Genomic DNA, 85,622 nt, shown 5'->3' with positions numbered 1-85,622 from the left:
TCGGTGGATGCTCCGCCCCCTTTGCTTTGCTCACCAATACGCGCTGCTCTGCGCACCTCCACGAGCCTCGATGCGCTGCTCTGCGCACCACTGCGCGCGTGGCAGGATCGGTGACCGACGCCGGGCTCGCCGCGCTTCTCCTTCGAGATCTTGTAAAACTTCTGCTCGGTTCTCACCGGCGGAGGACAGGTCGTGCATGCCGGTCCAGTAGGCGGCGGGCTGACCGGCGAGCTCGGCATCGGAAAGACTCTCCATGGCGAGGGACGCTAAGACCTAAACCTCGATTCAGGTCAAGGCTGGTGGTCCGGCCAGGTGCCGCGGCGGACCAGGCGGTCGAGGTAGTCGAGCAGCTTCAGCTCACTGCGGGCCAGCCGCTCCCGCTCCGGCGTGGGCAGGTCGGCCAGCGGGTCGGGCAGCTGTTCGTCGCGTGCGACGAAGACCATGTTGGCCGAGCACTCGCGGCAGATCGAGCACCAGTAGATACCGATGCAGCGTTCGTAGGAGCTGTCGGACGGCGCGTAATAGCGGGAGCGGTAGGAGTAGATCTCGCCGGTGCAGGTGGTTGGCCGGCCCCGCTCGCCATGGTGGATCCGGCTGACTCGCCACCATTCCCACCCGGCCGCTCTCCGTCTCACGCCCGACATCCTCCACCCACGACGAAGCCACCCCGGGCGGGTGGGCCCGGGGTGGTTCGGTTCGGGGTGGTTCGGTTCGGGGTGGTTCAGATGAGCCAGCGGTTCTTCTGGACGATCGGGAGCTTGGCCCAGATCTTGCCCAGGCCCCAGGTCTGCCCGGCGTAGGTCAGCGCGAAGACGATCGCGGCCAGGCCGTAGACGACGTGGTAGTCGACGATCGGGTTCGACGAGCCGGAGGCGAGCGGCCACTCGGCCAGCCACATGAAGGCCATCATCAGTGCGCCCGCACCCGCAGCCACCCGCAGGCCGATGCCGAGGATCAGGGCCAGGCCGATGCCGAGCAGGCCGATCATGAAGGACCAGTTGGCGAACGGCGTGCCGGCGATGTCGTGGAAGAAGCCCTTCAGCGGGCCGACCTCGACGCTGGACAGGAACCCCTTGGTGGGGCTGCCGCCGTTGATCCACGCCTTGGCGGACGGGGTCGCGTAGCCGAAGCCGAAGGTCTTGTCGAGGAACGCCCACAGGAAGACGAAGCCGGTGGCCACTCGCAGGACGGCGAGGGTCTTCGCGGCTGCCTTGGTGAGCATGGCGCCCGGGGCTTCGACCTTCTCGAGCTGGTGGGCGTGTGCGGCGGTGGTCATCGGGTGCCTCCCTGATGTCTCTCTCTTCAGCTATCAGCCTTCTCTCCGACGCGAGGCAGCGCCGGTGCCGAAACTCCCTGTTCGGCCGGGACCAAAGTCCTATCCGGCGAAATCCTCGCCACGGTCGTTGAAGGTGATCAGGGTCGGCGGCCGGCCGGCCTCCCACTGCACGACGGTGACGGCGCAGTTGGCCTGGTTGAGGCCGATCCAGCGCCAGTCCGGTGCATCCAGCACGTGCCGCACGAACCACCCGATCACGAAGTTGTGCGTGATCAGCAGCTCGTGCCGGTCCTGGTCGCCGGTGATGCCGAAGTGCTCGACGGCGGCGCGCAGGGCGGTCGCGTCCTCGTCCCGCTCGTCGTCGGGAACGTCGTCGAGCCAGCCGTGCCACCGATCCGGGTACCGGTCGCGCCGTTCGGCCGTCGGCACCGGCGTCCGGTCCAGGGCGAAGTCGCAGGCGTGCCGCGCGACGCCCGGGAGATGACCGGCGGCGATGTCCGCGGTCTGGGCCGCGCGGGCCAGCGGGCTGTGGTGGATCGCCGCGAAGGGCACCGCCCGCAGCCGCCGGCCCAGCCGATCGGCCTGCACCCGGCCGAGCGGCGACAGGCCGCCGTCCGGCGCGTGATCGGTCGCCGGATCCTGCTCGCCGTGCCGGACGAGATAAAGCCGGGTGCGGGCCATCGCGTCACACCACCGCCGTCAGCGCGTCGGGGGCGTCGGCCGGGTAGAGCGCCCAGCGGCGGGCCCGCCGGGCCCGGGCCATGAAGGCCTCCACCCGGTTGGGGCGCACCGATTGGTACCAGAGAGCGCCGGACGCGTCGTCCTCGAGGAAGCCGTGATATTCGTCGGCGGCCCGCGGCGGGGTGAAGTCGGCCGCCGGGGGCTGCGGGAAGACGGTCACCACCGCGCCGGGCGGCAGGGCCGCGCGAATGGTGGTCAGGTCGCCGCTCACCCAGCGCCGGGCCACCGCGTCGGTGGTCTCCAGCACCGCGACTCCGCTGCCCAGGGCGGCCACCCGCGACCAGAAGTCGTCGTCGGCCGGCGGCAGGTCCACGGCCGGCCGGAGCGGGGGTGTGGGCAGGATGGCCGGCGGTAGCGGGGAGCGGCGGGCGGCCAGGTCGGGGATGCGGAAGATGACGCCGGAGCGGGCCACCTGTTCGCGCACCTGGTTGCGGACCTGCCCGACGGCCAGCAGGAGGAAGACGAATCCGGTCACCCGGATGGCGGTTCGTCCCGCGGTCCAGAGCAGCTCCACGGCCGGGTCGCCGAACGCGTCGGCGCGCAGCAGATAGCCGACCATGACCGAGCCGGCCAGCGCGAAATACCAGGCCAGGACCGTCCAGTGGTCGGCGGCCCGGCCGTTCGGGTCGCCGGCGATACGCAGCACCTCGCGGGTGCGCCGCTGCCACCAGAGAAAGCCGAGCGTGTAGCCGAACGACAGGGTGATGTAGAGGCCGTTCTCGATCAGCAGGGCCTCGGCCGACGTCCGGGCCGACCGGGTGGCCAGGTCGGTGACCAGCAGGAGAAGGCCGAGCCCGGCGGCCACGGCGATCGCGATCAGCAGGGCGAAGGTCTGCGCCTCCCACTGCCGGGGCGGTTTCGCGATCGTCGATGCGGTGAGGTCCATGGCCGCCGATTGTGGCAGCTTCGGTCAGGCCGCGGGGGACACCGCCGTACCCGTCAGAAGCTCGCTGAATTCCGCGGCCGGGAGGGGGTGGGCGAAGTAGAAACCCTGGGCCGAGGCGTAGCCGAGGTCCGCCAGGCGGCTGGCCTGGTCGAAGGTCTCCACGCCCTCGGCCACCGCGGTCAGGCCGAGGCTGTTGGCCAGGTTGAGGACGCTCGCCGCGACCGGCACCTGATCCGCGCCGGCCTGGGTGAACGAGCTGTCCAGCTTGAGTTCGTCGACCGGCACGGCGGCGAGCATGGTCAGCGACGAGTCGCCGGTGCCGAAGTCGTCGAGGGCCACCCGCACGCCCAGCTCGCGCAGCGCTGCCACGCTGGGACCGGAGCCGGCCGAACCCACCGCGGGCGCCTCCAGGGTGAGGCGGTGCGGAGCGATGCCGTACTCGTCGAGGGCGGCGGCGACCTGGTCGGCGAAGTCCGGCTCGCGCAGGTCGCGCTGCGAGATGTTGATGTTGAGAACCAGGGACGCGTCGGTCCAGGTGGACAGCTCGCTCAGCGCCGCCCGCAGCACCCACTGACTGAGCGCGACGATCAGGCCGGTGCGCTCGGCGATCGGGATGAAGGCCTGCGGCGGCATCGTGCCGTGGGTCGGGTGCTGCCAGCGGACCAGGGCCTCGGCGCCGAGCACCCGCCGGTCCGGCAGCGCGACGATCGGCTGGTAGAGCAGGTAGAGCTGACCGTCGGTGATGGCGTTCCGCAGCTCCAGGCCGAGGTCGGTGTGGTCGGCGCCCGGGGTGAAGTGCACGGCCGCGGTGCCGGTGATGCCCTTGGCCCGGTACATGGCGATGTCGGCCTGGCGCAGCAGCAGGCTGGCGTCGTCGCCGGAGTGGCCGTCGGCGATGCCGATGCTGGCCCGGATCGGCAGCTCGTGGCCGTCGGCCCGGACCGGCCGGCGCAGCGCCTCGATCATCCGCTGGGCGGCCAGGTCGGCGGCCTGCGGGTCGGCGTCGTCGAGGACCACCACGAACTCGTCGCCGCCGAGCCGGGCGACGGTGTCCTCGGCCCGGATACAGCCGTTCAGGCGTTCGGCGACCGCGATCAGCAGCAGGTCGCCGACCTCGTGACCGAGGGTGTCGTTGACCTCCTTGAAGTCGTCGAGGTCGATCAGCGCGACCGCGACCGGGTGTTCGCCGGGAGCGGTCAGGGCCTTGTCCAGGCGCTCGTGGAACAGCGCCCGGTTGGGCAGCTGGGTGAGCGCGTCGTGGGTGGCGCCGTGGTCGAGCCGGCGCAGCAGCCGGCCGTTGTCGATGAACGCGGTGATCTGGCGGATCACCACGAGGGCGGTCAGTGCCACCGCGCTGACCACGATCACCCGGCGATCCTCGGCCCCGTTCGGCAGGGCGACGCTGAGCAGCAGGGCGTCGACCGCGGCGACGGCGACGTAGGGCAGCACGCTGAACGAGCGGCGGCGGGATTCGCGTACGCCCCGGCGCGAGCCGTAGTCGGCCGCGCGCTGCTTCTCCGCCGCCCACGCCCCGAAGAAGAACAGGGCGGGCAGGGTGACCATGTCCGAGAACAGGTGCGGGTTGAACGGCTCGAGCAGCGGTCGCAGGATCGGGCCGACGGCACCGACGGCGACCGCGATGCCGATCATCCGCATGGCGCTGCGGTCGAGATATGACGAGGTCCCGGTCATCACGAGCTTGCCGGCGGCGAAGACGGCCAGCAGGGCCAGCGTGGTGATGGCGAGGGAGATGACGATGACCCGGGAGTCAGCGGCGTGGATGCTGTGCCGGGTCGAGTAGTGCCACATGAAGACGGCACAGCCGAGCATGAGCGTGCCGGCGTCGAGGAAGACCCGGAACAGCTCGCTGCGGCTCTGCTTGCCGAACGGCAGCCGCAGCATGGCGTAGATGATGATGATGACCGCGGCCCCGTCGAAGACCACCTGGCCGATGCTGATCTGGCTGTCCGGCGTGTGCAGGGTGATGGCCGCGTCGGCCGCCTGCGCGGCGGCGCCGAGGCCGACCAGGATCGAGACCACGTACATATGTCGCCAGAACCGCCGGGTCGCCGGGGGCAGATGGTCGGCCCGGTAGGTCCGCCGGAAGTTCAGCGCCAGCAGGGCGGCCGCGGCCAGGGCGGGCAGCCACAGCACGAGCCAGGGCAGGACCGGGCTGATCGCGTTGACGATCACCAGGACGAGCGCCACCACCGGGACCACCAGGGAGGCGCGCAGCAGGCGACCTCCCGGCAGCCGGGACCACAGCGAGCCCATCCGCAGGCCTCCTCGTCTAGTTCTGTCCGGCTGGATCGGCCGGGTGAACCGCGAGATGAGAGATTGTCGGCGGCGCCTCCCCGCACGCCGGGCCGGGGGCCCGTCAATAATGTGAACGTGCTTCGACCTGCGGCGTACGCCGAAAGAGACCTGATCCTCCCCTGGCGAAACCATCCGTCGGTTCGTGCGGTGAGCATGACCACGCACGAGATCCGGCCGGAGGAGCATGCGGCCTGGTGGGAGAAGAATTGGCAAAATGTTCTCATTTATGAGGATGAGGGCACTCCGGCCGGGGTCGTAATCTTCAACGGGGAGACCTGGTCGTTCTACCTCGACGTCGAGGGGCTGGGCCGGCGACAGCTGCCGGCCTGGATGCGCCTGGAGAAGGAAGCCATCGAGTACGCGTTCGGCACTCTCGGCCTCGACCGGCTCGACGGCGAGACGCTGGAGGAGAACAAACAGGTCCTGGCACTGCACCGGCGCTTCGGCTTCCGGGAAACCCGTCGATACGAACGCTCCGTCGACGGCATCATGAAGACCGTCGTGGTGACGGAGAGAGGCAAAGATGACTAAGTTCGGGCCCGACAAGCGGCCGTACATCGTCGCGGAGATGTCTGGCAACCACAACGGTTCGCTCGACCGGGCGCTGACGCTGGTCGACGCGGCGGCGGATGCCGGCGCCGACGCGATCAAGATCCAGACCTACACGGCCGACACGCTGACGCTGGACGTGAAGCACCCGCGGTTCCAGCTCTCCAAGGGGCACGAGCTGTGGGGTGGCGAATACCTCTACCAGCTCTACGAGCGGGCGCACACCCCGTGGGACTGGCATCAGGCGATCTTCGACCGGGCCCGCGAGCGGGGCATCACCCCGTTCTCCAGCCCGTTCGACCCGACCGCGATCGACCTGCTGGAAAAGCTGGACGCCCCGATGTACAAGATCGCGTCGTCCGAGATCACCGACCTGCCGCTGATCCGGCTCTGCGCCGCCACCGGCAAGCCGATCATCATCTCGACCGGCATGGCGTCGGTGCGGGAGATCGCGGCCGCGGTCGAGGCCGCCCAGGGCGCCGGCGCCACCGACGTGACCGTGCTGGCCTGCACCGCGTCGTACCCGGCCCCGCCGGAGGAGTCCAACCTTCGCCGCATCCCGGTGCTGGCCCAGATGCTCGAGGTGCCGATCGGCCTCAGCGACCACACGCTGGGCATCGGCGTGCCGGTGGCGGCGGTCGCGTTCGGCGCCTGCCTGATCGAGAAGCACGTCACGCTGGACCGCGCGGACGGCGGCGTCGACTCGGCGTTCTCGCTCAACCCGGCCGAGCTCAAGCTGCTCCGCGAGGAGTCGGAGCGGGCCTGGCAGGCGCTGGGCACCACGCACATCGGCCCGACCGAGCACGAGAAGGAGGGCCTGCGGTTCCGCCGCTCGCTCTACGTGGTCACCGACGTGAAGGCGGGCGACCCGGTCACCGCCGAGAACGTGCGCTCGATCCGGCCCACCGGCGGCCTCGAGCCCGACTCGATCAACCTGGTGCTGGGGCGTACCTTCACCGCCGACGCGGCCAAGGGCACGCCGCTGACCTGGGATCTGATCTGAGCTGACTGAAAAGGGGGCCGCCATCCGGCGGCCCCCTTTTTTATTACGAGCCTTTGCGGCGGCCGCGGAGGAACTTGCGGCCGTCCCGGCCGACCACGCGGTATGCCTCCCGCGCCATCAGCATCGCCTTGCCGGCCAGCTTGCTCCGGTAGAACTGGATCTCCCGATCCATCTTGCTGAGCTGTTTGTCGCGGGACTGGATGATCTGCTCGGTCCACTCCATCAGCGCCAGCAGGTGACTGGCCTGGTAACGCTGCCGCCAGAGCGCCTCGGACAGCTCCCGGAAGCCCTCGATGTCGACCGGCGCCGTGCCCGGCGTGACCGCGAGCAGCCGCAGCCGCAGCGCCTGCTGCTCGGCCAGGCCCAACTCGAACTCGGCCGCCTCACGCTGCACGAACAGGTCGACCGCGGCACGGATCTCGGTCTCGGCGATGCCCCGGCCGACCATGCCGAGCATGGTGGCGGTCAGGTCGACGGCGCTGGAGCTGATCGGCCACGGGTGCGGCTGGGCCGAGGTGATCAGCTGGACGCCGAACTCCCAGATGGCCCGGACCAGCACGGTTTCCAGCGGCACCGGCTCGATCGGCGCCCAGCGGGTGGGCAGCAGTGTGACGCCCTGCGGGGTGACGAACACGTCGGCGAAGCCGGCCAGCGCGACCGGGCCGGACAGGGTGCCGTCGGTGGCCTGCTCCTGCAGCCACGTCTCATAGCGGTCGAGCTCGCTGCGCAGCTCGCCGAGGTCGGCGGTGGCGCACAGGTGTAGCAGGCGTTCCTCGAGCACGTAGCCGGTGTCGGCACCGGGGGCCTCCGGCTCGGCGATGCGGCGCAGGCCGTCCCGCTCGACCGGCTCGGCCAGCGGCTCGAGAACGGTAGTGCTCTCCCCCACCGTGTAAACAAAGGTGCCGCGCACGTCGCCGGCCAGGAACTCCCGGCCCTCGATCGGGGGGACGGCGCTCACGCCGGGGGCCCGGGCGATGATCAGCCAGGCCGGCGCCACCGTGCTCTCCGCGCCGGCCCGCAGCGCCCGGTTGATCAGGCGGCGGGGGTCGCTGAGGACGGCACGGCCGCGGAAGCCGGCGGTGAACGCCTGCCCGAGGGCGGTGCCCAGGCGCGGGCGCAGCGGGGAGTCGACGTTGCCGAGCAGGCCCGGCCCGACCAGCACGGACGGCGCCGACGGCTCGGGGAACGCGGCGTAGGTGACGTCGACCACCAGGCCGGCCGCGGTCAGCCGGTCGGTCAGCTGCTCGGCCGAGGCCGGGCGGTGCGGGTCGTGATCGTCGATCGAATACCACGCCGCGTCGGTGGCCTCCCGGCCGCCGGGATCGAGCCGCACGGTGTGGTGGACGCCGAGGTGATTGTCGTACGTGAGAAGGAGCACACCGTCCGGGCGGACCGCCTCGGCGAGCCGGTCGAGCAGCTCGCCGGCCGACATCTGCTCGCCCTCGACCGAGTTGAGCCGCTCGACGCCGTCGGCCGCCACGACCAGGTCGAACCGCTGCTCCGGGTCGAGCCGCGGAAGGACGCCGGCCAGCACGGTCACCTTCGGATGCTCGCGGGCCGCGTTTTCCGCGTCGCCGAGCGAGCGGACCAGCCACGAGACCGTCGCGCCGCCGTCGACCAGCGCGGCGACCAGATCGTCGGCGTGCGGGCCGGCGATCAGCACGCTGCGGCCACGGCCGGCGAACTGACCGGTCAGGTGACGCAGCAGGGCGCTACGGGGACGGTCCGGGCCGCGGCTGGGGTCGCTGTCCGACCAGGCGAACATCTCGCCACCGATGCGCCGCAGGTTGGAAACCGGCGGAACGGCGAGGGCCGCGGCGTAATCCGTGCCCTGGGTGGGGACCAGAGCAGCGGTGTCCGACATGCTTCTACCTCTCTTTGGTAGCTGCCGACTCGACATTACCCGGCGAGCTGCTGAGCGAAGGAGCGGCGGCAGGGTGCCCCCACCCATCACGGTCCGCCCGGGGTGCCGCCCCGTCAGGTCGACGCGGAAAGCTACCACCGAAGAGTAGGTATTACCTGTGTTCGCGGAGATTCAACGGGGGTACCCCGACGGCCGCCGCTCATAGGCGACGGCCGACAATGTGAAGAATCTTCAGAGGCACCCGTGGGTCGACCCTCCCCCAGGGCCGATCAGCGGGTTGGGCCGGGGTCCAGGCGCCGCCACGACTGCCCCGGTCGCACCACACCGACCCGGTGCGAGGTATGCCCCCACTTCGCACCGGGTCGGCTTGGCAAAACCGTCAGGAGACCGTCGCGAGCTCCCGCTCCGGCTCCGCGGACGGCGCCGGCGGCGGCTCGTGGGCGATCTGCGGCAGCCAGCCCAGCCACTTCGGCAGCCACCAGTTCTTCTCGCCGAGCAGGGCCATCACGGCCGGCAGCAGCACCGCCCGGATGATCGTCGCGTCCAGCAGGACCGCCGCGGCCAGGCCGACGCCGAGCTGCTTGGTCGAGGCCAGCGGCAGCGTCGCGAACAGCGCGAACACCGCCACCATCACGACCGCGGCGCTGGTGATGACGCCGGCCGTGCGGCCGATGCCCTCGCGCACCGCCTGCTTGGTGGTCAGCCCCCGGTCGTAGCCCTCCCGGATCCGGCTGAGCACGAAGACGTGGTAGTCCATCGAGAGGCCGAACAGAATGATGAAGAGGAAGAGCGGCATCCAGTTGATCAGGCCGCTCGCCGCCTCGAACTGCAACTCCTTCTCGAAGTGCCCGTATTGGAAGACCCAGACCAGCATTCCGTACGCCGCGGCCACCGAGAACAGGTTGAGCACCACCCCGGTGATCGCCACGACCACCGAGCGGAACGACACCAGCAGCAGGATGAACGCCAGGCCGAGCACGAAGGTGAACACCCACGGCAGGCTGGCGTCGAGCCGGGCGTTGAAGTCGGCGTTCGTCGCCTTCTCGCCGGTGACCAGCGCGGTCCCACCGGCCAGGTGACCGAAGGTGGCCGGGACGACGTTCTCCCGCAGCGTGCCGAGCGCGTCGTCGCTGACCAGGCCGACCGACACCACCGCGACCGTGCCGGCCGGGTTGATCTCCACCTCGACCGGTCCGGTGAGCGCGCCACCGCTCTTGGTCACCGCGGTCTTGAAGGCGGCCAGCTGCTGATCGAACGGAGCACCCTTGACCGTGGCCGCCTGCACCACGACCCGGGCCGGCGACGTCTTGCTCGGGAACGCCCCGTCGATCGCCTTGTAGGCCTGCACGACCGGCGCCTTGGGCGGCAGGTCCTCGATCCCCTGGCCCTTGGTACGCAGGTCGATCACCGGGGACGCGATCACGGCGAGCGCACCCACCGCGACGATCGCCGAGAGCAGCGGCTTGGCCAGCACCAGCCGCAGGAAGCCGTTCCAGAAGCGGCCGTCGCTGCGCTTGCGGTAGAGCCCGGGGATCTTGACGGCGTCGACCTTGTCGCCGAGCGCCGACAGCATGGCCGGCAGCACGGTCAGCGAGCCGAGCATGGTGGTCGCGACGACCAGGATGGTGCCGACCGCGAAGCTCACGAAGGTCGTGTCGAAGGTGATGAACATGCCGGCCATCGCCACGATCACGGTGAGACCGGACACCCAGATCGACCGGCCCGAGGTCTGCGCCGCGATCACCAGGGCACGGTGCGCGTCGGCCCCGGCCCGCCGCTCGTCCCGTTCCCGACGGATGTAGAAGAGGCAGTAGTCGACCCCCACCGCCAGGCCGACCAACAGCATCACGTGCATCGTCGTTTCATCGGCCGGCGCGAGCCGGCTGGCCGCCGCGAGCAGCCCGATCGCCGCCACCACCGCGGTGACCGCCAGCGCCACCGGAAGCAGCGCCGACACCACCGCGCCGAAGGCGACCAGCAGGATGCCGAGGGTGACCGGGATGGACAGCATCCCGAGCCGGTTCAGCCCTTTGTCGAGGTCGTCGCCGATCAGCTTGTCGCCGCTCGCGTCGCCGCCCTCGGCGATGTAGAGGTCGGCGTGCGCAGCCTGCACCCGGGCCACCGTGTCGAGGGCCGGCGCCACCCGGTCCTTGGCCGTCTCCGGGTCGCCGCTGATGCTGAAGGCGATCAGCGACGAGCGCTTGTCCGGCGATTCGATGGCCGGCTGCACGTCGGCGACGTTGCCGGTCGCGGTCAGCTGCTTGGTCAGGTCGGCGATCGCGGCCGCCCGGTCGGTGCCGGCCCGGTTCTGCACGATGACCATCTCGCCGGCCGGCTGCACCGGGAACCCGGCCTGCTGCACGATGTGCTCGGCCCGGCCCGAGTCGCCGTGTCCGTAGTCGGAGTCGACGGCATTCCGGGTGCCGATCTGGCCACTGAGGATGGTCACGCCGACCACGAAGGCGATCCAGCCCAGGATCGCGAGCGTCCGATGCCGGGCGCTCCACATCGCGGCCCGCGCCGCGATCCCCTTTACGTTCTCCGTCTTCTGCATGAGGAGAACGCTATTTTTTATGACGACCGGTCTCGATGAAGCAGGCTCCCCTTTTCCGGGTAGTGCTAGCCCTACCCCTGGAGGTAGGCGAGGACGGCCAGCACCCGGCGGTGCTGCTCCTCGTCCTGGTGCAGGTCGAGTTTCGTGAAGATGTTGCGCACGTGCTTCTCGACCGCACCGTCGGTGACCACCATCTTGCGGGCGATCGCGCCGTTCGACATGCCCTCGGCCATCAGGCCCAGCACCTCACGCTCGCGCGGGGTGAGGCTGCTCAGCGGGTCGTCCCGGCGCCGGCGGACCAGCAGCTGGCCGACCACCTCGGGGTCGAGGACGGTGCCGCCGGAGGCCACCCGGCTCAGCGTCTCCAGGAACTCCCCGACCTGGGACACCCGGTCCTTGAGCAGATAGCCGACCGCGCCCGCGCGGTCGGCCAGCAGGTCATCGGCGTACGAGACCTCGACGTATTGGGAAAGCACGAGGATGGGGCTGCCCGGCACCCTGGAACGTGCTTCCACGGCGGCGCGCAACCCCTCGTCGGTGTGGCTGGGCGGCATCCGCACATCCACGATGGACACGTCCGGCTTGTGCTCGGTGATCGCCGCCACGAGAGCAGGCCCGTCGCCGACGGCCGCCACCACCGTGTGGCCGTTCTCCTCGACGAGCCTGATCAGACCCTCGCGCAACAGCACCGCATCATCGGCAATCACCACCCGCATGCCGCCATGCTGTCAGACTTGCCGCTCCAGGCGCCTGTTTTAAGAGGGGGGCCGGAGTGAGGCGAGGTCCAGGTGTTGTCTGGGTGCGCGGAGCGGGCGCCCGAATACCGGTGTTGTATTCGGGTGTTCGATCCGTGCGGCCAGGCGGCAGCTGGGCCACGCCGCAGCCCGTCTCCCCTCTTAAAACAGGCGCTAAAGGGGCAGGGCGGCAGTCAGCCGCGTTCCGCCGCCGACCGGGCTGTCGACGGCGAGGACGCCACCGGCGGCCCGGACCCGGTCGTCGAGCCCGGCGAGACCGTGGCCCTTGGCCAGGCTGGCCCCGCCGACGCCGTCGTCGGCGACCTCGACCAGCAGGCCGGAGCTGGCGCGCTGGACGCTGACCTGCACCTCGCTGGCGTTGCTGTGCTTCGCCACGTTGGTCAGCGACTCGGCCACCACGAAGTAGGCGGTCGACTCGACGGCCGGGTCGAGCCGCTCGAAATACGGGGCGTCCAGGTCGACCGGCACCGTGCAGCGGCCGGCCAGCGCGGTCAGGGCCGCCTGCAGACCCCGGTCGACCAGGATCGGCGGGGCGATGCCGCGGGACAGCGCGCGGAGCTCGTCGAGGGTCTCCCGGGTCTGGCTGAGCGCCTCGGCGACGGTGGCGCGGGCCGCGTCGGGGTCGGTGGCGAACTGCTGCTCGGCGCGGCCGAGGTCCATCGCCAGGCGGACCAGGCGCTGCTGCGGGCCGTCGTGGATGTCGCGCTCGAGCTTGCGCAGGGCGGTGGCCTCGGCCGAGACCGCGGCGGCCTTCTGCTCCTGGGCGACCTGGCGGGCCGCGTTCGCCGACGCCACCTGCGCCCGCAGGTCGTTCACGCCGCTGAGCAGACCCTTGGCGAAGTACGCCTCGAGCAGCGCAGCCGCCCGGACCACCCAGTAGAGCGTGCCGGCGAAGAAGATGCCCAGGGCCAGGTTGAAGATGACCTTGGTGCCGTAGCTGCTGTCGAAGCCGAGCAGCTCGGGGAGGTCCTGGTCATCCGGCCCGTTCGGCAGCGACCAGCCCCACAGGCCCCAGGTGAGGCCGGCGAGCGCGCCCGACCACCAGGTCACCACGAAGACGAAGGAGATCGTGCTGGGGATGAAGCGGAACATGCCGTGCAGCAGGTCGAGCCAGCTCTGGCCGTCGGTGAGCGGGGTGAGCATCTTGCCGATCGGACCGGCCTCGGGCCGCTGCTTGTAATACGGATGGCGGAACCGGACACCGAAGACCGGGCCGATCCGGGCCCGTTCCACGGCGGCCAGGCCACGCGCCACATACATGACCGCCACCAGGATGGGCAGGCCGATCCAGATGATCGCGGTCCCCACGCCGGTCCAGAACAGGCTCATGCACACCGAGATCGAGATGATGCCGATCGGGAACCCGACCAGCACGAATTGGGTGTCGATGCCCAACTGGCGGACGAATCCGCTGCGTCGGACGGGAGCGGCGGCTTCGGCGTAGGTCGTTGTCATGTCATGAACGCTAGGCATCGGCGGCCCCCCATCCGATCCCGCTGCCTGCCGGATCCGCGGTAGGGCTAACCCTACTAACTCAGCGCAGCTCGTAAATGGTGACCGGACCGGCCGTGAAGACCGGGGCCGCCGCCAGCCCCACCGGGCCGGACCGAACGTCGGCCAGCAGCCAGCGCACGTGATAACGATCCCGCAGCTCGGCGAGGTCGGCGGCGGCGCCGAGCTCGAAGACCCGCTGGTTGAGGGCGTAGCGGGCGGGGTCGGGCGGAGGCTGACGGTAGTAGCGCAGCCCGCCGTCGCCGTCCGCCGCCACCGCCGCGTCGGTGTAGCCCCAACTCTCGATCAGGGTGCGGCGGCCGGTCAGCGCCGCGACCCAGAAGGCTCGCGAGTCACAGCCGGCCGCGGGGCCGCCGGGCGGCCAGCAGTGCACGTTGGTGGCGACCACGTCGTCCGGCCCGGCGTGCCGGTCGACCCACTGGGCCGCGACCATCTCGTCCTGCAGGATCAGCAGCCTGCTGGTGTGCCGGCCCTGGTCGCGCAGCGCTTTCCAGTCGGCCTCGGCGGCCCGCTCGGCGAACACGCCGACGCTGCCGCCGAGCAACGCCGCCGTCAGCACGATCGGCAGCCCGCGCCGGCGGATCACCAGGACCGACAGGAGCACGATCACGGCCAGGACGAACGCCGCCGGCCAGTAGAGCTGCCACGCCCAGGCCGCCATGCCGCGGACGCCGGCGAACGGCAGCCGGGCGGCGATCCCGGTGGCGAGGAAACCCGCGGCCAGGCCGCCGAGCAGGAGCCGCTGTCCGGGCTGCCGGTCGGCGAGCAGCCGCACGGTCAGCACCGTCGCGAACGGGATCATGCCGAGGTAGAAGTAGGTCTGGCTGAGCGACGGATGCCAGAGCAGCCACATGCCGCCGACCCCGGCCACGGTGAGCCCGGCCAGCAGCCAGACGGCCGGGTCCCGGCGGTTCCGGGCGCCGGCCAGGGTGACCAGGCCGGCCAGCCGGGGCGCCTGCACGAGCAGCCACCACAGGACCAGCGCGGCCAGGAAGAGGAAGCCGCCCGCCGACAGGTGCGCGACGCCGTCGGGCAGCCGCAGGGTGCCGTCGTTGACGTCGGCGGCACCGAGGGTCTGCCGGTAGGGCACGAAGCCGAGCAGGACCGCGAACGGCTGCAGGGACAGCGTGCCCGCTCCCCCGCCGGCGAACAGGAATGTGCCGACGAGCATCGCGGCCAGGGTGAGGCCGAGCATGGTCAGCGCCGGCCGCCGCCGCTCGCGCCGCCCCAGGGTCGTCCCGGTCGCGACGATCAGGCCGAAGACGACCGGCGGCAGCGCGCTGGACTTGGCCCCGGCGCAGGCCAGCGCGAGCGGGAAGACGAGCAGCCAGGCCCAGCCCAGGCCTCGACCGCGCACGGCCGGCACCGCGAGGGTGAGCAGCAGCCCGGTGAGCGGCAGCATGTAGACCTGGGACGGGCTGTAGTAGCTGATCGGGTTGCTGCCCTGCGCCCAGGCCAGCAGGGGCAGGCCGGTCACCCCGGCCGCGGCCGCCAGCACGGCCGCCCACCACTTGCCGCCGGTCAGGTCGCGGGCCAGCGCGGTCACCACGAGCACGGTGATCGCGGCGATCGGCGCCAGCCAGAGGCGCAGCAGCACGACGATCGGGTCGATGCCGGTGAGCATCGACGCGGCCGCCATGTCGGCGTCGGAGAGGTAGTGGTAGCGCAGCGTCTCGCCGGCCAACTGCGGCACCTGGAACGGCATCGACCGGGTCATCTCGTGCACGAGGGCCAGGTGATAGCCGAGGTCCTGGAACCAGACGTCCTGCGCCGGCGGCAGCAGCTGGTTGTGCCAGAACGGCACGAGCGACGCCACCACCAGCGTCATCGTCCCGGCGAGCACCCAGGTCCAGCGCAGCGGCACCGGGCGGCGATCGGCGATCAGCCAGTGCCCGCGCAGCCGGGGCACGGCCAGGAAGAGCACGACGATCGCCGCCGGCCAGGCCGGCAGGAACGCCTGCAGGCCGGTCGCGGCGGTGGCCGCCCAGCCGATCAGCAGCAGGAGCAGGCCGGTCGCGCCGCCGAGACCGAGGTCCTCGGGGAGATTGCCCCGGCTGCCGCGCAGGGCCCGGTGCACGAGCGTGCCGGGCAGCAGGACCGCCAGCCCGAAATAGGCGGCATATCGGACTATGTCGAGAAGGGGGACGTCGGTCAGCAGCAGCCCGAGGAGCAGCGCGGCCGCCGGGAGGCACCAGGGTGCCCAGCGGAGGTTAAAACGGCGAAAACTCAGGACGCGATCGTCGTGAGCCTGGTGAACTCGCTCGGCAAGTCGTACCCGTCCCATATGGCGCTGAAGGTTAGCGCCTGGCCGAACGGCACGATCCGGTCGACCCCCCGGCCGCCCAGCGCAAGCGCGAACTCACGCAGCTCGTCACCGCCGAAGCCGAAGTGGCTGAACGTCTGGTCCTGCCGATTCATCGCCGGGACCAGGTCGAGCAGCGAGCCGACCTCGGCGAACGGGAACGCCCCGGCGCCGATCCAGCGGCGCGGCGCGTCCGGCACGGCGGTCAGCGACATCGCGGTCACCGAGTTGGCCGGGAACTCCATCGCCGAGATCGCGCCGGTCGCGGCCATCCCGTACGCGTTGACCCGCTTCTCCACCGCCATCGCCGCGTCGACCGCCCAGCCGCGCTGGTCCACGACCTCGAGCAGCAGCTCGATGAACTCGGCCCGGACGTCGTCGGTGTCCGAGCCGATCAGGAACACCGTGCGCGGCGAGGAGCAGGCCGCCTGGTCGAACCAGTAGGCGTCGTTCGAGAAGCCGACCACGGCGTCCCGCTTGGCCGCCGGCGTAGCGGCACGCCACCCGGCGGCGGAGAGCGCGGCCCACGACGTACGGTCCGGGAAGGTCAGGTCTCGGGCCGAAGGCCGCAGTGGGTTTTTGCGGATCGCTTCGACGGCCGCGTCGCCACCCCAGATGACCCGCAGGTCGCACCACTGGCTCAGAGCCGCGGTGACGGCGTTGTCCCGGCCGTAGGTGATCATGCGCTGGGTGCGGCCGATGACCGGGTCGGCGTCGGCGAGCACCGCGTTGAGGGCGTCGAGGATGGTGTCGGCCGCGGCCGCCGAGCGCTCCGAGATGCGGACGACGTTGTGGTTGCCGGCCAGCGCGGACAGCGCCCACGAGTAGACGAAGATGGTGTCGACGTTCGCCGGCGGCACGTGGAAGACGTTGCCGCGCGGGAAGACGATCGCGTCGTCGCGCTGCATCCGGCTCACGGCCCGGTTGAGCTCGGCCGGGCGGAGGAAGAAGCCGAGCGAGCCCAGCTCCGGGTGCCGGCGGGCGACGGCCGGGGCCAGCAGCTTGCGGGCGACCTTGGCCAGGAAATCGAGAACGCGCGGGTCACCGACGGTCAGGCGATCCTCGACGGGCGCCGTCAGATCGGCTGACGAGTCGCCGAATCGGTACTGGATCACGCCGCCTCCCGGTAGGTGTCGCTGCAGCCCCGCGCCTCGGCCCGCGGCAGCCGGCCGATGACCGAGAAGCGCTTGCCGGGCCAGTCCCCGTCGTCGATCCCGTGCACCACGCCCATGTCCTCGGTGAGCAGGACATGCCCGGGGTACGAGGTGGGCAGCGTGCTGATCACCTCGATCAGCCCGGTCTCGCCCGGCGGCAGCTCCTGCCAGGTCAGCGGGTCACGCACGATCACGTCGGCGAAGTCCGGGCAGTAGAGCGACCCACCGGACGGCCCTTCCAGGAAGACCGTGCCGATCTGCTCGACCATGCCGTAGTAGTTGTGCACGTTCGTCAGGCCCACACCGGAGAGGCGCTCGCGAAATTCTGAAGGCGAGACGGCCTGGTCGATCAGCTTCTTCCAGCCGCCGGAGTGGATCAGGATGCCGTTCGACAGGTCGAGCCCGTTGTCCCGGGCGACCTCGTAGAGGTGCAGCCAGACCAGGTAGGTGAAGCCGAAGATCAGGAACGGCTGGGATCCGTGCTTCTCCAGGAAGCCACGGATCGCGTCGAGGTCGACCACGCCGTCGTTGTCGAGCGCCCACACGTGGTCGCGCCCGAACGTCGACATGCCGAGCACACCGGCGCCGCGGGCCGAGAACGACTTGCGGTCCTTCAGCATCGCCTTCGTGTCGACCAGCAGCATCGGCAGCCGCTTCGGGCCGAGCACGGTCTGCACGGTGGCGCCGAGGCGGCGGGTCTGCTCGGCGGCCGCATGCTTGTCCAGGTAGATCTTGCTGACCTCGCCGGTGGTGCCGCTGGACGTGAGGACCTTGAAGACCTCGTCGTCCGGGATGCTCTTGAGCTCGAGGTTCTTGAACAGCCGAACCGGCAGCCAGGGCAGCTCGGCCACCGTCGCCGCCTTTTCAAATCCCGAGGCGGCCAAGATCCGGGCGTAGGGCTCGCAGGCGGCGCGGTGGTGCTCGGTCAAGGCGGAGAGCTCCGACAGGAGCAACTCTTCCTTGGCGGCCTGCGGAAGGGTGAAGACACTCACAGCGACGACTCCAGGGCGCGGTAATCGACCTTGCCGTTGGGCAGCAGCGGCAGGGATTCGATGCTACGCACCACGACGCCGGAGAAATGTGTCCCGAGCCACTCGGAGATCTTCGTCCGCAGGTCGCGGACCTCGTCGTCGGTAGCGCCGAGCGCGAAGACGTTCAGCTTGTCCTCGCCGGCCACCGCGGTGACCGGGAAGTGCTTCTCCACGTCATCGAGGTTGATCCGGACGCCGAAGACCTTGCCCATCCGCTTGATCCGGCCGGTGATGAACAGGTAGCCGTCGTCGTCGATGCGACCGAGGTCACCGGTGTGCAGCACGCCACCCTGCTCGTCGCCCTTGGCCAGGTCGGCAGCGGTGTCGGCGTAGCCCATCATCACGTTCGGCCCGTGGTAGAGCACTTCCCCCTCGGGCGAGAGCGAGAAGTGGGCACCGGGCAGCGCGAGGCCGACCGAACCGAGCTTCTCCTCGAGGCGCGCGGGCGGCAGGGTGGCCATCCGGGGCGCGGCCTCGGTCTGGCCGTACATCACGTAGAACGAGCCCTCGACCGTCGCCATCCGCTGGGCGAAGTCGCTGATCAGGTCGCTGCGGAGCCGGCCGCCGGCCTGGGTGAGCTTGCGCAGCGCGGGGTATTTGGCCGGGTCGAACCGCAGCCGGCGCAGCATCTCGTACTGATACGGTACGAATGCCATCGACGTCACGTTGTGCTCGACCGCCGCGGTCCAGAAGTCGCGCTGCATGATGCCGGTGCGTTCGAGGATCACGGTGGCACCCCGCAGCAGATGCGAGTTCAACACCGACATTCCGTACGAGTAGAAGAGCGGCAGCGTGGTGATCGCGACGTCGTCGGCGGTGATGTCGAGGACGTCGGCGATCTGCCCGGCGTTGGCCAGCACGGCGTCGGCGGAGAGCCGGACGAGCTTGGGGTTGCCGGTCGAGCCGCTGGTGGTGAGCAGCAGCGCGAGATCGGGGTGCACGTCGTCGGTGGCGAACCGCTCGGCCCAGTGCGCGTTGTCGCCATCCGGATCAAGAAGCACGACCGGCCGGCCAAGCCGCAGCGCCGCCAAATATCGGGCTATATCTGAAATAGTGGTCGAAATCGGGTGGAAGACCACCGCGCCCGGTTCTTTCTCGAGCTCGGAGGCGGCCGTCGAGACGTCGGCGGGCGTCATCGTCTGGCCGGTCGCGGCGTCGATCACGCGCGCACCGGGATGCAGCAGGTTCACAGCGTCAATCCTCCATCAACTCCGAGCACCTGGCCGGTCACGAACCGGGCCTGCTCGGAGAGGAGGAAGGCGATCACGTCGGCGACCTCGTCGGCCTCACCCAAGCGGCCCAGCGCGGTGTCGCCGATCCGCTCCGCGCGGCCCTTCTCGTCGAGCGTGTCGAGCATGTCGGTCGCGATGAAGCCGGGCTCGACCGCGTTGACCCGGATGCCCTGCGGCCCGAGCTCCTTGGCGGCCGACTTGGCCAGGGCCGCCACCGCGGCCTTGGACGCGGCGTAGACGGCCTGTCCGGCGATGCCGCGACTCGCGGTGATCGACGACAGGAGAACCACTGCGGGTGTACGCCCCCGGGCGAGCAGCCGGGCCGCCCCGCGCAGGGTGTACGCCGCTCCGGCCGAGTTGACCGCGAACAGGCGCTGGATCGTGGCGTCATCGGTCATGCCGAGCATGCCGGCCGCGTGCGTTCCGGCGTTGACCACCAGTGCGTCGAGCCGCTTGAAGTTGGCGAACGCGACCTGCATGAGGGCCTTGCTGGTGGCCGGGTCGCCGATGTCGCCGCTGCCCGTGAAAGTGCTCACACCAAATTTTTCGGCGAGCCCGGACGCCACCTGGGCAATCGCATCCGCACGGTGACCGTGCAGAACCAGGTCGTAACCGCGCTCGGCCAGTTTGGTCGCCGTCGCGCGGCCGATGCCGCGGGAAGCCCCGGTGATAAGGGCGACCCGATCACTCACTGATATCTACCCCGTACTTACCGAGGATCTTGATCGCTTCCTGGAAGCTCGACATGTTGATCACGTCATCCGTGTCAATCATGACCTCGAACTCGTCCTCAAGCGTGGCGATCAGCGACATATGGGCGAGAGAGTCCCATTTTTCATTGTCCTGATACTGCAGGTCGTCCACGGGCGCATCCGCCGGAAGGTCCAGGGCGGTGCGGAAGGCTTCCCGCAGTTTCTGCAGCGTGCTCACGAAGGGGCTCCAAGGTGGGATAGACAGAGGCCTCCTACTTTCTTACAGGTTCACGGTCCCCATGACCAATCCCGCCTGAACCTAACGTGAACGAGTGTTGTCCTTTTTCGTCTACCCTGTTAAAGCCTACGAAGCTGACTATGCTTCCGGCTCGTACTGCCTTCGTACTGCCCCTCGCATGGCCCTTGCCCACCCCTCGGGAGCTCAATCGTGTCTGTACTCAGCGGATCTTCGATCCTCGTCACCGGTGCCACCGGTTCGTTCGGTAAGGCGTTCCTCCGATACGCCCTCGACAACCTGGACCCGCAGCGCATCGTCATCTTTTCCCGGGACGAGCTGAAGCAGTACGAGCTCCGCCAGATGTTCGGCGACGACAAGCGCCTCCGCTTCTTCCTCGGCGACATCCGCGACCGCAACCGGCTCGCGCGCGCGATGCACGGCGTCGACTACCTGGTCCACGCGGCCGCGCTCAAGCAGGTCGACACCGCGGAGTACAACCCGAGCGAGTTCGTGAACACGAACATCAACGGCTCGCAGAACGTCCTCGACGCCGCGATCGACGCCGGCGTCAAGCGGGTCGTCGCGCTCTCCACCGACAAGGCGTCCAGCCCGATCAACCTGTACGGCGCGACCAAGCTGGTCGCCGACAAGCTGATCATCGCCGGCAACCACTACGCCGCCACCCACCCGACCCGCCTGTCGGTCGTCCGCTACGGCAACGTGATGGGCAGCCGCGGCTCGGTCGTGCCGCTGTTCCGCCGCCTGGCCGCCGAGGGCAAGAGCCTGCCGATCACCGACAAGCGGATGACCCGCTTCTGGATCACGCTGCCGGCCGCGGTGAAGTTCGTGGTCGACTCGTTCGACGTGATGGAGGGCGGCGAGCTCTTCGTGCCGCGCATCCCGAGCATGCGGATCATGGACCTGGTCGAGGCGGTCGCGCCCGGTTCGCCGACGCACGAGACCGGCATCCGCCCCGGCGAGAAGCTGCACGAGGAAATGATCGCCTCCGACGACAGCCGCCGCACGCTGCGCTTCCCGGACCGCTACGTCGTTCAGCCGGTCGCCGCGAGCTGGGGCTACGAGACCCCGGCCGGTGGCGAAGAGGTCGCCGACGGCTTCAACTACCGGTCCGACAACAACGACCTCTGGCTCACGATCGAGGACATGCGCAACCTCATCGCCGCCGACGAGAAGAACTGATGCTTCCGTACGGGCGGCAGTCGATCGACCAGGCCGATGTCGAGGCGGTTCTGGCCGCCCTCGGCAGCGACTGGCTGACCACCGGTCCCCGGGTCGCCCAGTTCGAGGCGGACATCGAGGCCGTCGCCGGCGCCCCGGCGGTGACCGTGACCAACGGCACGACCGCGCTGCACACGGCGTACGCGGCGGCCGGTGTCGGGCCCGGTGACGAGGTCGTCACCACCCCGATGACGTTCGTGGCGACCGCGTCCTGTGCCAACCTGTTCGGCGCGAAGGTGATCTTCGCGGACGTCGAGGACGAGACCGCCAACCTCGACCCGGCCGCGGTCGAGGCCGTGGTCACGTCGCGCACCAAGGCGATCACCGCGGTCGACTACGCCGGCCACCCGGCCGAGTACGACGCGCTGCGCAAGATCGCCGAGCGGGTCGAGGCGGTCACGATCGGGGACGCGGCGCACGCCATCGGGTCGACCTACCACGGTCGCCCGGTCGGCACGCTCGCCGACCTGACCACGTTCTCGTTCTTCCCGACGAAGAACCTGACCACCGCCGAGGGCGGCGCGGTCGCCTCCACGCGAGCCGGCCTGCTCGCCGCGGCGCGCACGTTCCGGAACATCGGCATGGTCCGCGACCAGGACAAACTCCGGCACCCGGACGAGGGCGGCTGGTATTACGAGGTGCAGTCGTTCGGGCTGAACTTCCGGCTGCCCGACCTCCTCTGCGCGCTCGGCAGCTCGCAGCTGGGCCGGATCGCCGAGTTCAAGGCCGCCCGGCAGCGCCTGACCGCCCGCTACGGCGAGCTGCTCGCCGACGTGCCGGGCCTGCGCCTGCCGATCCAGCGCGAGGGCGTCGACCCGATGCGCCACCTCTACCCGGTGCGCATCCTCGACGGCCGGCGCCGCGAGGTCTACGACCGGATGCGCGAGGCCGGCATCGGCGTACAGGTCAACTACATCCCGGTCTACTGGCACCCGGTCTACGCGGACATGGGCTACCGACGAGGGATGTGCCCGGTGGCCGAGGCTTTCTACGCTGAGGAGCTGTCACTACCGCTCTTCGTGGACCTCACCGACGCCGACCAGGACCGCGTCGTGGAGGCTCTGCGACACATCCTGGGGAGCTAACCGGGTGCACCACGCCAACCACTTCTACGGCCACGCGCACGTACTCGCGGAGTACTGCGGCCTCGATCCGGCGAAACCACCGCGGATCGACGGCTACGTACAGCACGGCTGGAATGTGGTGGACGGGCTCGGCCCCGGCACGCCGTACGCGCCGGGGAAGCCGATCTTCCTGTGGTCCGAGCAGACCCGGCGGCGGGCGTGGTCGATGGGTCGCCGCCAGGCGACCGTCATCGGCGCACCCTTCCTCTACCTGCTCGAGTTCGCCGCGCCGCCCGCCGATCCGGCCCGCCGGGGCACCATCTGGTACCCGTTCCACGGCTGGGAGCGGCAGGACGTGGAGGGTGATCACCGCCGCCTGATCGACGAGATCATGGCGACCGAGGCGGGCCCGGTCACCTTCTGCCTCTACTGGCACGAGTACCGCAACGACAAGGTCCGCGCCACGTACGAGAAGGCCGGCCGGGTCATCTGCCACGGCTACCGCGGCCAGCACTGGCTGGACACCGACATCCGGTTCCTGCACAACCAGCTCGCCGAGCTGCGCGCCCACGAGCGGGTCGCATCGAACAGGTTGAGCAGCGCGATCTTCTACGGGGTGGCGGCGGGCTGTGCACCGGCGGTCTACGGTGACCCGATGCAATTGGAGTCCGAAGACCTCTCGACCGCCGAGCGGATCCGTCGCCAGTGGCCGGAGCTGCACGGCAAGCACCCCGACCCGGCCCTGGCCAGGCCGGCCGCGCTGGCCGAGCTGGGCGCCGGTTACCTCGCCTCACCTGCGGAACTTCGCACCATGTTCGGCTGGGCACGCGAGCGGGCGGCGGCCTCGGCATGATCCGGCTCATCGGCGGAGAGATGCCGGGCTGGACCGAGGATCGGCCACCGGCCGGCGGCGCGTTGTTACGCTACGTGATCGATCAGCTGCCGGACGGCGCGGACGTGCTGATGGCCGGCCCGCACGACGAGGCACTCGTCGACGCGCTGGCCACCCGGGCGTCGGTCACCTGCCTGGTCCGCTCCCAGCCGGATGCGCTGGCGCTGGACGCCACCGGCGTCGCGGTCCTCTGCGGCACGCTGACCAAGCTGGAGAGTGAGCGCTGGGACTTCGTGGTCGCGCTCGACGGCGTCGGGCGGCTCTGCTCGGTGGAGGACGCTCAGCTCGACTGGGCCGAGAGCCTGGCCGTGCTCAAGCGGGCGCTGCGCCCCGGCGGCACGCTGCTGCTGGCCGTGGAGAACGAGTTGGGCGTGCATCGCCTGGTCGACCCGGCCACCGGCACCGCCCTTCAGGACAACAGCGCGTGGCGGCCGCTCGGCGAGTTCGACGAGAGCCGCCCCGGCACCCCGGCCCGGCTGACCGCCCGCCTGGCCGCCGAGGGCCTGGCCGTCGACTGGCTCGGCGCGGCTTGGCCGACGCCGGCCGCACCCACCCTGATCGCCACGTCGACCGCGCTGGACTCCTCGAGCGCGCTCGCCGCGCTCGCCGCCGGCGCGCTCGCCACGGCGTACGCCGAGAAGTCCGTGCTCAGCGATCCGCGCCGACTCGCCTCGACCGCCGTGCGGGCCGGCCTCGGAGCGGAACTCGCGGCCGGCTGGCTGGTCGTCGCGCACCTCGCGCCGCGCGCCGCGCCGGCGTTGCAGCTGCCACCCGTGTTGCTCGGCGATGGCCCACTGGGCGAGCGAGCCCTCCCGGCGGGACGGCTGCTGGAGGAGCTCCTGCTCGGCGCCGCCCTGCGCGGCGACCTGCCGACGCTGCGGCGGCTCCTCACCGGCTGGATGGCCGCGCTGCCGGAGACCACGGCCGAGAGCGTGATCGTGGATCACGACACTTTCGTGGCGCTGGACCCGAGCGCACCGCCCCGGGCGGATGCTCTCCGCCGGTTCGCCAACACCCTGCTGACCGGCGGCTATGCGCACCCCTGGCCGGCCTTCACCGACCTCGCGACGCTGACCGAGATCCTGCATGGCGTCGCAGGGTTGCCTGGCGACTACCCGGCGGTTATGGACGGCGAAGATCCGCTTGTGCCAGACTCCCGCCGCGAGCATGCGGAACAGCTCCAGGCCCTACGCCGCGAGCTGGCCGATGCCGCTTCCCGCGCCGAGTTCTACGAGAAACTGCTCGGCAAGCGGGAGAAAGAACTTCAAAAAGCTCGCCGGCAGATCGCCACTTTCAGCGACAAAGCCGGCTACCGCTTCGTGAAGCTTGGGTATGGCGTAGCGCGTAAGGCCCGTAACCGCCTTCGAAAAGGTACGAAATGACCACCCTTGGCATCATTCAGGCACGGATGGACTCATCGCGTCTGCCTGGCAAGGTTCTTCTTCAGCTCGGCGGCCGCTCCGTGCTCGAGCGCTGTGTGCGCAGCGCACAGCTGAGCGGCGTCCTCGACCAGGTGATCGTGGCGACCACCGTCGAGGAGACCGACGACGTGATCGTCGAGGAATGCGCCCGGATCGGGGTGCCCTGCCACCGCGGGCCGGTCGACGACGTCCTCGCCCGGTTCCTCGGCGTGCTCGACGACTACGAGAGCGACATCGTGCTGCGGTTCACCGCGGACAATCCGCTCATCGACCCGGCCATCATCAGCCGGGCGCACCGGGTGTTCGTCGCGGCCGGCGCCGACTACCTGACCACGTCGATCGCGCACACCCTGCCGCGCGGCCTGGATGTCGAGATGGTCCGCACGCCGGTGCTGCGCGCGATCGACGCGCTCGCCACCGAGCACCACCGGGTGCACGTGACGTCGTACATCTACACGCACGCCAACGACTTCGACGTGATCGGCCTGACCCTCCAGCCCGACCTCTCCCACCTGCGGCTGACGGTGGACACCGAGGACGACTGGCGGGTGGTCTCGGCGATCGTCGACCACTTCGGCGACGAGCCGGTCGCGCTGCACGAGCTGGTCGCCTGGCTGGAGAGCCGGCCCGAGCTGATCGAGCTCAACGCCCACGTCCTGCAGAAGGCTCTCGTTCAGGCGTGACGGTCGTCGGAATTCGCTGCGACGCCGGTGCTCGCACCGGCGTCGGGCATCTGGTCCGCTGTGTGGCGCTGGCCGAGGAGCTCGTGGCGCGCAACGTGGAGGTCCGGTTCCTGGCCGACCTCGGCGGCGTCCAGTGGGCCGAGGCCCAGCTCACCCAGCGCGGCCTGCCGTGCGACCCGCCGCCGGCCGACGCCGCCGGGCTGGTCGCCGCGGTCGAGCGCCTCGGGATCGACGCGCTGGTGATCGACTCGTACACCCTGCCGCCCGAGCACAGCGTGGCCGTGCGGGCGGCCGGGTGGCCGGTGCTCGCCATCGTGGACGGCGACTTCCGCGGCCAGACCGCCGACATCTACGTCGACCAGAACCTCGACTCGGTGATCACCATCGCCGACGCGATCGGGCTGGCCGGCCTCGACTACGCGCTGCTGCGCGGGTCGGTGCGGCAGCTGCGACCGCTCACTCCCCCGGTGCACAGCTCCACGCGTACACCCAAGGTGGTTGCCTTTTTCGGCGGCACCGACGCCTACCGTGCGGCGCCGCAGGCTGCCGCCCTCCTCGCGGCGACCGGCGTCGCCTTCGACGCGACGATCATCGGCGCCAACGAGGAGCTGCGGACCGAGCTGCGGGCCGTCACGGCTCGGCCGGACCAGCGTTTCGAGATCATCCCGCCCACCGACGACCTGCCGAAACTCCTCGCCGGCGCCGACCTGGCGGTCAGCGCCAGCGGCACCTCGACGTGGGAACTGCTCTGCCTCGGCCTGGCGTCGGCTCTGGTCTGGGTGGTCGACAATCAAATTCTTGGGTACGACCGGACGATGGCTCGCGGCTTCGCGGCGGGGCTCGGGCAGCTCGGCCATTTCGACGAGCAGTCGGTGACCACCCTGCGGACCCTGCTCACCGACGCCGGCATGCGCACCGCCCTGGCCGCCCGAGGATGGGCGGCCGTGGACGGGCGTGGTGTGGAGCGGGTGGCCGACGCGCTGCTTACGGCTGCGTCACGTCGATGACCACCTTGCCGACCACGTGCTGCTCGACGGCCTCGTGGGCGGCACTGACCTGCTCGAACGGGAAACGCACGATCGGCAGACCGGCCTCCTCCCCGACCCGGAAGGCACCGGCGTCGACCGCCTCGGCGACGGCCGCGACCGCGTTGTCCTTCTCCTCGGTCGTGGTGGTGTAGGTCAGCACGAAGTCGAGGCTGACGTTCTTGAGCATCGCCTTGAAGCTGGGGATCGTCACCTCGCCGGCCACGTAGATGCCGATGTTGCCGCCCGGTGCGATCACGCTCAGGTCGGTCCGCAGGTTTTCGGTGTTGACCTCGACCACCACCTGGACGCCGCCCGGCGCCAGCTCCTTGACCCGCGCGACCACGTCCTCCTCGCGGTAATTGATCACCGCGTCGGCACCGGCCGCGGCCGCGAGATCGCCCTTCTCCTTCGAGCTGACCGTGGTCAGCACGGTCGCCCCGGCCCACTTGGCGAGCTGGATGGCCGCGTTGCCGACCGCGCCGGCCCCGCCCGCCACCAGCACCGTCCGCCCGTCGAGCGCACCCGGCCCGAGCCGGGCCGGCCCGTCGCTGGCCAGCGTGAGGCAGCGGTGCGCGGTGAGCGCCGGAATGCCCAGCGCGGCCCCGACCTCGAACGGCACCCCGTCGTTCATCCGCACCACCTGGCGGCGCGGCAGCACGACGAGCTCCTGGGCGGTCCCGTTGGCCCGCGCGTAGGCGGCGTCCCACACCCAGACCCGGTCCCCCGGTTCCAGCCCGTGCACCCCGTCGCCGACCGCATCGACAAGCCCGGCGCCGTCCTGGTTGGGCACCCGCGGCGGCGCGACCCCGTCCGGAACGCCGCGCCCCGCGCGGGTCCCGGTGTCGGTCGGATTGACGGCGGACAGCACGATCCGAACCCGGACCTCACCCGCCCCTACCGGCGGCGTGTCCCGCTCGACGATCTGCAGGACGGCAGCCGGACCAGCCTCTTCAAAGACAGCAGCACGCATGCATCACACATTAGGCCAGGTTTTTGCGGCACCGGTCCGCATGCTTCCCGACCGCCGCCGTCAACCGCTCCGGCAGGCTGGACTTCAGCGCCACGACCGCCTCCGCCCGCGCGGCCTCCTCGAACGCCCCCGGCAGCCGACCGGCCAACTCGTCGATCCGGGTGATCGTCCGATCCGGATCAAGACCGTTCTGCGCGGCGAAGGCTCGCCAGTGCCGCCCGGTGATCGCCTCCACCCGGTATTCCGAGCCGATCCGCATGGCCAGCCGCAGCCGGGGAAGGTACATGTCGTCGTAGGGCAGGCTGCTCGCCACGTCGTAGAGCGGGGCGAGCCGGATCTGTCCGCCGGCCATCAGCAACGAGTAGTTCTTGGCGTGCCCGTCGGTCCCGGCGATCAGCCAGTTGAGAGCGAGCGCGTCGACGAACCGGTCAACCTCGAGCGCGGCCACCGGCGGGACGATCGCGCGGCGGATCAGCGCGATGATCTGCTCGGGTGACGGACCGCCCTCGTTCTGGTATTTCGCGGTCGGCGGCAGGCCGAGCGCCTGGCAGACGTCCTCCTGGTGGATCCGGGTGACCTGGCCGTCGCCGACCGGTAGCCGGTCGTACCGTTCGACGACCACGGCCCGCTCACCCCCGAACGAGCGCACCGAGGTGGGCGCGGTCCGCAGCCCGGCGATCCGTGCGGCCCGCAGGCACAGGTGCTCGTTGAGATCGTGGTCGTCGAAGCCGGCGATGGCCGGCTTGAGGATGTGCGTCGTCGGGATCACCCCGGACGGCTCACCCCACTGCCCGGTGCGACCGTCGAGGTGCAGCGCCGTCTTGGCCTGCGCACCCGCGAGGCTGAACTGGCCGGTGCCGGCGAGGTGCCAGGCGGACGGGTCCCGCCGGAGGGTGCGCAGCCGCCCCGCGACCTGCTCCTCGCTGAGCGGCACGATCGCGCCGTCCCGGGCGAGGATGGCCTCGACGCGCTCGGGCAGCACGAACTGCACCGCTCCCGCGCAGTCCTCGCCGACATGACTGAGCAGCGCGAACGGGTTGCCGGGCGACACCTGGAAGTCTCGGCCCCAGCGCTCCAGCACGACCTCGTTGTCGGGGAGAAGACCCTGGCAGAACGCACGAACGGCGGCGGGTGGGCAAACCTCGTCGATGAGCGGCATGGACAGCGAGACCGGCATGGCGCCCTCGGTCTCGGCGTAAACCGGGTCGTAGACGAGCGACAACACGCCGCCGTCGCCCTGGATGAGCCGTCCCGCGACCCGTCCGCCGAGCAATACCGCCAGCTCGCGGATCATGGCGCACCTCCGAGGGAATCAAGGAACGCGTCCAGGTCGATCTGGGGGGTGGGCTCGGGACGGCAGTCCAGGTAGAGCCCCAGCGCGCCGAGGATCTTGAAGACCAGGCCGATCTCGGCGGTGGGCTTGCCGGACTCCAGGTCGGAGAGCCAGCGGCGACTCACACCCGCCCGGATGGCCAGGTCGGCCTGGCTGATGCGCGCGGCACCGCGCCGGCTGCGTACATAGCGGCCCAGATCGTCGGCGTTGCCGATGCGCATTACCCACCTCCCGCTGTGCACGTACGCGCACATCTTAGCCGCTGTGCACGTACGCGCACAATCGCGTGGATGTGCACGTACGTGCACATCCACGGAAAGGGCTCAGCGGTCTCCGGGGCGGTGCCGAACATCAGGATGTTCCGCCTGTCTTCGCTGGAGGTTCCGTGTCTACCGTGCTCATCGCCGACGACGATGCCGACCACCGTGAGCTGCTCACGCTCGCGCTGCGGCGGGCCGGGCACGACGTCGTCGCCGCGGAGGACGCCGAGTCCGCCATGCAGCTCCTGCGCGCTGGTGGCATCGACGCCGCCGTGCTCGACGTGCGGATGCCCGGCGAGTCCGGCATCGATCTGTGCCGGCGGCTGCGGGCCGAACCGGGCACCGAGCTGCTGCCGGTCATGCTGATCAGCGCCGACGTCAACGACCGGCGGGTCGTCGCCGCGCTGCAGGCGGGCGCCGACGACTACCTGACCAAGCCGTTCCACCGGGCCGAGCTCTGCGCCCGGCTGGACAACCTGATGCTGTGCCGGCCGCCCGCGATCACCCGGGCCGGCCGGCTGGCGGCGGCCGCGTCCTGGGCCGTCACCCGGTCCGTGCAGTCGACCATCACGCACGCTCCGGAGGAGCTCAGCCGCCACACCGCCTGAAGTCATCCGACCGATGCCCGGCTTGATCAGGGACGCGTAGCCTCGGCGGCATGGCCGAGCCCGCTCTGATCAGTTACCGCAGCTCCCGCGGCCGGTGGGTACTGCTGGCCACCGTGCTCGGCTCCAGCCTGGCCTTCATCGACGCGACGGTCGTCAACATCGCGCTCCCGCAGATCGGGCGCAGCCTCGACGCGGACGCGGCCGGTCTGCAGTGGACCATCAACGGGTACGCGTTGAGCCTTGCCTCGCTGATCCTGCTGGGCGGGTCGCTGGGCGATCGGTTCGGCCGCAAGCGCGTGTTCATGATCGGTATCACCTGGTTCGCGACCGCCTCGCTGCTCTGCGGGCTGGCGCCCGGCATCGAGCTGCTGATCGGCGCCCGCGTGCTGCAGGGGATCGGCGGCGCCCTGCTCACCCCGGGGGCGCTGGCGATCCTGGAGGCGTCCTTCACCCGCGAGGACCGGGCCCGGGCGATCGGCGCCTGGTCCGGGCTGGGCGGCATCGGCGGTGCGCTGGGACCGTTCCTCGGCGGCTGGCTCGTCGAAGCCGGCAGCTGGCGGTACATTTTCTTGATCAACGTGCCGGTCGCGGCGCTCGTGCTGTGGGTCGCGGCCCGGCACGTCCCCGAATCGCGCAATCCCACCGCCGCCCGCCGGATCGACGCGGCCGGCGTGGTCCTCGGCGCGGTCGGGCTCGGCGGGCTCACCTACGGCTTCACCGCCTGGCCGATGCGCGGGCCGGGCGACCCGGTCGTGCTGCTCTCGCTGGCCGTCGGCGTGGCCGGTCTGGTGGCGTTCGTGCTGCAGGAGCGCCGCTCGCCGGAGCCGATGGTGCCGCTGGCGATCTTCCGCAACAAGTCGTTCGCCGGGGCCAACCTGGTGACGTTGCTGGTCTACGCGGCGAACGGCGGCGTCTTCTTCCTGGTGGTGGTCAACCTGCAGGTGGTGGCCGGTTTCTCGCCGCTGGTCAGCGGGATCGCGATGCTGCCGGTGACCGTTCTGATGCTGCTGCTGTCGGCCCGGTCGGGTGCGCTGGGCCAGCGGATCGGGCCGCGGATCCCGATGACGGCCGGGCCGCTGCTGTGTGCCGTGGCGCTGGTGCTGATGTCGATGATCGGGCCGGGCGAGTCCTACCTGACCGGCGTGTTCCCCGCGGTGATCATCTTTGGGCTGGGGTTGTCGCTTCTGGTGGCGCCGTTGACGGCGACCGCCCTGGGTTCGCTGGACGACGCATACGCCGGAATCGCCTCGGGGGTGAACAACGCGGTGGCCCGGGCCGCCAGCCTGTTGTCGGTGGCGATCCTGCCGCTGGCGGCCGGCCTGGGTGCCGGCAATCTGACCGTTGCTGATCAGCTGCATCCGATCTATCGGCACGCGATGCTGATCTGCGCGGGCCTGATGGTGGGCGGCAGCGTGCTGGCGTTCTTCCTGATCCCCAGCCGGCTTGCCGCCCACACACCGGCCGATACGTTCTGCGACCCGTGTTCACCGCCGCTGCGGCAGACGGTCAAAAGTGCGCAATGATCGTCCGGGCCGGGCCGTCGATGGTCATCCGGCCGCCGTACGGGAGGATCCACTGCGGCGCCGTGTGTCCGAAATCGACACCGAAGACAGCCATCGCTGACGGGTTGTAGGCGGCGAGTGCCTTCAGCACCGCATCGCGCTGGTCGTCACGGAACTTCGCCCGCTCCGACTGCGGTGGCCGGCTCTCCCGGTTGCTGGCCTTGGCGGTGGCGACGACGACCGCCGGGAACTGCTCGAGAAGGCCGCGTTCGCCGGCGTTGCGCAGCACCCGGAACACCGATTCGGCCGACGGCAACTCCTCCGAGGTCTCCAGCAGCAGGATCGACCCGGCGTAGTCCTCGACCGGCTTGATCCACCGGTTCGCGGCCAGGTTCCAGCTCACGATCTCCAGGCTGCCGCCCCAGGTCGGCGCGGTGACCACCCGGTCGGCCCGGTGCCAGACGAAGCCGGGGCTCGCCACCCGCGGCGCCGCGGTGGTGAGCGAGGCCGGGTCGGCCCAGCTCAGCTCCTCGTCGGTGAAGGCCGGGACCTCGGTGATCGCCAGATCGCCGGTCTCGAAGAGCGCCGCGCGCAGCGAGATCAGGTGCTCGGGGTCGACCGAGCCGCCCCGGCCGAGGTGCACCATCGTCGAACCGCCGTGATAGCCGGCCACGCCGTGCAGCCACAGCCAGTTGAGCAGGTTGGTGTTGTCGGAGTAGCCGAAGTAGGGCTTCGGATCGGCCCGGAACGGCGCCGGGTCGAGATGCGGCAGCACGGTGATCTGGTCGTCGCCGCCGATCGTGGCGAAGACCGCCCGGATCGACGGATCGGCGTAGGCGGCCATCAGGTCGGCAGCGCGGGCGGCCGCCGAGGCGCCCGGCTGCCGGGTCGTCGGGAACTCCACCGGTTCGAGTTCGAGCAGCTCCCGGATCCGCTGCAGGGAGAGGTCATGGAGGGCCGGGTAGACGGCCGGACCGGCCCAGGACGGCGAGACGACCGCGACGCGGTCGCCCTTCTTCAGCTTCGGGGGGTTGTCCACCCGGACATCAGATCATCCCGGCCCGCAGCGCGTAGGCCACCGCATGCGAGCGGTTGCGGAGCTTGAGCCGGTGGGTCACGCCATAGATGACGTTCTTGACGGTCCGCTCCGAGTAGCAGAGCTTCCCGGCGATCTCGTTGGTGTCGAAGCCGTCCGCCATCAGCCGCAGCACGTCGATCTCGCGCGGGGTGAGCCCGGACGCGTTCAGCCCGTTCGGTGCCAGCACGTCCCGCTGCATCCGCTCGACCTGTTTGAGCAGCTCACCGACCAGGTTCGGCGGCATCACCCCACCGCCCGCGGCCGCGGCCCGGACGCTGTGCGCCAGCCGTTCCGCGGTGACCGCCGGGCGCGGCAGGATGCCGACCACCTTGCATTCGACGGCGGTCATCAGCTCGGCCTCGAGGATCTCCTGGCAGACCAGCACGATCGGGGCGGGCACGTCGGCGCCGGCCCGGCGCAGCCCGGCCACCACGTCCGGGGTGAGTCGCTCGGCCGCGGCGACCAGCACGTCGGCGTCGTGCCGCTGATTGGTGCGCAGCACCAGCATGTCGTTCCGAAATTGGAGCAGCGCGGCCAGCCCGGCATGACTGACCGGATCCATCGCCTGCAACGCGACCTTGATCTGTTCCATGAGCTGCTCCCCTCTCAGAGGTGTGGGAGCAAGTGTCGGAAAAGGTTCTTCAGAGAACCTTCAGAGATCCTTCAGGACGGAATACAGGCCGATAGACCAGTTCAGCAGGGGGCTCGGCCGACCGGGAAGGGCTACGAACCAGGTGTGCCCGTAAGGACGGTTTCTGTTATCCATTGACACCCGGCCCGTCTCCCTCGAAGTTGAGGACACCCATCCCGGGAGGACACGTGCCGGAAATCTTGCGCGTCAGCGTGCTCGGGCCGGTTCGCGCCTGGATCGCCGACCGGGAGATCGAGCTGGGCGCGGCCCGTCAGCGGGCGGTCTTCGCCGTGCTCGCCGCGCACGCCGGCCGGCTCGTCGGCCGGGACGAGCTGATCACCGCGATCTGGGGTGACTCGCCGCCGGCCACCGCGGCGGGCAGCGTCTACACGTACGTCTCGGGGTTGCGCCGGGCGCTGACGCCGGGCCTGCTGACCACCGCCTCGGGCGGCTACCTGCTCCGGGTCGAGACCGCCGACCTGGACGCGGCCCGCTTCCAGCAGCTGCGCACGGCGGCGTCCGAGCTGCTGCACGCCGGCGACGGGCGGGCCGCGGCCGACCGGCTGGACGAGGCGCTCGAGCTGTGGCGCGGCGATGCCTACGCGACCCTGGCCGGCCCGTTCCTGGAGCTGGACCGGCAGCGCCTGGCCGAGCTGCGGCTGGCCACCGCCGAGCAGCGGGCCCGCATCCTGCTGGACCGCGGCGGCGACGACGGCCTGATCGCCGAGCTGACCGGCCTGGTCAAGGACAACCCGCTGCACGAGCCGCTGCACGAGTTGCTGATGCGGGCGCTGCACCGGGCCGGCCGGCACGCCGAGGCGCTCGAGGTGTTCCGGGCGGCCCGCCGCACCCTGGTCGCCGAGCTGGGCATCGAGCCCGGGCCGGCCCTGCAGGAGCTGCAACGGCAGGTGCTGGCCGGGTCGGCCGAGCAACCGGCCGCCCTGCCGGTGCCGGAGCCGCTGCGCACGGTGGTGCCGACCGCGGTGGCGAAGGCGCTGCGCGACGGGCTGGCCGGGCGCGACTGGTTCGGCCGCGGGGCCGAGGTCGATCGGCTGCGGCAGATGGTGCGGCAGGTCGCGGGCGGCACCGGCGGGTCGATCTGGATCGAGGGCGAGCCGGGCATCGGCAAGACCGAGCTGCTGACCCACGCGTTCGCCGACGCGGCCCGCTGCGGTTGCCGGGTGGCCTGGGGAGCCGCCGATCAGCTGGGTTCCCGCGTACCCCTGCAGGTGCTGTCCCGGGCCCTCGGCCTGGAGTCCGCCTCGCGCCGCCCGCGCAGCCCGGTCGCCGAGCCGGATGTCGCGGAGGACCAGATCGTCGCCTCGGTCCGGGCGGCGTGCGCGGCCGCTCCGCTGATCCTGATCGTCGACGACATGCAGTGGGCGGACAGCTCGACGGTCCGGGTGTGGGAGCGGCTGCAGGGCCTGGTCGGCCGGCTGCCGTTGCTGCTGGTCGCGGCCGCGCGCGCCACCGACCGCCCGCGCCACGCGGTCGGCCTGCGGCTCGGCCCGCTCCCGGCCGCCGACCTCGATCGCCTGGTCGCCGCGCAGGTCGGTGCCCCGCCCGGCCCCAACCTGCGGACGCTGGTGTCCCGCTCCGGCGGTAACCCGCTGTTCGCCCGCGAGTTGGTCGGCGCGCTGCGCCAGCGGGACGTCATCGAGGTCGCCGGCGGCCGCGCCGACATCGGCCCGGACGTGACCGTCGCCCCGCCGCGCACCCTGCTCGCCGCCGTGCACTCCACCCTGGATCTGCTCTCCGGGCCGACCCGCGAGGTGCTACGGCTGGCCGCCCTGCTCGGCGCCGAGTTCTCGGTGAGCGAGGTGGTGGCGGTGACCGGCCGCTCGGCGCTCGACCTGGTCGGCGCGCTGGAGGAGGCGTTGACGGCAGACGTGCTGGTGGACAGCGGCACCGACCTGGCGTTCCGGCACGGATACCTTCGTCAGGCGCTGGTCGAGAGCGTGCCGCCGGCGCTGCGGGCCGGCCTGCACCGGCACGCGGCCGAGGTGCTCGCGGCCGGCGGCAGCTCGGTGACCCGAGTGGCCGAGCAGCTCAACGCGGAGACCCCGGCGGTCGACACCTGGGTGCTCAACTGGCTGCTCGCGCACCACGGCGAGGTGATCCGGCGGACCCCGCAGATCGCCGCCGACCTGATCCGGCGCGCGCTGCGCACCGACCTGCCGTCGGCCGCCCAGCGCGGCGTGCTGCTGGTCGCCCTGGTGCGCCTGGAGTTCCGCCGCGAGCGTTTCCCGTTGACCGAGGCCGAGGAGGCGATGAGCCTCGCCACCGACCCGGCCGACCGGGCCGAGATGCGTCAGCTGCTGGCGACCATGCGCTACCGCAAGGGCGGGGTGGCCGAGGCGGTGGCGATGCTGCGCGACGCCGTCGACGACCCGCGGGTGCCGACGATCTGGCAGACCCGGCACCGGGTGCTGCTGGCCAACTTCCGCCGTGGCGACCTGGACGATCTCGACCAGGCCGAGCGGCGGGCGGAGGTGGTGCACGCCGAGGCGGTGCAGGCCGGTCAGCCGTACGAGACCGCGTTCGCGTTGCAGACGATCTGGCTGACCAGCTCGATCCGGCGCGACCACGAGCGCGCCCTCGCCCACGTCGACCGGGCCCTGGCCGCGATCAACGGCCGGGACGAGCTGACCGGGACGTACTTCGACCTGCTCGACAACCGGCTGTTCTCGCTGCAAAATCTGGACCGCCTGGACGAGGCGCAGCGCACCCTGCGGGCCGCCGCCGAGTTTGCCGCCGAGCACCGGCTCACCGCGAACATGCAGGTCGCGACCGCGGTGCAGGATTACTGGACCGGCCGGTGGGACGATGCGCTGGCCGAGGTGTCGGCGGTGACCGACGACGGACCCGGCATCATGTTCCACGGCCTGCGCGAGCCGGGTGCGGTGACCATGCTGATGCACGGGGTGGCCGCGCTGATCGCCCTGCACCGGGACGCCCGCGACCTCGCCGCCGCGCACCTGGACGCGGCCGACGCGGTGCCGGCCAGCGAGGCGGAACGGGAGAACTGCGACTTCCTGCTGGTGGCGCGGGCGCTCGCGGCCGAGCAGCAGGGCCGTCCGGCCGAGGCACTGGCGACGCTGGCGCCGCTGCTGCAGCCGTCGTACGCGCCGATGATGCTGCGCCACCAGTGGCTGCCGGACGTGCTCCGGCTCGCCCTGCGCGAGTCCAGAATGGACATAGCCGAACAGGCGGCGACGATCTGCGCGACGGAAGCCGCCAAGGAGGTCCGGCCGGCCCGGGCGCACGCCGCTCACCTGCGCTGTCAGGCCCTGCGGACCGGCGATCCGGCGCCCGCGCGCGAGGCCGCTGAGCACTATCGACGGGTCGGCCGCCGGTTCGAGCTGGCCGCGGCCCTGGAGGACGCGGCGGTGCTCGGCGGCGAGCGGCCGGACGAGGCGTTGCGCCTTTACACCGCGATGTCGGCGCGCTGGGACATGGCGCGTACATCGAACGCTGTCGTTTAATTTTCCGAACTGGACGTTACCGCGTGCGTCCTTGACAGGAAAAGTTCGATAGTGCGTGAATGTGTTTCCAGGCGGTTACTCCCCGATGTCTCATCACCGCTAAGGAGCACAAATCATGAGTCTTTTGCGCCCAACGGCCGTCACGCTCAGTGCGGCCCTGCTTATTCTCGGTGCCGGAGCCTGCGCGAAGTCCGAGGACGACGGTTCCAAGACCGGCTCGGCCGCACCGGCCTCGGCCGGCGCCCAGGTCGCCGCATCGGCCTCGGCCGGGGCTGCGACCTGCACGATCGACCAGTTCGGCGGGACCAAACTGGACCTCAAGACGGCCAAGGTCGGCTTCTCCCAGTCGGAGAAGGAGGCCAACCCGTTCCGCATCGCCGAGACCCAGTCCATCAAGGACGAAGCGGCCAAGCTCGGCATCACGAATCTCACGACAACGAACGCAAACTCCCAGTTCAACAAGCAGATCAGCGACGTCGAGCAGATGATCGACTCGGGTGTTCAGCTGCTGGTGATCGCGCCGCTCAACTCGGACGGCTGGGATTCGGTCTTCGCCAAGGCGTCGGCCAAGAAGGTCCCGATCATCACGATCGACCGGAAGATCAACGCCACCCCCTGCAAGGACTACCTGACCTTCATCGGGTCGGACTTCGCTGAGCAGGGCAAACGCGCCGCCGACGAGATGGCCAAGGCGATGGGCAACAAGGGCAAGGTGGCCATCCTGCTCGGTGCGCCCGGCAACAACGTCACCACGCTGCGGACCAGCGGCTTCAAGGACGAGATCGCCAAGGTCGCCCCGGAGATCAAGATCGTCTTTGAACAGACGGGCAACTTCGCTCGCGAGGACGGGCAGAAAGTCACCGAGCAGCTGCTGCAGTCCAACCCGGACATCAACGGGATCTACGGCGAGAACGACGAGATGGCGCTCGGCGCGATCACGGCCCTCAAGGGCGCCGGCAAGAAGGCCGGCGACGTGAAGGTGGTGTCGATCGACGGCACCAAGGGCGCTGTGCAGGCCATTGTGGACGGCTGGGCCTCGGCGGTCGTCGAATCGAACCCGCGCTTCGGGCCACTCTCCTTCGCCACGGCGCAGTCGTTCTTCGGCGGTGAGCCGGTCGGGGAAGACATCATCATCCAGGACCGGCAGTACGGCACGGACAACGCCAAGGCGGACCTCGCAAGCGCGTACTGAGATAGCGGCGGCGGTGCGCGAAAGCGCGCCGCCGCCAGTAAATGTTCGTTCGCGTCACTCTGTGTTGCCCTCCCCGGCTCCATCCCCGAAGGAGCGGAACGTGACCGCACATCCCCGACGACTCCTCGCCCTCGTGCTGGCCGCCACGGCCGGCACCCTGGTCGCCACCACCGGTCCGGCCGCGGCGTTCGCCCCCAAGACGCCGCCGCTGACCACCCCGTGGACCAACCAGGTCTCGACCACCAACCCGCTGCCCGAATATCCCCGGCCGCAGCTCACCCGCACCGACTGGCAGAGCCTCAACGGCACCTGGCAGTTCGCCGGCTCCTCGAACATCAACACCCCGCCGACCGGGCAGACCCTCGGCGAGGAGATCCTGGTGCCGTACCCGATCGAGAGCGCGCTCTCCGGGATCATGCGGCGCCAGGATTACGCCTACTACCGCCGCACGTTCACCGTCCCGGCCGGCTGGACCGGCAAGAACGTGCAGCTCAACTTCGGTGCCGTGATGTGGCAGTCGAAGGTCTGGGTCAACGGCACGCTGCTCGGCACCCACGAGGGCGGGTACGACAAATTTTCGTACGACATCACATCTGCCCTTAAATCCGGCGCGAACGAGATCATCGTCGGGACGTGGAACCCGGTCGAGACGCAGGACATCCCGGTCGGCAAGCAGCGGATCAGCCGCGGCGGCATCTTCTACACGCCATCGTCCGGGATCTGGCAGACGGTGTGGCTGGAGCCGACCAACGCGGCCCGCATCACCCGCCTGGACACCACCCCCAACGTGGCAGCAGGCGGCCTCGACCTGGTCGTGCAGGCGGCCAACGCGACCGGCCAGTCGGTCACCGCCCAGGTCCTGAGCGGCGGCACTGTCGTGGGCACGGCTACCGGGGCCGTGGGAGGAAATATCCGAATTCAGGTGCTGAATGCGCACTTGTGGACCCCGGACGACCCGTTCCTCTACGACCTCAAAGCCACGCTGAGCAGCGGCGACACCGTCGGCGGCTACTTCGGGATGCGCTCGCTCGGCAAGGCGATGCTCGGCGGAGTGCTGCGACCCACCCTCAACGGCAAGTTCGTCTACCAGCTCGGCACCCTCGACCAGGGCTACTGGCCGGACGGCATCTACACCGCGCCGACCGACACCGCCCTGCGCTTCGACCTCGAGCAGCAGAAGGCCATGGGCTTCAACATGGTCCGCAAGCACATCAAGGTGGAGAACGACCGCTGGTTCTACTGGGCCGACCGGCTGGGCCTGATGGTCTGGCAGGACATGCCCGCCCTGGCCAGCGGCCGGGAACCGTCGACGGCCGGGCGCACCCGGTTCGAGAAGGAACTCAAGGAGATGGTCGACGAGCACAAGGGCATCACGTCGATCGTCCAGTGGGTGCCGTTCAACGAGGGCTGGGGCGAGTACGACGCGGGCCGGATCGCCGACCTGGTGAAGAGCTGGGACCCGATCCGGATGGTCAACCACGACTCCGGCTCGAACTGCTGCGACTCCGACCCCGACCCGGGCAACGGCGACGTGATCGACGACCACGTCTACGTCGGCCCCGGAATCGGCCGTGCACCGACCGCCACCCGATTTGCCGTAAATGGTGAGTACGGCGGCCTGGGTCTGCGCACCGCGGGCCACGAGTGGCCGACCACCGGCAAGTTCGCCTACGAATGGCTCACCGACAGCAATGCGCTGACCAACCGATATGTCCAGATCACCGCCCGGCTGATCGACCTGATCAACGGCAGCGGGTTGTCCGGAAGCGTCTACACCGAGCCGACGGACGTGGAGGAAGAGCTCAACGGCTTCTACACGTACGACCGGCAGCTCGCCAAGATGGATCTGGCCCGGGTGCGCGAGGTCAACCTGCGGGTTCTCGGCGCGGCGTCCGGCGCGACGCTGTCGACCGGCAAGCTGGTGTCGCTCCGGGTGACCACGCCCGGTTACACCAACCGCTACCTGCGGCATTCCGCCGGTGCGGCCCGTACCGACGTGATCGGCACCGCTCAGGGGGAACGGCAGGACGCGACCTTCTGGGTGCGACCCGGGCTGGCCAACGCCGCCTGCTACTCGTTCGAGTCGCGCAACTTCCCCGGTCAATACCTGCGGCATCGCGCCTACCGGGTCTACAAGGAGGCCAACGACGGCGGCTCGACGTTCAACGCCGACGCCACCTTCTGCGCCCGGTCCGGCCTCTCCGGCGGCGGCACCTCGCTGGAAGCGTCCACCATGGCCGGTTACTACCTGCGGCACCGCAGCGACGAGGTCTGGATGGACGCCAACACCGGCGGCTCCTTCAATGACGACGCGACCTGGCAGGTCACCACGCCGCTGTGGCGCAGCGGTGCCGACCTGCCGGTCGGGGCGAACCGGTCGTTCCGGGTCACCACGGCCGGCTACGACACCCGCTACCTGCGGCACCGGGACGGCCTGGCCCGCACCGACGTGATCACCACGGGTAGCTCGCTCACCGAGCGTCAGGACGCCACCTTCACGGTTCGCGCCGGGCTGGCCGACAACAGTTGCTACACGTTCGAGTCGGTCAATTACCCGGGGCAGTACCTGCGGCACGCCGCCTACCGGGTGCAGAAGGCGAGCAACGACGGGACGACGACGTTCCAGCAGGACGCCACCTTCTGCGCGCAGCCGGGCCTGAGCGGCAGCAACATCTCCCTCGAATCGGTCAACTACCCGGGCTACTTCTGGCGGCACTACGCCGAAGCGGTCTACATCGCCACCAACGGCGGCGGCAACACCTGGGACTCGTCGGGCAGCTACGCCGCCGACGCGACCTGGAACAACGCGACTCCACTGGGGTAAAGAATGCTGGAAGTCATCGACGTCTCGAAGACCTTTCCCGGCGTGCGCGCGCTCGACCACGTGTCGTTCACGCTCAACCAAGGGGAGGTGCACGCTCTCGTCGGCGAGAACGGCGCCGGTAAGTCCACCCTGATCAAGGTGCTTACCGGCGTCTATCAGCCGGACGACGGCGAGCTCAGATACCAACAACAAAAGGCTCAATTCGGTACGCCGATGGACGCCCAGCACGCCGGCATCTCCACGATCTATCAAGAGGTCAATCTCGTCCCGTTGATGAGCGTGGCCCACAACCTGTTCCTCGGTCGCGAGCCGAGGAACAGGCTGGGCCTGCTCGACGAGGGCCGGATGCACCGCGAGGCCCGGGAGATCCTGGCCGGCTACGGCGTCACCGCCGACGTCCGGCGGCAACTCGGCACCCTCGCCCTCGGCGAGCAGCAGATGGTCGCCCTGGCCCGGGCCGTGATGATCGACGCCAAGGTGGTCATCATGGACGAGCCCACCTCGTCGCTGGAACCGCGCGAGGTGGCGACCCTCTTCGGGGTCATCCGCGACCTGCACAGCCGGGGCATCGGCATCATCTACGTCAGCCACCGGCTCGACGAGCTCTACCAGATCTGCGACGCCGTCACGATTCTGCGCGACGGCAAGGTGGTGCACACCGGAAAGCTCACCGACCTCGAACGGATCCGGCTGGTCTCGCTGATGCTGGGCCGGGAGATGTCCGAGGTGCGGCGGGAGGGTGCCACAGCGTTTTCCGGCGCGGCGACCGGCGACACCGGCGCCGCGCCGGTCCTCCGCGCGAGCGGCCTGACCAGCCGGACCAAGCTGCACGACATCAGCTTCGAGGTGCGCCCGGGCGAGGTGGTCGGCCTCGGCGGACTGCTCGGCGCCGGCCGCAGCGAAACCATCAAGGCGATCGGCGGCGCCTACCCGCTCGACAGCGGAGACGTGCAGGTCAACGGCGTCGACCTGAAGAAACCCACGACGGTCCGGGCGGTCAAGGCCGGCATCGCCGTACAACCCGAGGACCGCAAGGCCGAGGGCATCATCGCCGGTCTTTCGGTACGCGAGAACATCGCCCTCGCCGTACTCCCCCAGCTCTCCCGCCTCGGCCTGGTCTCCGACTCGAAGATCGACGCGATCGTCGAGAAATACATGACCCGGCTGCGGATCAAGGCGTCCAGCCCCGACCAGCTCGTCGGCGACCTCTCCGGCGGCAACCAGCAGAAGGTGCTGCTGGCCCGGCTGCTCGCCACCGGCCCCAAGGTGCTGCTGCTCGACGAGCCCACCCGCGGCATCGACGTCGGTGCGAAGGCCGAGGTCCAGTCGCTGATCGACGAGCTCGCGGCCGAGGGCCTCGGCGTCGTGTTGGTCTCCTCGGACGCCGAGGAGCTGATCGAGGGCGCCGATCGCGTGGTGGTGCTGCGCGACGGAGTCGTCGTCGGCGTCCTCACCGGCGCCGAAGTGACCACCGAGGACCTGATGGCCACGATCGCGGCTGGAGGAAACGCATGACGACGCAGGTCGCGGCCCGCCCGGCCGTCAATCTCAAAGGCCTCTCCCAGTACGGCGTCTACCTCGCCATCCTGCTGCTGGTGCTCTACAACATCTTCTTCACGCCGTACTTCCTGACCTGGAGCAACCTGCGCATCCAGCTCATCCAGGTGGCGCCGATCGTGATCGTGGCGCTCGGCATGGCCCTGGTGATCGGCACCGAGGGCATCGACCTATCGGTCGGCTCGGTGATGGCCCTGGCCGCGGCGCTCATTCCGCTTTATTTGGGGTACGGGGTGGTAGCCGCGATCATCGCCTCGGTGCTCGCCGGCGTGGCGGTCGGGTTCATCAACGGCGTACTTGTGGCCCGGGTCGGCCTGCAGCCGATCGTCGCCACCCTCGCCCTCTTCGTCGGCGGCCGCGGCCTGGCCGTGGTGATCACCCATGGCCAGCTCAAGGACGTCCGCAACCCCGACCTGATCTACCTGGGCTCGGGCGACCTGCTCGGCATCCCGGTGCTGGTCTGGGTCGCCGCGGCGCTGGTGCTGGTGGTCGCGTTCCTGGTACGGCGCACCGTCTTCGGCCGCCGGCTGCTCGCCATCGGTGGCAACCGGCCGGCCACCGAGCTGGCCGGCCTGCCGGTCAAACGGGTGCTGATCACCGTCTACATCGTGTGCGCGGTGCTCGCCTCGATCGCCGGCCTGCTCAGCGTGGCCCGCATCCAGTCCAGCGACGCCTCCGCGGTCGGCCTGCTCATCGAGTTGTCCGCGATCACCGCGGTGGTGGTCGGCGGGACCCCGCTCACCGGCGGCCGGGTGCGCGTCCTCGGCACCGTGGCCGGCGCCCTGCTCATGCAACTGGTGATCGCCACCATGATCAAACACAACCTGCAGCCGTCCACGACCGAGATGGTGCAGGCCGTCATCATCCTGATCGCGGTCTACGTGGCGCGAGAGAGGAAGACCCGGTGACCATGGGAATCGCCGCAAAGACGCCCACGCCGCCGCCGGAACAGGCGGCCGCGGATGTCCGCAAGGCCGAGCGCACCGACCGGATCGTCGGGACCGTGCAGCGGCAGGGTGCGCTCGCCGTCCTGGTCGTCGTGGTGCTGATCGCGCTCGCCGCCTTCCCGAACTTCCGCAGCTTCGACAACACCGGGACGATCCTGGTCGCGGCCGCGCCGCCGATGCTGATCGCGCTCGGGATGACCTTCGTGATCCTGACCGGCGGCATCGACCTGTCGGTCGGGTCGCTCTACGTGCTCGGCGGGGTCCTCGCGGCGTGGGCCTCGCAGTACGGCTTCGTCGCGGCGTTCGCGGCCCCACTGCTCGTCTGCGGCGCCATCGGGGTCGCCAATGGGCTGCTCATCGCGTACACAAGAATGGCTCCTTTTATTGTGACCCTGGCGGCGCTGCTCGGGGCGCGGGGCCTGATGCGGGCGATCAGTTCGGAGGGTTCCGAGACCTTTCTGGTGAAGAGCGACGCGTTCCGCCGGCTGGGCAACGGCTCGTTCCTCGACATCGGCTACCAGGTGTGGCTGGTCGTCGCGCTGGTGGTGCTCGGCATGGTGCTGCTGGCCCGCACCCGATTCGGGCACGCGGTCTACGCGGTCGGCGGCAGTGCGGACGCGGCCGCGCTGATGGGGATCGCGGTGCACCGCACCAAGGTCTGGGTCTACGTGATGTCCGGGCTGCTGGCCGGCCTGGCCGGCGCGATCAACGCAGCCAAGCTCGGCTCCGGCGTGACCGTGCTCGGCACCGGCATGGAGCTGGACGCGATCGCCGCCGTGGTGATCGGCGGAACGCTGCTGACCGGCGGCGCCGGCACGATCGCCGGGACGATCGCGGGCGTGCTGCTGCTCGGTGTCATCCAGAACCTGATCAACCAGGTCGGCAACGTGAACAGCAACTGGCAGCAGGTGATCAGCGGAACGTTCCTGGCCCTGGTCGTGGTCGCGCAGACCTACCTGGTGAAGCTCCGAAGAGTGAGTTAGTCGAGCTGGGCGGTGCCGAGCACGTGGCCGTCGGTGTCGGCGACGCTCACCGAGCGGACGTTGCGCAGCTGGAACGAGCTCGCACCGATCACCTTGGCACTGCCGCTCGTCGTCGGCCCCCACACCGCCGCCTGCTCGACCTTGCCCTCGGCGTTGTGCACCTCGCACAGGAACGGGCCCTCGCCGCGCAGCTTCGTCACATCCAGCGCCACCGACACGCCCCACATCTTCGGGGTGAGCACGGCCTGACCGGACAGGCCGCTGCCCTCGGCCGCCTCGAACTGCGCGGTCACCAACTGGGCGCTGGGCAGCACCGTCGCCGGCGGCGGGGACTCGCTGGTGCGGATCACCCCGACGCCGATGGCCACCGCGACCAGCACCACGGCCGCCGCGGCCAGCCAGCGAACTCGGGCTGCCCGCCGCTCCCGGTTGCGTTCGGCACGCATCCGGCGCAGCAGGCCCTCGACGTTCTCCGGCGAGGGGCGGGCGGACAGGCTGATCGGTGGTTGCGCCGGGTGTCCGGCCGTCCGCTGCGCGTCCGGCAGGCGTTGCAGGAGTTCCGGTACGGGGGCCAGGCGCTCGAGTTCGTCGCGACAGTCGTCGCAGTCCCGCAGGTGGGCGTCGAGCCGGTCGGTGTCCGTCTCGTCGAGGCCGCCGAGAAGATAACCACCGAGCAGTCGCCGCAGCTCGTCGTGCTCCGCGCTCACAGCGCCGCCTTCCGTTCGCGACTGCGGGGCTCGCTTCGCTCACTCCTCGCGCTCACCGCGCCGCCTTCCGTTCGCGACTGCGGGGCTCGCTTCGCTCACTCCTCGCGCTCACCGGAGAACTCCCATTTCCTCGAACGCTGTCCGCAATGCCCGAACGGCGTAATAGGCCCGGGATTTGACCGTTCCTTCGGGTACGGAAAGCCGCCGCGCCGCCTCGGCCACGCTCTGCCCCTCGTAATACATGGCTTTGACCACGGCCTGGTGGTCGGCGGACAGCCGTTCCAACGCCTCGGCGACCAGCCAGCCCTCGACCATCTGGTCGACGTTGTCCTCGGCCGGCATCGCGTTGACCGCGCCCTCGTCGGCCACCAGATGCGGCCGGCGCTGCTCGGCCCGCCAGGCGTTGGTGACCACGTTGCGGGCGATGGTCAGCAGGTAGGAGCGGGTGCGGCCCTGATCGGTGTCGAGGTTGTCGATGTGTTTCCAGGCCCGGAGCAGGGTCTCCTGCACCATGTCCTCGGCGCGATGCCGGTCGTGCACGTAGCGCAGGACGAAGCTGAGCAGGACCGCGTAGTGCTCGGTGTAGAGCGCGGTCATCAACTCCTCGTCGGGGCTCACCCGTCGCCTCATCCGCGTTGCCCCTCGCCCCTCCGGCTGCCGTCCCCCGTTGCCAACAACTTGTACACCGTGCGGCTGAATACGGTTCGAACGACAAGCCGGAAAAGGACGATGCCCGGTCCCCCTCGCCGGGACCGGGCATCGCGTCACATGGAACTCAGCAGTCGGCTTTGCCGTCCTGGTCGAGGTCGCCGGTCCAATGGCCGCCGTATCTGAACGAGACGAGGGTCTTTGTCGGCACCACCTTGTAGGCCAGCGGTAGATCCTCGGCCTTGTCGAAGGTCAGCAGTGCGGCCGCCGCCCCGTTGACCAGCGTCGCGCTGGTGGCGTAGGCCGGCGCGGTCTTGGCCGAAGCCTCCGCGTCGGTCGGGTCGACACCGTTACCCATGGCCGTGCAGGGGAACGTGGTGGTCGGGCCGGCCGCCACCTCGCCGAAGACCTGGACCAGGCCGCCGCGCTCGAACTTGACACCCTTGTCCGACCAGAGCGTGGTGGGGAAGTAACCCAGCCACTCCGAGTCGAACGCGATCCACCAGCCACCGTTGCTGTACATGATGCCGAACCGCCGGGCCGCGCCGTCCTTCAAGGTGGCGCCGGGCGCGATGTTCGTGCTGTAGGGAATGAAGCCGCAGCCGTTGTAGCAGCTTTCTTCCTTGTTGACCCAGTGGTAGACGAACAGGTGCGGGTCGTCGTCACCGTTGGTGAGGCGGTCGACGTTCCAGCCGACCTCGACGATCTGCCGGCCGTCCGCCGACTGCACCGTGATCTCGGCCAGGCTGTGGTAGTCGTTCGTGTCGAGGTAGGGCTTCGCGACCCAGAGATTGGCGTAGACGCCGTCCGACTCGACCGTCTGGTAACCACGGTTGTACAGGTATTTGACGTTGTAGTCGCCGGCCGCGGCTGCGGCATTCACCGGGCTCGGCGCCGGCGGCGGCGCGTCGGCCTTACCGGTGGTCATCTCGGTGGTCCGGTTGCTCCAGCCCTTCGGCGCATAGCGCCCCCTGGGCCTGATCGATCCACTCGTGTCGGGAGCAGCGGCGTCGACGCCGGCGACCCGGAGGGACTTGGTGTCCGCGCCCGGCCTACCCATCCGGACCTTGGAGGGACGTGCACCCCAGGGCAGCAGCGCCGGCGGCGTGGCCGTGACCGCTTCGTCGTCGGCGGCGACACCGGCCGGGGTGTCGGCGACGGGCGTGATCTGCTCCGCACCCGCGTTCAGCGTGGAAACGACGCCGATAGCGCCGACTACGGCTACGGCTAGGCCGGCGGCGAGTAGACCGCGGCGTGACTTCAACACGTGTCCGTCCTCGTTGATCGGGGGGAATCAGAGGCGTGGGCGAGGGACCTCCGGCACCGGTTATCGGCGGCGATCGTCACCATATAGCGTCCTCGATTCGAGTTGCGATCGCCGACGGGTTTTCCGCCTTAACGGCTGAGGCGGTCAGCCGATCCGGTGAGGCAAAGTGTTGTTTCCACGACAGAGCGTGTTCGGGCGATTGCGGAGGGCGCCTTTTTACGCGTTGTTCAGAAAGAGGCAAAGCGCCACGAGCTTCTTTCAGGTCTAACGTGAAAGTCATGGCCGCGATCCGGGTCCTGTCGATCACCGACGCCCACGTGGAGGAACACGCCGTTGCCGAGGTCAGCGCCCTTCTGGAGCGCCCCGGCGCACTGGTGTGGGTGGACATTCCGGAGTGCACGGAAGAGGCGATCTCCCTGCTCACTGAAGTCCTTCGGGGTCACCCACTGGCGGTCCGCGACTGTATGCAACGGAATCGTGTGCCACGTGTCCGGATTTATCCGCATCAGCAACTCTTGATCCTTCACGGTCCGGAGCGGGGTCCGTCGGGCCATGTCCACTATCTCGAACTCGATCAGATAATCGGCGAAAAGTTTCTCGTGACTGTGCACGGACCGATCAATCCGGCCCTTTCCCTGAAAGTCGCACTTCGGGAGACCGACGGGGTTCGACGCCGGCTGGAGAGCGGCCGGTTACGCCCCAATTCGCCGTATGAGTTGTCATACGCGATCACCTCCTCCTTGATCCATCACCTGGAGACCTTCATCGAGGAGGTGACCGCGGATGTCTGGCATCTGGAGCAACGGGTCACCGGCGGGCAGCTGGGCAACCCGGAGGAGTTCCTGGAGGAGCTCTTCCAGGCCCGGCACGGGCTGCTCGCGGTCCGCACGATGGGCGCTCTCGGCGCCGAGGTCTACGGCCGGCTCGCCACCCTCGACGCCCGCGTCCCGGCCGGCGACCTGCCGCTGGTCATGGACCTGGTCGACCAGCTCACCCGGATCAAGAACCTGGCCGACGGCGAACGCGAGTACCTGCAGGGCGTGATCGAGTTCTACCGGGCGCGGGCGGAGACCAAGATGACGGTGGCCGCCGAGCGGCTCGCCGTGATCGCCGTCGTGACCCTGCCGATCACGGCCCTGTCCTCGATCTACGGCATGAACATCATCGTGCACGAGCACACCGAGCTTCCGCAGCTCGTGGTCGTGCTGACCATCATGGCGGTGATGTCCGCCCTGCTGCTGACCTGGGCAAAACGCCGCGGTTGGTGGTAGCCGGAAATAGTCGCTCCCAGATTGCGGAACCAGGTTGACCCGTGATCACCAGCCGGGTAACCATGGTCGACATGCAGCGGACGGGTATCCCTCTCGTCGCCGACCTGGCGACCGATCTGGCGCACTGCGCCAGCGCATGCTGTCCCAGCTGAGCTGCGACTTCTAGTTTTCTCGCACGGCTTCAACGACTTTTTCGCCCATCGGACCGCGTGTGCCGCTATCCTGGGCCGCAGTCGGGCGTTAACCCTATAGGATTGATGGGCAATGTATGCAAAACGAGGAGCTCCCGTGACTGCCGTCGACACACGCCTCGACCACCTCGCGATCGCGACCACCTTCGCGGCCATGCCCGACCAGTGGCCGGTCGCACCCCGCTTCAACCCGACCAACCGGTGGTATGAACGGCTCGCCGTCGCCGACGACCACGAGGTCTGGCTGCTCACCTGGCTTCCCGGCCAGGGCACCGAGCTGCACGACCACGGTGGCTCGGCCGGCGCGTTCCACGTCTTCGCCGGCACGCTGACCGAGGACACCGTGTCGGTGCCGGCCGGCGGCCCGGCCCGGATCACCGGCCGTGAGCTCGGCGAGGGCGCCGGCCGCCGATTCGGCACCCGGCACATCCACCGGATCACCAACCGGTCGTCCCGGCCCGCTGTCAGCATCCACGTCTACGGCCCGGCGCTCACCACGATGACCAAGTACCGCGTCGGCGCCGGCGGCCTCGAGGTGCTCACCGTCGAGACGGCCGGAGTCCAGTGGTGACCGCGGTCCTGACGCCGCCGCCCGGCTCGGTCGGCATCGACGAGATCCTCGACCGCGCCCGGGCCCGGCTGGCCCGGCTCGACCCGCACCAGACCGCCGAGGCCGTCGGACGCGGTGCCGTGCTCGTCGACATCCGGCCGGCCGCGCAGCGGGCCGAGTTCGGCGAGATCCCGGGTGCCGTGGTGATCGAGCGCAACGTCCTGGAGTGGCGGCTGGACCCGCGCAGCGACGCCAAGCTCCCGTTCGCCGGCAGCTACGACCTGGAGGTCGTCGTGACCTGCCAGGAGGGTTACACCAGCAGCCTGGCCGCGGCCGCGCTGCAGGACCTGGGCCTGGCCCGGGCGACCGACCTGGCCGGCGGCTTCGCCGCATGGCGCGCCGCCGGCCTGCCCACCCGCTAGTGCGCCATCTCCTCGTCCGGCCTGGCCTTCTTCGGCAGTAGGAAGGCCAGGCCGAAGGCGAGGATCAGCAGGAGCACGGTGACCCCGGCGGTCCGGATCGTGGTGGCCTGGAAGCCGGCCCGCACCTGCTCCTGCGCATACGCCGCGACGCCGGCCGACGGTTCGGAAGCACCCTGGCAGCTGGCCGGCACCACGTCCGGGTCGTCCTCGGCGGTGCGATCCCGCAGACAGTCACGCAGGCCGGCGATGACCGCGGGCTGCGTGTCGGCCGGGACCGCGGCCGCGGTCAGCACCGCCCGGAGCTCGGCGTCCGAGCCGTCCACGTGCGACGCCACCTGGCCGGGCAGCAGCGCGAAGAAGATCGTGCCCAGCACCGCGATGCCGAACGCACCGCCGAGCTGCTGCACCGAGGTGAGCGCGCCGGAGGCCGAGCCGGTCTCCTCGTTGTCGACGCCGGCCAGCACGATGCTGAAGAACGGCGCCATCGCCAGCCCCATCCCGGCGCCGATGAGGACCATCGACGCAACCATGTGCCACGGCGTGATGTCCGCCCCGGCCAGCTGCACGGTCAGCGCGAACCCGGCCACCCCGAAGATCATCACGATCGTGCCGAACATCAGCAGCTTGCGGCCGAGCTTCTCGGTGAGCCCGGCACCGGCCACGATGAAGCCGGCCACCGTGCCCAGCGCCTGCGGCAGCGTGGTCAGCCCGGCCTTGAGCGGCGAGTAGCCGAGACCGATCTGCAGGTAGAAGGTCATCACCAGGCCGGTGCCGATCAGCGCGCCGAAGAAGACCAGGCCGAGCCCCAGCCCGGCGGAGAACGCCCGCTTGCGGAACAGGCTGGGCGTGACCAGCGGGTCGAGGTGGTTGCGCTCGCGCCGGCTCTCGAACATCGCGAAGAGCCCGAAGACCACGACGCCGGCCGCCAGCATCACGAAACACCACACCGGCCAGTCCAGCTCGCGGCCCTGCACCAGCGGGTAGAGCAGCAGGAACGCGCCGACCGCGGCCAGCACCACGCCGAGGCCGTCGAGCCGCGGCGCCTTCGCGCTCTTGAACTCGGGAAGGAACTTGAGCGCCCCGATGACCGCGAAGAGGCCGAGGGGCAGGTTGATGAAGAAGATCATGCGCCAGCCGGAGCCGAAGTAGTCGGCATCGACGAGCCAGCCGGCCAGGATCGGGCCACCGACCGAGGACAGGCCCATCACCGGGCCGAATGCGCCGAACGCCTTGGCCTGCTCGGCCGGGGTGAACAGCTGCTTGATCATGCCGAGACCCTGCGGCAGCATCACGGCGCCGAACAGGCCCTGCACCGCCCGGCCGACGATCAGCTGGGTCGGCGTCTGGGCCAGGCCGCAGGCCAGCGAGGCGAGGGTGAAACCGATCGCGCCGATCAGGAACATCCGCCGCCGGCCGAAGATGTCGCCGAGCCGCCCGCCGGTGAGCAGGCCGATCGCCATGGCCAGCGTGTAGGCCGCGCCGAGCCACTGGATCAGGCTGTAGGCGCCGCCGAGCTCGGTGCGGATCGACGGGCCGGCGATGTTGGTGACCAGGGCGTCGAGGAGGTCCATCACCTCGACCGCCAGGATCACGAAGAGCGCGACCCACCGATGTCGATAGGTGCCGGGCGCGCTTGTCGCGGACGGCGTCTGAACAGTGTTCGTAGTCACGAACACTGTTCTACTGACGAACACCGTTCGCGTCAAGTAAATTGGGCGACGATGAAAGAGCCCCCGTGGCGGCCCGGCGTCGTGCGCCGGCCGATCAAGCCCGAACGCCCCGCCAAGACCCCCCTCAGCCAGGCGCAGATCATCGAGGCCGCGCTGCGCATCGTGAAGACCGAGGGCATCGACGGGGTGAGCATGCGGCGCCTCGCCGCCGAGTTCGACACCGGCCCGTCCAGCCTCTACGCCCACGTGGCCAGCAAGGACGAGCTGCTCCAGCTGATGTTCGAAGAGGTGTGCGGCCTGGTCGAGGTGCCGCCGTTCGACCCGGCCCGGTGGCAGGACCAGGTCCGCGAGATCGCCCGGAGCGGCCATCAGGCGCTGATGGACCACTACGACCTGGCGCGCAGCGCGCTCGCCACCATCCCCAGCGGACCGAACGCGATGCGCATCTCCGAGGCACTGCTCCGGCTGATGCTGGCCGGCGGCGTCCCGCCCCGGGTCGCCTCCTGGGCGATGGACCGGATCTTCCTCTACATCACCGCCGACGCGTACGAGATGTCGATCTGGCGCACCGAGCGGCAGACGACCGGCGCCAAGGACGACGCGTTCGCCGACGAGCTCAGCGAGGACCTGATGGCGTACTTCGAGCAGTTGCCCGCCGACACGTATCCCAATCTGAAGAAACACGCGAAGGACATGGTCGGCGGCGGCACGGACGCCCGATTTGAGCTGGGTCTGGACCTGCTCGTCGGCGGCCTGGACAAATATGTCATGAAATGAGCGATCAACGACGTCTTCAACATCGACAACGGCGGCTGCATGTCTGAGCAATTTTGTTGATACTGATCCGATGGACGGTGACAGTCGGCTACCGGTGCCGGTAACGGCGTTCGGCCCGCTTCACCTGCTCGCGATCCTGGTGCACCGGTTGGCCAACACCGGCCGGTGCCGCGACGCGCTCGAGGCGGCCGACGCCTACCTCGAGATCGCCCGGCGGTGCGGCGATCACCGCACCGAGCACTTCCTGTTGCAGGGCAAGATGTACGCCAACCTGTACATGGGACGGTTCGGCGAGGGCGCCGAGTTCGCCGACCACCTGCTGCGTGCGCACCGCGCCGCCGGGTCCGCGCTCGGCGAGGCCAAGACCCTCTGCGACCTGGCCCACTTCGACGTGCTGCGGTCACGCTACGTCGATGCGATGCGCAACCTGGCCCGGGCCGCCGTCCTGCTCGACCTCCCGCACCCCGGCCGCGACCGGCGGATCTCCGCCCTGTGCTCGTTCGCCGAGGCCGCCACCGCCGCCGAGATGTACGAGGTGGCATCCGGCACCTACGAGCATCTGAGCGAGGCCACCAGCGCGTTCGACCTGGTACACGCGACGACGTTGCTCTACTGGGGACTCCGGCTGGGCCACATCGGACGGCACGACGAGGGCGCCACCCGGCTGCGGCGCAGCATCGCGATCACCCACCCGCACGTCGACGAGCGCCCCGACGACGTGGTCGCCGCCGCGATGCTGGCCCTGGCCCTGGCCAAGCTGGGCGACCTGATCCCGGCCGAGAAACTCGCCCGCGAGGCGATCATGCCGTTGCGCGCCGCCGAGAATTACCAGTCGGCCCGGATGGCCCACCTGGCGCTGGGCCTGGTGCTGCGCGGCCAGGGCGCGCTGGCCGAGGCCCGGCGCGAGTTCGTCGCGGCCCGCGAGCTGTGCGCCTTCGGCGACCGCCCGGACGAGAAACCCATCATCCGGTACGAATTGGCGCTGACCGCCCTGGAGATCGACGACAGCCAGTCGGCCCGCGACATGTTCGACGCCGTCGAGGGCCAGACCCGCGAGCTGTGGCGGGTCCGCCTGCAGCGCCTGGCGATGCTGCGCCAGGCCCGCCAGCAGGAGGAGGCCGAGGCGGCCAGGGCCCGCGCCGAGCGCGAGGTGCTCCGCGACCCGCTGACCGGCCTCGGCAACCGCCGCCGCTTCGACCTGCTGCTCAACCGCATCGACACCGGCCGCCTGGCGACGCCACTGGTGCTGCTGCTGGTGGACGTCGACCATTTCAAGGCGGTCAACGACGCCTACTCGCACTCGGTCGGCGACCGGGCCCTCCGCGAGGTGGCCCACATCCTGCGCGCCCACTGCCGGGCCGAGGACATCCCGGTCCGCTACGCCGGCGACGAGTTCACCGTCTTCCTCCGCGGCGACCTGCCGATCGGCCGCGAGGTGGCCGAACGCATCCGCACCGCGGTGGCTCGCTCCGCGATCATCCCCGACGCCCAGCTGACGGTAAGCGTGGGCTTGGCCACCCTGACCGAGGGCATGTCCGGCGACGCCCTGTTCCGCCTGGCCGACGAGCGGCTGTACGCCGCCAAATTCAGCGGCCGCAACACCATCGCCTCCTGACATCGGCACACCCGCGGGCTAGTCTGTGGGTATAGCTATTACTACACTTGTCCAGTGCCTAGCGACGAGTGGGATATTTACCTTGTAGACGAGGTAAGGGAGTGGATCGATGGCCTGGACATGCCCTCCTATCGCCGGGTCGTCCAAGCTATCGACGCCCTCGCGGAGGCGGGGCCAGGGCTCGGCCGCCCTCTCGTCGACACCATCCACGGTTCCACCCTCGCAAACCTGAAGGAGCTACGCCCCGGCAGCGTGCGGATCCTTTTCGCATTCGACCCGTGGCGGTCGAGCATCCTCTTGGTGGCGGGCGATAAGGCCGGCCAATGGAACTCTTGGTACGAAACCGCCATACCGCTGGCGGAGCAGAGGTATGAGATCTACTTGAAAGAGCGTGGCGAGCAGGAGGGCGAGGCATGAGCGGCTACTCGCGCTGGGGCGACATCCGGGCCGAGTACGTCGAGCGTGCCGGTGGTGAGGAAGCGGTCGCGGCCGGGAAACAGGAACTGATGGCCACCGTGCTCGGGCAACGGCTGGCCGAGGTGCGCCGGGCGCGCGGCTTCACTCAGCAGCAGGTCGCCGAGCGGATGGGGATCACCAAGGGTCGCGTTTCGCAGATCGAGCAGGGCAAGGTGTCCGGCCAGGAGATCGTCGCCCGCTACGCCGAGGCCCTCGGCGGCCGGCTGCACCAGGCCATCTACTTCGACGACGGCGACATCGCCGCGATCGCCTGAGCCACCGCTACAGCGGCTTCACGACGTTGGACTTGCCGCTGTAGAGGCTTCGGGTGCCCTCTACGCCCTTCGGGGTGTCGGGGGCGTCGAGCCAGATGATGTAGGGGGCGCCCGAGGTCAAGCCGGTGATCGTGGCGGAGACCGTGCAGTTGGCGCCGGCCTGGACGGTTTGCCAGGTCGGCTCGGGCTGGGCTCCGGTGACCAAGCCCTGCGGGACTGCGGTGATGCGGTAGTACGAGCCGTATTTCGACGGCCAGTCGACCTTGAAGCCGCCGGATATCGGGGTGATCACCATCGGGATCAGGACCAGGCCGATGTTGTCCGGCCAGGCTATTCCGCACGCCCCGGTGGTGGGCAGGAACGACACTGCCGGCAACGCGCTCCTCGGGGAGAAGGTGCTGCCGGTGCTGGGGGTCGCCGTCGGGCTGCCGGACTCGACGCGCACCCACGGACCGTTTGTCGGCGTGGGCGATGCGGAGCCGGTGCCGGCGGCGGAGGGTGTCGCGTTGCCGCTACAGCCGCCCAGGGCCAGCGACGTCGCCGCCAACCCGAGGGCGAATTTCCCGGTCCGCCGCATACATGCCCCTTACTCCCCGCCCCTCACCTTTCCGATCGGCGTCGGGACCGTCGCGCTTAGCGGTGCGGCGAAGATCCAACCCCGCGCGAGCAGGTCGTCGGTCGCGGCCACCGCGGCGCGCAGCCGCTGCGGATAACTTCCGGTCAACACCAGGTGGGGTACGCCGAGAGCCTCCAGCTCCGCGCGAAACCGACCAGTCATCCAGGTACGCAGGTGTTCCCCGTCGCGCAGCCCGTCGTCGAAGAACGGCACCCCGGCGTCGTCGGTGAGCAGATAGAGGTCGGGCGGGCGGACCCGGGCGCGGACCGCGTCCGACGTGCTGCCCAGGTAGCGCTCCTCCCAGATGGTCGTGGCGAAGGCGTCGGTGTCGCCGAACAGCACCGGCGACCCGGCCCGGGCGGCCGCGTCCTCGGCCCGGTTCTGCTCCTCGGCCACGGTGACGAAGTCGTCCCGATCCCAGGTCACGTCGAAGACCGTCGCGGCCGGCTCGGCTTCCCGCAGCTCGGCCAGCTTGCGCTCGGTGAGCTCGCGGCCGAACTCGGGCACCCATCGGGTGTCCCGCCACACGCCGCCGCGCAGCCGGTAGTGCCGGGCCAGCGCGCGGGCCATCGTGGTGGTGCCGGTCGACTCGGCGCCGACGACCACGACCCGCTTCGCGAGCCAGCCGCGCACCCCCGGCCCGAGCAGGTGCCAGTGCGCCGGCGGATCGTCCCGCACGGCCGTCCCGGAGATCGGCACCCGGGCCCGATCCAGGTCGACGATCACGGCCGCCGCGTCGAAGCGTTCGGCCAGCTCCGTCCCGTACGCCTCGGAACTGAACACCGCATCGACCCGCTCGCCGCCGACGGCCGCCCGGAAGACCGCCATGTGCAGTTCCCACACGTCCGGGTCGTCGTAGTCGACCGGGTGGTCGTCGTGCACGCCGACGAAGTTGACCCGCGGGCCGTGCGCCTCGCGCAGCCAGGTCAGCCGGGCCTCGAGCGGCACCGATTCGCGGGTCGACGGCGCCACCACCACGGTGACCCGCTCGCAGGCCGCCTCGGCCGCGGCGATCAGCGCATGATGGCCGGCGTGCGGCGGGTAGAACTTGCCGACGATCAGTCCGTGCCGGTACGTCACCCGGTGATCATCTCGCGGCGGGCCGCCTGCCAGGAGCGCAGGCCGAGAATGCAGAGGATGAGGAACGCCACGTAGAGGATCGCGGTGAGCCAGAGGTCCTTGTAGCCGTAGAGCGGGATGTAGATCAGGTCGGCGGCGATCCACAGCCACCAGTTCTCGATCAGCTTGCGGGTCTGGCCGTACGTGGCGAGCAGCGACAACGCGGTGGTGGCGGCGTCGGCGAGCGGGACGGTCGACTCGGTGAGCCGGTCCAGGAAGAGCCACAGGCCGGCGGTGAGCACGACCCCGGCGGCCGCCAGGCCGAGCCACTCGCGGCGGGTGGTGCGGCGGACCACGAGCCGGCTGCGCCGGGCGCCACCGTAGAGCCACGCCCACCAGCCGTAGAAGCCCAGCACCACGTAGACGATCTGCAGGGTGGCGTCGGCGTACAGGCCGACCGACCAGAAGACCAGCATGAGCAGCAGGACGTTGAGGATGCCGAGCGGCCAGTTGAGGATGTGCTGGCGCACCAGCAGACCCACGTTCACCAGGCCGGTGCCGAAGCCGAGCACCTCGGCCCAGGTGGTCGGTGCCCCGAACGCGGTCAGCGCGGTGCCGGTCAGCCAATCGATCACGGTGCCCAGCATTCCGGTTACGGCGTGGGGGCGCTACCGGTGGTGCCGCGGATGATCAGGCGGGGCGGGATGACGATCTCGCGGTTGGTGACGCCGCCGCCGGCGATCCGCTCGACCGCCCGGGCCACCGCCAGCGTGGTCAGCGTGTCGATGTCCTGGGCGACCGTGGTCAGGTCGATGTGCGCGAGCCGGCTGAAGCTGCTGTCGTCGTAGCCGACCACGCTGAGGTCGCCGGGGATGGCCAGCCCGTGCCGCTGCACCACGTCGAGCAGACCGGCCGCGCTCAGGTCGTTGAACATGGTGACCGCGGTCGGCGGGTCGGCGAGCAGTTCCCGGGCGGCCCGCGCCCCGTCCTCCTCGCCGAAACCGCCGACCACCACCCGGGCGTACGCCTCCAGGCCGTGCCGCCGCATCGCCTCGTGATAGCCCTGCCGCCGCTCGGCGGAGGCGATCATCCGGCCACCGTCGACGTGCGCGATCCGGGTGTGCCCGAGCGTGACCAGGTGATCGACGGCCAGGTTGAGGCCGCGCACATCGTCGGTGCGCACCACGTCGACGGCCTTGTGCCGCACCCCGCGCATCATCACCACGACCGGCATCCGGCCGGCCAGCGCGGCCAGCTCGGCGACCGGGATCTGCGGGCCGAGCAGGATCATCGCGGCGCAGCGGTCCTGCAGCAGGCCGCCGATGGCGGTCCGTTCGTCGCGGCGCGGGGTGACGGCGCTCAGGGTGAGTTCGTAGCCCTGCTTGTCGGCGGCGTCGTAGAGCCCGGTGAGCAGGTCGTGCTGGAACGGATGCTGCACGCCGAAGACGACGCCGAGCAGCCGGCTCTCGCCGCTGCGCAGCAGCCGGGCCCGGCTGTCCGGCTGGTAGTCGAGGCGGCGGGCCACCTCGAGGACCCGCTGCCGGGTGGCGGCGCTGGCCCCGGGGGCGTCGCGCATGACGATGGAGACCAGCGCGACCGAGACGCCCGCCTCGGCGGCGACGTCGGCCAGCGTGGGTCGGCGTTGTTCCCCTGCTCGCATGACCGAAGAATTTACTTGTGATCACTAGAACGTTCTACTCCGCCACGGACTAGAACGTTCTAGAGTTCCTGACGTGGAGAAACTCACCGCCGGCCGCCGCTGGGCGGCCCTGCTTGCCCTCGCTCTGGGCGGCTTCGGCCTCGGCCTCACCGAATTCGCCGCCATGGGCCTGCTGCCCGAGGTGGCCCGCGACCTGTTGCCGGACGCGTACGCGCGCTCGTCCTCACAGGCGGTCGCCACGGCCGGCTGGGTCATCACGGTCTACGCGCTGGGCGTGGTGGTGGGGGCGCCGACGATCGCGACCCTGACCGCCCGGGTGGCCCGCCGCAAGCTGGTGCTCGGGCTGCTGGTGATGTTCACGGTCGGCACGGTGGCCTCGGCGCTGGCCCCGACGTTCGGGCTGATCCTGGCCGGGCGCTTCGTGGCCGGACTGGCGCACGGCGCCTACTTCGGCGCGGCCGGGCTGCTCGCCGCGAGCATGCTCGGGGCGGGCAACCAGGCCAAGGGGTTCTCGATCGTGCTGAGCGGGCTGACCGCGGCGAACGTCTTCGGCGTCCCGCTGATCACCGGACTCGGGCAGGTGGCCGGCTGGCGGGCCGCGTACCTCGCGGTGGCCTGCGTCTTCGCCCTCACCCTGCTGGCCGTGCTCGCCGTCGTCCCGGAGGTGGCGGCCGCGCCCGGCGGCTCGCCCCGGGGTGAGCTGGCCGCGTTCCGCTCGCCGCAGGTCTGGTTGGTGGCGCTGGTCGCCGCGGTCGGCTTCGGCGGTTTCTTCGCGGTGAACAGCTACATCGCCCCGATCACCACCCATGTGACCGGTTTGTCGGAATCAGCGATTCCGTGGGTGCTGGGCGTGATGGGCCTCGGCATGACGATCGGCAACGTGATCGGCGGGATCGCCGCCGATCGGAACCTGCGCCGCAGTGTGCTGTTCGGGTTCGCCGCCATGATCGCCACGACCGTGTTGTTCGGGCTCGTCGCCGGTCACCCGATCGGGTTGTTCGCGGCCGCGTTCCTGATCGGTGCGGCCAGTCTTTTCATGGGTCCGGCCCTCCAGGCCCTGCTGATCTCGGTGGCCCCGCGCGCTCAGCTGATGGGTGCCGCGGTCAACCAGTCGGCCACCAACCTGGCGAACAGCCTGGGGGCGGCGCTGGGCGGCGTGGTCATCGCGGCCGGCTGGGGTTACCTCTCCCCGGCCTGGCTGGGGGTCGCGCTGGCGGCGGGTGGCCTGCTGCTGGCGCTGGCGAGCAACCGGCTGGACGCCCGGCAGGCCGAGACCGTGGAAACCCGGGAGCCGGCGCTCGTTCAGGCGACCTGACCCAGGCGGTGGCCGGCCATCTCCAGCTCACCGTCGTACAGGCTCACCGCGGTGCACAGGCCGGAGTGGCGATCGCTGAGGGTCATCAGCCCGCCGTCGATGTGGTAGGTGCCGCGAGCGCGCTGCCGGCGACCGGCCACCTGAGCGTCGTACGTCCCGTCGGTCCTGATGTCGAGCCGGACGGTGCCGTCCGCGCTGAGCCAGAGACCCACCGGCGCGGTCGCCGAGGGCGCCGCCGGCTTCGGCCCGGGCTCGCCCGCCGAGCCGCCCATCACCAGGGCGAGCAGGGCGCTGGCGTCCAGGACGGTGGCGTCGGCGGTCGGGCGCATGGCGGCTCCTGGTGGCTCGGGGGTTGGCCCCTAACGTCGGCCACCACCGCCCCGACCAGGAGAGCTTCCGGGTTGCAGGTCGGTTGCCCGCCTCAGCCGGTGGCCTTCAGCGCCGCGGTGACCGCCTCGATCATCTTGTCCAGGTAGTCGTCCGGCAGCGGGGTGCGGGCGACCGCGAGCCGCCAGTAGAGCGGCCCCAGGAGCAGGTCGACGGCCAGCTCGGGGTCGGTGCCGGCGGGCAGCTCGCCGCGGGCCACCGCCTGGCCGATCAGCTTGTCGCCGACCGCCTGCTGGTGGGTGCGCAGTGCCTTCTGGAGGGTCTCGGCGATCTGCGGGTTTCGCGAGGCCTCGGCCATCAGGTCGGGGATGATCTGCGAGGCGATCCGGTGCTGGAGTGCCCGGCTTACGATCATCAGCAGCAGCTGGAGATCGCCGGCGAAACTGCCGGTGTCGGGCAGCGGGACGCTGCGGCCCGCCACGTCCGAGACGATCTCGAGGACCATCTCGAGCTTGTTGCTCCAGCGCCGATAGATCGCGGTCTTGCCGACCCCGGCTCGGCGGGCCACGGCCTCGATCGAGAGCCGGCCGTAACCGACCACGGCCAGCTCGGTCATGACTGCGTCACGGATGGCCCTGGTGATGTCGCCTCGGAGCACCGCCGCTCCGGCGGGTGCACGCTTCGCTGTCGCCACGCGGTCACTATACGCCAGGACGTAACGGTTGCGTTCCGCCGTTCGGTCGGATAACCTTCCGGCACGTCGATACGAACCCGTTCCATCGACAGCGACAAGGCATGCTTGCTAGTTGTGTTCTCGCGGAAAGCAACAGGACCCGATAACCCTGACGGGCCGACGAGATCGGAGCACCACCCCATGGCTCAGACGACCGTCGTCGAGCCCTACTCCGGCCCCACTCCGAAGGAGCAGGCCAGGAAGTACGGGCTGAGCACGGCCGGGCGGCTGCCCAGCCTGTCGGAGTACACCGCACAGCTCTGGGCGTACCGGCACTTCATCTGGGAGTTCGCCAGCGCCAAGGTCTCCGCCGCCCTCGGTAACACCAGGCTGGGCATGATCTGGCAGGTTCTGACCCCACTGTTCAACGCCGGCGTCTACTACGTGATCTTCGGCGTCCTGCTGAACACCAAGCACGGCACCGACAACTTCATCGCGTACCTCTGCGCCGGCGTCTTCATCTTCGGCTACACGCAGACCGTGGTGCAGACCGGCGTGCAGGCGGTCAGCGGCAACCTGGGGCTGATCCGGGCCCTGCACTTCCCACGGGCGAGCCTGCCCATCTCGATCACCCTGGTCGAGGCGCGCAACATGATCGCCTCGATGGGCGTGCTGATCGCGATCGTGCTGTTCACCGGCGAGCCGATCAACTGGGAATGGCTGCTGATCGTCCCGGCCCTGCTGCTGCAGACGATCTTCAACGCCGGGGCCGCCATGCTGGTCTCCCGGCTCGGCGCAAAAGTGCCCGACCTGCGGCAGTTGATCCCCTTCATCATGCGCGTCTGGCTGTACGGGTCGGCCGTGCTCTACCCGGTCACCAAGTACACCGAGCACCTGCACGGCTGGAAGCTCGCGGTGATCGAGGCGAACCCGATCCTCGTCTACATCGAGCTGATCCGGCACGCCCTGATGGAGAACGTGGAGCTGGCCGGCAGCCCGACCCTCCTCTGGATCGAGGCGGCGGTCTGGGCGCTGGTCATGGGCATCGGCGGATATGCGTACTTCTGGCGTGGAGAGAAGGGCTACGGCCGTGGCTGACACCGAGCGGGTCCCCACCGTCATCGCGGACAACGCGCACATCGTCTACCGCATCCACGGCTCGATCGGGCCGCACCAGTCCTCGCCGCTGAGCAGCTTCAAGCGGATCCTCACCCGGCAGAAGAGCACCGCGGTGCGCGAGGTGCACGCGGTCAAGGGCGCCAGCTTCGTGGCCTACAAGGGTGAGGCCATCGGGCTGATCGGCACCAACGGCTCGGGCAAGTCGACCCTGCTGCGGGCGATCGCCGGACTGCTGCCGGTCGAGCGCGGCGGGGCGATCTACGCGGCCGGCCAGCCGTCCCTGCTCGGCGTGAACGCGGCCCTGATGAACGACCTGTCCGGCGAGCGCAACGTGACGCTCGGCTGCCTGGCCATGGGGATGACCCCGGACGAGGTCAAGGAGAAGGTCGACGACATCATCGAGTTCTCCGGCATCAACGAGCGGGGCGACTTCAGCTCGCTGCCGATGCGGACCTACTCGTCCGGCATGGGCGCCCGGCTGCGCTTCGCGATCGCCGCGGCCAAGAAGCACGACGTGCTGCTCATCGACGAGGCGCTGGCCACCGGCGACGCGAAGTTCCGCAAGCGCAGTGAGCAGCGGGTCCGTGACCTGCGCGAAGAGGCCGGCACGGTGTTCCTGGTCAGCCACAGCGAGCAGTCGATCCGGGACACCTGCGAGCGCAGCATCTGGCTCGAGGGCGGCGTGATCAAGGCCGACGGCCCGACCGGCGACGTGATGAAGGAGTACGAGACCTTCGTCAAGAAGTAGTCTCGCACTCCTCCTGAAAAGACCTATTTAACTGATAAATGTACGTGGTTGGTGTGATCGCTTGATGGATCGCCGTTGCCACCGCTGTACGACTTCCAGCCGCTGCTGGGCAGCCAGATGCGTTTGAACCAGATGACGTAGAGGACGCCCAGCCGGCTGGAGTTGTTGATGAAGTAGTTCGCCAGGTTCGTCCCGTACGTCTTGCTGCTCCCGGTGGCCACCCCGCCGAAGCCGTCCTTGTCGGCCGCGAAGTCGCAGGCCCGGCCCTTGGGATGCTCGCCACTGTTCTGCTCGCGGAAGCAGTGGATGTAGTGGGTGAACCCGGCCGCTCGGGCCTGGTTGTAGGCGAACAGCATCCGCTGGGTGATGCGGCCGCCGCTGGTCGGGTCGTTCACCATGCCGCTGCCGCCGGTGAACGTGCCGGACGTGTCGCTGCTGCCGCCGTCGGTCGACTGCGGGTCGTCATCGCCGGCGTTCGCCGCCTTCAGGGCGCCCTCGGCCTGAGCCTTCCGCTTGGCCATCACGTTGACCTGCTTCTGCTGGTCACGGATGGTCGCCTCGATCGCGAGCTTGGCCTGCTCCTGCTGGTCCCGGGTCTGCCGCAGGTCCCTGATCGCTGCCTGCTGCTTGACCGCGACCGTTTCCAGCGTCTCGGCCCGGTCCAGGAAGCCGCCGGGCGAACCGGCGGTGAGCAGCGCACCCATCGGGCCGAGCCGGCCGGTCCGGTAGGCCTGCTGGATGATCAGGTCGACCGCCGCCTGCTGCGGGGCCATCCGGGTGTCGAGCTCCTTGACCTTGGCGGTCAACTCGACCTGCCGCTTCTTGGACTTGGCGAGCGCCTCCTGCGCGTCCACAAAGCCCTTGGAGGCGGCCTCGAGCTGCTCGATCAGCGTCTTCGAGCCACCCTCGCCGTCGTCGCCGGTGTCGCCCGGTTCCGCGCTCGCCGGGGCGGCGATGGCCATGGCCAGCCCGGCGGTCGCCATCAGCAGGGCGAGGAACGCCGCTAATCGACGGCGGACAGTTTTCTGCCGCACAAACGTTTCCTTCCGTCGGCCGCCGACCGAGTTAGCTGACGGGTTCGGGATGGAAGTGATCCCTACCGCGTTGTGCGGATTCACCCCGAAGAAACATGGTTCCCCGGTTCGCCGGACGGCGATTAGGCGGCGACCCCCGGGTGGGGATCAAGTGCGACCATACCCAGGACATCGATTGATCGACAGTTCTCGTACTCTGCGCAATTCGATGATGACCTTGCGTGACAAATTCACGGAAAGTCGCGGAAGGGTAACCGCATTCGCGTTTCCCAGGCGCTGCTGTATAGCACGGGCTCGGGTAAACTGGCGCCGGCTCTGCCGCCGAAGGCGCCGCCCCCGAGGCGCCGGCAGACCACCGCCTAATCGCCCGCGAGGGCGTGCCGGGGAACCAAGTCAGTGGGGTGAATCCGCGCAAGCGGTAGGGATCGCTTCCGTCCCGAACCCGTCAGCTAACTCGGTCGGCGGTTGACTGGAAGGAACCTGAATGTCCGTACGCCCACGCCGGTGGCTGAGACTTGCCCTGGCGCCGCTCGTTGCCGTCGCTTTCCTGGCGGCACCCGCATCGGCTGCGAGCGCCGACCCGAACGATCCGTCGTCCTCGTCGGCCCAGCCCGACGAGCAGGGCGACGACAAGGCGGACCCGACTCTGGACGACGTCCTGGAATCGTCGAACCGCAAGTTCGTGCAGGCCAAGGCCGCGGTCGCCAAGTCGACCACGACCCAGAAGGCGCTGGCCATCAAGGTCAACAACGCCGAGGCCAAGCGCAACGTGCTGATCCCCGAGGTCAACGCGATCGCCGCGCAGCAGTACCGCACCGGCCATCTCGGCGCCGCCAGCTTCCTGCTCGGCAGCAACGGCTCGGACGAGTTCCTGGCCAAGGCGGTCTCCCTCGAGGAGATCAACGCCCTGCACGACCGGAAGCTGCGCGAGCTGAACGCCGCGATCGACGAGGTCAACTCGACCAAGGCGACGCTCGACGCCGAGGTGAAGCAGCAGCAGACCAACCTGGTCGCGATGAAGAAGCAGAAGGACGCGGCCGACAAGGCGCTGTCCCTGATCGGCGGCGCCGGCCTGACCGCCGGTTTCGTCGACGCGACCTCGAAAACCGCGTCCCCCGCACCGCGCAATTCCGACGGCGGATTCTCGGCCGAGAAATGCACGGTGAACGATCCGACGACAAGTGGCTGCATCACTGCGCGTACATTGCACATGTACCAAGAGGTGAAAAAGGCCGGCTTCAACAACTTCGTCGGTTGTCACCGCGACGGCGGGCCGTTCGAGCATCCGAAGGGCCGAGCCTGCGACTGGTCGTTGCAGAAGAGCGGCTTCTCGGAGTCGCACAACGCCACCATGAAAAAGTACGGGAACGACCTGATGGCGTTCCTGGTACGCAACGCCGATCGGCTCGGCATCTACTACGTCATCTGGTATGCGCAGATCTGGTTCCCGGCGACCGGCTGGCACGCCTACCACGGCGTCAGCAATCACAAGGACCACGTACACGTCTCGATGCTGTAGGTCGTCGACTGGAAAGATGGCCCCCGCCGATCGGCGGGGGCCTTCTTTCGTTCAGTCCTGCGGAGGTTCAGTCCTGCGGAGCCCGGCGGACCGGGGCGCGACCGGCCGGCTGGGTCGGCGGCGGGCCGACCGGATGCGCCGGCGGGATCGGCACGGTCACCGGCTTCACCTGGGTGACCTCGACGTCCTTGCCGTGGTGGTGGATCACCAGGCGGGCCGAGCCGCCGCCGTTGCGCAGCGAGTACGTCACCTCGTCGCTGGTCACGTTGACCCGCAGCCGCAGCCCCCGCCAGAGCAGCGAGAACTCCAGGTTGTTGATCCGGCTGGGCAGGCGCGGCGCGAAGGTCAGCTGACCGTTGAAGTCACGCATGCCGCCGAGACCGGCGACCAGCGAGATCCACGTGCCGGCCAGTGAGGCGACGTGCACGCCGTCCCGCGAGTTCTGGTGCAGGTCGTGCAGGTCCATCAGGGCGGCCTCGCCCAGATAGTCGTGGGCCAGCTCGAGATGCCCGACCTCGGCCGCCATGACGGCCTGGATGCACGCCGACAGCGACGAGTCCCGGACGGTCCGCGCGTCGTAGTAGGTGAAGTTGCGGATCTTCTCCTCGGGCGTGAACGCGTCCCCGCGGATGTACATCGCCATCACCAGGTCGGCCTGCTTGACCACCTGCTTGCGGTACAGGTCGAAATACGGGTAGTTGAGCAGCAGCGGGTACGCCTCGGGCGGAGTGTTCTCGAAGTCCCACTCCTGCAGCCGGGTGAAGCCCTCCGACTGCTGGTGCACCTGCAACTCCCGGTCGTACGGGATGTGCACGGCCGCCGCCGCGTCCCGCCAGGAGGCCATCTCCTCGTCGTCCACGCCGAGCTGACGGGCCAGGTCGGGGTGCCGCTTGGCCGCCTCGACCGCGCTGAACATGTTCTGCTGGGCCATCAGGTTGGTGTAGATGTTGTCGTCGACCACGGCCGTGTATTCGTCCGGGCCGGTGACCCCGTCGATGTGGAAGCGGCCGTGCCGGTCGTGGTGGCCCAGCGAGCGCCACAGCCGGGCGGTCTCGATCAGCAGCTCGAGGCCGACCTCACGCTCGAAGTCGTAGTCGCCGGTGGCCTGCACGTAGCGGCGCACCGCGTCGGCGATGTCGGCACCGATGTGGAAGCCGGCGGTACCGGCCGGCCAGTACGCCGAGCACTCCTGCCCGCGGATGGTCCGCCACGGGAACGCGGCGCCCTGCAGTCCCAGCGTCTGGGCCCGCTCCCGGGCGAGGTCGAGCGTCGAGTGCCGCCAGCGCAGCACGTCGGCCGCCGCGGCCGGCTGGGTGTAGGTGAGCGCCGGCAGCACGAACGTCTCGGCGTCCCAGAAGGTGTGGCCGTCGTAGCCGGGGCCGGACAGGCCCTTGGAGCCGATCGGCCGCTTCTCGGCCCGGGCGCCGGCCTGCAGCGTGTGGAACAGCCCGAAGCGGACCGCCTGCTGCACCTCCTGGTCACCCTCGACCTTGACGTCGGAGTGGTCCCAGAACGCGTCCAGGTACTCCCGCTGGGCCTCGACCAGGCCCTCCCAGCCGTCCAGCCGGGCACTCGCCAGGGCCGCGCCGACCTGGTCCCGCAGGGCGGGCAGGGAGCGGCTTCCGGACCAGCCGTACGCGGCGAGCTTGACCACCCGCAGCTTCTGGCCGGGACCGACCTTGGCGGCGACCGTGGTGCGCAGCCAGTCGGGGTGCCCCTCGGTGGTGACCTCGTGCTTGCCCGGGGCGTCGATCTGGTGCTCGACGGCCGCCGCCATCCGCAGGTCGCTCGCCTTGGTGCGGTGCACCAGAAGGCCACCGGCCTTCTGCTCGAGCACCTCCTCGGCCTGCAGCGGGTGGTCGAGCACGGCAGCGACCCGCGGGTCCTTGCTCATCGGCGGCAGCTGCTCGTTGGCGACCAGCTCCGACTGCAGGATCAGCCGGCAGGAGGCGTCGAGCGGCTCGACCTCGTAGAGGAAGGCGGCGATGGCTCGCTGGGTGAAGGACACCAGGCGGACGGTGCGCACCCGGATGGCCTGGCCGGACGGGGAGACCCATTCGACGGTGCGTTCGAGCGTGCCGGCCCGCAGGTCGAGCACGCGCTCGTGGGAGCGCAGCTCGCCGTACCGCACGTCGAACGGCTCGTCGTCGACCAGCAGCCGCATGAGCTTGGCGTTGGTCACGTTGATCATCGTCTGGCCGGACTCGGGGAAGCCGTAACCGGCCTCGGCGTACGGCAGCGGGCGAAGCTCGTAGAACGAGTTCAGGTACGTGCCCGGGAGGCCGTGGGGCTCGCCCTCGTCCAGGTTTCCGCGTATCCCGATGTGCCCGTTGGCGAGTGCGAACACCGACTCGGACTGGGCCAGCAGGTCCAGATCCAGCCGGGTCTCCCGAATGTGCCATGGGTCCACGGGATAAGCCCGTTCACGGATCACGGTGGTGCCTCTCGTGAATGAGTAAAGAAGAAAGTCGTGAAGATATAAGCGCTGATACGTGCTCAGCGCGTCAGGAGTTCGGACAGGTCCGTGACAACGATGTCGGCCCCGTGCTCCAACAAAGCGTCAGCCTGCCCCACGCGGTCCACACCGACCACGATCCCGAACTTGCCCGCCCGACCGGCGGCAACGCCGGCCTGAGCGTCCTCGAACACGGCGCAACTCTGCGGGTCGAGCCCGAGAAGCTTCGCTCCGTAGAGGAACGTGTCGGGCGCCGGCTTACCCGGCAAGCCTTGCTCGCGTGCGGTCACACCGTCCACACGAGCCTCGATGAGGTCCGCGATGCCGGCTGCCTCCAGCACGTCCTTGCAGTTGGCGCTGGCCGAGACGACCACGCGGCGCAGTCCGGCCTCGACGGCGGCCTTGAGGTACTCCACTGAGCCCTCGTAGACCTGGACCGCGCCCTCTTGGATCTTCTGCAGGACGAGAACGTTCTTCTTGTTGCCGATGCCGTTCACGGTCATCTGGTCGGGACCGTCGTCCGGCGTCCCCTCGGGCAGGGTGATCCCGCGGGAGGCCAGGAAGGTTCGGACGCCATCGGCTCGGGGCCGGCCGTCGACGTATCGGTGATAGTCGGCGCCGGAGTCGAACGGCACGAAGGCTTGTCCGTGCTGTGTCGACCACGTCTCGAGGAACGTGTCGAACGTTTGTTTCCACGCAGCGTTGTGCACAAGGGCGGTCTGCGTGAGCACACCATCAAGATCAAAAAGGCATGCCGTCACATGCGGAGGTAGTCCGAGCACGCGCCCAATGTAGTCGCATCGCGCGCGCGGCGAGTCCCGAAGGGCGCCTTCACATTTTCCGCGAGCTTTACAAGCTGTTCAAATCATCGTTTCAGGCAGGTGAAGTGCGGTGTGGCAGTGCTATACGCAGCCCGATCGTGGTACCGATCGGGCCGGTCGCCACCGTCACCTCGTCGCAGAGCTGGTGGGCCAGCCAGATGCCGCGCCCACCGATCTCGAAGGCCTCAGGAACCTCAGGAGGGCGCAGGAACCTCGCCGGGATGCCCGGGCCCGAGTCGGTCACCGTGCACCACGCCGAGTCACCGGCCAGCCAGAGCACGACCCGGCCCTGACCGCCCGCGTGCAGGACGACGTTGGTGATCACCTCGTTGACCGCGAGCACGAAGCCGTGCAGCCGGTCACCGACCAGCCCGGCACCGGTCAACCGGCCGTTCACCTCGTGCCGCACCACCGCGATCTCGTCGCGGCCGAAGCGGCGGTCGAGAAGCTGACCGGCATCGACCGGCGATGGGGAGGCAGCGGCACCGCGCGACTCCACCCCGGGAGCCGAACGCACACTTTGGCTCAATCTCTCCTCCACCGTGGTGCAGCCTACGCGTTGCACCACCGTGGTGGAACGACGCACTTGCGCACTCCTCCGGAAGATTCCCCTCCGAAGGCCGCAGCGGGCCGCTGAGTGGCCCTAACGGGCGGCTTCAGCGCCAGCCGACGTCGATGCGCGCACCGGTCCCGTCGAAGAAGTGCAGAGCGTCCATCCGGACCGCCACCGCCAGCGGGTGGCCGGGCGACACCGCCGGGTAGGGCGCCAGCCGCACGGCCAGCTCGGCCGGGCGGCGCTGATGCCGGCCCGGGTCGAGGAGGCTGCGCTCCTCGCGCGGCTCGACCGCGGTGGCCGACCCGGAGCTGCGGCCGGTCAGCTTCTGCAGCGTGCTGCCGAACCGCCGCAGCGCGCCGCCCTGCTCCTGCTCCGGCTTGCCGGTGCCCATCTCGTCCACCACGATCGCGGTCGCCCCGATGTCGAGATAGGCGAGCGACTCGTGGCCGTGGTGCTCGAGGTAGCGGATCCGGCCGCGGAGCACGTCACCCTGCACCTCGGGGGCCACCGGGGTGAGCGCCTCGGCCCGCATGCCGACCACGATGCGCTCGCCGTGATAGTGCGCCACCGCGCGCGCCCGGATGTCCGTCCACGGCAGATAGAGCGCCTGCTCGCCGAAGTTGAGCGCGACGTACTGGTCGAGGTGGACGTAGACGGACGCCTCGAGCAGGTTCATCCGGGGCGAGCCGAGGAACGCGGCAACGTAGAGGGTGGCCGGCCGCCCGTACACCTCGGTGGGGGTGCCGACGTCCTGCAGGACGCCCTTGCGCATGATCGCCACCCGGTCGGCCATGGTGAGCGCCTCGGCCTGGTCGTGCGTGACGTACATGGTGGTGACGCCGAGCTCGCTGGTCAGGCCGGTGATCTCGGCCCGCAGCTCGGCGCGCAGGCCGCTGTCCAGGTTGGAGAGCGGCTCGTCCATCAGGAAGAGCCCGGGCCGGCGGACTATCGCGCGGCCCATCGCCACCCGCTGACGCTGGCCGCCGGAGAGCTGGCTGGGCTTGCGGCCGAGCACGTCACCGATGCCGAGCGCGCTGGCCACGTCACCGACTCGCTCGATCCGGGTGCCCGGTTCGGTGCCGGACAGGCGCAGCGGGAAGCCGATGTTGTCACTGACCGTCATATGCGGATAAAGCGCGAAATCCTGGAACACCATGGCGATACTGCGATCGCGCGGGGCCAACTCCAGCACCGGGTCACCATTGAGAAGGATGTCCCCTTCGGACGGATCCTCCAGACCGGCAATCATGCGCAGGATGGTTGATTTCCCACAGCCGGACGGTCCGAGCAGCACGAGGAACTCGCCGTCCTTGACGTCGAGACTCACGTGATCGACAGCAACCGTGCCGTCGGGCCAGACTTTGGTGACGTCCTTGAGCAAGACGGTCGACACCGTCTCTACCTCCTGCCGGGGGAAGTTCGCAGTGATCCCGGTCCCACGACGGACGGCGATCTAGCTCACTTTGACGAGGAGTATCGATATGCCGCCATCGGGTGAACGTGCCATTTGCACACAGTAGTGAACCGATTACATCTTTCTTTCACTGATCGAGAAACACCCGGCGAACCACGCGTTCCGCCGCCTGACCGTCGTCGAGGTAGCAGAACCGGGCCCGGAAAGCGGCCCGCTGCTCGTCGTCGTACCGCCCGTTCCGGAAGATCTCGACCAGTTGCGGGAAGTCGGCGGCCACCGGGCCGGGCGGCTCGGCGAGCAGGTCGAAGTAGACACCGCGCAGGTCACGGTAGGCCGGCCAGTCGGGCGCGAAGATCACTACCGGACGGTCCAGCACGCCGTAGTCGAACATCGCCGACGAGTAGTCGGTGAGCAGCACGTCGGCGGCCAGGTAGAGATCCTCGACCACCGGGTGGCCGGAGACGTCGACGATCGCGTCGCCCAGCAGGTCGGGCGGGGTGTCGAAGTAGTGCGCCCGGACCAGCAGCGTGGTGTCCGTTCCCAGCTCCGCCGAGAGCTGCTCCACGTCGAGCACCTGGCTGCTTTTCGGCATCCACTCGCGGTGCGTCGGCATGTAGAGCACCACCCGCCGGCCGGCCGCGACGCCGAGCGTCGCCCGGGCCGCCGCCACGTCCGCGTCGGTGGCCGTGGCCAGCCGGTCGTTGCGCGGGTAACCCACCTCGAGCGTCTTGTGCCGGGACGGGTAGGCGCCCTCCCAGGCGATCGTGGTGTGCGCGTTCGCGGTGACGCTGAAATCCCAGCGGTCGGCGCGGCGCATCTGGGCGGTGAAGTCGGTGTCGGTGGCCGCGGCCCGATGATCGATCTGGTCGAGCCCCATCTTCTTCAGCGGGGTGCCGTGGTGGGTCATCAGGTGCGTGGTGCCGCGCCGCTTGACCGTCGTATTCGGCCAGTTCACGTTGTTGATCAGATAGCGGGCCCGGGCCAGCGCGCGGTAATAGGGCATCGTGCCGGCCACCACGTACTTCACGCCCGGCGGGACCGAAGCCACCTGCGCCGCGTTCACCACCCAGACCGCCCGCACGTCCGGCACCAGCTCCGCCGCCTTGGCCGCGATCGCCGCCGGGTTGCAGGCCACCCCGCGGTACCAGTACGCCGCGTAGAGCGCGAGCGACTGGTCGACCGGGAGCCTGCGCTGGAGCTGGTAGTAGAGGTGCCCGGCCAGCTGGCGCAGCTTGTGCTTGACCTGGCCCTTGCGCCGGCGCAGCGTCTTGCGGTCCTTCCGGGCCCGGCGCAGCCACTTGTCGGTGACCTGGAACGTCCGGTAGGCGCCGCGAGCCACCAGCCGGTAGCGCAGGCCCTCGCTGTCGGTCGGCATCGGGAAGCCGGCCGGCGGCAGGTATCGGTGATACATCTCGGTCAGCTGGGCGAAGAAGCGCGCCCGCGACGCGGCCGGCAACCGGGTGTCGTTCCGCATCACCCGCACGAGATGCCAGAGCATCCGGCGGAACAGCAGGCCGCGCACCTCGTCGCCGGGATCGGCATATTTGGCACACCGGTCGAGCGCGGTCTCCCAGTGTTCGAAGACCTCGAAATGCCGGTCGCCGACGGTGCGGGTGATCGCGCCGGTGCGCCGCTGCCGGTAGTGCACGCAGGTGCGCGACAGGGTGGAGATCTTCGGGGCGGCCAGCAGCAGCGGGAACGAGAACGAGACGTCCTCGTACCAACCCGTGGCGAAGCCCAGGTCGTGCTGACCGAGCAGCTCGCGCCGGACCACCCGGTTCCACGCCACGTGCAGCACTTCCAGCGCCTTCGGCCACTCCGCGACCGAGAACACCTCGGGGGCGCCGCTCAGCAGCGCCTTGGCCGAGCCGGCCCGCACCGCACCGTGCCAGTGCACCCGGTCCCAGCCGACGATGAGCAGGTCGGCGCGGGTGGTGCGCAGCCGGGCCGCGACCGCGGCGAGCGCGCCGGTGGCCAGCCAGTCGTCGCTGTCCAGGAACCAGACGTACTCGCCGGTGGCGTGCTCGAGGCCCAGGTTGCGAGCCTGGCCCAGGCCGACGTTCGATGGCGAGGTGATCACCCGGACCCGGGGGTCGCGCGACGCGTACTCGGCCAGGATCTCGCCGCTGTAGTCGGGCGAGCAGTCGTCCACCGCGACGATCTCGAAATCCTGGAACGACTGGCTGAGCACCGAGTCGAGGCACTGCCGGAGATAACCCTGCACCCGGTAGACCGGCAGGACGATGCTGAGCAGGGTCACGTGCGGTTGCCACCCCTCCGGTCGTCGATGGCGTTGATCAAAAACAGCCCGCCGACCGCGGCGGCCAGCAACGCTTCCGCAAGAGTGGCCCATCCGAGCAAGGTGAGCAAAGTCAGCAATACGACCCGGACGTCCCAGCCGAGCAGAGCGCCCCGATCGTGGCCCGAAGGGGCACCCTTCTCCATCCGGGCGACCCGGTCGTAGTGCCGCAGGGCCAGCGCGAACAGCAGCAGGAACACCACCGGCGTCGGCACGCTCCCGATCAGGCCGGCCGCCACCACCAACAGGTATTCACCGGCGCGCAGGGCGGCCGGGACCAGCCAGTCGAGCGGGCCGCGGTGCTTGGCCCGGGCCGGCAGGCCGGCCGCCAGCACCAGCAGGGCGGTCACCGCGAGCTCGATCCGGGCCGGCGGCTCCGCCCAGCCGGCCAGCAGCGCGACGGTCAGGGCCAGGGCGGCCACCGCGCCGAGCGCGGCGAAGGCCAGCGGCATCGGGCCGCCGAGCCGGGACAGGACCAGGCGGACCAGTGGACCGTCGTCGCGGTGCAGCGCGGTGTCGCGCTTGTCGAGGACGCTCACCCGCATCGAGAGCGAGCGCAGGGAACGCAGGGCCAGGGTGTACGCGAAGGCCAGCAACCCGAAGCCGACCACCGCGGCCAGGGCCACCCGGCCGTTGCTGACCATGGCGAGGACCGCGATCAGCGCCCACCGCTCGCCGATCGGGAAGACCACGATCCGTTTCAGCCAGTAGGCGGCCGAGCCGGTCTCGCCCTGGACCTTGGTCGACGCCGCGCTCAGCCGCGCGCCGACGCCTGTGCTTCTGATCTCGGAAGGGCGGGCCGCGGCCTCGTCGTGCAACTGGCCGTACCAGGCGTCGGTCATGTGCCGGACGGTCTGCAGCAGGATCGCGGTGATCGCCAGCGGCCACGCGTAGGGCAGGCCGATCCGCTCGGCGCCGGCCGCGAGACCGGCGTAGGCGGCGTATTCCTTCGCGCGGTCGGCCATCGTGTCGAGCCAGCCGCCGAACTCGCCGAACGTGCGGGTGTAGCGGGCCAGTTGCCCGTCCACGCAGTCGAGCACGAAACCCAGGTAGAGCAGGATGCCGCCGGCGATCATCGCGGGCCGGGACGCCTGCCAGAAAGCGAGCGCCGCCAGCACCGCGAACAGCACCGAGATCCAGGTCACGCCGGTCGGGGTCAGGCCGAGGCGGGCGGCGGTCCGGGTCACGATCGGCGACCAGGTGCTGACCGCGTACGTCGTGAAGAAGTCGTCCTTCTCCTTGACCGCCAGGCGCAGCCGGGCCTTGTCCTCGTCGACGGCGTCGACCGCGGCCCGGGCCGCGGCCAGTTCCTGCTCGGTGTGCACCTGCTCGGCGTGCAGCAGCCGCACCGCGGTGGCGACCGGCACCACGCCCTCGTCGAGCAGGGCGGGCAGCAGGTCGGGCCGGTCGGCGACCTTGTCGAGGGCGGCCAGGTCGCCGGGGGCGACCCGCAGCGCGCCCACGAACCGGGCGGTGCCGTCGCCGGCCGGGGCCGCGATCACCTGACCGCGGTCGGCGCGCAGGTCACCGGCCGGGTCGGCGACGATCAGCGCGGTGCTGCGGCCGGACGGCTCGGTGGCCAGGGTCCACAGCAGGCTGGGGTGGGCCACCAGGTTGTCGGCGCAGATCAGCACCGGCTCGCCGGCCTCGATCGCGCGCCGGGAGATATCCCGCAACCGGGCAGCCGGATCGCTCGCGTCGAGGCGTTCGACCTCGGTCGCACCGGCCGCATGCAGCGCGGCCGTAAGATCCGTCACGAGCCGGGTGGCGTCCGCGGGGGCCAGGGCGTTACCGCTGCCGGCTGTCAGGACGGCCAGCGTCACCGCTGCCTCCAAATCACTGAGGGCCCGGTTGGCCCCGAAATCGGACCCAGGTTAACAGCGAGTTGCCCTCGGGTACGGGGGACCCTTACGGGAATCAAACCGCCGTTCTCCCCCTCCCGACCGAGGGAAGGTGATCCCGGTGCACCTACCGTCAAGCTTGGTTACGGCGACCGCCCGTAACCGTCAGTGAAGGAGTGGTTGACCGTGACCCGCCGCCTCTCTCGCCCCCGCGACGACCGCTGGATCGCCGGGGTCTGTTCCGGCCTTGGCCGCCGCTTCGGACTCTCGTCCGGCGTGGTCCGCCTGATCTTCGTCCTTTCCTGCCTGCTGCCCGGCCCGCAGTTCCTGATCTACCTCATCCTCTGGGCAATGCTGCCCAACGAGTAGGGGGTTGCCCGCCCGGCTCACCCCCGCCAGGGTGAGCCGGGCCCGGGCTCAGGGTGTGTTGACGAACGTGACCGTCACCTCGGTGTAGCCGAGGCGGGTGAACAGGCTCTGCAGCATCCGCTGGGTGTTGTCCTTGGCCCGCTGGTCGAGGCCGCTGTCGTGCGCCGCCTCGGTGATTTTCTGCTGGGCCATCGCGTAGACCCGCTGCTGCTTGTCGGTGTCGCTCTTGAAAGCGTCGCCGATCGCGGTCAGCGCGCCCCGCTGCTCCTCGACCACGTAGCTCTTCTGCATGTCGAGCGCCGCGTTGCCCTGCTCGGGGGCGGGCAGCTGGATCGTGAGCGTCTTCTTCTCGTTGTCGACCTCGAGCGCGCTGGTCGGCAGCTTGGCGAAGTCGACATATTCCTCGACCGTGCCGGAGCCGACGAACAGGATGCGCCGGTTGACCAGGAAGTCGGGGATGTTGTCCTTGTTTTCCTGCAGGTCGACGATCACCTGGAAGGTGCCGTCGGCGGCGACGTAACGGCTCAGGTCGCGCATCGACTGCAGCAGCACCGGCTGGCTGCGGTCGGTGGTCTTGCTCTCGAACGGATTGTCGAAGCTGGGCAGCACGTTGAGCGCGCGCAGCCCGAAGCAGGCCGCGACGATCACGGCGAAGACGACACCGAAGAAGATCAGGACGCGAGCGACGATGCTCTTCTGTGGGGGGTCGGGAACTTCCGGCGTGGAGTCTTCGGGGACAGCCGGATATTCCCTCGTGGGTTCGTCGACATCCGGTGACTGGGCCATACCCTCACGGTACGAGAGGGGTACGACAACTGCATTCGCTCAGCTGGCGAATGCGTTCAAACCAGTCAATTTCTGGCCGATCACCAGCTGGTGGATCTCCGAAGTTCCCTCGTACGTGAGAACGCTCTCGAGGTTGTTCGCGTGCCGCATGATCGGGTACTCGCCGCTGATCCCGTTCCCGCCGAGGATCGTGCGGCACTGCCGGGCGATCTTGATGGCCTCGCGCACGTTGTTGAGCTTGCCGACGCTGACCTGCTCCGGCCGCAGCGCACCGGCCGAGTCGCGCACCCGGCCCAGGTGCAGCGCCAGCAGGAAGCCTTTCTGCAGCTCGACGGCCATGTCGGCGAGCTTCGCCTGGGTCAGCTGGAAACCGCCGATCGGACGGCCGAACTGCTCCCGGGTGGTGGCGTAGTCGATCGCCGTGGCCAGGCAGTCCCGCGCGGCGCCGAGCGCCCCCCAGATGATGCCGAACCGGGCCTCGGTCAGGCAGGACAGCGGCGCTTTCAGCCCCCGCGCGTCGGGCAGGCGGGCGCTTTCCGGCACGCGTACCTCGTCGAGCGTGATCTCGCCGGTGCTGGACGCCCGCAACGACATCTTGTGCTTGATCTCCCGGGCCGAGAAGCCCGGCGTGCCGGTCGGGACCGCGAACCCGAACACGCCCTCCTCGGCGCGCGCCCAGATCACCGCCACGTCGGCGAGCGGAGCATTCGTGATCCACATCTTGCCGCCGGTGAGCACCCAGTCGTCGCCGTCGCGGCGGCAGCGGGTCGACATGTTGGCGGGGTCGGAGCCGTGGTCGGGCTCGGTGAGACCGAAACACCCGATCAGCTCGCCGGCCGCCATCCCCGGCAACCACTGCTGCTTCGTTTCGTCGGACCCGTACTTCCAGATGGCGTACATCGCGAGCGAGCCCTGCACGCTGACCAGCGAGCGGACACCGGAGTCGGCCGCCTCGAGTTCCATGCAGGTCAGGCCGTAGGCCACCGCGGTCGAGCCGGCGCAGCCGTAGCCGGTCAGATGCATGCCGAGCAGGCCCAGCTTGCCGAACTCAAGCGCGAGGTCGCGAACCGGGGTCGTGCCGTCGAAATACCAATCGGCGACGGACGGGCGGACCCGGTCGTCGGCCACCCGGCGGACGAGGGCGCGGATGTCGCGCTCCTCGTCGGTCAGCAGCGTGTCGAGGTCGAGCAGATCCAGCGGGGCAACGGTGACCATGCCCTTAAACTAACGGTGTTAGCCCGCCACTACCAGCACTCTGGCGTGGATCTGGTTGCGCTGCTGCAGGGCCGCCCGCAGTGCGCGGTGCAGGCCGTCCTCCAGGTAGAGGGCGCCCTGGTATTCCACGACGTGCGGGAACAGGTCGCCGTAGAAGGTCGAGTCCTCGGCGAGCAACTTGTCCAGCGCGAGCTCGCGCTTCGTGGTGATCAGGTCGGCCAGCCGGATCGGCCGGGGCGGAATCTCCGACCAGGCCTTCAGCGTGGTGTGGTGATCAGGGTACGGGGCTCCGTCCCGGACCGCTTTGAAGATCACGCCGGGTTGCCCCCTCTCCAGGAATCCGTTTTTGTCGGTGCCAGCCTAGCCGCGCCCGCGGTCAATCGGCGGTCGCCCATCGGCCATGATGCACCACCTCGTCCACCGGGCGATGCCCCCGCTTCAGTGACGGTGACCTCTTGTCGGCGGCGCGGTAGCCGATCGTCAGCGTGCCGATCGGGGTGAACTCGGCCGGCACCCCGAACGCGTCCTTGAAGTCCTGCTGGGTCTCCACCGGGATGCCGAAGAAGCACGAGCCCAGCCCTTCGTCCACCGCGGTGAGGTGCATGAGCAGGGCGGCGAACCCGGTGTCGATGTCCCAGTACGGCACCGGCCAGTGCCCCTCGTCCCGGTCCGTCCAGCCCTTGTCGGACTGTGCGTACCGGTCGAGGTAGACCGACTTGTTGGAGAGGCAGACGACGATCGCCGGAGCGTTGCGCATCCGGGTCAGCCAGTCGCCGTGCCAGTCCGAGGTGGCGTTCTCGGTGGTCGACGACCAGTAGCGGTCGCGGTCCTTCTGGTCGGTGAGCACCAGGAAGCCCCAGCCCTGGGAGAAGCCGGCGCTCGGCGCCCGCAGCCCGTGCCGGACGATCTTGTCGACGATCTCCGGCGGGAGCGGGCGGTCCGGGTCGTAGCTGCGCACCATCCGCCGGCGACGGACGACCTCGTCGAACTCCATCAGCTCCGGATCCCCCACGACGCGGTCCAGTGCTCGCCCGGCGCCAGCACGATCAGGTCGCGACCGGTGCGGAACGAGTCGGGCGGGCAGGTCATCGGCTCGATCGCCACCGAGCGGCGGAACCGCTCGCCGTGCAGGGTGTCGCCGGAGAAGATCTGCCAGTACTTGAACTTGTCGTCGGCCCAGACCACGACCTTGCGGTCGGAACCGGGGTCGGCGATGGTCACCTCGGTGATGCCGGCCGCGTCGTGCTCGATCTCGCCGAACGAGACGTCCATGACCAGGTCGCCGATCTTGCGGGCCGAGGTGAAGTCGTACTCGGTGCCGGCCACCGGGACGTAGCCGATCGGCAGCAGCCGGTTGTCCGGCTGGATCCGGGTCTTGCCCGGCACGTGCAGCAGGATGTCGTCGACCGCGACCCCCGGCAGCTGCAGGTAGGGGTGCACCGAGTAGCCCCACGGCGCGTTGGCCGGGCTGTTGTTGACGACCTCCTGCGTGCAGGAGAGCCCGGCCGCCGACACCTGCCAGCGGGTGCGCAGCGTCAGCCACCACGGGTAGCCAACCTGGGCGGGCAACTCGTACTCGACGGTGATCGCGTCGGCGGACTGCTCGGCGAGCGTCCAGCGGGACCAGTTGGTCAGGCCGTGGATGGCGTTGTGCCGGGCCGGCTCGGTCAGCGGCAGCTGGTGGGCCTGACCCTCGAACTCGTAGTAGCCGTCCCGGATCCGGTTCGGCCACGGCGCGAGGATCTGCCCGGCGCTGGCCGGCGAGAGCTCGTCGGCCTCGAAGCCGTCCAGCACCTGCACGTCGCCGACGGAGTAGTGGCGCAGCACGCCACCGACCTCCACGACCACGGCCCGGTGGCCGTCCGCCTCGATCGCCCACTGGGTTCCGGTCTTGACCGGCACGACGCTTGTCATGACTTCGACCCTAGCCTTCAGGCCGATTTTGGGTGGTGGGCGGGGCGGTTGGCGGGCGGTTCGCCTTTTCCGCCATTTCGGCCGGCGGCTTGTAGCGCGCCAATGCGGGGAAAGCCAAGCCCAGGACCAGGGCCAGGCCGGCGGCCACGAACCCGCCACCGGCCCACGAACCGGTCGTTCCGGTCAGGTCGGCGGTGGCGCCGGCCCGCAGGTCGCCCAGGCGCGGCCCGCCGCCCACCACCACGATGAAGACGCCCTGGAGCCGGCCACGCAGCCGGTCCGGGGCGAAGGTCTGCAGCATCGACTGCCGGTAGACCGCGCTGACCAGGTCGGCCGCGCCGGCCACCGCGAGCAGCAGCACCATCAGCCACAGCGAGTGGGCCAGGCCGGAGAAGCCGATCGCGATCCCCCAGCCGACCACCGCCACGATCAGCGCGATCCCCTGCCGCTTGATCCGGCCGATCCAGCCCGAGGTGAGCCCGGCGACCACCGAGCCGATCGCGATCGCGGCGTACAGCCAGCCGACCGCCGAGCCGCCGCCGAACCGGTCGGCGGCCACCTCGGGGAACAGCGCCCGGGGCATGGCGAACACCATCGCGATGATGTCGACCGCGAAGGACAGCAGCAGCACCGGCTGAGTGACCAGGAACTTCAGGCCGTCGGTGATGCCGCGCAGGCCGGCCGACGGCTTCGCCTCGTCCTCGGCATGCACGATCGGCGGGATCGACGGCAGCTTCCAGGTGGCCCAGAACGAGATCGTGAACAGGACCGCGTCGACCAGGTAGGCGACGGTCACGCCCGCTCCGGTCGAGGCGATCCCGAAGATCAGGCCGGCGGCGAGCGGTCCGAGCACCCCGCCCGCGGTCGTGGTGGTGTAGCTGAGCGTGTTCGCGGCCGGGACCAGACCGGTCGGCACGATCCGCGGGATGATCGCCTGCCGGGTCGGCGAACTCACCGCGAAGCCGGCCGACTGCACCGCGGTCAGCGCCAGCAGCAGCCAGCCGCTGCGCATCCCGAACAGCGCCTGGGCCAGCAGCCCGAGCGTGGACAGCCAGGCCAGCATCGAGCTGGCCAGCAACAACTTGCGCCGGTCGACGACGTCCGCGGCCGCGCCACCCCACAGGCCGAAGATCAGCAGCGGGATCAGACCGGCGATGCCGAGCAGGCCCACCCACGCGCTCGAATGGGTCACCGCGTACATCTGCACGGGCACCGCCACCGCGGTGAACTGGAACCCGAAGAACGACATCCCGTTGCCGATCCACATCCGGCGATAGGCCGGGACCCGCAACGGCCGAGTGTCGATCACCCAGGACTTACGGTCCTTCTCCTCGACGATCTCCTCGGTCGCGTCCACCGACTCCTGGGTCACGGAGCAAGCCTCTCCAAGATCCAAGAGCCTTCCGGGGTACGCCGGAATCGCAGCCGATCATGCAAACGACTGCTTCGTCCCTGCCAGAACTCCACCGTCTCGGGCAGCACCCGGAATCCGCCCCAATGCGGCGGCGCCGGCACCGGACCGTCACCGAACCGCTCGGCCACCGCGGCCAGCCCGGCCTCCACCGCCGCCCGATCCGGCAGCACCCGCGACTGCGGGCTCGCCCACGCCCCGAGCTGCGACCCGCGCGGCCGGGACGCGAAATACTCCTCGGTCTCCGCCCTGGTCACCCGCTCGACGGCGCCGGTCACCAGCACCTGGCGCTGCATCGGGAACCACGGAAAGACCAGGCTTGCGTACGGGTTGACCGACAGCTCGCCGCCCTTGCGCGACCCGTAGTTGGTGAAGAAGACGAAACCGCGCTCGTCGTACTCCTTGAGCAGCACCGTGCGACTCGACGGGCGCCCCTCCGGAGTGGCGGTCGACACCATCATCGCGTTGGGCTCGGGCAGGCCGTAGGCCGCCGCGTCGGCGAACCACGCCCCGAACTGGGTGTGCCAGTCGGCCGCGAGCTGCTCCTCGAGCAGCTCACCGCGCTCGGTGTAATCGCGCCGCATCATCGCGGGCGAGGGCGGTTCCGTTGTCACGAGCGCTCCCTCTAACTTTCAGCCTCAACGACCGTAAGTCCGAGCGGCCCCGTCGTCAGCTCGGTAAGGATGGGTGTCGTCGAGAGCACATCGCGCCCACCCCGCCGACCGGGCAATATGAAAGACTCGTACTAATTCTTCACAGGGGAGCCCTGTCCGAATTGAGTTCTGTGTCCGACTTCAAACCGGGCCTTGAGGGCGTCGTCGCGTTCGAGACCGAGATCGCCGAGCCCGACAAGGACGGCGGCTCGCTGCGCTATCGCGGCGTCGACATCGAAGACCTGATCGGGCACGTCTCGTTCGGCAACGTCTGGGGCTTGCTGGTCGACGGCCGGTTCGGGCCCGGGCTGCCGCCGGCCGAGCCGTTCCCGGTGCCGGTGCACTCCGGCGACATCCGCGTCGACGTGCAGTCCGCGGTGACCATGCTGGCGCCGTACTGGGGCCTGTCCCAGCTCATCGACATCGACGACGAGCAGGTCCGCCGCGACCTGGCCCGGGTGTCGGTGACCGCGCTCTCCTTCGTCGCCCAGGCCGCCCGCGGCCTCGGGCTGCCGGCCGTCCCGCAGAAGGACATCGACAAGGCCGAGACGGTCGTCGAGCGGTTCATGCGCCGCTGGCGGGGCGAACCGGACCCGCGGCACGTCCAGGCGGTCGACGCCTACTTCATCGCGGCCGCCGAGCACGGGCTCAACGCGTCCACCTTCACCACCCGGATCGCCGCCTCGGTCGGCGCCGACGTGGCCGCCTGCATCTCGGCCGGCATCGGCACGCTCTCCGGCCCGCTGCACGGCGGCGCCCCCACCCGGGTGCTGCACATGATCGAGGAGGTCGAGCGCAGCGGCGACCCGGTGGGGTATGTACACGGCGTCCTCGACCGCGGCGAGCGCCTGATGGGCTTCGGCCACCGGGTCTACCACGCCGAGGACCCGCGTGCGCGGGTGCTCCGCCAGATCGCCCGCGACCTGGGCGCACCCCGCTTCGAGGTGGCCGAGGCGCTCGAGCGGGCCGCCCTCGACGGGCTGCGCGAACGCAAGCCCGGCCGGGTGCTCGCCACCAACGTCGAGTTCTGGTCGGCGGTCGTGCTCGACTTCGCCGAGGTGCCCGCGCACATGTTCACGCCGATGTTCACCTGCGCCCGGGTGGCCGGCTGGAGCGCGCACATCCTCGAGCAGAAACGGCTCGGCCGCATCCTCCGGCCGCGCCTGCGCTACGTGGGCCCGGATGCCCGCAAGCCGCAGGAGGTCGAGGGCTGGTCCGCGCTCGCGCATAATGTGTGACCGTGACTGACATCCGGATCCCTGACGAGATCAAACCGGTCGACGGACGCTTCGGCTCGGGCCCCAGCAAGGTGCGGCCGGAAGGCGTCGAGGCACTCTCCGCGGTGTCACGCACGTTCCTGGGCACGTCGCACCGGCAGAAGACGGTGAAGAACCAGGTGGCCCGGCTGCGCCGCGGCCTGGCCGAGTTCTTCTCGCTCCCGGACGGCTACGAGGTGATCCTCTCCAACGGCGGCACCAGCGCGTTCTGGGAGACCGCCACCTTCGGCCTGGTCCGCGACAAGGCCCAGTTCGCCGAGTTCGGCGAGTTCGGCGCCAAGTTCGTCAAGGCCGTCTCGGACGCGCCGTTCCTGGCCGACCCGACCGTGCACAAGGCGCCCGGCGGGCAGGCGGCCTACCTGGTCGCCGAGGCCGGCGTCGACGTGTATGCGAGTGTCCACAACGAGACCTCCACCGGCGTGGCCGTGCCGGTCCGCCGGGTGGCCGGCGCCGACGAGGGTGCCCTGCTGCTCACCGACGCCACCTCGGGCGGCGGCAGCCTCGACGTCGACCTGACCGAGACCGACGTCTACTACCTGGCGCCGCAGAAGGCGCTCGGCTCCGACGGCGGCATCTGGCTGGCGCTGATGTCGCCGGCCGCGATCGAGCGCGCGGTCGAGATCAAGGGCAGCGGGCGGTACATCCCGCAGTTCCTCGACCTGGTCACCGCGATCGAGCAGTCCCGGCTCGAGCAGACCTACAACACTCCGGCGCTGGCCACCGTGTTCCTGGCGGCCGAGCAGCTGGACTGGATGAACGCGCAGGGCGGCCTGTCCTGGGCGGTCAAGCGGAGCGCGGAGAGCGCGGCGGCGATCTACGGCTGGGCCGACCGGTCGGCGTTCGCGACGCCGTTCATCACCGACGCGGCGCTGCGCTCGGCGGCCGTGGCCACCATCGACTTCGAGGGTGTCGACGCGGCGGCGATCGCCGCGGTGCTGCGGGCCAACGACGTCGTCGACACCGAGCCCTACCGCAAGCTGGGCCGCAACCAGCTGCGGGTCGCGCTCTACCCGACGGTGGACCCGGCCGACGTGGCGGCGCTGACGGAGTGCATCGATTACATCGTCGAACGTCTGTAAAAGCCTGCGCATAGCCTCCGCACAGGATCGGACGCTTAGCTTCCGGGCATGACAAGCGATCCCGACAATGCGGCCTACGTTCGGCTCGTCCACGACAAGGGGCTGCGGTTCGACCGCCGGCGGTTGCTGGGCATGCTCGGCGGGGCGGGCGCACTCGCGGTCGTCGCCGCCTGCACCGATTCGCCCGCCCCGACGCCCACCACCTCGGCGTCGGGGTCGGCGACCGGCGCGCTCGCCGAGGTGGCGTCGGAGACGGCCGGCCCCTACCCGGCGGACGGGTCGAACGGGCCGGACGTGCGGACCCTGGACGGCATCGTGCGCAAGGACATCCGCTCCTCGTTCGGCACCGCGTCGGGCACCGCCGAGGGCGTGCCGCTGGAGTTCTCGCTGGTGGTGCAGGACCGCAGCGGGAGACCGATCGCCGGGGCGGCGGTCTACGCCTGGCACTGCGACCGGGCCGGCAACTACTCGCTCTACTCGACCGCGGTCACCGCGGAGAACTATCTACGCGGCATCCAGGTCAGCGACGCGACCGGGACGGTGACCTTCACCAGCATCTACCCGGCCTGCTACACCGGACGGTGGCCGCACATCCACTTCGAGGTCTACTCGTCGGTGGCCAACGCGACCAGCGGCGACGGGCCGATCGTGAAGACATCGCAGATCGCGCTGCCGGAGGACGTCTCCGACGTGGTCTACAAGACCGACGGCTACAGCGCGAGCGTCACCAACATGACGCAGGTCAGCCTGGCCACCGACAACGTGTTCGGCGACGACAAGGCGGTCACCGAGCTGGCCACCGTGACCGGGAGCGTGTCGGCGGGCTACCAGGCGACGCTGACCATCTCGGTGGATCCGTCCGGCGAGGAGCAGGGCGGCGGCGCGGCACCTACCGGCGGCGGCGCCCCGCCGAGCGGCATGCCGGGCGGCACTCCCCCGAGCGGCATGCCGGGCGGGCCGGGCGGCCCTGGTGGTGCGCCACCCAGCGGCGCTCCGGGCGGTGCGCCGCCGAGCGGGGCCGCGGCCTGAGCTCAGCCCCGCGGTTCCGCCCGGAGGGTCGCGCGGGCTTCAGCTCAGCCCCGCGCCATACGCGAGACCCGCGCTGCGGCCGTGAGGTCGCGGCGCGGTCGCGCTGAGCGCCGGGGGCTTCCAACGTGCTTCTGGTCACTCCTGCGCGCGTACCATTCTCAAGGCTTATGGGTTTGAATGGCTTTGTCCGCGTAACGAAATGAAGATCATCTTTGCAGCTCAACGCCCGAGTGGGCACAACATGAACACACCAACACGACGGCGAGTCTCCTCCCATTAGGTGACCGAGGCGCGTACCGTGTTTCGAAACGCGCCCGGGCGGCTGACTCTCGGGAGCACAGGCCAACGCGACGGGACGGAGGCAACGCATGCGGCCGGTACGCTTCGTCGCCCTCTCCGAGGACGGTCAGGCCCTGGTGCTCGCCGATGAGGTCGGCCGGCTCCTGGCCCTCCCCATCGACGACCGGGTGAGCGGCGCCGTCACCCACGAGACGCACCCGGCCCAGCCGGGCAGCTCCGTGGCCACGATGCACCCCGAGGTCGCGATGGCGTCGCTGTCGCCGCGTGACATCCAGGCCCGCATCCGGTGCGGCGAGTCCGCCGAGGATGTTGCTCGCGTCGCCGGCGTCCCGGTCGACCGCGTGCTGCGTTATGCCGGTCCGGTGCTGCAGGAGCGGGCGATGCTCGCCCAGCACGCGCGCCGCACCCGGCTCAAGACGTCCGACTCGGGCGCGCCGCTCGCCGAGGTGGTCGACAGCCGCCTGGCCCAGCACGGCATCGACACCGAGAAGATCTCCTGGGATGCGTTCCGGCGCGACGACGGCACCTGGCGCATCGTCGCTACCTGGCCGTCCGGCAAGGCCACCGCCCAGGCATTGTGGGACCTCGACAAGGGACGCCAGGTGGTGTCCCCGCACGACGACATGGCGCAATATCTGTGTGCCGAGCGGCCGACCCAGATCCTGGGCCAGGACCCGGTGCCGGAGCGCAACTTCCTGGCCGAGCGCAGCGGTCACGGCCTCCCCGGGCCGTCCCGCGGCAACGAGGCGGCCCGCGGCGGCCACGGCCTGCCCGCCGCCGAGACCACCACCCCGACGCGCCCCGCGCACACCCGCGACCCGATCCGGGCCGGCCGCGACGCCCTGCTCGCCTCGCTCGACCGCCCGCTCGGTGGCGGCCGGGGCCTGGAGACGGCCGGTTCGTCGGAGCCGCGCCGCCCGGTGGCCGGCGGTGCCGCGGCGCTGCTCGGCGGCGGTTCCGGCTCAGCCTTCGACGACGACGCCGACCTGCCCAAGGAGGTGCCCGCCGTGCCGTCCCTGGCCGTCCTGCGCCCCCGCCGCACGGTCGGTCAGCAGGGCCAGCAGTCGTCCGAGACCGACGAGCCCAACAAGCCCCCGCGCAAGCGCCTCCCCAGCTGGGACGACGTGTTGTTCGGCGGCGGCCCCGCGGCCCGCGAGTCGTCCTGACCCGCCTGTTCGTCGCGGTCTTCCCACCACCGGCCGAGATAGCAGCCCTCGCCGGCGCCCTGCCACCCGAGGCTCACCTGACGCGTGCGTCCACATGGCACGTGACGCTGGTCTTCCTGGGTCTGGCACCGCCCGCCGCCGTGGCTTCAATCCTTGACGGCCTGCCAGCGTCGCCGAGATTCTCGCTTCGCCTCACCGGCGCGCGACAGCTCGGGCAGGCGGCGTGCGCACGGGTTGCCGACTCAGGTGCGCTCGGCGAACTGCGCGAGCAGGTCCGAGAGGCATTGACGCGAGGTGGCTTCCCACCGGGCAGTCGCCCGTACCAACCCCATCTGACCGTCACCTACCGCAGCGACCGATCCATCCGCGAAGCGTTGACGGCCTACGACGGCGCCGCTTGGCCAGTGACCGAGTTCGCGCTGGTGAGCAGCCAGAACGGCGAATACACAACGTTGCGGACGTGGGCGCTCGCCTAACGAAGGGCGAGGCCGGCCGCCTGCAGCTCGTGCTCCACCCGCAGGCGCTCGAGGTCGCGATCCATGCCCTCCAGCGGCCCCAAGTGCTCGTCGAGCCCGAGGCACCGGCACGCCAGGCACAGCCGCTCGTCATAGGACCGCTGCACCGCGGCCAGCCACTTCTCCGACTCCCGGGTCGGCCCGGATCGTCGCTGACGGTCGAGGCGGCGCAGGTCGAACGCGATCTGCTCGATCGACGGCATGTCGAGGACGGCCAGCGACGGCACCGGGGCGTCGGTGCACAGCACCCGATCCAGCCGTCGCAGGGCGCGGATCTCCCGACGGCCCGTCCGCGTCCACGGCCGCAGGGCCATCTCGTCGGCGCAAACCACGGCTGCCACAACGCAGGGTAAACAGAGCAGCGTCATAAGCGCTGCCGTGAGCACAACAATGTGCGCGATTGCCACGTCTTGAAACGCTAGGCCGCCGGGCACAAGTGCCGGAATACCCGTTCGGCCGACCCGGTCTGCCAAGTCTTGTGCCGGTACCGTCGATCGCCATGCGGCCCAACACGGTTCTCGGCGTCCTCGCCGAGCTGGCTCCCGCGGGCGGCGACCGCGTTCTCGACGTCACCCGCGGCGGGCAGCCGCTGGTCTGGCTCGACGACGCCGAGCGGGCACCCCGCCGTGCCGAGATCGACCGGCTCGCCGCCCTGGACGCGCTGCACCGCGAGGAACGCCTGCTCCGCCGGGGCTGGGGTTTCCTCGCCGGCGGAACCGGCGGAACCGGCGGAACCGGCGGAACCGGCGGAACCGGCGGAACCGGCGGAACCGGCGGAACCGGCGGAACCGGCGGAACCGG

The 85,622-nt window shown here is 70.1% G+C and carries 79 protein-coding genes and 2 riboswitches; of the genes, 34 read left to right on the top strand and 45 right to left on the bottom strand.

Annotated features, from left to right (window positions below):
* Positions 1-290: 290 nt before the first annotated feature.
* The 5 genes from Adu01nite_RS25140 to Adu01nite_RS25120 all read right to left on the bottom strand — a co-directional run bounded on the left by Adu01nite_RS25140 (position 291) and on the right by Adu01nite_RS25120 (position 5,177).
* Positions 291-635 carry a hypothetical protein gene (locus Adu01nite_RS25140; protein WP_203729883.1) on the bottom strand — a complete coding sequence of 115 codons (345 nt, stop codon included), beginning with the start codon at positions 633-635 and terminating at the stop codon, positions 291-293.
* An 86-nt stretch (positions 636-721) separates the two neighbouring features.
* Positions 722-1,276, bottom strand: a complete 555-nt coding sequence (locus Adu01nite_RS25135) for a DoxX family membrane protein (protein ID WP_203729881.1) — start codon at positions 1,274-1,276, stop codon at positions 722-724.
* Positions 1,277-1,375: 99 nt separating this feature from the next.
* Complete coding sequence (locus Adu01nite_RS25130; RefSeq protein WP_203729879.1) at positions 1,376-1,957, bottom strand: histidine phosphatase family protein; 582 nt, start codon at positions 1,955-1,957, stop codon at positions 1,376-1,378.
* A 4-nt stretch (positions 1,958-1,961) separates the two neighbouring features.
* On the bottom strand, positions 1,962-2,903 hold the full coding sequence (locus tag Adu01nite_RS25125; protein WP_203729878.1) for a hypothetical protein: 942 nt from the start codon (positions 2,901-2,903) through the stop codon (positions 1,962-1,964).
* A gap of 24 nt (positions 2,904-2,927) precedes the next feature.
* A complete protein-coding gene (locus Adu01nite_RS25120) occupies positions 2,928-5,177 on the bottom strand; it encodes a putative bifunctional diguanylate cyclase/phosphodiesterase (protein ID WP_203729876.1) in 2,250 nt (749 codons plus the stop codon).
* A gap of 117 nt (positions 5,178-5,294) precedes the next feature.
* Between Adu01nite_RS25120 and Adu01nite_RS25115 the strand changes: the two genes are divergently transcribed.
* Positions 5,295-5,750: a GNAT family N-acetyltransferase gene (locus tag Adu01nite_RS25115; RefSeq protein ID WP_203729874.1), complete on the top strand. Its 456-nt coding sequence runs from the start codon at positions 5,295-5,297 to the stop codon at positions 5,748-5,750.
* The gene (gene pseI, locus Adu01nite_RS25110; RefSeq protein WP_203729872.1) at positions 5,743-6,771 is read left to right on the top strand and encodes a pseudaminic acid synthase; all 1,029 of its coding nucleotides are present in this window, start codon (positions 5,743-5,745) and stop codon (positions 6,769-6,771) included. Before Adu01nite_RS25115 ends, pseI begins: the two co-directional genes overlap by 8 nt.
* 43 nt (positions 6,772-6,814) lie before the next feature.
* Here the strand turns inward: pseI and Adu01nite_RS25105 are convergent, their stop codons facing one another.
* From Adu01nite_RS25105 to Adu01nite_RS25060, 10 genes are all read right to left on the bottom strand, one after another.
* Positions 6,815-8,635 (bottom strand): class I SAM-dependent methyltransferase, encoded by a 1,821-nt coding sequence (locus Adu01nite_RS25105; RefSeq protein ID WP_203729870.1) that lies wholly within the window; start codon positions 8,633-8,635, stop codon positions 6,815-6,817.
* Positions 8,636-9,014: 379 nt separating this feature from the next.
* Entirely contained in the window at positions 9,015-11,189 is a 2,175-nt protein-coding gene (locus Adu01nite_RS25100) for an MMPL family transporter (RefSeq protein ID WP_203729868.1), read from the bottom strand.
* A 71-nt stretch (positions 11,190-11,260) separates the two neighbouring features.
* Complete coding sequence (locus tag Adu01nite_RS25095; protein ID WP_203729866.1) at positions 11,261-11,905, bottom strand: response regulator; 645 nt, start codon at positions 11,903-11,905, stop codon at positions 11,261-11,263.
* Positions 11,906-12,097: 192 nt separating this feature from the next.
* Positions 12,098-13,399 (bottom strand): sensor histidine kinase, encoded by a 1,302-nt coding sequence (locus tag Adu01nite_RS25090; RefSeq protein ID WP_203729865.1) that lies wholly within the window; start codon positions 13,397-13,399, stop codon positions 12,098-12,100.
* Positions 13,400-13,478: 79 nt separating this feature from the next.
* Positions 13,479-15,740 (bottom strand): hypothetical protein, encoded by a 2,262-nt coding sequence (locus Adu01nite_RS25085; protein ID WP_203729863.1) that lies wholly within the window; start codon positions 15,738-15,740, stop codon positions 13,479-13,481.
* The gene (locus tag Adu01nite_RS25080) at positions 15,683-16,873 is read right to left on the bottom strand and encodes an acyl-CoA reductase (RefSeq protein ID WP_438871093.1); all 1,191 of its coding nucleotides are present in this window, start codon (positions 16,871-16,873) and stop codon (positions 15,683-15,685) included. Before Adu01nite_RS25080 ends, Adu01nite_RS25085 begins: the two co-directional genes overlap by 58 nt.
* On the bottom strand, positions 16,870-17,904 hold the full coding sequence (locus Adu01nite_RS25075; RefSeq protein WP_203729861.1) for a LuxE/PaaK family acyltransferase: 1,035 nt from the start codon (positions 17,902-17,904) through the stop codon (positions 16,870-16,872). The genes Adu01nite_RS25080 and Adu01nite_RS25075 overlap by 4 nt, the downstream gene beginning before the upstream one ends.
* A complete protein-coding gene (locus tag Adu01nite_RS25070) occupies positions 17,901-19,079 on the bottom strand; it encodes an AMP-binding protein (RefSeq protein WP_203729906.1) in 1,179 nt (392 codons plus the stop codon). Before Adu01nite_RS25070 ends, Adu01nite_RS25075 begins: the two co-directional genes overlap by 4 nt.
* A 50-nt stretch (positions 19,080-19,129) precedes the next feature.
* Entirely contained in the window at positions 19,130-19,867 is a 738-nt protein-coding gene (locus tag Adu01nite_RS25065) for an SDR family NAD(P)-dependent oxidoreductase (protein ID WP_203729859.1), read from the bottom strand.
* Positions 19,860-20,105, bottom strand: coding sequence for an acyl carrier protein (locus Adu01nite_RS25060; RefSeq protein WP_203729857.1), 246 nt, complete (start codon positions 20,103-20,105; stop codon positions 19,860-19,862). Before Adu01nite_RS25060 ends, Adu01nite_RS25065 begins: the two co-directional genes overlap by 8 nt.
* Before the next feature lie 210 nt (positions 20,106-20,315).
* Between Adu01nite_RS25060 and pseB the strand changes: the two genes are divergently transcribed.
* The 6 genes from pseB to Adu01nite_RS25030 are packed head-to-tail and all read left to right on the top strand — an operon-like array spanning position 20,316 to position 26,411.
* Positions 20,316-21,305: a UDP-N-acetylglucosamine 4,6-dehydratase (inverting) gene (gene pseB / locus Adu01nite_RS25055; RefSeq protein WP_203729855.1), complete on the top strand. Its 990-nt coding sequence runs from the start codon at positions 20,316-20,318 to the stop codon at positions 21,303-21,305.
* Positions 21,305-22,429 carry a DegT/DnrJ/EryC1/StrS family aminotransferase gene (locus tag Adu01nite_RS25050; protein ID WP_203729853.1) on the top strand — a complete coding sequence of 375 codons (1,125 nt, stop codon included), beginning with the start codon at positions 21,305-21,307 and terminating at the stop codon, positions 22,427-22,429. Before pseB ends, Adu01nite_RS25050 begins: the two co-directional genes overlap by 1 nt.
* A 4-nt stretch (positions 22,430-22,433) precedes the next feature.
* Positions 22,434-23,261: a hypothetical protein gene (locus Adu01nite_RS25045; protein ID WP_203729851.1), complete on the top strand. Its 828-nt coding sequence runs from the start codon at positions 22,434-22,436 to the stop codon at positions 23,259-23,261.
* Positions 23,258-24,682 (top strand): class I SAM-dependent methyltransferase, encoded by a 1,425-nt coding sequence (locus Adu01nite_RS25040; RefSeq protein WP_203729849.1) that lies wholly within the window; start codon positions 23,258-23,260, stop codon positions 24,680-24,682. Before Adu01nite_RS25045 ends, Adu01nite_RS25040 begins: the two co-directional genes overlap by 4 nt.
* Positions 24,679-25,404: a cytidylyltransferase domain-containing protein gene (locus tag Adu01nite_RS25035; RefSeq protein WP_203729847.1), complete on the top strand. Its 726-nt coding sequence runs from the start codon at positions 24,679-24,681 to the stop codon at positions 25,402-25,404. The genes Adu01nite_RS25040 and Adu01nite_RS25035 overlap by 4 nt, the downstream gene beginning before the upstream one ends.
* Positions 25,401-26,411, top strand: a complete 1,011-nt coding sequence (locus Adu01nite_RS25030) for a PseG/SpsG family protein (RefSeq protein ID WP_203729845.1) — start codon at positions 25,401-25,403, stop codon at positions 26,409-26,411. Before Adu01nite_RS25035 ends, Adu01nite_RS25030 begins: the two co-directional genes overlap by 4 nt.
* On the opposite strand, the gene Adu01nite_RS25025 is transcribed toward Adu01nite_RS25030, so the two are convergent.
* Genes Adu01nite_RS25025 through Adu01nite_RS25015 form a run of 3 tightly spaced genes read right to left on the bottom strand, consistent with a single transcriptional unit; the run spans position 26,389 to position 28,956 of the window.
* Positions 26,389-27,402, bottom strand: coding sequence for an NADPH:quinone reductase (locus Adu01nite_RS25025; protein ID WP_203729842.1), 1,014 nt, complete (start codon positions 27,400-27,402; stop codon positions 26,389-26,391). The two genes, Adu01nite_RS25030 and Adu01nite_RS25025, sit on opposite strands and share 23 nt — an antisense overlap.
* A 10-nt stretch (positions 27,403-27,412) precedes the next feature.
* Positions 27,413-28,696 carry a type II toxin-antitoxin system HipA family toxin gene (locus Adu01nite_RS25020; protein ID WP_203729840.1) on the bottom strand — a complete coding sequence of 428 codons (1,284 nt, stop codon included), beginning with the start codon at positions 28,694-28,696 and terminating at the stop codon, positions 27,413-27,415.
* A complete protein-coding gene (locus tag Adu01nite_RS25015; protein WP_203729838.1) occupies positions 28,693-28,956 on the bottom strand; it encodes a helix-turn-helix domain-containing protein in 264 nt (87 codons plus the stop codon). Before Adu01nite_RS25015 ends, Adu01nite_RS25020 begins: the two co-directional genes overlap by 4 nt.
* A gap of 164 nt (positions 28,957-29,120) precedes the next feature.
* Between Adu01nite_RS25015 and Adu01nite_RS25010 the strand changes: the two genes are divergently transcribed.
* Entirely contained in the window at positions 29,121-29,603 is a 483-nt protein-coding gene (locus Adu01nite_RS25010; RefSeq protein ID WP_203729836.1) for a response regulator transcription factor, read from the top strand.
* A 50-nt stretch (positions 29,604-29,653) separates the two neighbouring features.
* Positions 29,654-31,126 (top strand): DHA2 family efflux MFS transporter permease subunit, encoded by a 1,473-nt coding sequence (locus Adu01nite_RS25005; protein ID WP_203729834.1) that lies wholly within the window; start codon positions 29,654-29,656, stop codon positions 31,124-31,126.
* Here Adu01nite_RS25005 and Adu01nite_RS25000 read toward each other — a convergent pair.
* Both Adu01nite_RS25000 and Adu01nite_RS24995 read right to left on the bottom strand, forming a co-directional pair.
* Complete coding sequence (locus Adu01nite_RS25000; protein WP_203729832.1) at positions 31,110-32,144, bottom strand: LD-carboxypeptidase; 1,035 nt, start codon at positions 32,142-32,144, stop codon at positions 31,110-31,112. The two genes, Adu01nite_RS25005 and Adu01nite_RS25000, sit on opposite strands and share 17 nt — an antisense overlap.
* A gap of 7 nt (positions 32,145-32,151) precedes the next feature.
* Positions 32,152-32,775, bottom strand: a complete 624-nt coding sequence (locus tag Adu01nite_RS24995; RefSeq protein WP_203729830.1) for a helix-turn-helix transcriptional regulator — start codon at positions 32,773-32,775, stop codon at positions 32,152-32,154.
* Positions 32,776-33,002: 227 nt separating this feature from the next.
* On the opposite strand from Adu01nite_RS24995, the gene Adu01nite_RS24990 reads away from it, so the two are divergent.
* The 6 genes from Adu01nite_RS24990 to Adu01nite_RS24965 all read left to right on the top strand — a co-directional run bounded on the left by Adu01nite_RS24990 (position 33,003) and on the right by Adu01nite_RS24965 (position 43,802).
* A complete protein-coding gene (locus Adu01nite_RS24990) occupies positions 33,003-36,299 on the top strand; it encodes an ATP-binding protein (RefSeq protein ID WP_203729828.1) in 3,297 nt (1,098 codons plus the stop codon).
* A 115-nt stretch (positions 36,300-36,414) separates the two neighbouring features.
* Positions 36,415-37,491, top strand: coding sequence for an ABC transporter substrate-binding protein (locus Adu01nite_RS24985; protein ID WP_203729826.1), 1,077 nt, complete (start codon positions 36,415-36,417; stop codon positions 37,489-37,491).
* A 100-nt stretch (positions 37,492-37,591) separates the two neighbouring features.
* A complete protein-coding gene (locus tag Adu01nite_RS24980; protein ID WP_203729822.1) occupies positions 37,592-40,315 on the top strand; it encodes an AbfB domain-containing protein in 2,724 nt (907 codons plus the stop codon).
* A gap of 3 nt (positions 40,316-40,318) precedes the next feature.
* Complete coding sequence (locus tag Adu01nite_RS24975; RefSeq protein ID WP_203729820.1) at positions 40,319-41,830, top strand: sugar ABC transporter ATP-binding protein; 1,512 nt, start codon at positions 40,319-40,321, stop codon at positions 41,828-41,830.
* Positions 41,827-42,780: an ABC transporter permease gene (locus tag Adu01nite_RS24970; protein WP_203729818.1), complete on the top strand. Its 954-nt coding sequence runs from the start codon at positions 41,827-41,829 to the stop codon at positions 42,778-42,780. Before Adu01nite_RS24975 ends, Adu01nite_RS24970 begins: the two co-directional genes overlap by 4 nt.
* 2 nt (positions 42,781-42,782) lie before the next feature.
* Complete coding sequence (locus Adu01nite_RS24965; RefSeq protein WP_203729904.1) at positions 42,783-43,802, top strand: ABC transporter permease; 1,020 nt, start codon at positions 42,783-42,785, stop codon at positions 43,800-43,802.
* Here Adu01nite_RS24965 and Adu01nite_RS24960 read toward each other — a convergent pair.
* The 3 genes from Adu01nite_RS24960 to Adu01nite_RS24950 form a co-directional block, all read right to left on the bottom strand.
* Complete coding sequence (locus Adu01nite_RS24960) at positions 43,799-44,509, bottom strand: zf-HC2 domain-containing protein (protein WP_203729816.1); 711 nt, start codon at positions 44,507-44,509, stop codon at positions 43,799-43,801. The two genes, Adu01nite_RS24965 and Adu01nite_RS24960, sit on opposite strands and share 4 nt — an antisense overlap.
* 108 nt (positions 44,510-44,617) lie before the next feature.
* Positions 44,618-45,139, bottom strand: coding sequence for a sigma-70 family RNA polymerase sigma factor (locus Adu01nite_RS24955; RefSeq protein WP_203729815.1), 522 nt, complete (start codon positions 45,137-45,139; stop codon positions 44,618-44,620).
* Between the two features lie 145 nt (positions 45,140-45,284).
* Positions 45,285-46,424 (bottom strand): neprosin family prolyl endopeptidase, encoded by a 1,140-nt coding sequence (locus Adu01nite_RS24950; protein ID WP_239132689.1) that lies wholly within the window; start codon positions 46,422-46,424, stop codon positions 45,285-45,287.
* A 278-nt stretch (positions 46,425-46,702) separates the two neighbouring features.
* Here Adu01nite_RS24950 and Adu01nite_RS24945 point away from each other — a divergent pair, with 278 nt between their 5' ends.
* The 3 genes from Adu01nite_RS24945 (at position 46,703) to Adu01nite_RS24935 (ending at position 48,858) form a co-directional block, all read left to right on the top strand.
* Positions 46,703-47,695, top strand: a complete 993-nt coding sequence (locus Adu01nite_RS24945) for a magnesium transporter CorA family protein (RefSeq protein ID WP_239132688.1) — start codon at positions 46,703-46,705, stop codon at positions 47,693-47,695.
* Between the two features lie 288 nt (positions 47,696-47,983).
* Positions 47,984-48,457 (top strand): cysteine dioxygenase, encoded by a 474-nt coding sequence (locus Adu01nite_RS24940; RefSeq protein WP_239132687.1) that lies wholly within the window; start codon positions 47,984-47,986, stop codon positions 48,455-48,457.
* Complete coding sequence (locus Adu01nite_RS24935) at positions 48,451-48,858, top strand: rhodanese-like domain-containing protein (protein WP_203729811.1); 408 nt, start codon at positions 48,451-48,453, stop codon at positions 48,856-48,858. The genes Adu01nite_RS24940 and Adu01nite_RS24935 overlap by 7 nt, the downstream gene beginning before the upstream one ends.
* Here Adu01nite_RS24935 and Adu01nite_RS24930 read toward each other — a convergent pair.
* The gene (locus Adu01nite_RS24930; RefSeq protein WP_203729809.1) at positions 48,855-50,528 is read right to left on the bottom strand and encodes an MFS transporter; all 1,674 of its coding nucleotides are present in this window, start codon (positions 50,526-50,528) and stop codon (positions 48,855-48,857) included. The genes Adu01nite_RS24935 and Adu01nite_RS24930 overlap by 4 nt on opposite strands.
* Positions 50,529-50,579: 51 nt before the next feature.
* Between Adu01nite_RS24930 and Adu01nite_RS24925 the strand changes: the two genes are divergently transcribed.
* The 4 genes from Adu01nite_RS24925 (at position 50,580) to Adu01nite_RS24910 (ending at position 53,651) form a co-directional block, all read left to right on the top strand.
* On the top strand, positions 50,580-51,305 hold the full coding sequence (locus Adu01nite_RS24925) for a TetR/AcrR family transcriptional regulator (RefSeq protein ID WP_239132686.1): 726 nt from the start codon (positions 50,580-50,582) through the stop codon (positions 51,303-51,305).
* Positions 51,306-51,375: 70 nt separating this feature from the next.
* Entirely contained in the window at positions 51,376-52,920 is a 1,545-nt protein-coding gene (locus Adu01nite_RS24920) for a GGDEF domain-containing protein (protein ID WP_203729807.1), read from the top strand.
* 54 nt (positions 52,921-52,974) lie between these two features.
* Positions 52,975-53,337, top strand: coding sequence for a type II toxin-antitoxin system RelE/ParE family toxin (locus Adu01nite_RS24915; RefSeq protein WP_203729806.1), 363 nt, complete (start codon positions 52,975-52,977; stop codon positions 53,335-53,337).
* The gene (locus Adu01nite_RS24910; RefSeq protein ID WP_203729804.1) at positions 53,334-53,651 is read left to right on the top strand and encodes a helix-turn-helix domain-containing protein; all 318 of its coding nucleotides are present in this window, start codon (positions 53,334-53,336) and stop codon (positions 53,649-53,651) included. Before Adu01nite_RS24915 ends, Adu01nite_RS24910 begins: the two co-directional genes overlap by 4 nt.
* A 7-nt stretch (positions 53,652-53,658) precedes the next feature.
* On the opposite strand, the gene Adu01nite_RS24905 is transcribed toward Adu01nite_RS24910, so the two are convergent.
* The 4 genes from Adu01nite_RS24905 to Adu01nite_RS24890 are packed head-to-tail and all read right to left on the bottom strand — an operon-like array spanning position 53,659 to position 56,986.
* Positions 53,659-54,228 (bottom strand): hypothetical protein, encoded by a 570-nt coding sequence (locus tag Adu01nite_RS24905; RefSeq protein WP_203729802.1) that lies wholly within the window; start codon positions 54,226-54,228, stop codon positions 53,659-53,661.
* Between the two features lie 9 nt (positions 54,229-54,237).
* Positions 54,238-55,347 carry an AAA family ATPase gene (locus tag Adu01nite_RS24900; RefSeq protein ID WP_203729800.1) on the bottom strand — a complete coding sequence of 370 codons (1,110 nt, stop codon included), beginning with the start codon at positions 55,345-55,347 and terminating at the stop codon, positions 54,238-54,240.
* Entirely contained in the window at positions 55,344-55,961 is a 618-nt protein-coding gene (gene pnuC / locus Adu01nite_RS24895; protein ID WP_203729798.1) for a nicotinamide riboside transporter PnuC, read from the bottom strand. The genes Adu01nite_RS24900 and pnuC overlap by 4 nt, the downstream gene beginning before the upstream one ends.
* Before the next feature lie 17 nt (positions 55,962-55,978).
* On the bottom strand, positions 55,979-56,986 hold the full coding sequence (locus Adu01nite_RS24890) for a LacI family DNA-binding transcriptional regulator (protein ID WP_203729796.1): 1,008 nt from the start codon (positions 56,984-56,986) through the stop codon (positions 55,979-55,981).
* 73 nt (positions 56,987-57,059) lie between these two features.
* Between Adu01nite_RS24890 and Adu01nite_RS24885 the strand changes: the two genes are divergently transcribed.
* A complete protein-coding gene (locus Adu01nite_RS24885; protein WP_203729794.1) occupies positions 57,060-58,301 on the top strand; it encodes an MFS transporter in 1,242 nt (413 codons plus the stop codon).
* On the opposite strand, the gene Adu01nite_RS24880 is transcribed toward Adu01nite_RS24885, so the two are convergent.
* Both Adu01nite_RS24880 and Adu01nite_RS24875 read right to left on the bottom strand, forming a co-directional pair.
* The gene (locus tag Adu01nite_RS24880) at positions 58,289-58,630 is read right to left on the bottom strand and encodes an Atu4866 domain-containing protein (RefSeq protein WP_203729792.1); all 342 of its coding nucleotides are present in this window, start codon (positions 58,628-58,630) and stop codon (positions 58,289-58,291) included. The two genes, Adu01nite_RS24885 and Adu01nite_RS24880, sit on opposite strands and share 13 nt — an antisense overlap.
* Before the next feature lie 92 nt (positions 58,631-58,722).
* Positions 58,723-59,322, bottom strand: a complete 600-nt coding sequence (locus Adu01nite_RS24875) for a TetR/AcrR family transcriptional regulator (protein ID WP_239132685.1) — start codon at positions 59,320-59,322, stop codon at positions 58,723-58,725.
* Between the two features lie 180 nt (positions 59,323-59,502).
* Here Adu01nite_RS24875 and Adu01nite_RS24870 point away from each other — a divergent pair, with 180 nt between their 5' ends.
* On the top strand, positions 59,503-60,399 hold the full coding sequence (locus Adu01nite_RS24870; protein ID WP_203729790.1) for an ABC transporter permease: 897 nt from the start codon (positions 59,503-59,505) through the stop codon (positions 60,397-60,399).
* Positions 60,356-61,168, top strand: coding sequence for an ABC transporter ATP-binding protein (locus Adu01nite_RS24865; RefSeq protein ID WP_203729788.1), 813 nt, complete (start codon positions 60,356-60,358; stop codon positions 61,166-61,168). The genes Adu01nite_RS24870 and Adu01nite_RS24865 overlap by 44 nt, the downstream gene beginning before the upstream one ends.
* Positions 61,169-61,191: 23 nt before the next feature.
* On the opposite strand, the gene Adu01nite_RS24860 is transcribed toward Adu01nite_RS24865, so the two are convergent.
* Positions 61,192-62,151: a coiled-coil domain-containing protein gene (locus Adu01nite_RS24860; RefSeq protein WP_203729894.1), complete on the bottom strand. Its 960-nt coding sequence runs from the start codon at positions 62,149-62,151 to the stop codon at positions 61,192-61,194.
* 55 nt (positions 62,152-62,206) lie between these two features.
* A riboswitch (cyclic di-AMP (ydaO/yuaA leader) is annotated at positions 62,207-62,341 on the bottom strand.
* A gap of 207 nt (positions 62,342-62,548) precedes the next feature.
* Positions 62,549-62,681, top strand: a riboswitch (cyclic di-AMP (ydaO/yuaA leader).
* A gap of 5 nt (positions 62,682-62,686) precedes the next feature.
* On the opposite strand from Adu01nite_RS24860, the gene Adu01nite_RS24855 reads away from it, so the two are divergent.
* Positions 62,687-63,721 (top strand): coiled-coil domain-containing protein, encoded by a 1,035-nt coding sequence (locus tag Adu01nite_RS24855; protein WP_203729786.1) that lies wholly within the window; start codon positions 62,687-62,689, stop codon positions 63,719-63,721.
* 67 nt (positions 63,722-63,788) lie between these two features.
* On the opposite strand, the gene Adu01nite_RS24850 is transcribed toward Adu01nite_RS24855, so the two are convergent.
* From Adu01nite_RS24850 to Adu01nite_RS24825, 6 genes are all read right to left on the bottom strand, one after another.
* Complete coding sequence (locus Adu01nite_RS24850) at positions 63,789-66,155, bottom strand: glycoside hydrolase family 65 protein (protein WP_203729784.1); 2,367 nt, start codon at positions 66,153-66,155, stop codon at positions 63,789-63,791.
* A gap of 62 nt (positions 66,156-66,217) precedes the next feature.
* A complete protein-coding gene (locus Adu01nite_RS24845; protein ID WP_203729782.1) occupies positions 66,218-66,958 on the bottom strand; it encodes an HAD family hydrolase in 741 nt (246 codons plus the stop codon).
* Between the two features lie 91 nt (positions 66,959-67,049).
* Positions 67,050-67,496: an ATP-binding protein gene (locus Adu01nite_RS24840; RefSeq protein WP_239132682.1), complete on the bottom strand. Its 447-nt coding sequence runs from the start codon at positions 67,494-67,496 to the stop codon at positions 67,050-67,052.
* A 157-nt stretch (positions 67,497-67,653) separates the two neighbouring features.
* Positions 67,654-68,946 carry an ABC transporter ATP-binding protein gene (locus tag Adu01nite_RS24835; RefSeq protein ID WP_203729780.1) on the bottom strand — a complete coding sequence of 431 codons (1,293 nt, stop codon included), beginning with the start codon at positions 68,944-68,946 and terminating at the stop codon, positions 67,654-67,656.
* A gap of 148 nt (positions 68,947-69,094) precedes the next feature.
* Positions 69,095-71,227 carry a bifunctional glycosyltransferase/CDP-glycerol:glycerophosphate glycerophosphotransferase gene (locus Adu01nite_RS24830; RefSeq protein WP_203729778.1) on the bottom strand — a complete coding sequence of 711 codons (2,133 nt, stop codon included), beginning with the start codon at positions 71,225-71,227 and terminating at the stop codon, positions 69,095-69,097.
* Entirely contained in the window at positions 71,224-73,089 is a 1,866-nt protein-coding gene (locus Adu01nite_RS24825; protein WP_203729776.1) for a DUF5941 domain-containing protein, read from the bottom strand. Before Adu01nite_RS24825 ends, Adu01nite_RS24830 begins: the two co-directional genes overlap by 4 nt.
* Before the next feature lie 204 nt (positions 73,090-73,293).
* On the opposite strand from Adu01nite_RS24825, the gene Adu01nite_RS24820 reads away from it, so the two are divergent.
* Positions 73,294-73,476 carry a PspC domain-containing protein gene (locus tag Adu01nite_RS24820; RefSeq protein WP_239132681.1) on the top strand — a complete coding sequence of 61 codons (183 nt, stop codon included), beginning with the start codon at positions 73,294-73,296 and terminating at the stop codon, positions 73,474-73,476.
* A gap of 48 nt (positions 73,477-73,524) precedes the next feature.
* Here the strand turns inward: Adu01nite_RS24820 and Adu01nite_RS24815 are convergent, their stop codons facing one another.
* The 7 genes from Adu01nite_RS24815 to pdxH form a co-directional block, all read right to left on the bottom strand.
* Positions 73,525-74,262, bottom strand: coding sequence for a DUF4230 domain-containing protein (locus Adu01nite_RS24815; protein WP_203729771.1), 738 nt, complete (start codon positions 74,260-74,262; stop codon positions 73,525-73,527).
* A 39-nt stretch (positions 74,263-74,301) separates the two neighbouring features.
* Positions 74,302-75,477 carry an acyl-CoA dehydrogenase family protein gene (locus Adu01nite_RS24810; RefSeq protein ID WP_203729769.1) on the bottom strand — a complete coding sequence of 392 codons (1,176 nt, stop codon included), beginning with the start codon at positions 75,475-75,477 and terminating at the stop codon, positions 74,302-74,304.
* A gap of 18 nt (positions 75,478-75,495) precedes the next feature.
* Positions 75,496-75,792, bottom strand: a complete 297-nt coding sequence (locus Adu01nite_RS24805) for a type II toxin-antitoxin system VapB family antitoxin (RefSeq protein ID WP_203729767.1) — start codon at positions 75,790-75,792, stop codon at positions 75,496-75,498.
* A 61-nt stretch (positions 75,793-75,853) separates the two neighbouring features.
* A complete protein-coding gene (locus tag Adu01nite_RS24800) occupies positions 75,854-76,471 on the bottom strand; it encodes a nitroreductase family protein (RefSeq protein ID WP_203729890.1) in 618 nt (205 codons plus the stop codon).
* Positions 76,471-77,391: an aldose 1-epimerase family protein gene (locus tag Adu01nite_RS24795; RefSeq protein WP_203729765.1), complete on the bottom strand. Its 921-nt coding sequence runs from the start codon at positions 77,389-77,391 to the stop codon at positions 76,471-76,473. Before Adu01nite_RS24795 ends, Adu01nite_RS24800 begins: the two co-directional genes overlap by 1 nt.
* Positions 77,392-77,401: 10 nt before the next feature.
* Complete coding sequence (locus Adu01nite_RS24790; protein WP_203729763.1) at positions 77,402-78,763, bottom strand: MFS transporter; 1,362 nt, start codon at positions 78,761-78,763, stop codon at positions 77,402-77,404.
* On the bottom strand, positions 78,760-79,386 hold the full coding sequence (pdxH, locus tag Adu01nite_RS24785; RefSeq protein ID WP_203729888.1) for a pyridoxamine 5'-phosphate oxidase: 627 nt from the start codon (positions 79,384-79,386) through the stop codon (positions 78,760-78,762). The genes Adu01nite_RS24790 and pdxH overlap by 4 nt, the downstream gene beginning before the upstream one ends.
* A gap of 200 nt (positions 79,387-79,586) precedes the next feature.
* Here pdxH and Adu01nite_RS24780 point away from each other — a divergent pair, with 200 nt between their 5' ends.
* The 5 genes from Adu01nite_RS24780 (at position 79,587) to thpR (ending at position 84,782) form a co-directional block, all read left to right on the top strand.
* Positions 79,587-80,693: a citrate synthase 2 gene (locus tag Adu01nite_RS24780; RefSeq protein ID WP_203729886.1), complete on the top strand. Its 1,107-nt coding sequence runs from the start codon at positions 79,587-79,589 to the stop codon at positions 80,691-80,693.
* Positions 80,690-81,811, top strand: coding sequence for a phosphoserine transaminase (gene serC / locus Adu01nite_RS24775; protein WP_203729761.1), 1,122 nt, complete (start codon positions 80,690-80,692; stop codon positions 81,809-81,811). The genes Adu01nite_RS24780 and serC overlap by 4 nt, the downstream gene beginning before the upstream one ends.
* Before the next feature lie 48 nt (positions 81,812-81,859).
* A complete protein-coding gene (locus Adu01nite_RS24770) occupies positions 81,860-82,840 on the top strand; it encodes a dioxygenase family protein (protein ID WP_203729759.1) in 981 nt (326 codons plus the stop codon).
* A 368-nt stretch (positions 82,841-83,208) separates the two neighbouring features.
* Positions 83,209-84,306, top strand: coding sequence for a septation protein SepH (gene sepH / locus Adu01nite_RS24765; RefSeq protein WP_203729757.1), 1,098 nt, complete (start codon positions 83,209-83,211; stop codon positions 84,304-84,306).
* Positions 84,255-84,782: an RNA 2',3'-cyclic phosphodiesterase gene (gene thpR / locus Adu01nite_RS24760; protein WP_239132690.1), complete on the top strand. Its 528-nt coding sequence runs from the start codon at positions 84,255-84,257 to the stop codon at positions 84,780-84,782. The genes sepH and thpR overlap by 52 nt, the downstream gene beginning before the upstream one ends.
* Here thpR and Adu01nite_RS24755 read toward each other — a convergent pair.
* Positions 84,779-85,162, bottom strand: a complete 384-nt coding sequence (locus tag Adu01nite_RS24755) for a hypothetical protein (RefSeq protein ID WP_239132680.1) — start codon at positions 85,160-85,162, stop codon at positions 84,779-84,781. The two genes, thpR and Adu01nite_RS24755, sit on opposite strands and share 4 nt — an antisense overlap.
* Before the next feature lie 158 nt (positions 85,163-85,320).
* Here Adu01nite_RS24755 and Adu01nite_RS24750 point away from each other — a divergent pair.
* Positions 85,321-85,622, top strand: a 302-nt coding sequence (locus tag Adu01nite_RS24750) for a hypothetical protein (RefSeq protein ID WP_239132679.1), incomplete at its 3' end; no start/stop codon positions are given.

This window comes from Paractinoplanes durhamensis, from assembly GCF_016862175.1.
In the GTDB taxonomy this organism is placed as follows: domain Bacteria; phylum Actinomycetota; class Actinomycetes; order Mycobacteriales; family Micromonosporaceae; genus Actinoplanes; species Actinoplanes durhamensis.
The sequence above is the reverse complement of the archived record's forward strand: the minus strand, read 5'-3'. Positions and strand labels throughout refer to the sequence as shown.

Coding starts and splice junctions, on each gene's coding strand:
- Adu01nite_RS25135 (WP_203729881.1), bottom strand. CDS start 1,276: ATGACCACCGCCGCACACGCCCACCAGCTCGAGAAGGTCGAAGCCCCG.
- Adu01nite_RS25130 (WP_203729879.1), bottom strand. CDS start 1,957: ATGGCCCGCACCCGGCTTTATCTCGTCCGGCACGGCGAGCAGGATCCG.
- Adu01nite_RS25125 (WP_203729878.1), bottom strand. CDS start 2,903: ATGGACCTCACCGCATCGACGATCGCGAAACCGCCCCGGCAGTGGGAG.
- Adu01nite_RS25120 (WP_203729876.1), bottom strand. CDS start 5,177: ATGGGCTCGCTGTGGTCCCGGCTGCCGGGAGGTCGCCTGCTGCGCGCC.
- pseI (WP_203729872.1), top strand. CDS start 5,743: ATGACTAAGTTCGGGCCCGACAAGCGGCCGTACATCGTCGCGGAGATG.
- Adu01nite_RS25105 (WP_203729870.1), bottom strand. CDS start 8,635: ATGTCGGACACCGCTGCTCTGGTCCCCACCCAGGGCACGGATTACGCC.
- Adu01nite_RS25100 (WP_203729868.1), bottom strand. CDS start 11,189: ATGCAGAAGACGGAGAACGTAAAGGGGATCGCGGCGCGGGCCGCGATG.
- Adu01nite_RS25095 (WP_203729866.1), bottom strand. CDS start 11,905: ATGCGGGTGGTGATTGCCGATGATGCGGTGCTGTTGCGCGAGGGTCTG.
- Adu01nite_RS25090 (WP_203729865.1), bottom strand. CDS start 13,399: ATGACAACGACCTACGCCGAAGCCGCCGCTCCCGTCCGACGCAGCGGA.
- Adu01nite_RS25085 (WP_203729863.1), bottom strand. CDS start 15,740: ATGGGACGGGTACGACTTGCCGAGCGAGTTCACCAGGCTCACGACGAT.
- Adu01nite_RS25070 (WP_203729906.1), bottom strand. CDS start 19,079: ATGACGCCCGCCGACGTCTCGACGGCCGCCTCCGAGCTCGAGAAAGAA.
- Adu01nite_RS25050 (WP_203729853.1), top strand. CDS start 21,305: ATGCTTCCGTACGGGCGGCAGTCGATCGACCAGGCCGATGTCGAGGCG.
- Adu01nite_RS25040 (WP_203729849.1), top strand. CDS start 23,258: ATGATCCGGCTCATCGGCGGAGAGATGCCGGGCTGGACCGAGGATCGG.
- Adu01nite_RS25035 (WP_203729847.1), top strand. CDS start 24,679: ATGACCACCCTTGGCATCATTCAGGCACGGATGGACTCATCGCGTCTG.
- Adu01nite_RS25025 (WP_203729842.1), bottom strand. CDS start 27,402: ATGCGTGCTGCTGTCTTTGAAGAGGCTGGTCCGGCTGCCGTCCTGCAG.
- Adu01nite_RS25020 (WP_203729840.1), bottom strand. CDS start 28,696: ATGATCCGCGAGCTGGCGGTATTGCTCGGCGGACGGGTCGCGGGACGG.
- Adu01nite_RS25015 (WP_203729838.1), bottom strand. CDS start 28,956: ATGCGCATCGGCAACGCCGACGATCTGGGCCGCTATGTACGCAGCCGG.
- Adu01nite_RS25005 (WP_203729834.1), top strand. CDS start 29,654: ATGGCCGAGCCCGCTCTGATCAGTTACCGCAGCTCCCGCGGCCGGTGG.
- Adu01nite_RS24995 (WP_203729830.1), bottom strand. CDS start 32,775: ATGGAACAGATCAAGGTCGCGTTGCAGGCGATGGATCCGGTCAGTCAT.
- Adu01nite_RS24985 (WP_203729826.1), top strand. CDS start 36,415: ATGAGTCTTTTGCGCCCAACGGCCGTCACGCTCAGTGCGGCCCTGCTT.
- Adu01nite_RS24975 (WP_203729820.1), top strand. CDS start 40,319: ATGCTGGAAGTCATCGACGTCTCGAAGACCTTTCCCGGCGTGCGCGCG.
- Adu01nite_RS24970 (WP_203729818.1), top strand. CDS start 41,827: ATGACGACGCAGGTCGCGGCCCGCCCGGCCGTCAATCTCAAAGGCCTC.
- Adu01nite_RS24965 (WP_203729904.1), top strand. CDS start 42,783: ATGGGAATCGCCGCAAAGACGCCCACGCCGCCGCCGGAACAGGCGGCC.
- Adu01nite_RS24955 (WP_203729815.1), bottom strand. CDS start 45,139: ATGAGGCGACGGGTGAGCCCCGACGAGGAGTTGATGACCGCGCTCTAC.
- Adu01nite_RS24945 (WP_239132688.1), top strand. CDS start 46,703: ATGGCCGCGATCCGGGTCCTGTCGATCACCGACGCCCACGTGGAGGAA.
- Adu01nite_RS24925 (WP_239132686.1), top strand. CDS start 50,580: ATGAAAGAGCCCCCGTGGCGGCCCGGCGTCGTGCGCCGGCCGATCAAG.
- Adu01nite_RS24920 (WP_203729807.1), top strand. CDS start 51,376: ATGGACGGTGACAGTCGGCTACCGGTGCCGGTAACGGCGTTCGGCCCG.
- Adu01nite_RS24910 (WP_203729804.1), top strand. CDS start 53,334: ATGAGCGGCTACTCGCGCTGGGGCGACATCCGGGCCGAGTACGTCGAG.
- Adu01nite_RS24905 (WP_203729802.1), bottom strand. CDS start 54,228: ATGCGGCGGACCGGGAAATTCGCCCTCGGGTTGGCGGCGACGTCGCTG.
- Adu01nite_RS24890 (WP_203729796.1), bottom strand. CDS start 56,986: ATGCGAGCAGGGGAACAACGCCGACCCACGCTGGCCGACGTCGCCGCC.
- Adu01nite_RS24880 (WP_203729792.1), bottom strand. CDS start 58,630: ATGCGCCCGACCGCCGACGCCACCGTCCTGGACGCCAGCGCCCTGCTC.
- Adu01nite_RS24870 (WP_203729790.1), top strand. CDS start 59,503: ATGGCTCAGACGACCGTCGTCGAGCCCTACTCCGGCCCCACTCCGAAG.
- Adu01nite_RS24865 (WP_203729788.1), top strand. CDS start 60,356: ATGCGTACTTCTGGCGTGGAGAGAAGGGCTACGGCCGTGGCTGACACC.
- Adu01nite_RS24860 (WP_203729894.1), bottom strand. CDS start 62,151: ATGGCGACCGCCGGGCTGGCCATGGCCATCGCCGCCCCGGCGAGCGCG.
- Adu01nite_RS24855 (WP_203729786.1), top strand. CDS start 62,687: ATGTCCGTACGCCCACGCCGGTGGCTGAGACTTGCCCTGGCGCCGCTC.
- Adu01nite_RS24815 (WP_203729771.1), bottom strand. CDS start 74,262: ATGGCCCAGTCACCGGATGTCGACGAACCCACGAGGGAATATCCGGCT.
- Adu01nite_RS24810 (WP_203729769.1), bottom strand. CDS start 75,477: ATGGTCACCGTTGCCCCGCTGGATCTGCTCGACCTCGACACGCTGCTG.
- Adu01nite_RS24800 (WP_203729890.1), bottom strand. CDS start 76,471: ATGGAGTTCGACGAGGTCGTCCGTCGCCGGCGGATGGTGCGCAGCTAC.
- Adu01nite_RS24795 (WP_203729765.1), bottom strand. CDS start 77,391: ATGACAAGCGTCGTGCCGGTCAAGACCGGAACCCAGTGGGCGATCGAG.
- pdxH (WP_203729888.1), bottom strand. CDS start 79,386: ATGCGGCGCGATTACACCGAGCGCGGTGAGCTGCTCGAGGAGCAGCTC.
- Adu01nite_RS24770 (WP_203729759.1), top strand. CDS start 81,860: ATGACAAGCGATCCCGACAATGCGGCCTACGTTCGGCTCGTCCACGAC.
- sepH (WP_203729757.1), top strand. CDS start 83,209: ATGCGGCCGGTACGCTTCGTCGCCCTCTCCGAGGACGGTCAGGCCCTG.